General features: G+C 35.2%; 74 protein-coding genes (2 of these 74 only partly in view). 43 read left to right on the top strand and 31 right to left on the bottom strand.

Translation table 11 applies throughout. From position 1 onward, the window contains the following. Nucleotides 1–1,564 carry the 3' portion of a xanthine dehydrogenase family protein molybdopterin-binding subunit gene (locus ACHRVX_RS19400; protein WP_395335239.1) on the top strand. Its footprint begins 647 nt before the window's first position, so only the last 1,564 of its 2,211 coding nucleotides appear in the window; its start codon lies beyond the left edge, outside the window; its stop codon occupies nt 1,562–1,564. Nucleotides 1,565–1,672: 108 nt separating this feature from the next. Here ACHRVX_RS19400 and ACHRVX_RS19395 read toward each other — a convergent pair whose 3' ends face one another. The 13 genes from ACHRVX_RS19395 to ACHRVX_RS19335 all read right to left on the bottom strand — a co-directional run bounded on the left by ACHRVX_RS19395 (nt 1,673) and on the right by ACHRVX_RS19335 (nt 24,574). Continuing rightward, on the bottom strand, nt 1,673–2,236 hold the full coding sequence (locus ACHRVX_RS19395) for a DUF2911 domain-containing protein (protein WP_395335237.1): 564 nt from the start codon (nt 2,234–2,236) through the stop codon (nt 1,673–1,675). A 251-nt stretch (nt 2,237–2,487) separates the two neighbouring features. Continuing rightward, nucleotides 2,488–4,296, bottom strand: a complete 1,809-nt coding sequence (locus ACHRVX_RS19390; protein WP_395335234.1) for a glycoside hydrolase family 2 protein — start codon at nt 4,294–4,296, stop codon at nt 2,488–2,490. A gap of 25 nt (nt 4,297–4,321) precedes the next feature. Continuing rightward, complete coding sequence (locus tag ACHRVX_RS19385; RefSeq protein ID WP_395335233.1) at nt 4,322–5,209, bottom strand: fibronectin type III; 888 nt, start codon at nt 5,207–5,209, stop codon at nt 4,322–4,324. Between the two features lie 229 nt (nt 5,210–5,438). Next, nucleotides 5,439–7,853 (bottom strand): glycoside hydrolase family 2 TIM barrel-domain containing protein, encoded by a 2,415-nt coding sequence (locus tag ACHRVX_RS19380; RefSeq protein WP_395335231.1) that lies wholly within the window; start codon nt 7,851–7,853, stop codon nt 5,439–5,441. 260 nt (nt 7,854–8,113) lie between these two features. Then, nucleotides 8,114–9,292, bottom strand: a complete 1,179-nt coding sequence (locus ACHRVX_RS19375) for a glycoside hydrolase family 88 protein (RefSeq protein ID WP_395335228.1) — start codon at nt 9,290–9,292, stop codon at nt 8,114–8,116. 298 nt (nt 9,293–9,590) lie between these two features. Continuing rightward, nucleotides 9,591–11,105, bottom strand: coding sequence for a RagB/SusD family nutrient uptake outer membrane protein (locus ACHRVX_RS19370; protein WP_395335226.1), 1,515 nt, complete (start codon nt 11,103–11,105; stop codon nt 9,591–9,593). Between the two features lie 197 nt (nt 11,106–11,302). Next, nucleotides 11,303–14,305, bottom strand: coding sequence for a SusC/RagA family TonB-linked outer membrane protein (locus ACHRVX_RS19365; protein WP_395335225.1), 3,003 nt, complete (start codon nt 14,303–14,305; stop codon nt 11,303–11,305). Nucleotides 14,306–14,518: 213 nt separating this feature from the next. Next, the gene (locus tag ACHRVX_RS19360; protein WP_395335223.1) at nt 14,519–18,610 is read right to left on the bottom strand and encodes a two-component regulator propeller domain-containing protein; all 4,092 of its coding nucleotides are present in this window, start codon (nt 18,608–18,610) and stop codon (nt 14,519–14,521) included. Between the two features lie 426 nt (nt 18,611–19,036). After that, nucleotides 19,037–20,674 carry a hypothetical protein gene (locus tag ACHRVX_RS19355; protein WP_395335222.1) on the bottom strand — a complete coding sequence of 546 codons (1,638 nt, stop codon included), beginning with the start codon at nt 20,672–20,674 and terminating at the stop codon, nt 19,037–19,039. 272 nt (nt 20,675–20,946) lie between these two features. Continuing rightward, entirely contained in the window at nt 20,947–22,131 is a 1,185-nt protein-coding gene (uxuA, locus tag ACHRVX_RS19350; RefSeq protein WP_395335219.1) for a mannonate dehydratase, read from the bottom strand. A 376-nt stretch (nt 22,132–22,507) separates the two neighbouring features. Then, a complete protein-coding gene (locus tag ACHRVX_RS19345) occupies nt 22,508–23,320 on the bottom strand; it encodes an SDR family oxidoreductase (RefSeq protein ID WP_395335217.1) in 813 nt (270 codons plus the stop codon). Between the two features lie 137 nt (nt 23,321–23,457). Further along, the gene (locus ACHRVX_RS19340) at nt 23,458–24,120 is read right to left on the bottom strand and encodes a bifunctional 4-hydroxy-2-oxoglutarate aldolase/2-dehydro-3-deoxy-phosphogluconate aldolase (protein ID WP_395335216.1); all 663 of its coding nucleotides are present in this window, start codon (nt 24,118–24,120) and stop codon (nt 23,458–23,460) included. A gap of 4 nt (nt 24,121–24,124) precedes the next feature. Beyond that, entirely contained in the window at nt 24,125–24,574 is a 450-nt protein-coding gene (locus ACHRVX_RS19335) for a YhcH/YjgK/YiaL family protein (protein WP_395335213.1), read from the bottom strand. Nucleotides 24,575–24,931: 357 nt separating this feature from the next. Between ACHRVX_RS19335 and ACHRVX_RS19330 the strand changes: the two genes are divergently transcribed. Beyond that, nucleotides 24,932–25,972 (top strand): LacI family DNA-binding transcriptional regulator, encoded by a 1,041-nt coding sequence (locus ACHRVX_RS19330; RefSeq protein ID WP_395335313.1) that lies wholly within the window; start codon nt 24,932–24,934, stop codon nt 25,970–25,972. A gap of 200 nt (nt 25,973–26,172) precedes the next feature. On the opposite strand, the gene ACHRVX_RS19325 is transcribed toward ACHRVX_RS19330, so the two are convergent. Beyond that, nucleotides 26,173–27,342, bottom strand: a complete 1,170-nt coding sequence (locus ACHRVX_RS19325; RefSeq protein WP_395335211.1) for a DUF4861 family protein — start codon at nt 27,340–27,342, stop codon at nt 26,173–26,175. A gap of 215 nt (nt 27,343–27,557) precedes the next feature. On the opposite strand from ACHRVX_RS19325, the gene ACHRVX_RS19320 reads away from it, so the two are divergent. The 12 genes from ACHRVX_RS19320 to ACHRVX_RS19265 all read left to right on the top strand — a co-directional run bounded on the left by ACHRVX_RS19320 (nt 27,558) and on the right by ACHRVX_RS19265 (nt 54,849). Continuing rightward, nucleotides 27,558–28,496, top strand: a complete 939-nt coding sequence (locus ACHRVX_RS19320; RefSeq protein ID WP_395335208.1) for a tetratricopeptide repeat protein — start codon at nt 27,558–27,560, stop codon at nt 28,494–28,496. Nucleotides 28,497–28,498: 2 nt separating this feature from the next. Next, nucleotides 28,499–29,575 (top strand): hypothetical protein, encoded by a 1,077-nt coding sequence (locus ACHRVX_RS19315; protein WP_395335206.1) that lies wholly within the window; start codon nt 28,499–28,501, stop codon nt 29,573–29,575. 35 nt (nt 29,576–29,610) lie between these two features. Then, nucleotides 29,611–30,087, top strand: a complete 477-nt coding sequence (locus tag ACHRVX_RS19310) for an NUDIX domain-containing protein (protein WP_395335204.1) — start codon at nt 29,611–29,613, stop codon at nt 30,085–30,087. A 79-nt stretch (nt 30,088–30,166) separates the two neighbouring features. Next, nucleotides 30,167–30,799 carry an HAD family hydrolase gene (locus ACHRVX_RS19305; protein WP_395335202.1) on the top strand — a complete coding sequence of 211 codons (633 nt, stop codon included), beginning with the start codon at nt 30,167–30,169 and terminating at the stop codon, nt 30,797–30,799. 715 nt (nt 30,800–31,514) lie between these two features. Next, nucleotides 31,515–34,445, top strand: a complete 2,931-nt coding sequence (locus ACHRVX_RS19300; protein ID WP_395335201.1) for a triple tyrosine motif-containing protein — start codon at nt 31,515–31,517, stop codon at nt 34,443–34,445. Nucleotides 34,446–35,229: 784 nt separating this feature from the next. Further along, on the top strand, nt 35,230–39,195 hold the full coding sequence (locus tag ACHRVX_RS19295; RefSeq protein ID WP_395335199.1) for a family 16 glycosylhydrolase: 3,966 nt from the start codon (nt 35,230–35,232) through the stop codon (nt 39,193–39,195). A 127-nt stretch (nt 39,196–39,322) separates the two neighbouring features. After that, entirely contained in the window at nt 39,323–41,995 is a 2,673-nt protein-coding gene (locus tag ACHRVX_RS19290) for a beta-1,3-glucanase family protein (RefSeq protein WP_395335197.1), read from the top strand. Nucleotides 41,996–42,200: 205 nt separating this feature from the next. Further along, complete coding sequence (locus ACHRVX_RS19285) at nt 42,201–43,826, top strand: glycosyl hydrolase family 18 protein (RefSeq protein WP_395335195.1); 1,626 nt, start codon at nt 42,201–42,203, stop codon at nt 43,824–43,826. 2 nt (nt 43,827–43,828) lie between these two features. Then, on the top strand, nt 43,829–45,697 hold the full coding sequence (locus tag ACHRVX_RS19280) for a carbohydrate-binding protein (protein WP_395335193.1): 1,869 nt from the start codon (nt 43,829–43,831) through the stop codon (nt 45,695–45,697). A 204-nt stretch (nt 45,698–45,901) separates the two neighbouring features. Further along, a complete protein-coding gene (locus ACHRVX_RS19275) occupies nt 45,902–48,781 on the top strand; it encodes an RICIN domain-containing protein (protein WP_395335191.1) in 2,880 nt (959 codons plus the stop codon). 296 nt (nt 48,782–49,077) lie between these two features. After that, the gene (locus ACHRVX_RS19270) at nt 49,078–52,341 is read left to right on the top strand and encodes a carbohydrate-binding protein (protein WP_395335190.1); all 3,264 of its coding nucleotides are present in this window, start codon (nt 49,078–49,080) and stop codon (nt 52,339–52,341) included. A 564-nt stretch (nt 52,342–52,905) separates the two neighbouring features. Beyond that, nucleotides 52,906–54,849 (top strand): metallophosphoesterase, encoded by a 1,944-nt coding sequence (locus tag ACHRVX_RS19265; protein ID WP_395335189.1) that lies wholly within the window; start codon nt 52,906–52,908, stop codon nt 54,847–54,849. A gap of 248 nt (nt 54,850–55,097) precedes the next feature. Here the strand turns inward: ACHRVX_RS19265 and ACHRVX_RS19260 are convergent, their stop codons facing one another. Further along, a complete protein-coding gene (locus tag ACHRVX_RS19260) occupies nt 55,098–56,159 on the bottom strand; it encodes a phosphatidylinositol-specific phospholipase C1-like protein (protein ID WP_395335188.1) in 1,062 nt (353 codons plus the stop codon). A gap of 433 nt (nt 56,160–56,592) precedes the next feature. Here ACHRVX_RS19260 and ACHRVX_RS19255 point away from each other — a divergent pair, with 433 nt between their 5' ends. From ACHRVX_RS19255 to ACHRVX_RS19225, 7 genes are all read left to right on the top strand, one after another. After that, nucleotides 56,593–57,117, top strand: a complete 525-nt coding sequence (locus ACHRVX_RS19255; protein WP_395335186.1) for an RNA polymerase sigma-70 factor — start codon at nt 56,593–56,595, stop codon at nt 57,115–57,117. Nucleotides 57,118–57,401: 284 nt separating this feature from the next. Beyond that, complete coding sequence (locus ACHRVX_RS19250; RefSeq protein ID WP_395335184.1) at nt 57,402–58,325, top strand: FecR family protein; 924 nt, start codon at nt 57,402–57,404, stop codon at nt 58,323–58,325. 74 nt (nt 58,326–58,399) lie between these two features. Next, nucleotides 58,400–61,693 (top strand): SusC/RagA family TonB-linked outer membrane protein, encoded by a 3,294-nt coding sequence (locus ACHRVX_RS19245; RefSeq protein ID WP_395335182.1) that lies wholly within the window; start codon nt 58,400–58,402, stop codon nt 61,691–61,693. Nucleotides 61,694–61,698: 5 nt separating this feature from the next. Next, entirely contained in the window at nt 61,699–63,468 is a 1,770-nt protein-coding gene (locus ACHRVX_RS19240; protein ID WP_395335180.1) for a RagB/SusD family nutrient uptake outer membrane protein, read from the top strand. A gap of 449 nt (nt 63,469–63,917) precedes the next feature. After that, nucleotides 63,918–64,955, top strand: coding sequence for a bestrophin family protein (locus ACHRVX_RS19235; protein ID WP_395335178.1), 1,038 nt, complete (start codon nt 63,918–63,920; stop codon nt 64,953–64,955). A 246-nt stretch (nt 64,956–65,201) separates the two neighbouring features. Next, on the top strand, nt 65,202–65,576 hold the full coding sequence (locus tag ACHRVX_RS19230) for an STAS/SEC14 domain-containing protein (RefSeq protein ID WP_395335176.1): 375 nt from the start codon (nt 65,202–65,204) through the stop codon (nt 65,574–65,576). A gap of 115 nt (nt 65,577–65,691) precedes the next feature. After that, nucleotides 65,692–66,093, top strand: a complete 402-nt coding sequence (locus ACHRVX_RS19225) for a hypothetical protein (protein WP_395335174.1) — start codon at nt 65,692–65,694, stop codon at nt 66,091–66,093. A 210-nt stretch (nt 66,094–66,303) separates the two neighbouring features. Here ACHRVX_RS19225 and ACHRVX_RS19220 read toward each other — a convergent pair whose 3' ends face one another. The 3 genes from ACHRVX_RS19220 to ACHRVX_RS19210 all read right to left on the bottom strand — a co-directional run bounded on the left by ACHRVX_RS19220 (nt 66,304) and on the right by ACHRVX_RS19210 (nt 67,572). Beyond that, nucleotides 66,304–66,585 carry a PrgI family protein gene (locus ACHRVX_RS19220; protein ID WP_395335172.1) on the bottom strand — a complete coding sequence of 94 codons (282 nt, stop codon included), beginning with the start codon at nt 66,583–66,585 and terminating at the stop codon, nt 66,304–66,306. 29 nt (nt 66,586–66,614) lie between these two features. Continuing rightward, a complete protein-coding gene (locus ACHRVX_RS19215; protein WP_395335170.1) occupies nt 66,615–67,013 on the bottom strand; it encodes a hypothetical protein in 399 nt (132 codons plus the stop codon). A 190-nt stretch (nt 67,014–67,203) separates the two neighbouring features. Continuing rightward, complete coding sequence (locus ACHRVX_RS19210) at nt 67,204–67,572, bottom strand: hypothetical protein (protein ID WP_395335168.1); 369 nt, start codon at nt 67,570–67,572, stop codon at nt 67,204–67,206. A gap of 523 nt (nt 67,573–68,095) precedes the next feature. On the opposite strand from ACHRVX_RS19210, the gene ACHRVX_RS19205 reads away from it, so the two are divergent. Both ACHRVX_RS19205 and ACHRVX_RS19200 read left to right on the top strand, forming a co-directional pair. Next, nucleotides 68,096–68,707, top strand: coding sequence for a biliverdin-producing heme oxygenase (locus ACHRVX_RS19205; RefSeq protein WP_395335166.1), 612 nt, complete (start codon nt 68,096–68,098; stop codon nt 68,705–68,707). Then, nucleotides 68,697–71,006, top strand: coding sequence for an ATP-binding protein (locus ACHRVX_RS19200; protein WP_395335163.1), 2,310 nt, complete (start codon nt 68,697–68,699; stop codon nt 71,004–71,006). The genes ACHRVX_RS19205 and ACHRVX_RS19200 overlap by 11 nt, the downstream gene beginning before the upstream one ends. Before the next feature lie 35 nt (nt 71,007–71,041). On the opposite strand, the gene ACHRVX_RS19195 is transcribed toward ACHRVX_RS19200, so the two are convergent. Beyond that, nucleotides 71,042–73,285 carry a histidine kinase dimerization/phosphoacceptor domain -containing protein gene (locus ACHRVX_RS19195; RefSeq protein ID WP_395335161.1) on the bottom strand — a complete coding sequence of 748 codons (2,244 nt, stop codon included), beginning with the start codon at nt 73,283–73,285 and terminating at the stop codon, nt 71,042–71,044. Between the two features lie 486 nt (nt 73,286–73,771). On the opposite strand from ACHRVX_RS19195, the gene ACHRVX_RS19190 reads away from it, so the two are divergent. The 15 genes from ACHRVX_RS19190 to ACHRVX_RS19120 all read left to right on the top strand — a co-directional run bounded on the left by ACHRVX_RS19190 (nt 73,772) and on the right by ACHRVX_RS19120 (nt 88,680). Further along, complete coding sequence (locus ACHRVX_RS19190) at nt 73,772–75,667, top strand: amidohydrolase (protein WP_395335158.1); 1,896 nt, start codon at nt 73,772–73,774, stop codon at nt 75,665–75,667. Nucleotides 75,668–75,679: 12 nt separating this feature from the next. Further along, a complete protein-coding gene (locus ACHRVX_RS19185; RefSeq protein ID WP_395335156.1) occupies nt 75,680–76,108 on the top strand; it encodes a DoxX family protein in 429 nt (142 codons plus the stop codon). A gap of 143 nt (nt 76,109–76,251) precedes the next feature. Continuing rightward, complete coding sequence (locus ACHRVX_RS19180) at nt 76,252–76,725, top strand: Dps family protein (RefSeq protein WP_395335154.1); 474 nt, start codon at nt 76,252–76,254, stop codon at nt 76,723–76,725. A gap of 5 nt (nt 76,726–76,730) precedes the next feature. Continuing rightward, entirely contained in the window at nt 76,731–77,411 is a 681-nt protein-coding gene (locus tag ACHRVX_RS19175; protein WP_395335151.1) for a YoaK family protein, read from the top strand. A gap of 25 nt (nt 77,412–77,436) precedes the next feature. After that, complete coding sequence (locus ACHRVX_RS19170; protein WP_395335149.1) at nt 77,437–78,609, top strand: sensor histidine kinase; 1,173 nt, start codon at nt 77,437–77,439, stop codon at nt 78,607–78,609. Nucleotides 78,610–78,620: 11 nt separating this feature from the next. Continuing rightward, nucleotides 78,621–79,988, top strand: a complete 1,368-nt coding sequence (locus ACHRVX_RS19165) for a sigma-54-dependent transcriptional regulator (RefSeq protein ID WP_395335147.1) — start codon at nt 78,621–78,623, stop codon at nt 79,986–79,988. 382 nt (nt 79,989–80,370) lie between these two features. Next, nucleotides 80,371–81,306, top strand: a complete 936-nt coding sequence (locus tag ACHRVX_RS19160) for a ring-cleaving dioxygenase (RefSeq protein WP_395335145.1) — start codon at nt 80,371–80,373, stop codon at nt 81,304–81,306. Nucleotides 81,307–81,316: 10 nt separating this feature from the next. Further along, entirely contained in the window at nt 81,317–81,607 is a 291-nt protein-coding gene (locus ACHRVX_RS19155; RefSeq protein WP_395335143.1) for a GNAT family N-acetyltransferase, read from the top strand. 293 nt (nt 81,608–81,900) lie between these two features. Then, entirely contained in the window at nt 81,901–82,848 is a 948-nt protein-coding gene (locus tag ACHRVX_RS19150; protein ID WP_395335141.1) for a ring-cleaving dioxygenase, read from the top strand. A gap of 7 nt (nt 82,849–82,855) precedes the next feature. Then, entirely contained in the window at nt 82,856–83,470 is a 615-nt protein-coding gene (locus tag ACHRVX_RS19145) for an alpha/beta hydrolase (protein ID WP_395335139.1), read from the top strand. A gap of 1 nt (nt 83,471) precedes the next feature. Then, a complete protein-coding gene (locus tag ACHRVX_RS19140) occupies nt 83,472–83,822 on the top strand; it encodes a hypothetical protein (RefSeq protein WP_395335137.1) in 351 nt (116 codons plus the stop codon). Nucleotides 83,823–83,894: 72 nt separating this feature from the next. Further along, entirely contained in the window at nt 83,895–85,478 is a 1,584-nt protein-coding gene (locus ACHRVX_RS19135; protein WP_395335135.1) for a sigma 54-interacting transcriptional regulator, read from the top strand. An 842-nt stretch (nt 85,479–86,320) separates the two neighbouring features. Then, nucleotides 86,321–87,373 (top strand): alpha/beta hydrolase, encoded by a 1,053-nt coding sequence (locus ACHRVX_RS19130; protein WP_395335133.1) that lies wholly within the window; start codon nt 86,321–86,323, stop codon nt 87,371–87,373. 209 nt (nt 87,374–87,582) lie between these two features. Next, nucleotides 87,583–88,062, top strand: a complete 480-nt coding sequence (locus tag ACHRVX_RS19125; RefSeq protein WP_395335131.1) for a redoxin domain-containing protein — start codon at nt 87,583–87,585, stop codon at nt 88,060–88,062. Nucleotides 88,063–88,065: 3 nt separating this feature from the next. Continuing rightward, the gene (locus ACHRVX_RS19120) at nt 88,066–88,680 is read left to right on the top strand and encodes a thioredoxin family protein (protein WP_395335129.1); all 615 of its coding nucleotides are present in this window, start codon (nt 88,066–88,068) and stop codon (nt 88,678–88,680) included. A 355-nt stretch (nt 88,681–89,035) separates the two neighbouring features. On the opposite strand, the gene ACHRVX_RS19115 is transcribed toward ACHRVX_RS19120, so the two are convergent. From ACHRVX_RS19115 to ACHRVX_RS19100, 4 genes are all read right to left on the bottom strand, one after another. Further along, the gene (locus ACHRVX_RS19115; protein WP_395335126.1) at nt 89,036–89,923 is read right to left on the bottom strand and encodes a dienelactone hydrolase family protein; all 888 of its coding nucleotides are present in this window, start codon (nt 89,921–89,923) and stop codon (nt 89,036–89,038) included. A gap of 218 nt (nt 89,924–90,141) precedes the next feature. Next, a complete protein-coding gene (locus ACHRVX_RS19110; protein ID WP_395335124.1) occupies nt 90,142–90,435 on the bottom strand; it encodes a DUF3861 domain-containing protein in 294 nt (97 codons plus the stop codon). Nucleotides 90,436–90,737: 302 nt separating this feature from the next. Beyond that, nucleotides 90,738–91,469, bottom strand: coding sequence for a LytR/AlgR family response regulator transcription factor (locus ACHRVX_RS19105; protein WP_395335122.1), 732 nt, complete (start codon nt 91,467–91,469; stop codon nt 90,738–90,740). Next, the gene (locus ACHRVX_RS19100; RefSeq protein WP_395335119.1) at nt 91,466–92,515 is read right to left on the bottom strand and encodes a sensor histidine kinase; all 1,050 of its coding nucleotides are present in this window, start codon (nt 92,513–92,515) and stop codon (nt 91,466–91,468) included. Before ACHRVX_RS19100 ends, ACHRVX_RS19105 begins: the two co-directional genes overlap by 4 nt. Before the next feature lie 265 nt (nt 92,516–92,780). On the opposite strand from ACHRVX_RS19100, the gene ACHRVX_RS19095 reads away from it, so the two are divergent. The 4 genes from ACHRVX_RS19095 to ACHRVX_RS19080 all read left to right on the top strand — a co-directional run bounded on the left by ACHRVX_RS19095 (nt 92,781) and on the right by ACHRVX_RS19080 (nt 99,242). Then, nucleotides 92,781–93,941, top strand: a complete 1,161-nt coding sequence (locus tag ACHRVX_RS19095; protein ID WP_395335117.1) for an efflux RND transporter periplasmic adaptor subunit — start codon at nt 92,781–92,783, stop codon at nt 93,939–93,941. 7 nt (nt 93,942–93,948) lie between these two features. Continuing rightward, entirely contained in the window at nt 93,949–97,119 is a 3,171-nt protein-coding gene (locus tag ACHRVX_RS19090; protein ID WP_395335115.1) for an efflux RND transporter permease subunit, read from the top strand. A gap of 18 nt (nt 97,120–97,137) precedes the next feature. Continuing rightward, the gene (locus tag ACHRVX_RS19085) at nt 97,138–98,541 is read left to right on the top strand and encodes an efflux transporter outer membrane subunit (protein WP_395335113.1); all 1,404 of its coding nucleotides are present in this window, start codon (nt 97,138–97,140) and stop codon (nt 98,539–98,541) included. Between the two features lie 206 nt (nt 98,542–98,747). Continuing rightward, a complete protein-coding gene (locus ACHRVX_RS19080) occupies nt 98,748–99,242 on the top strand; it encodes a hypothetical protein (protein ID WP_395335111.1) in 495 nt (164 codons plus the stop codon). 166 nt (nt 99,243–99,408) lie between these two features. On the opposite strand, the gene ACHRVX_RS19075 is transcribed toward ACHRVX_RS19080, so the two are convergent. The 8 genes from ACHRVX_RS19075 to ACHRVX_RS19040 form a co-directional block, all read right to left on the bottom strand. Then, nucleotides 99,409–102,219 (bottom strand): M16 family metallopeptidase, encoded by a 2,811-nt coding sequence (locus ACHRVX_RS19075; protein ID WP_395335109.1) that lies wholly within the window; start codon nt 102,217–102,219, stop codon nt 99,409–99,411. An 11-nt stretch (nt 102,220–102,230) separates the two neighbouring features. Beyond that, nucleotides 102,231–104,498, bottom strand: coding sequence for a Gldg family protein (locus tag ACHRVX_RS19070; RefSeq protein WP_395335107.1), 2,268 nt, complete (start codon nt 104,496–104,498; stop codon nt 102,231–102,233). Nucleotides 104,499–104,512: 14 nt separating this feature from the next. Further along, nucleotides 104,513–105,460 carry an ABC transporter ATP-binding protein gene (locus ACHRVX_RS19065; RefSeq protein WP_395335105.1) on the bottom strand — a complete coding sequence of 316 codons (948 nt, stop codon included), beginning with the start codon at nt 105,458–105,460 and terminating at the stop codon, nt 104,513–104,515. Between the two features lie 61 nt (nt 105,461–105,521). Then, nucleotides 105,522–106,892: a RagB/SusD family nutrient uptake outer membrane protein gene (locus tag ACHRVX_RS19060; protein ID WP_395335102.1), complete on the bottom strand. Its 1,371-nt coding sequence runs from the start codon at nt 106,890–106,892 to the stop codon at nt 105,522–105,524. 11 nt (nt 106,893–106,903) lie between these two features. Beyond that, nucleotides 106,904–110,305: a TonB-dependent receptor gene (locus tag ACHRVX_RS19055; protein WP_395335100.1), complete on the bottom strand. Its 3,402-nt coding sequence runs from the start codon at nt 110,303–110,305 to the stop codon at nt 106,904–106,906. A 142-nt stretch (nt 110,306–110,447) separates the two neighbouring features. Beyond that, nucleotides 110,448–111,488, bottom strand: coding sequence for a FecR family protein (locus tag ACHRVX_RS19050; RefSeq protein WP_395335098.1), 1,041 nt, complete (start codon nt 111,486–111,488; stop codon nt 110,448–110,450). Between the two features lie 231 nt (nt 111,489–111,719). Beyond that, a complete protein-coding gene (locus ACHRVX_RS19045) occupies nt 111,720–112,310 on the bottom strand; it encodes an RNA polymerase sigma factor (protein WP_395335096.1) in 591 nt (196 codons plus the stop codon). Nucleotides 112,311–112,649: 339 nt separating this feature from the next. Next, entirely contained in the window at nt 112,650–113,396 is a 747-nt protein-coding gene (locus tag ACHRVX_RS19040) for an NUDIX hydrolase (protein WP_395335094.1), read from the bottom strand. 306 nt (nt 113,397–113,702) lie between these two features. On the opposite strand from ACHRVX_RS19040, the gene ACHRVX_RS19035 reads away from it, so the two are divergent. Then, nucleotides 113,703–115,343: the 5' portion of a glycoside hydrolase family 3 N-terminal domain-containing protein gene (locus tag ACHRVX_RS19035; RefSeq protein ID WP_395335092.1), read on the top strand. Its footprint extends 810 nt past the window's final position; only the first 1,641 of its 2,451 coding nucleotides appear in the window; it begins with the start codon at nt 113,703–113,705; its stop codon lies beyond the right edge, outside the window.

Raw genomic sequence — 115,343 nt, 5'->3', positions numbered from 1 at the left:
AATTCCTCCCGAAGATGTTGAGGTACATTCAGAATATTTAGGCGGTGCTTTTGGGATGGGATTACATACCTGGCCTTATGAAATCGCAGCACTTATTGGGTCAAAAAAAATAAATCGTCCGGTGAAATTGGTTTTGCACCGCGAACAAATGTTTACCAATGTTGGTTTTCGTCCGTACACAATTCAAAAAATGGGATTGGGAGCAACAAAAGAAGGTAAACTGACAGGATTAACACATGAAGCTCTGGCAATGACTTCTAATTATGAAGATTTTACCGAAGCGACCGTAAACATGTCACGCTTTATGTACGATTGTGCCAATGTTTCGACCAAATATCGAATTGCTGAACTCGATACCTGTACACCCATCTGGATGCGTGGTCCGGGAGAAGCTACAGGATCATTTGCCTTAGAAAGTGCGATTGACGAATTAGCGCATAAACTGGATCTGGATCCAATTGAGTTTCGAAAACGAAATCATGCCGAAAAAGATCTGGAACAAAATAAACCGTGGAGCAGTAAATATCTGTTAGAATGTTACGAAGGCGGAATGGAACGCATTGGCTGGAAAAACCGAAAAAACAAACCCGGATCTGTTCGTGAAGGCGAATGGCTTGTAGGTTACGGAATGGGAACGGGGACTTTTGGTTCGTTCCGAAATCCTACTACAGTAAAAGCAAAATTTCTGGCAAATGGTTCTTTGGTTTTACAATGCAGCGTAAACGATATGGGACCGGGAACGGCAACAATGATGACGGCAATTGGAGCCGAAATAACAGGAATCCCAACAGAAAATGTAATAATTGAAATGGGACGAAGCGGTTTGCCGAAAGGACCCACTCAGGGAGGATCTGCTACAACATCATCCGTAGGTTCTGCGGTTCATGATGCCTGTAATTTACTGGTTAGCAAAACGCTGGGATTAGCAACAGAAAATGAAATGTTCAAAAATAGCCCAATAACTGATTTAAGTTTTACAAATGGAGGAATATCATCTAAAAAAGACGCTAAAAAATCAGTCAGTTTAGTGTCATTACTGAACAATAATAAGCTTGAAGAATTATCAGTAGAAAATGAATCAAAAGGTTCTGAAGAAGCTAAGAAATATTCTATTTATTCGTTTTCTGTACATTTTGTAAAAGTATTGGTAAACCCGAATTTAGGAAAAATCAGAATTGCTCATGTAGTTTCCTGTGCGGATATTGGAACAGTAATCAACCAGAAAACTTCGGCAGGACAAATGTATGGCGGAGCGGTAGGAGGAATCGGGATGGGATTAATGGAATCTCTTGAAATCGATCACCGTTTTGGTCGTGCAATCAATAATAATTTTGCTGATTATCATGTTCCCGTAAACGCCGATATTGAAAAACAAGAAGTGTTTTTTGTCAATAAAAAAGATCCAGTCAGCAACCCAATGGGAACTAAAGGACTTGGAGAAACCGCTTTAGTAGGCATGGCTCCGGCAATTGCAAACGCCGTTTTTAACGCAACAGGAAAACGCGTCAGAGATTTGCCAATTACACTCGATAAAATATTAGAACCATCTGTAGTAACAGCTTAGGAATTTATATTAAGTAATTAAATTTAGCTTTTAAATTCATGCATTATAAAAAAAAAGAGAGACTATTTTTTTTAATAGTCTCTCTTTTTTTTATTTTACTGATGAAAATTATTTGATTGTAATAGGAACTTCAACCGTTGTTTTATCCCATCCAATTACCAAATTAGCAACAGATCCCTGAGTGGTAAAAGCAATTGATAAAGCTTCAATAGGAGTTGAAACTGTTTTTACAGGAACCGAAACTCTTGCAATATCTTTGCTTTCATCGTAGGCATAATTTCCCCACATATCAAGTTCTTTATTGATAATAATGGTCCATTTATCTTTTTCAGGAATAGCAAATAAACTATACGTTCCAGCCGGAATATTTTTTCCGTCAATTGTAACTGCTTTGTAGAATTTGATTTCTGTATTTTCGTTAGCACCAACTCTCCACATCTCACCAAACTTAAGCACTTCACCAAAAATAACACGTCCCTTAGCAGAAGGTCTTGCATAAGTAACCTTAATTACCGGTGATGGATTATCAGTTTTTTTGAATTTAACCGATTTATTTGGGAAATACGAAATATCAACCGGGCTTGCGTCCAGCGGAGCAAATTTCACTACGTCCTGAGCTTGAACTGTAAAGGCAGCAAATAAAGTAACTACCAGTAAACTTAATTTTTTCATAAGGTTAGAATTTTTAGAATAACTACAAAGTAAGTTAATAATGAAGAAAAATCATATCATTACTCTTTGTTTTTTGTTAATGAATTGATAACAGTTTCTAGATCGAAACGAAAACGTTAAAAGAATTATATTTCTTTCGCATCACTAGATTTGTGTGTTTTAGTGAAACGCTTTTTTTTTTTGCTAAAAATTCTATGTCCCGCTAGCTATCGGGACTTTGTGTTAAATAATTATATGCCAATGGTTTTATATTATTCTTTTTTCTTTTTTGCGTACCAATCCTGCATGATATAAAAAGCTTTCTTTTTATTACCATCGTTTGAGATTAATCCTTTACGATTATAGCCGTCCTGAATTCCCGGAAGTAATCTTTTTGGCGATCTGAAATCAACCAGGATCCACGGACTTAAACCGCTAAGATGAGGTATTTTTTCGATCATTTTCAAATTCTGAATGTATAAATATTCCTGATATTCCTCTGTCCAGCGCTCGTTTTTTTCTCCGTGAAAACCTTGTTTGGCATCTCCGCCAAATTCAGAAACAATAACAGGTTTGTTGTATTTTGTTTTCCATAGAATTTTTTCAGCATCTTCAAGATTGCCACCATACCATCCCAAATATTGATTGAACGAAATAATATCAAGATATTGGCCAATTTCGTCATTTATAGTTCCAAAACCGTTTCCGCTTTGCGTTAATAAAGCCGCGCTGATTAATCGTGTATTGTCCAATGATTTTGTATGATCGACCAGACTTTTGATAAAAGTATTTCTAGCGTCAGAAATTGGCGTTTCATTTGCCATTGACCAGATAATAATACAAGCCCGGTTTTTATCTCTTGTAATTGTTGTTGTCAATTGATCTTGGGCATTTTTATACGTCTCTTTATTGGTAAATTCAACCGTCCAGTACACCGGAATTTCCTCCCAAACCATTAAGCCTAATTTATCTGCCTGCCTGATAATATTCTCGTTATGCGGATAATGCGCCAAACGAACATAATTACAACCCAGTTCTTTCGCCCAGTTTAATAAACGCAAAGCATCTTCTTCGGAGTTTGCTCTTCCGCCTTTTGCATTTTCTTCATGAATGGAAATTCCGCGTAAAAAGATTTGTTTTCCGTTCAGTAAAATTTTGTCGTCCTGAGTTTCAATAGTTCTGAAACCAATAGTATCCTTTAGTTTTTGTCCGTTAAAATCAATTGTTACTTCATATAATTTTGGATTTTCCGGCGACCAAAATGAGATTTTCTTGGCAGGAATTTCGAAGTTTACAATTCCGTCAGTTCCAATTTTTCCTTTATAATTGATTTTTAATTCCGGAATTGAAATCGAAATATTATTTTGTTCCGAACTAAAATTGTTGACTTTAATAAAACCAGAAATCAAAGCCGAATTTCCTTTTTTAAGCTGAATGTTATAATCTTCAATAAAAGACTCATTTTCTTCAATCAAAGTAACGTCACGTGTGATTCCGCCATAATTCCACCAATCCGTATTGGTTGTTGGAACATCTTCTTTATGTCTTGTATTGTCTACTTTCACAACAAGATAATTGTCTTTTGGTTTTACAATCGAAGTTATTTCGAAATTAAAAGGCGTAAAACCACCTTCATGAGTCCCCAGTTTTTTCCCGTTCAAATAAATATCCGACTTGTAATTAATTGCCCCGAAATAAACAAAAAGCCTTTTTTTATCCTTCAAATCATAATCAAAAGATTTCTTGAACCACACATTTCCTTCATAATATTTAAGCTCCGGAATTTGCGAATTCCAATCACTCGGAATCGTTATTTTTTCCGATTTATCAAAATCATACTCCACTAATTCCTGCTTGTTTACCGCATGATAATTATTAAAAAATGCCGCATTTGATGGTTTCGTTTGTTTATCATACTGATCGTGATGAAAACTGTAAAAGCCAGTTTCGTAAGGATCAACAATATAATTCCAAACGCCGTTTAATGAAGTTACAGCCCGATTAGGAACATTCGAAATCAGGTTTTGTGCCTGCCCGATAAAGACAGTTGTGAATACTAATAAAGTGATTATTTTTTTCATTCGTATTTTTAATTATAATTTATATCTAATTAATTGTTGATGAAGTGATTATTTCTTTGATTGTGAAATCTGAAAAACGCATTGTTTCATCTCTCATATTTGCAATATCTTTCAAACTGCGATACATTCCCCATTTAGGTCTTATAAACGAGTTTGCAGTATAAACAATTCCTGTTTTCGAAGTATAAGCAGAACGAATCGTTTGAATAGTAGGATTGTTGTAATCCATTAACGTTTTTCCGTCAGTTACTTTTTTTATAGTTAGCGCGTAACTTCCTTTTAAACCCACTTTAATAGTTTCTGTAGCTTCAACCCAAACACCTTCAAAAAGTGACATATCTACTGATTGATATTTTGACATTTTTGAAGTTTTATCTTTTACATAAAGGAGTTCTAATTTGTCAACGCGATCTGATATTTTTCTCAAAGTCAATGTAAATAGGGGAAGATCATCATCGCCATCAACAGCTTTTATCTGATGAATATGCGTAAAACCCGCGGTGGTTTTAAAGCCAACAGGAATTTTAAAACGCCATTTGTATTGCACGGTTTCACCAATTGTTCCTTTTAAATTATCAGGAGAAGGTTCAAATGTTTTTATTTCGACCCGTTGCCTGTCGGTTTTGCCTTTTACGGGTTCATTATCAGGAGGTGTATTAGTTACATGTAAATTAAATTCAAATACATTCTTATTCAAATCCTTATCAAAAACTTCAGTGATATGTCGCCCAAAACCAGGATGAATCGCATCTGGAGCTTCTACAGCGCCGTTTTTAGTTCCGGGTGCAAACGCATTTGTAATCAATTCATAAGTTCCAATTCCGCCGGGACCATCAGCATTTAATGTTACTTGAGCATTAGTTGCAAAGCTTGTTAATACTAAAGCAATTCCGTAGTAGGTTATATTTTTCATAGTTTATATCGTTACTTTATTTCGAGAATAGGCGCAGAGTTGCCAAGTTTGTTTCCATTTTGTCATTCTGACGGAGGAAGGATCGCACGAGAAACTGCGCAACCATTGATTACTTTGTGTATAGATCTTCTTGTGCGATCCTTCGTTCCTCAGGATGACAAGATTGTGGGGAAACCTTAGTATAAAAATGCGCCTCTGCGACTTTACGAGATTAATTTAACCGCTTTTTTCAATTTAAAATCTTCAAATATTCCCCTTTAAAACTCTGATTCAAAGCCGTCATTTCAATCGGAATTCCGGATCCATCAGGCACAACTTCAATCGAAGCTTTTCCGTTTGCCATTTGTATCGATTCACTTCCCGTTGGTGTTCCCTGGCTTTTCATGGTTTTTCCGCCTTTTAAACATTGAAAATAAACACTTTCCTCATAATCTAAACAACGTAAATTGTTATTATCAATTGCAATTGCGGTAACTAAATAATTGCCATTTTTTAATTTTTGAGAGGACAATTGCAAAGAAGTTGCCGTATCATTTTTGTTAAAACGATAATTGACTTTAATTGTATCCGAAACCTTTTTTCCTTCTTTAGTTTCACCAATTGCAATCAGTATATTTTCGCCTTTCTTGAAATTGACCTCCCAAGTTAAGCCATTTGCAGGATAAAGCGAAAGATTTCGTTGCTTTTCTCCAAGCGATTTCCCCTGATGAAAAAGCGTAACTGTTGCACAATTACTAAAAACACTCAAAGTTCTTGGCATATTTTCCGGTCCTTGTCGTTCTGTCCAGCTATGCGATTCGATGTAGGTAAAAGGTTCATCGCTCCAGTAACTTTTAAAAACATAATACGCATCTTTTAGATTCCCGTTTCTGTCCACAAGACCTTTTTGGTTCATGTACGGGATTGCATCTTCCGGACGTAGCGGCGTTGCAAAATCCTTAAATGCCCACTGAATATTGCCCACAAACGTGGGATCATTTTCAGAAATATGCAAATGCCAGTCAAATAAATCAACGATATAATTCTCGCTCCAATCACCAATTTGCGCAATATTTGCCACCTTAGTTTGTACAATCGCTTCTTCCCAGCCTTCGGCTTTTATGATGTTTTCACCCGTAATCGGATTTTCGCTGTGACGTCCTACGTGGCTGTCACCGCCATATTCAGCATGAATAAAATGTTTGTATTCTTTTTTGTAAACATCAATTGCTTTCTGGTAACTTTTATAACTTCCTGAATACCAACCCGACCAAATAGAAGGGGAGAAGACATCTACAATTTGCGAACCCTCATAATATTTTCTAATCGCCGTTTTTCGGGTTGGATCCATTTTGTGGGCGATGTTATTTAATTCCGTTAAAAATGCATTTGTTCGCTCCGTATTATCTCCGTCAGGAAAATCAGGCAGCCAATTCATTTCATTACCCAACGACCAGATAATAATACTGGGGTGATTGAAATTTTGATTGATGATTTCTGCCAGCATATTTTTAGTGTTCGTTTGCCAGAGTTCATCGCCAATTCCGCCACGGCACCACGGCAATTCATCCCAAACCAATAAACCCAATTCATCACAGGCTTTATAAATTTCAGGATCTTGCGGATAATGCGCCAAACGAACAAAATTTGCCCCCATTTTTTTGATTGATTCCATATCAGCACGATGTTGCGCGTTACTCATTGCTGCGCCAACTCCTGCTTGTTCTTCATGACGATGTGTACCGCGAATCAGCAATCGTTTTCCGTTGAGATAAAACGGACCATGATCTTTGAACTCAAACCATCTAAAACCTACTTTTTCGTTTACACTGTCTTTTATTTGGTTTTTCTCAGATAAAAAAGCAGTGACTTTGTACAAATTTGGGTTTTGAGTATCCCACAATTCAGGATTTTTCAGGTTCTCAAATTTGATTGTTGTTGTTTTATCTGAAACTGAAATCGTTTTACTCGCCATCTTTTGTCCTTTCGGATTTTTAAGAATCACGGTTAACGATAAATCTTTTGCATGATCAGAATCGTTAGTTGAAGCAATAATATGTAAAGAAGCTTTTTTAGCCGAAACTTCAGGAGTTGTAATTTTTAGGTTCTCAATATGATTTTTGTATTTAGACAATAACCACACATCGCGTGTTATTCCGCCATAAATAAAGAAATCGCTTTTTTGAGACGGAATGATTTCAATATCATAACTATTATCAACCCGAACAAAAATTTCGTTGTTTCCTTCCTTAATAAAAGGGGTAATATCAATTGTAAAACCAATGTAACCGCCAATATGTCCGCCGGCTTCTTTACCGTTTACGTACACTTTTGTTGTGACATTTGATCCTTCAAAATAAATATAATAAAGCTGATTTTTATCGATCGAAGGAATGTTCAGCTTTTTTTGATACCAGCTTGCATCACGTCTGTAACCCGGATTTAAGTCCGTTGCATCTTCGGCATTCCAGGTGTGTGGTAAATTAATTTCGCTCCAATTATTTGCTTTTTTTGCCTGATCAATATTTGAAGTATTATTTTCCAGATACAGCCAATTTTCATTGATATTCGTTTTCGTCTGAGCAAAAGAATTACTTTGAAAAACAAAAAAAACAAGGAAAGCGAAAAACGAAAACGGTTTATAATGGGATGGTATTTTTTTCATAAATTCTTTTTTTTTAGGCTCATTTAGAGGTTCAAAGGCTTAAAGGTTTTCAGGTTCAAAGGCGCAGAGGTTCAAAGGTTCAGAGGTTTTTAGGTTTTCAGGTTCAAAGGCGCAGAGGTTCAGAGGTTCAGAGGTTTTTAGGTTTTCAGGTTCAAAGGTTCAAAGGCTGAAAACCTTTGTAACTTTGTAACTTTGCCACTTTGTAACTTTGAACCTTTGAACCTTTGTCCCTTTGCACCTCTGTACCTCTGTACCTCATTCTACTTTCTTCTCAACAATGCTTCCACAAAATAATAGTCGGCATAGGTTATAGGTTCGTCGATTTCATCGTGTTTTGGCCAGTTTCCTGTGCTGTGATCTAATATAAAAGGAGCATTTATTTTTGGATTTAGAATGTATTTATCTGAATGTAAAGACTTGATTATTTTATCGGCGAAAGCCAAGTAAGTTTTGTTTTTAGTATAACCGAATAATTCATACAATGCAGAAGCCATAACGGTTGCAGCCGAAACATCACGTGGTGAATTTGGAATCGCAGGATCTTTAAAATCCCAATACGGAATCCCGTCTTCGGGTAAATTTTTGTTATTGATGAAAAAGTTTGCCGTTGCCTCGGCTTGTTTTAAATACGCAGGATCTTTTGTATAGCGATACGACATTGTAAATCCATATACTGCCCAGCCTTGCCCACGCGCCCAAACCGAATCATCATTATATCCCTGAAGCGTAGTTTTTTTTCTGACCGCTCCGGAAGTTGGGTTATAATCAATCACATGATAACAGCTATTGTCATCTCTAAATTGATTTTTAAGCGTTGTATTCGCATGTTGAATCGCGACGTTTTCATACTTTTTATTACCGGATAATTTTGTGGCTTCAAAAAGCAATTCGAGATTCATCATGTTATCGATAATTACAGGATAATCCCAAATTTCCTTATTGAAATCCCAGGAACGTATTGCACCAACTTTTGAATCAAAACGAGTACATAAAGTTTCGGCACCTTTGATGATCACGTCTTTGTATTCTTGTTTGTTTTCGACTTTTAAAGCTTCTCCATAAGAACAATAAACTTTGAAACCTACGTCATGAGAATTTCGGTTAACGCTTTCTTTTTTACTGAAGGGCGTCCATTTTTCAGCTTGTTTTTTATAATCCTCATTTCCTGTTAATCGGTACAATTGCCAAAGATTCCCGGCAAAAAATCCGCTTGTCCAGTCTCTTGAAGGAACTTTCTTGATATTATTTGTTTTAATCGTCATACTGCGCGGCATCGACATAGAATCAACCCGATAACCGAGTAACATTTTGTATCTCGTTTCCAGAAGATGTTCTGTTGCTGCAGAAGCATTTTGGGTTGTAGAATTAATCCCGGATTTGCACGCTGTCACCAGCAATGCAAACCCAAGAATTAAAGCAAAAAAACTAACTTTATACATACTTGTGTTTTTTTAAAATTAAAAATTGAGAATTAAAAATTAAAAATTTTCCATTGTTTTGTCATTTGTAATATTCTAGTCTAGTTTGTCATTTCGACGGAGGAGAAATCTTCGCAAGAAGCTCCACATTCTAAATAACCAATCTTTGTCGAGTTACTTACGAGGATTTCTCCTCCGTCGAAATGACAAAAATGTGGTTAAATCAGCATAAAAAACTAAACACATTACTATTGGCGTACTACCGATTTCAAAGATTTTTAATTTTTAATTCCAAATTTTTAATTTATTCTAATGAATATTAATATCCGGGATTATTCGGTTTTAAATTAGGATTGATTGCTAATTCAGTTCCGGGTAACGGGAATAGATAATCCTTATTTGGATCAAAAGTATGAGGCTCAAAACCATTTGGACCAAATACTTCAGGACCGTTTTTCAATCTTTTGATATCGTACCATCTGATGTATTCAAAAGCCAGTTCTAACCTTCTTTCATTGATAACCATTTTTCTAAAATCAGCCTGAGACAATCCCGGTGTTACATTTGCAGGAAACGAAACCAGTTTTCCGGCTTTGTTTCTGGCTCTGGCACGCACTCGGTTCACATAACCATCAGCTTCTGTAGTTCCCGGAGTAATTTCGTTTAAGGCTTCGGCAGCAGTTAACAAAACTTCGGCAAAACGCATTGTGATGTAATTGTGTTGGGATGTTCTTCCATTTGCTCCGGCTTTCCCCGGAAAACGATAGTATTTTGCAATATGCGGACGTGGCGCTTTTTCATTATCACTTGAAGGAAAAATTTGCAAAGCTCCGCCCGGACCCGTTTTTTTTCTGATAATAGTATCAAAACTAACCGCTCTTCTATAATCTCTTTTATCCCAATCATTAAATACTTTTAAAGAAGGAACAGCAACCGAAAATCCTTGTCCGTAACTGTAACTGTCATCTTTTAAGGATCCTGTAAAAAATGCTGTATAATCCTGACCGTAATTTCCTGAAACCAGATTATTAAAATCAATAGTAAACAAAGGTTCTTTAAGAGCAGCGGTTTTAGTTGCATTGAACAAATCCTGAAAATCAGCATCTAAACCTAAACCAAATTTAGCTTCGTTCGTGATTACGAATTTCGATTCATCATAAGCTTTTTGATAATTTCCAAGAGTTAAATAAACCGATGCCAAATAACCTGCCGCAGTACCTTTTCCCGGAACTGCTTTTACTTTTGGTTTGTCTTCCAGCCATTGTTTTGCAAATTCTAAGTCGGCAATGATTTTTGGGTAAACATCTGCTTCCTTCATTCTGCTTAATGAATTTACCTGAGAAACATCGCTCACAACAAAATCCACATAGGGAATATCGCCAAAAATCCGAACCAGATTATAATAAGTAAAAGCTCTTGCAAAATAAGCCTGAGCCACAATGGCGTTTACTTTTGCAGGATCTCCAGGCGTTTTTTTAGCGCCTTCAATTGCCTGATTTGCCGCTGTAATTATGATATACGATTGTGGCCAAAAGTTAGCAACAAGCGCATTGGTATCATTCATATTCATATCATTAACATCAATACGTGCAGCCTGAGTTGTTCTGTCGCCAATATCTGCCATATCATCACGCAGCATTAGAGCGATTGTAAATTCACGTCCCCAATAATTATTGTGGGCAATGTTAGCAAAAGCTCCGTTTACAGCGGCCTGCAAGTCATCTGTATTATTAAAGAAGTTATCAGGGCGAATAATTCCCACCGGATGTTCTTCTAAATCTGAACATCCAAAAGCGAATATTCCCAAGAAAAGAAAAGCTATATATTTTTTCATAATATTATTTTTTAGGTATTGTGTGTAATAATTTAACACATAGAGACATAGCTTTTAGGCACGCTAAATAAGGCGTTTCACTTGCATTAATACTCATAGTATTTTGCGCATAACTATGTTTGAAAACTAGTTTTTTTTATTTCCTTCTTTTGACAAATAAAAATCTATGTTTCTATGTGTTTAAAATTATTTTTAAACTAGAATTTTAAATTGAAACCAAAAGTGAAGGTTCTTACATTAGGATAACTTCCGTAATCCAGACCTAAGTTGGTATTACTTCTGGCATTCGTATCATTCAGGTAATTTACCTCAGGATCAGAACCCGGATAATTGGTAATGGTCCATAAATTTTGCGCACTGATGTAGAAACGTACTTTATTCAAACCAATTTTAGAAACCACTTTTTCATCTAAACTATATCCTATAGAAATGTTTTTTAGACGAATATAACTGGCATCATAAACAAATCTTGAAGTAACTCTTTTAGTCCTTGCCGCATTTATTGGCACATTTGTATCCGTGTTCGTTGGCGTCCAGGCATCCAGAACTTCAGTCGTGGCGTTGTTGTTTCCGGAAGCCAGTTCCATTAAAGTATAATTTAAAATTTCATTTCCTTCTGAACCCTGAAAGAAGATATTCAGGTCAAGATTTTTATAAGTAAAATCATTATTCAAACCAAAAATAAAGTTAGGATTTGGATTCCCTATAATCGTTTTATCATTAGAATCCAGTTTTCCGTCGCTATTGACATCTTTAAATTTTTCTCCGCCCGCAATAGTTTCAAAATTGCCCGGAAGAACGGCTTCACCTTGTTGAATAACACCATCATAAACAAACCCGAAGAACGAACCCACCGGCTGACCCACTCTCAAAATCTGAGAATCTGTGGCAAGGAAATGTCCAGGCGTAGAGTTGATTAACAGATCTTTGTTATCGGCTAATTTTAATACTTTGTTTTTGTTCGAAGAAATATTAAAACTGGTTGACCACGTAAAATCGGCACCAATAAAGTTTTTAGTATTCAAGCCTAATTCCCAACCTTTGTTTTCTAGTTCTCCCACATTTTGAAGTTGAGAACCAATTCCCGAAATACCCGGTAAAGGTCGGTTGAACAATAAATCCTTCGTAATTGTTTTGTAGTAATCGGCAGTAATGCTGATTCTGTTATCAAATAAACCCAGATCAATTCCGTAATCCTGTTGGTAGGATGTTTCCCATTTTAAATTCGGGTTATCTAATGAAGTCAGCTGAACCGCATTTACAATTACATCACCACTAACATCATAAATCTCAGAAAATCTGGATAAAGTAGAGTAGGCGCCAATTGATGGATTTCCTGTTGCTCCGTAACTCGCTCTTAATTTAAGATTAGAAACTGTTTTGTTGTCTTTAAGAAAATTTTCCTTGCTGATATTCCATCCCAAAGCTCCGGAAGGAAAAGTTCCGTATTTGTAGTTTTTACTAAAGCTTGACGAACCATCGCGACGCGCCGTAAACGTAAATAAATATTTATCATCATAATCAAAATTCAATCTCCCAAAAGCCGAAATCAGTTCCGTTTCAGACAAGTTCGAATCCGGTTTTAAGAACACAGTTCCCGCGCCTAAATTACGATAGGAGTTTGTATTGGTTAAAAAACCTCTTGAAGCTGCATACGAACTTTCGTTTTTATTTTTTTGATATGAATATCCTCCAAGAACCGTCAGGATTCCTTTGTCGATAATTTCACGTTTGAAAGTCAGGTAATTTTCAGTCAAAAAAGAAGAAAATCTCGTGTTGTTTACAGAAGCTTCACCTTTAATATTTTTTCCTGCAATTAAAGTCGAAGGAATAAATCTTCCGGTTTGCGAGTTGTTATCGGTTAATCCTAAAGTAGTTTTAAAGTCAAGATCTTTTGTGATTTTATATTGTGCAAAAAAGTTACTTCTGTTTACAATTGAAACTGTTTCCAACACATTTTCCATTGCCGTTGCAAACGGATTATCGATATCATCGCCAATTGGAGCCGTTGTAGTATACGATCCGTCAGCATTATAAATTCCTTTGTCCGGCATAAAACGATACGCGGCAGCAATTACACCCGCAGCGCCAGTTCCGCCCGCACCAGTCTGGCTAATGATTCCTTCTTTGTTTTGCTTGCTTTGAAATAAGTTAAGACCTACTTTGAAATTATCAGATAAATCAGCTTCAAGATTACTGACAATCGTGTATTTGTCAATTCCTGAATTGATGACAACTCCGTTTTGATTATAGTAGTTTCCGGAAACATAATATCTCACTTTATCAGAACCTCCGGAAAACGATAACTGAGTATTCGAAATCATTCCTTCACGGTAAATTACATCCTGCCAGTCTGTATTTGCACCGCCATCAGTATGGGTTGTAAAACTTTTTCTATAGGCTACAAATTGTTCTCCGTTTAATAAATCCAGTTTATTGTTTACGGTTTGCACCGATGTTGAATTACTGAATTCGATTACCGGTTTTCCAGGTTTTCCTTTTTTGGTTGTCACCATAATAACCCCGTTTGAACCTCTGGAACCGTAAATTGCCGTTGCCGATGCATCTTTAAGCACCTCAATAGAAGCAATATCACTTGGTGCCGGCATTGCAACTCCAGCAAAACCATCCACCACAATAAGTGCATCACCGCTTGCATTGATCGAAGTTCCGCCACGAACCCTGATTTTTACAGGCGCTCCAGGTTCACCACCATTATTTGATTGTACAGAAACTCCCGCTGCACGACCTTGTAAAGCCTGTTCAGCATTTAATGTTGGGTACGCATTTAGTTCTTTTGCCGTTACAGAGGAAACTGAACCTGTGATATCGCTCTTTTTACGCGTTCCATAACCTACAACAATTACTTCGTCAAGATTTTTGGTATCCGGTTTTAAGCTCACATTGACTACAGTTTTATTCCCTAACGGAATTTCAACCGTTTGATATCCCACATAATTGAAAACTAAAACAGCATTTTTTTCAGAAACGAAAACACTGTAATTTCCATCCATATCTGTAGTCCCGCCCACAGACGATCCTTTAATATAAACATTCGCACCGGGAAGTCCCAGTAAATCTTCGCTGGAAGTAACCTTTCCGGTGACTTTTTTTTCCTGTGCATTCATAACAATATTCGCCAGTAAAAAAATTACCGGTAAATACCATTTAAGCGATTTGAAATTTTGGATTGTAAACATTCATTTTGGTTTTAGGTTAATGTTAGATAAAATAAAAAAGCAATAAACTCATTCCTATTATGATGATTACAAATAGAATCTGCAGCAATATGAATTTCGTTTTATTGGTTTTCATAATGGCAAATGTAGCGGGCGCAAACGATATAGAAATACAAAAAAGGGTATCTAAAAATACAGATACCCTTTTTTAAGCCCTTTAAAATAAGGAATTTCTTAAATTATAGCAGAAGATTTGAAAAATTTGTCGGCGAACTGAGTTGGTGTTTCGCCGTACTTTTTCTGGAAGCATTTACTAAAGTATTTCGGATTATTGAAACCCACTTTATAACTTACTTCCGATACATTTAATTTGTTTTGTTCTAATAATTGAGCGGCGCGTTTTAAACGTATTTCATGAATAAATTCGTTTGGTGTAAAATTCGTCCACGCTTTCACTTTCAAAAATAACATCGTGCGGCTAACCCCTAATTCCGTACAGAAAAACGGAATATCAAATTGCTCGTTCGAAATATTTTCCTCGACAATTTTGAAGGCTTTTTTCAATAATTCTTCGTCTAATGAGGAAACCGTAATTTCTGACGGAATAAAATTATCCTCGCTTGAAAACCTGTTTTTTAAACGTTCTGTAGAATTCAGCAGGTTTTTAACCCGAAGTTTAAATTCAATTAAATTAAAAGGTTTACTGATATAATCATCAGCGCCACTTTCCAGTCCTTCAAATTTATACACCAATGACGTTCTCGAAGTCAGTAAAATAACCGGAATATGACTGGTCTTTAAATTTTCCTTAATCTTAGAGCAAAGCTCAGTTCCTACCATTTCAGGCATTATCACATCACTTATAATTAGATTTGGGATATGCTGTAATGCTTTTTCAAAAGCTACTTTTCCGTTTTCGGCTTCAATAATATTGTAATCTTTTTTCAGTAAATTTTTCATGAACGATCGTAAAACCTTGTGATCTTCAACAATCAAAATCGTTTGTTTTTCGTCGTTTACAACAAAATCATCAATGTCATCCGGTTCTGCTATTTCTGATTTTTCTAATTGTACATTATACTGCGAAATATCATCGCTTATTTTAAAATCAGTAATAATTTCATTGTCCATTAAATGTTCCCGACCAAGCGGAAGCGTAACCGTAAAAACAGCACCTCCTGATTCTTTATTGGTAACTTCGATATTTCCTTTATGCAGTTTTACAATATTTTTCACGATCGAAAGTCCAATTCCCGTTCCTTTATTGTAGTTTTTCTTGACATTATTGTGCATTGGAACTTCAAAAAACAAATCAAAAATTTTGTCTTTATATTCTTCCGCAATTCCGGCTCCTGAATCTTCTACGCCTATAAAAAGATTTTCGTTATCATGTGCTATTTTCAAATGAATGTTTCCGCCTTTCGGAGTATATCGAAATGCATTTGAAATTAGATTATAAAAAACACGTTCCAGTTTATAACGATCAAAATAGACCGGAATTTCTTCTTGCGAGGATTCAAAAGTATACGTATAACCGCCATCTTTAGCATATTCGATAAAAGATAAAAAGATTTCTTTAGTGAATTTTACGATATTTCCTTCCGCAGATTCCAGCATAACCTGATGATTTTCAAGTTTCCTGAAATCCATTAAACGGTTGATCAGGCTTAAAAGATGATTGGCACTTCCTTCAATAACCAGTAGCTTTTTATACATTTCATTCGTTCCGTTATAATTGGCGAGAATTTGTTGCAACGGTCCTAAAATCAACGTCAAAGGCGTTCTGAATTCGTGCGAAATATTAGTAAAGAAATCCAGTTTTGCGTGATTGTTTTCTTCAATACGCTTTGTTTCCAGATATTCCAGTTCCAGTTTTTGTTTCAGTCTGGCTTTTGATTTCATGATCCAGATTAAACCGTATAATCCCAGACCAATGATAATTGCGTACAATAAAAACGCCCAGATACTACGCCAAGGAGCAGGATTTACAATAACGGTTAATGTGGTTGGAACTTTATTCCAAACGCCGTCATTGTTCGCGCCACGAACTTCAAAAGTATACGTTCCGGGATTCTGGATCGCAAAAATGGCTTCAGTATTTTTAGTCGTTGTCCAGTTGTTTTCTAATCCAACCAAACGATAACTATACTCATTATTTTTAGACCGAATGTAATTTGGAATTGAAAAATCAATCGAGAAATTAGCTTTGTCATAATCCAGTGTAATGGTTTTGGTATAACCAATGCTTTTTTCTAAAACTCCAACCGAATCATTGGGATGAATGGTTTCATTTTTGATTTTTAAATTGGTAATTAAAACCTGAGGCGCATATCGATTCAAGGAAATTTTCTTGGCATCAAAATACGTTGCTCCGGACGGACTGCCAAAATAAAACTGATTTGAATCTAATTTTAAAGCCGAATTATCATTAAATTCATTACTGGCCAAACCATCTTTCTGGTCATAAATAACAACTGTTTTTTGAATCGTGCTGTATTTTATGATGCCCTGATTCGTACTAATCCATAAGTTTTGATCATCATCTTCTAGTATTGAATGTATTGAAGTTATGACCGTATTTCCTGCTCTTAAATTGATTTTGTTGAATTTTTTTCCGTCAAAATAGTGCAGGCCTTTTGCTTTTGTTCCCACCCAGATTTTCTTTTGACTGTCCTGAAACAACGTGAGAATATCATCGCCGGATAAAGAGGAGGAATCAAAAAAGAAATGTTTTATTGCATACTTATCAGAAGAAAAATTCTTAAACGGAATAAAATTGAGTCCGTTTTGAGTTCCTGCCCAAACGCCATTTTTTTGATCGACTAAAATGGTGCGGACAATATTATTAGTGAGATAATTGGTTTTTGCAGTATCGTTTCCGATAATTTCAAAGGTTTTAGCCACTGTATTGTATCGAATCAATCCTTTACCAAAAGTACCAATCCATAGAATTTCATTTCCTTCGGCTTTGATCGAATAAACGCCGGATTCCTTTACTAAAGTATTCAAATTTGCAGCGATACGATTGTCTTCAATTCTTTTTGAAATCGTATTATAAGCGGATAATCCTTTTGAGAAAGTCCCAATCCATAAAATATCTCCTGAAAGACACATCGATTTAATGTCATTTTTAACCGTTTGCCCACTTTTGCTGTTGATGTAATTTACAGCTTCGGTAGTTGTATTATAAATCGTAATTCCTCCGCCTTCAGTTCCAAAATAAATATTGTGATTTTTATCGGCAATAATCGAACTCACCACATCAAAACTCATCGGAATCTTTTTAGAATTCTGATTGTAATTGGAAAAATTTACATTTGAGATATCCCAAATATTCACACCTTTGTAATAACAGCCAATCCAGACCGAGCCTTTTCGATCCATAAATATAGATTTTACCTTGTCGATTCCGTTACTGTTATTGCTATTGTTTATTTTTTGAATACTCTTGTCTTTTCCTAAAATATAGATTCCGTCGTACGCGCCAATCCACAAAGAACCTTGTTTGTCAATTGCCAGAGAACGAATGTCTGTATTGATTTCGCGGTAGCTGTAATCAGATAAAAAAGAAACAAAAGCGTTAGAGGTTTTGTCAAATTTTAAAAGGCCTTTGTTTTTTGTTCCCACCCATAAATCGCCCGAAGCATCTTCGGTAATTGCCTGAACATTTAAAAGATCAACCGCATTTAACGGATAATTTCTGAATGATAATTTGCCATTTCTTCTGCTGATGAGCTGGCACAAACCTTTAGTAGTTCCTATCCAGATTCCACCTTTTTTAGATTTTAAAATCGTAATAATATTATTGCTGGGAACCGTCGATTTATCAGAATCTGAATGAAAAACCGAACTGAATTTATGAGTTTTTTTATTATAAATCGTCAGTCCCTGCGAAGTTCCAAACCACATTTCGTCGCCAATTTCCTTAATCGACCAAATGGCATTACTGCTTATTGTGTGATTGGTTTTAGTATGTAAATAGCGTGTAAAAGCATTCGTAACAGGATCATAACAATTAAGCCCGTTATAAGTTCCAACCCAGATTTTCCCCGTATTATCTTCTTCAATAGATAAAATATCATTGTTACTGATTGAATGTTTATTGGCAATATCATTCCTGAAAACGGTGAATTTACTTCCGTCGTATTTATTCAGACCATCGCGCGTACCAAACCACATTTGTCCAAATTTATCCTGATGAATAGCAATAACAGAACTCTGCGACAGCCCATCCGTAGTCGAAATATTTTTAAGACGGTATTTATTTTGGGAAAAAATATTTCCTGAAATAAACAGTAAAACCAGAAAAGCTATTTTATATTTCATGGTGGTTTTTTTTGAGGTGCAAAGTGAAAGAGGGGTAAAGGGTCAAAGGAACAAAGGTTCAAAGGTGGCAAAGGTTTTTTCCTCATTTTATGTCATTTCGACGGAGGAGAAATCACACTTATAACTCGACAAAGATTATTTCTTTTAATTGCGGAGCTTCTTGTGTGATTTCTCCTTTGGTCGAAATGACAAACACTACGTTTTATAGTTACTTAAAAAACTTTGCGACTTTGCGTCTTTGCGTGATTAATTTAATAGATGCAAAATATTTTTCAACACATAGAACATAGATTTTTGTGTATTAAAAAAGGAATCAAAAAAACTAGTTTTCACACATAGTGGTACTTTAAGTACTATGTTTTTTAATGTAAAGTGAAACGCTTTTTTTCAACCTTGCAATAAACTATGTTTCTATGTGTTTAAATATTATTTCTTCAACCGCTTTTTTAACTGATAATCATACAACGAAGGCACTTTATCCAAAGACATATTCAAAAACTCAATATAAGCATCAGGTTCATATTTTACTTCAAATTCAGCATTCCCATTCACGCCAATAATCCTTGCAAAAGGTCCATCTTTCATGCCGTAAAGTAAAACTGGTTTCGTGATTTCAGCAGCGTTTTCAACCTGAACATTTAAGTTCCAGAATGTGCTGAAAGGTCCATGAGACGGTTTCCAATATTCTGCACCGCCACCTCCAAATAAATAGTAACTATTGTTTTTATCCGGCGTAATATGCACCGTAATATGATCAAATAAATTTTGATGATTAGCTCCGGAATGCTGATCTAAAAGCGCATCGGCAAAAATCTCACAATCCTTATACACGTTTTTAGTCGCAAAAGTGTTAAAACTTAACGGATGAACCGCTTTATTATAGATTTTTAAATTCTTAACCAATACATTATGAACGCCACCCAAAGTCACCGTATAATGTGACATATGCGCGCCATCAGTCACAATATCCTGAATAGTAACATTTGAAATTTCCTCACATAAAATCCCGCTATCGGCATTCGTAATTGTAACATCTTTGACCCAGCTATTAAAAATACGCGTTAAAAATATGGCATTATTTCCCGGTTCAACATGATGTGCGACTCTTGGAATATCAGGAAAAGTAAACCGAATATGTTCGATTCCCACTTCGTTTAAATGTTTCCATTCGACCAATTGCGCCTGATAACCTGGTTTTATAGCAATTGTCAAAGGCGTTTTAATCGTAATTTTTGAGTTCGAAATTGTAGTGATTTCAACTTGTTGTCTTACAATGGGGAGTTTTGGAAATTTCCAATGATGAGAACCCGGTTTTACATTGGCGCCTTGGTACAAATCTTTAATAATTTCGCCATTTTCACCGTCTTTATTAAACAATTGAAGTTCTACAATATCGCCCACCTTCAACCCTTTTACCTCCGAAACATTAATGATATGTTCCCCCATATTTCCGGAACTTACTTTGGCTAAGGGATTTGGATCTGGTTCGTATTTATCCAAATATGACTTTACACGTTCACCGGGATTTTGTGTCCATATGAAACCACCTGACCATGCATATTGCGAGAAAGGCAAATCGACATTATTCTCAGGTTCGCGTTGTCTTTTGTCAAGTGTTGTAAGATATTCTCTAAGTTCAGCCAAAGATTCCGGATCTTTAAGATACATCATTGGTCGAGGACAATAAATTTCTGTTCCTTTTTCGCCAGAACCAGCGCCAAGAAGTACAAAATTGCTTCTTTCGATATATACAATGTCACTTAAAATAATCCTTCCCGCCGGTAATTGCAAAATCACATTTCCATCGACAGCATTTGCGGCTTTTAAAGCCTTCAGTAAAGCTTTAGAATCATCAAGACCGTCGTTTGCTTTTACGCCAAAATCTGTGGCATTAATAATTTTTCCTTGTGATTCAGGAATCTGGCTTTCGCCAAAATGATAACCTGCGTAACTAAAATCAGGTAAATAATTCGTTTTGGATTGAAGAATTTTAGGCAATTCCTGAGCCATTGCAATACTATTTACAAAGAGACTGCAACAGATAATAATGGCTAGACGGGTCATGTTTTGTGGTTATTTGTGGTTAGTTAGTAGGTTTGCCACCAAGGCGCTAAGGCGCAAAGTTTTTTAAATGCAGTTTCTGCATATTTTTGTCATTTCGACGGAGGAGAAATCTTCGCAAGAAACTCTACAAAGATTGGCGATTTTCTATACGGAGCTACTTGCGAGGATTTCTCCTCCGTCGAAATAACAAACTAAACGTAACACTAAAAAAAATCTGCCTAATCTGCAAAATCTGCGTGAAACAAAAAGCTCTGCGACTTTGCAAGATTATACTACAAAGACTTTTTAATCCCCATTTCAAGGCCTCGCAATTCAGCTAATCCTCTCAAACGTCCAATGGCAGAATATCCCGGATTCGTCTTTTTATTCAAATCATCCAGCATTTGGTGACCATGATCCGGACGCATTGGCAATTGAATATTATGGCTGTTTTCGACTTCAATAATTGCTTTTACAACTTCGTACATATCAACATCACCTTCCAGATGATTCGCCTCGTAAAAACTTCCTTCGGCATCTCTTTCCGTGCTTCTTAAGTGAATAAAGTTCATTTTATTGCCGTGACGCCTTACAATTCCCGGTAAATCATTATCAGCTCTTACGCCGTATGAACCCGTGCACATGGTGAATCCGTTTGATTTTGATTCGACAGCAGCCATTAATTCTATCAAATCTTCCTCCGTACTTACCACTCTTGGCAAACCTAAAATCGGGTAGGGAGGATCATCCGGATGAATCGCCATTAAAACCCCTTTACTTTCGGCAACCGGAATGATTTCTTTCAAAAAGAAGAATAAATTTTTCTTCAAAGCCGCTCTGTCAATATGATTGTAACCGCTTAAAGTAATTAGAAAATCTTCTACAGAATAAGCTTCTTCGGCGCCTGGAAGTCCAGCCAGAATATTTTGCTGTAATTTTACTTTATCAGCGTTTGTCATTGCTTCAAAGTATTGTGTGGCTTTTTTGATTTGTTCCTCCGAATATTCATTCTCTGCTCCCGGTCTTTTCAGAATAAACAATTCAAAAGCTGCAAAAGCATTGATGTCAAAACGCAACGCCTTTGATCCGTCTGCGGTTTCGTAAGCTAAATCAGTTCTCGACCAGTCTAATACCGGCATGAAATTATAGCAAATGCATTTTATCCCGCACAAAGCCAGATTTCTGATACTTTCCTTGTAATTCTCAATATATTCAAGATAATTTCCCGTTTGTTTTTTAATATCTTCATGCACCGGAATACTTTCTACAACCGACCATGTTAAACCTGATGCGCCTTTTTTGGGATCACCATTTTCATGTTCAATTTCGACTTTCCTTTTAATAATTTCCTCAATATCCCAAACTTGCCCGTTCGGGATATGATGTAATGCGGTCACAATTCCGGTTGCGCCGGTTTGTTTGATATCTTGTAAAGAAACTGGGTCGTTTGGTCCGAACCATCGTAACGTTTGTTCCATTTTTAATTTATTTTTATTAATATTCAGGAGCTATTTCCCGCTATCCGTTTCAAACGAAGTTCACTGAACTCCGATTAAAAATAAGAATTAAGTGAAGTAATCTTCTATTCTAAACCCCAGAATAAAAGGATCTCCACTACTCCCGATAGTTATCAGGACGGGCTAGGGCACTCATTTTTATAAGAAATATTCTTAATTTTTATGTCATTTCTACCAATGACATTTAAAAATTAGAATAAAAAAATCCGTTTAAATCCGCGTCTTTGCAAAGCAAATCCGTGTCATCTGCGTGCCATGACAAAGATTCTAGACAAACATGTTGTGTTTTATACCTACAAGGTTTTGAAAAGATTGCAAGAGTGGTAAAACAAAATCTTTATATACTTGTTGCCGCAAATCCACCATCGACTTTTAAAATAGTTCCCGTGACAAATTTCGACATATCGCTGCATAAATATAAAAGTGCACCATCGATATCTTCCGGTTTACCAAATCTTCCCATTGGCGTATGTTCGATTATTTTTTGACCTCTTGGCGTCAGTTCTCCTTCCGGAGTCAGCAATAAATCACGGTTTTGTTCGCCTATAAAAAATCCCGGCGAAATCGCATTTACACGAATTCCTTCACCGTATTTTGAAGCCAGTTCAACCGACATCCATTGCGTAAAATTATCAATTGCCGCTTTTGAAGCCGAATATCCAACCACTCTTGTCAAAGGTCTTTGTGCCGAAGCTGACGAAATATTAATGATATTTCCTGTTTTTTGTTTGGCAAAAAGCTCCGCAAATACCTGAGTTGGCAACATTGTACCAATAATATTAAGATCCACAACTTTTTGTAAATCTTCGACTTTTAAATCATAAATCGCCTGATCCGGACTAATTGTTGCGCCGGGCATATTTCCTCCGGCAGCATTAATTAAAATATCAAGTTTTCCGTATTTTTCAACGATAAAATCTCTTGCTTTTTCAAGTTCTTCCTTTTTTAAAACATTCGCCTGAATCGCAAAAGCTTTTCCGCCATTGTTTTCTATTGTTTCAACTATTTTATTGGCTTTTTCAATCGATTGAGAAACAATCCCAACGATAACGCCTTGTTTTGCCAAAACGTTTGCAAAGTTGCTTCCCAAAACTCCGGCACCGCCTGTTATAAGTGCAATTTTTCCTTTAAGGTTAAATACTGAATCCATATTAAATTTTAAATTTATAGGTATGTTTTTTTAAACACATAGAACATAGCTTTTAGGAATGTTTAAAGTTGCTTTATTTACATTACAATCATAGACTATGTAAAAAAACTAGTTTTATTCCAGGTGTTAAATAATAATTATCGTCTAATTGTCTGGATTATTTCCAGCATTTTTTTAGTTTCATTTTCAATTACATCATAATCCTGTTCTTCCATACGTTTTTTACTGATGAGTTTACTTCCTAAACCTACGGCAGAAGCTCCTGCACTAAACCAGCTTTCAATACTTGCATGAGTAGGTTCTACGCCGCCTGTAGTCATAAAAACAAGTGATGGGAAAACATCTTTTATGCTGCTCAGGAATTCCGTTCCCAAAATATTCCCGGGGAAAAGTTTAACAAATGTGATTCCGGCATTTTCAGCAGCGATGATTTCTGTTGGCGTCATACAACCCGGAGTGTATAAAAGTTGATTGCTAATTAAGTAACTCGCAACTTCAGGAACAAAACCCGGACTAATAAAAAAGTCTGCTCCGGCATTGTGAAAATCTTTAGCTTGTTGTACATTTTTAATAGTTCCAATACCTAATAGCATTCCAGGCAATTCGGTATTTCGAACCGATACCATTTTTGTGAAGTTTGACAGCGCTTCAGGACCTCTGTTTGTATATTCTACAGCTCTGATTCCTGCTTTGTAAAGCGTTCGCAGGACTTTAATACTAATAGTTTCGTCAGTTGTAAAATAGAGCGGGAGGATTCCCTGGTTCACAATAACCTCTATCGTATTTTGAATAGTTTTCATAACTTTAGATCTTTACTTTAATAACAATTTTTTTAAGTGTTCCTTCGCCAATCATGGCTGCATGAACATCTTCCGGAAACAAAATGGCAAACTGTTTTTCCTGTAATTCAAAAAACATATCCGGTTTATCGTGAAAAAAACGAACATCTTTTTCGTCGCTGTAATCCCCATTTGGACTAATGCATTTTTCTCTTGGTTTCCATGCAAAAGTTTCAGGTCCTTTTATCGAAATCTGTATGTCAATATTTTTATCGTGACATTCAAAACCCTTAATACTTTCTTCTCTTGTTGCACCTTCGCCCACAATTACAATTACTTTTAATTCTTCGGCAATTTCAAAAGCTCCTTCTTCAAGAATGCTGATATCGGTTTGACTTACATAATCAAATGCTTTTTTAAAATTGGGATGAAGGCTGAAATATTTTGCAGCGTTTTGTAATGAATCTACAATCATTTTATTAGGTTTTATATTTTACTGAATTTTTTAAATGTGCTTAATTAATGTTTTACTTTAATTAAAGTATCACTTATTTTAATTTATCTTATAATATTGGTTTTTAAATATTTGCATTTATCATGTCAGTCTAATATTTATATGTCATAATTCTTATTTTTAAAAGCCTTATAAATCTTTTAAAAGTAAAAATCTTAATATTATTTTTGATGAATGTGATGATCTTTTTCAACAATGTGTATATTTGCGTGTACGCACACGGTAATTACAAATATATATAAAAAGTTAGGTTAAACAAGCTGCATTTAATAAAAAAATAATAATTTAGAATGATTTCCAGAGTCATTTAACTTAAAAATAATCAATATCATAACAATAAAAAAAATTGCCGAACTCGCCAATGTTTCGCCCGGAACAGTTGACAGAATTATCCATAATCGTGGGCAGGTAGCTCAGGAAAATGTCGATAAAGTGAATGCTATTATTGAAGAATATGGTTATAAACGAAATATTCTGGCGAGTAATCTTGCGTTGAATAAAAAGTTTAGGTTTGCAGTATTTTTACCGCAATATGAAAATTTAGAATATTGGAAAAGCCAAATTGCCGGAATAGAAAAGGCAGCTGTAGAATTTCATAAATTCGGGATTGTGCTGGACTATTTTTTCTATGATTTTAATGAATTTTCGTTTAAGGAATCGGCGAAAAAAGTATTGGAATTTGATTGCGACGGATTGTTATTTGCACCCATTTTTTATGAAGAATCCGTTCGTTTTTTAAAAGAATACGAAAAGAAAAATATTCCGGTGGTCATGATTGATTCTAATATTGACAGCAATAACAAACATGCCTATATTGGTCAGGATGCTTTTCAAAGCGGATATCTCGCCGGAAGATTAACTAGTTTTGCCGTAAAGAACGAAAGGCAAATTCTTATTGTTAAAATTACCAGAGAAATAGAAAGTACCTCAGTTTATTTACAAAGAATTGATGGGTTTTATTCCTTTTTTAAAGATCATGGTGAACTTACGAATTTCAAATTTTCAGAAATTACCATAAAAGATTCCGGAACCGACCAATTGAATCTTGAAATGTTTTCCGGAATAAATAGTGTTTTTGTACCCAATTCCAGAGCTTATATTGTCGCCAGATTTTTAGACCAAAACAATATAAAAGGCGTCCGTATTATTGGTTATGACTTATTAAAGGACAATATCGAATATTTAAATAAAGGCGTAATTGATTTTTTAATCAACCAAAGACCCGAAGAACAAGGTTATATGGCAATTGATCATTTGTACAAAAAACTTGTTTTGCAGGAAGATGTAGAAAACACACATTATATTCCGTTAGAAATTATTCTAAAAGAAAATTATTTTCCTGCTAAGAAAATGGTTTGAGTTTTTTTGCCCACGGGTTTTACGGGTTTGAACTGGTTTTCACAGGTTTATTTTTTAATCGCGCAAAGTCGCTAAGTCGCCAAGGTTGAAGTAATTATTTTTGTCAAAGTTTAAAACTTCGCACTTTGCGTGAACAAAACAAAAAAAATCCGCGTAAACCAGTTCAAACCTGTAAAACCCGCGGGCAAAACAGCAAACATTTACTTCTTAACCTTAACTACAAGCGGGTTATTTATCTTTTCGGCAAAGGAACTCAAATAAGCTTCCCAGTCTTTTTGAGTTTGAAACGGACTTCCTTTTTTCCATCCAAAACCCACGTAATAAATTGCTTTATGATTTTTAACGGCAATATTTCCGTAAAGATTACTGAGATCTTTATCGTTCGTAATATTATTGTCAAAACTTTTTAAAGTGTTTTTTGGCGCGACGATTCCCGTTCCAATTTCCGAATCATCGATGGGTTCCCAATGACTTAACCAGCCTTGTTTCAGGCTGGTTCCAATAGTCCCTTTTTTATCATGAAGCGTTAATCCTGCTGCAACAGACTTTGTTCCCTTAATATTGATTTCAAAACGCGATAAATAACTTCCGTAGTCCAGACTAATACGTTTCGATTCGGTTATTTTTTTACCTTTTGCATCCCAATTAGCGTATGTCAGAATAAAACTCGTTCTGATAGGACCTGTTGTAATAGTTCTCCAAGTGGTGAAATTCTTCGAAAAATAATATTTATCATCGACTTTCACGGCAATTCCGCCAACGCCACGACTATCACCCACATGAAAATTATCCAAACCTTCGCCCGTATCTTTATGATACGTTCCCGTTCCGTTTGTTGCTTTTTCGTACCATTTATTAATTATTGGGTAATTGACTCTTTTTAGCCACGCATCGATTCCGCTTGTCAGAGTTCCGCCTGCAACTTTGTCTTCGATCATTTTTTGAGCAACGGGACCATAAGTTCTAAAGGCGACTTTATTATTTTCCCAGGCATAATCGTCCGTACGTTCCGGAACAAAACGCGAATAACAATTGATATTTTTAGTTGCTGATGAATTATCAGACAGTTTAATTTCAAATTCTTTTGATGATGAAGCACTTATTTTTGGCTGAAATAATAAAATATCCATAATGCCATCTCCATCATTATCTACCGCTTGTGTCTCTAAAACCAAATTAGAACTGATTTCTTTTACCGTATAATCTTCCAACTTTACAGAAGACGGTAATTCGAGTGATTTTTTAGTCAGTTCAACCGTTTCAAATTCACGATCAACTGGCAGGGAATTGGTTACGGTAATCATTTTATTTTGAGAATGAACAGCAAAATTACTTGCCAGAATTGCGGTGAATAAGAGATATTTTTTCAAAGCTGAATTGGTTTTAATTTTTAAAACGAAAAGTATTTTATGAATTCTAAATTTACAAATCAATTATGAGTCAGGAATACAGAATTGGAGTAAAAATGTACATAAATATATTGTTATTTAAAATTTCACAAGAGAAACATGTAGATTACAGAAAACAGTAAAATGTAGTTTAAAACATTATGTAAGTTTGATTTTTTATTAAAAGAACAAATTATATGCGATACGTTTCTAATCTAATTCCAGAAAAAGCACAGGTTTTAAAAGAATATTTTAAAGCTAGTAATCTTCCAGATAAAAAATCAAAGAACACTAAAATTGATTTTTTGAGATGGGTTGTTGGAGTATTATTTCTATTAATTGCGCTTTCATATTTAAAACATCTATCACTTACTTTACTATTTGGCTTTATTGGTTTTATGCTCTTACCTCCGGGGCATAATTGGATAGAAAAAAAATTCAGATTTTCTTTTACCACAAAAATGAAATCTATTTTGGGTATTGTACTTTTTTTGTTTTCCATTCCGCTTTTAGGACATTATACTACGATTGATAAAAAAGAAGCGCATTTATTAAAGATAAAAACTGAGCATCAACAAAAGCTAAAAGCAGAACAGGATCTAAAGGAAAAAATCAGGAATGATAGTTTGGTTTTTTACATAGAAGCAAGTTCTCAATTAACCAATAAGCACAAAACTGATGAAGCAATAAAAAAACTTAAAAAAGCTTTCGGGTTTGTATCATTGCCAGAAGATAAAACTAAAATAGCATTTGAAGAAAAGAAGATTTTAACGGTTAAAGCCTTTGATCTTGTCAAATCTGAGAAATATAAGTTAGCCTTACCAATATTAGACACTTTAATTACTCAAGATCAACACAATTCCAATCTATATTATAACAGAGCAATTTGTTATAGTAAAGTGGGTAAAATCAAGGAAGCTGTAAGTAATTGTAAAACAGCAACTCAGCTTGGAGATAAAAATTCCGATAAGTTATATGATAAAATTAATCCAATAAAAATGCGAGTTGCATATTATGTAACTCGCTGTTGTGATGGTTCAACATCAGGTTCATCAGGAAGAGGAACTTGTTCACATCATGGAGGTGTTTGCAATTGGAATGAGCCGGTTTATGAACAATATAGAAAATACGAATAATTATGAGACAAGACATTTTTCAAGTTGTTCCATTGGTAAAGGCAAGTTTCTTTCAGAAATTATTTAAGCAATTGCCAACAGAAAATAGTATAATTGAATTAAATAATTTATTGGCTTCATATCCATTAGAGAAAATTTCTAATGAGAATATTTACGAAATAGAGCAGCGTTATCAAGTTAATCTGGAAAAGGAATTCAAGCTTAATTTAGAAGAATTTTATGCGGTATATTTAAATTATTGTCTTAGAGATGGAATTTTGAATGATTCGGATTTTGATAATTTAAATCATTTGAGATTAATTTTGTCACTAAATATGGATTCTGTAGTGAAGTTGAGTCATAAAATTGGAGAGTTGGTTTACAGGAAATTTTTTGAAAAAGCAATTTCTAATGGAAGGCTAATAAGAAGAGAAGAAGATTTTTTAGAGAAAATAGAAAAAGATCTTCAGCTTCCAAAAGCACTTGTAAATAAGATTTCCAATGAAAGTAAGCGCAACTTTATTCAAAATTATGTAGAAAATGTAATTAAGAACCAAGAACTTTCACCAGATAAAGAGCGCGAAATAAACAATATTGCCGAGAGTTTAAATATCGATTTAACTTTCAGCAAAGAGATTACGACACAGTTAGAAAAACTTAAGTTATATTGGACATTAGAACATTTTCCTTTATCAACTATTTCAACTGATATTGTCATTCAGAAATCTGAAAAATGTTATTTCAAAGTTGATTCGGTGAAATGGTACGAAGTAAAAAGTTCACTTCAAAAGCCATCACATTACAATTTAAATATTAAGGCTTTAAAAGCATTTTATTTAAAGTCAACTTCTCAAAAATCGAATACCTGCAATTATAAATATATCGATTCGGGCAATTTATATTTAACTAATAAAAGAATTATTTTTACAGGAAGAAATAAAGATTTAAATATAAGATTTGAGAAAATTTTAGAGTTAAGTCCAAAATCAGATGGAGTAGAAATAGACAAAGAAACAATAAAGTCTGTATTTATTCAGTTCACAAATAAGACCGATGAATTTTGTTTGATTTTAGATAAGTTAATCAAAATGAACCATTAATTATGTATATTTAAATATCTAATTAATATCATATTATGAAAAAAAGTGCCGGCATATTACTCTACAAATTCATAGATAAAACAATTTATTTTTTATTGGTGCATCCCGGAGGTCCATTCTGGAAGAATAAAGATTTAGAAAGTTGGTCGATTCCAAAAGGAGAATTTACAGATGGTGAAGATCCTTTGCATGCTGCCCAACGTGAATTTCAAGAAGAAACCGGTTTTGCATTAGAAGTCGATTCCGAAGATGATTTTATTGCGCTTGAATCCGTAAAGATTAAATCAGGCAAAACAGTTATCGCGTGGGCGTTGGAATTTGACATTGATGTAACTTTGGTAAAAAGCAATGAATTTGAAATGGAATGGCCGCCAAAATCCGGAAGCATGAAAAGCTTTCCTGAAGTTGACAGGGCAGAATGGTTTCAAGCTGCCGAAGCACTGAAAAAAATAAATCCCGCACAGGCTGATTTCATTGTTCAGATTATCTCAAAAATTTCCTCTTCTCTATAAAACATACACTCTCTTACAGAATAATTTCGTAATTTACATTTTCGGTCAGGCCGAATAATTAAAAATGTAAATAAAGAATATGGAAGTTAAATGTATTATTTTCGATTGTGATGGAGTTCTGGTAGATACTGAAAAAATTGGTAACGGAATCATGCTTGAAATGGCAGCAGAATATGGCTTTAAGATGGAACTGGAAGATGCGTATCGTGATTTTAACGGTCGTAAATTAAAGGAATGTTTCTTGTTTATTGAAAACGCTATCGGCAAAAAACTTCCGGATACTTTTGAATCAGATTATCGCCAGAAAAGTTTTGAGGCTTTCAAAACGCAGGTTAAACCAATGGAAGGAGTCCTAAAATTCATCGAAAACTTAAAAATCCCGTATTGTGTTGCTTCGAGCGGTCCGGTTGATAAAATCAGGCTGAATCTTGAAGTCGCAGGATTATTGGACAAATTCGAAAATAAAATATACAGTTCGTACGAGATTAACAGCTGGAAACCGGAACCGGGAATTTTTCTGCACGCTGCAAAAGAAATGGGTTTTGATGTAAAAGACTGCATCGTAATCGAAGACAGCAAAGCCGGAGTAATTTCCGGAATAAGCGGCGGTTTTAAAGTCTACGGTTTTACAAACGGATTCAACAACGAAGACCTGGAAAAAGAAGGTGCGATTCTTTTTAGTAGTTATGAGGAATTAAGTGAGGTTATTTAGTTTTTTAGTCTCAGTTTTCAGTCTCAGTTCTTAGTCTCAGTCTCATTCACGGTTTTTAGTTTTTTTGTTCGAATGAGATTTACGTAATACGAGTAAACCCGACAGGTTTTAAAACCTGTCGGGTTTTGACATTTGTTTCAGGTTCACGATAACTTCATTTCGCAAGCAGCTCAACAAAGATTTGTGATTTGCGTGCTTAGAACGGATTAATCCTGATAGCTCTCGGGACATCCTTGCGATCCGTTCCTCCGGAACTCTTTATAAAATTCCGCAGGAATGATTTATTTTGTAGCTAGGGATTTTAATCCCTTGAAACGCAAAGTTTTTTCTCATTTTGTGTCATTTCAACGGAATGATAATCACACAATAAAACCGATAAGCTTTGTCAAAACTTTCTCATTTCAAAACATTATCTAATTATCAAATTCTCTCATTGCCTAATTTTATTTTTTCCAATTATCAAATTCCCTCTTTATCTAATTAATTTCTTCATTATCAAATTATCTAATTCGAATGTAATTTGTTACATTAAAATAAATTTTTATATATTTGAGCAAACAGATTCGTTTTTTTTATCACAACAAATTATCAAATTATAATTTTAATAGTATAAATACGAATGTGTTTTTTGCTTGAAAATACCTTTTCCCAAAGGGGTTGTTTTTAAGATTTCGGTGGTCAAAAGCCGCGAACTAACCTACAGACAGAAACAAAAATGACGAAGTTATTAATTAAAATTTTAGTTCTTTCGATATCCTTTTCGTGTCCAATTGTGAATGCTCAAATTAAAAAAATTGGAGTTCCTTTTATCACAAATTACAACCCGAAAACCTATAAGGCCGCCTCTGAAAACTGGGATGTTTTACAGGATTCTAAAGGAATGATGTTTTTTGCAAATCATTTTGGAATCATGCAATTTGATGGTGTGCGATGGAATATTGTTACGCAGCCGCAAAACAAAAGCATGGTTCGTTCCCTTGCGATTGATAAAAATGACAAAATATATGTGGGTGCTCAGGGCGAATTTGGTTACGTTGTTCAGTTGGCAAACGGACAATATAAATATTCCTCTTTACTCAAATTATTGTCGGCTTCAGACCAGAATTTTGGTGATGTTTTATATACGGTTGTACTTCATGACGAAGTTGTTTTTTTCTCCAATGAAAAAATATTTATTTATAAAAACAACAAAATCAAGGTCATAAAGTCTAAATCTAATTTTGATGAATTCTTTAATGTGGCGTCAGATATTTATGTTTTAGACCATGTAAAAGGATTATTAAAATTCAGGAAAGATGTTTTAATACCAGTTGAAAACGGACAAAAGTTTGCCGGAATGAAAATCAGAAAAGTTTTTGAAAGCAAAGATGGTTTGCTGATTCTTACTCAAAAAAACGGACTTTACACATTTAAAAATAATCAGTTGCAATCTTTTGTGACCCAGGTTGATAATTTACTTATGCAAAGTCAGATCACAACTGGAATTTTACTTTCGGATGGTTATATTGGCATTGGAACCCGACAATCCGGTTTGATCGTTATTGATAGTACCGGAAATTTAATTCAGCATATCAACAAACAAATGGGTTTGCAGAACGATTATGTGACTAATCTTAAAATGGATGTTGCCGGAAATTTATGGGTTACACTTAAAGAGGGAATTTCGCTGATCCAGATTTCGTCACCGTTATCAAAAATATTGGATGCATCAAATGCAGAAACTAAGATATATTGCAGTCAGATTTATCAAAACAAACTTTACATCGCCACAGATAATGGTGTTTTCTGGCTCGATTGGGAAGGGTATAAAAATGGCCAGCATGAAAATGTTCACTTTCAGCATATTTCCGGAATGTCAGAAAATGTGTGGAATGTGGGTGTTTTTGGCACTTCGCTTTTAGCGTTTGAAAAAAACGGAATATATGAAATCAAAGGAAATTCAGCACAATTAATAGCGAAAACAGATGGAGCCTGGCAGGGAATTCTGATTCCTAATCATGCTGATCTTTTGTTAGTGGGCGGTTATAACGGATTGTATCTATTAAAGAAAATAAACAATTCATGGGTATATCAGCATAAAATAAAAGGGTTTGAGGAAAGCAGCCGAATCATTGTAACCGATAAGTCGAATAATATCTGGATTGCACACGGATATAAAGGAATTTATAAAATCAATTTTAATACAGCATTTGATGCTGTTTCAAAAATTGAGTTTTACAATCAGGCAGATGGTTTTCCGTCAAGTCTGTTTTTGAATACTTTCAAAATAAATAATGAGATTCTTTTTGGAACTACAAAAGGCGTTTACAAACAAGATTCTCATTCGAAAAAAATGATTCAGGATCGTGTTTTTAAGAAATATCTGGGAACCGAAAATCATATTCGTTTACTCAAAGCCGATAATCAAAATAATATCTGGTACATATCAGGTGAAAATACCGGAAAGATAGTTGAAACCGAAAATCGTAATTTTGCCGTTGAAGAACTCCCTTTTCGAAAACTCCGGTATTTGTATATCCCCGGTTTCGAGAATATACAGACGACTTCTAACGGAGATGTATTTTTTGGAACGCAAGACGGACTGATTCATTATAATACAACCAAAAGCAAAAAGTTTCAGACAAAATTTAAAGCGGTAATTTCTGAGGTGAAATGTATATTCCCGAAAGACAGTTTGTTGTTTTCCAGTCGATATGATGTTCTTCCTTCCAGTACAGAATCGGTAAATAATACACTTTCTCCCGTTTTATCGTATGGTAATAACGCGTTACATTTTTCGTTTGCGTCACTTTGTTATGATGAAGCCGATGCGACAAAATACGAATATTGGCTGGAAGGTTTTGAACCCAAATGGTCAGACTGGAATCTTCAGACGGAAAAAGAATACACGAATTTGCCGGAGAATGAATATATTTTTCACGTAAGGGCAAAAAATATCTATGATGTTGAAAGTGAAGAAGCCGTTTTTAAATTTGAAATTCTTCCGCCATGGTACAGAACAATTTGGGCTTATATTTTGTATCTGATACTTTTTGGGGTTTTACTTTATACGATTATTAAATACCAAAAAAATCTTGCAGAACGCGATCGTGAACAATTGATTCTGAGTCAGGAAAAGGAATTGCTTCGTAATCGTGCCGAATTAAACGAACAAAAACTGGCATTGGAACAGGAAAATATGGCAATTATGCGGGAAAATCTCGAATCGACGATTAATCTCAAAAATGCTAAAGTGGCTTCGAATACGGTGAATCTTATTCATTTAAATGAAATTTTACTTTCGATAAAAGAACTTATTGGTCAGATTGATAAAAAGAATGATTTTAATACCAATTTTGATTTATTGAAAAAAATCAACCGAATCATCGATCATGAATTGCAGGGAGATCAGCACTGGAACGAGTTTGAAGAAATCTTTAATCAGCTTCATGATAATTTCATGCAACGTTTAAAAACAAGTTTCCCGGAATTGACTCCGCGTGATATGCGTTTGTGTGCGTATTTACGAATGAACTTTAATACGAAAGAAATTGCGCCGCTTTTAGGAATCTCCGTTCGTGGGGTTGAAGATACAAGATATCGTATTCGTAAAAAATTACAGCTTTCATCTGAAGCAAATATCACAGAGTTTATTTTGAATTTTTAGATGCTCGAAGTGTGATTTTTTTAACACATAGATCTTTTGGTGAATATTTTTTACGCAGATTTTAAAAAATTTAAAAGATTTAAGCAGATAATTATCAAAATGAAATCTGCTAAAATTTGCCTAATCTGCGTGAAATAATTTTTTTTTGATCTTTTTTGTGTGGAGTTTTTTCACGCAGATTTTAAAAGATTTAAGCAGATATTTATCCAAAATTAAATCTGCTCAATCTGCCTAATCTGCGTGAAATAATTTTTTTTTGATCTTTTTTGTGTGGAGTTTTTTCACGCAGATTTTAAAAAATTTAAGCAGATAATTATCCAAATGAAATCTGCTCAATCTGGATAATCTGCGTGAATTTTTTTTGATCTTTTATTGTGTGTAGTTTTTTTATACAGATTTTAAAAGATTTAAGCAGATATTTATCCCAAATTAAATCTGCTAAAATCTGCCTAATCTGCGTGAAATAATTTTTTTTTGATCTTTTTTAATCTTTTGCTAAAATTTTATCACTCATTCTTACAAACAAAAACTCCCGCTAAACGGTGATTAAATCCACGTCATAAGCCCATTTTTTACTATCAGTAAAATCCTAAGTAGTTTTACGCGTTTTGAAGGCTGATTATTACATTTTTTTACAAACACCGTAGTCAAACCGTATTCAAAAATGTAAGTCTTACCTCAATTATTTGTTAATATTGTCCCACTATTATCAAAATAACAATCTATTTTTTACAAAGTCGGTTTTTATTGCGCTAATAATCTTTACTAACAAAAAATTAAAAAAATGAAACAAAATGACTTCATTTTCGGCCGACCACCGAGAAGCAATTACAATGTATTTAAGAGGTGCCTCATTCTTACAATTATCTTATTGTCGCCCTTTTTAAAAATTCAGGCACAATGCAGCACTTTAATTTGGGCAGATGAATTTAACGGCACAACTGTAGATGCCACAAAATGGCAAAGTATTTCCGGAAACGGCTGTCCGTCACTCTGTGGATTCGGAAATGGAGAAGCGCAGCGTTACGATCCAAATCAGGCAACAATTGTTAAAGAGGGAACTGATAGTTATTTGAACATTCAGGCAAAATACGAACCAAATGCATCATTTCCTGCACAACCGTATTCCTCAGCAAAATTAACTACCGAAGGTAAATATGCCATTAAGTACGGAAGAATCGAAGCCCGTATGAAATTATCTTCAGGAATGGGCGCTTGGCCGGCATTCTGGATGTTACCTGCCGGAACTTCCAACTGGCCATTTACGGGTGAAATTGACATTATGGAAGCCAAACACAGAAACCCAAAAAATGTAGACGGAACAATTCACTACGATGGTGGAGGATATCATTATACAGGCAGAAGCTATACTTCGCCAACTGATTTATCGACAGAATTTCACATTTATGCGGTAGAATGGGGACCAAATATCATTAAATGGTTTATTGATGGCAATTTATTTCATACTGCTACACCACAAACCACTGTAAATGGTGGCTGGCCTTTTAATGATCAACAGTTTTATATCATTTTAAATCTTGCCGTTGGTAGCGCAGGAACACCTTATACAAGTGTAAACGGAGCAGGAGTAGAGCCTATTCCGACTGACTTTCCGGCAAAATTACAAGTAGATTACGTTCGCGTTTACAGCGGAAGTTTTACTTACGGAGTTTTGGGTGATGCGAAAGTGTATAATAACGAAGCAAATAAAACCTATTCTATAAATGCAATTGCCGGAGCCACTTACAACTGGACAGTTCCAGCCGGAGCCACGATTACTTCAGGACAAGGAACAAACAGCATTACGGTAAACTGGGGAACCACCGGCGGAGATGTATCTGTAGCTACAACAGTTTCAGGTTGTGCTTCAAACACTTATAAACTGGCTGTAATTACAGAAGTTCCTTTACCGGTAGAAAAAATTCACGAAGATTTTCAATCGAATAGAAATATCGTTTACGGACTTAAAACAGGAGTATTGACAGAAGCCGTGGCAAATCCTTCGGCTACGGGAATTAATACCTCTGCTTTGGTAGGGAAATATGTTCGTAATGCATCTGAATTGTATGATGTTATGAATATCAAAAATCTAACGATCAGCAATGCGAACGATTACGTTTATGGCAGAAAAAAGATTTCTTTTGATATCTATACTTCGGCACCTGTTGGAACCAAAATCTCGATGCAACTTGAAAATAGCCTTGTAACAACGGCAATTAATTTTCCGTCAGGAAGACACAGCGGTTACAAGGCCACAACAACGGTTCAGAACAAATGGGAAACCATAGAATTTGAATTCGAAAAAGTAATCGACCCCAACACAAGCGCATTATCAATTAATACGGTGGTTTTTCTTTTTGAATCAAATTCAAATTCGGGAGCGACTTATTATTTTGATAACCTGCTTACAAGAGCTGCGCCGGAGAAACCGATCATTTCTACTGATATTCTGCAAAATTATGACGGAATCAATAAAATCATTAAAGGAACCACAACCGGAGTATATTCTGTAGTTGCAAATCCGGGAGCAAATGCCGTAAACAATTCTGCTAATGTGGCAAAATATGTTCGAAATGTAACGGAGCAATATGATGTACTTTTCTTTAATACACAAAGTAATATTGAAGATGCAGGTTTACTAAAAAATCAAACGAAAAAAATCATGATTGATGTCTATACTTCGGCACCAATTGGTACTGTTGTAAGTCTGAATTTAGAGAACAGCGCAACATCACTTCCGGCGAATTTCCCAACAGGAAGAAACAGTAATTATGTAGCGATCACGACGAAACAAAACCAATGGGAAACCCTGACATTCTATTATAATTCAAGTCCGGATGAAGGAACTTCAAATCTTGCCGTAAACCAAATGGTGATTTTAGTGAATTCAGGTTCTTATACAAGCGACACGTATTACTTTGATAATATCAGAATTGGTTCAACCAAATTACCGGACACTTTCACGCCCGGAGTAGTGTATGAAGATTATCAAACCGTTCACAATATTACTTTTAGAGACGCGATTGGAACGTATACGCCAAATGCGGCAAACCCAAGTGCAAGCGGAATCAATACGTCATCAAACGTGGGGAAATATGTTAGAAAATCAACTGAATTGTATGATAATTTTGCCTTCAATACGACTTTAACGAACATTGGAGATTTCAAAAGCGGCACTAAAAAGTTTGCTATGGATGTGTACACTTCGGCTCCGGTGGGATCAGTAATTTCCTGGCAGGCAGAAAGCAGCGCTTCAATTCCGTCCAATTATCCGGTGGGAAGACATAGTATTTACCAAGCCGTTGTAAAACAGACTAATACCTGGCATACACTGGTATTTTCATACGCAAGTTCGCCTGACGCTTCAACATTAAACAGCGAAGTAAATCGTTTTGTTTTCTTACTTGAACCGGGAACAAATTCCGGAAATACGTATTATTTTGATAACATCAGAGCAGTAAATTTAGTTTCTACTGATGTTCCTCCGGCAACTTTACCATCGCCGTGGATTAGTCAGGATCTTGGTGCGGTTACGCCAGCAGGTGAAGCAACTCATGCCAGCGGAACTTTCACCATAAAAGGATCAGGAACAGATATTTGGGAATCAAGTGATCAGTTTCAATTTGTAAATCGGTCTATTACTGGTGATGCTGAAATTATTGCCAAAGTAAATTCACTAACCAATACAAATACCTATGCAAAAGCGGGAGTGATGTTTCGTGAAACGCTTACGCCAACATCAAAACACGCAATGACCAATATTACTGCGGCTGCGGGAGTGGAATTTTTATCGAGAGATGCGGTTTCTGTACCAACAATTCAGCAGGGAGCAGCGGGAACTTTTGCAAAATGGCTTCGTATCACCAGAGTTGGCAATGTATTTACATCCTACACATCAGATAACGGTACAACCTGGACGCAATTAGGAACGCCAAGAACTATTGCAATGGCGAACACCATTTATGTGGGAATGGCGGTAACTTCTCACGCAAACGGAACTCTGTCAACAGGAGTTTTCAGCGATGTTATCGTTCGCAATATTACGCCTCCAAATAACACCGTTAATTTGGCTTTAGCCAAAACTGCAACCGCTTCTACAGAGGAAAATGCAACTTATTCTTCGGCGAAAGCCACAGATGGTGATGCAGCTGTAACAAGATGGGCGAGTAGTTTTGCCAATGCAAGCGAATGGATTTATGTTGATTTAGGAGCTAATTACAACATTAATCGTGTGGTTTTGAAATGGGAAGCCGCTTTTGCAACGCAATACAAAGTTCAAATTTCGACAGATAATGTTTTCACCGAAAATGAAACCGTAAACACACAAACGGAAAGCGATGGCGGAACAGATGATTTAGCGGTAAGCGGAACCGGAAGATACATTCGTATTTTATGTACGGCAAAAGCTTTGGCTCCATACGGATATTCTTTATTTGAAATTGAAGCGTACGGATCTGCTTCTTCCGCTAAAAAAGCCGCGGTTGTTATGGAAGAATTTGAAGTAGCAAATACCGCTTTTGTAATGTATCCAAATCCTGCAAATAATACCGTTCAGCTTTCATTGCCTGAAAATTTAGACAATAAAACGGTAACGATTTATGATGAATCCGGAACATTATTATTGGAGAAAAAAATCGACGCTGATGTCAACGAAAGCCAAATTGATCTTAGCAGACTTAGAAAAGGAATCTATATCCTGAACTTTAAATCAGATCAAAAAAACTGGTCTAAAAAATTGATTAAGCAATAGTTATAAAATCTGTTGGGTGTACTGTCTTTGTTAGTTTTAGCATTACGCCCGGCAGATTAATTATAGTTTTTTCAAAAGACATTTTAATTCTGAAATCTATTTACGTAACCCCAAAATTAATTTAGATATGAAAAAAAACAAACTTAGAAGATTTTCTCTTCTGACAACACTATTTCTGGTTTTGTCAAACCTCATGTACGGTCAGGGACCAATACCCTTTACCATAAGTAATACGTCCACATTTAACGACAACGAATTGTATGTCGCGATTGTGGGAATTGATTATAACACTGGAAATCATGTTTGGGTCAATGCCAAAACAAGTCAGGTTTTACCAATGAGTGCCTCTTATAATACCGTTACAGGACCTACAATTGGCGGAAATACAGGACCGGGACAAAACTCAAAATATGCCAATTGCTTTACGAAATTGAGCGAGATTCCTAACAAAACTTTTACGCTTCCTCAAATTGCAGGCTGCAGGGTTTTTATTGCCAAAGGGCAGCAATTGTATTTCTACTTTTTTGGTGCAAGTGGCGCTCCGTCAGGATATACATCGCCAAATCCTTTGAATGCAACAGATCCTAATCAGGGAATTTTATACGAAATAATCGAATTAACGAACAATCAATACGGTTTCTTCGGAAATCCATCGAGAGTAGATTCGTATAAATACCCAATGGGATTAGAATTATTTGGTGCCAATGGATATCAAAAAAGAGTGGGAGAATTAAAAAAACACGCAGATATTGTGGCAGCTTTCAAAGCCAATGTGCCATCAGAATTTCAGGGTTGCGTCAATAATACAACGGGCGAAATTACGGCACCGTCAAAAACGCCTGCTTTCGCTGATGGAACCGGAGGAACTTCTGTAGGACCACAGGCAAATTACCTGAAATCTTATATTGATGCAATTTGGAACAAATACAAAAATGAAGATTTGATATTTTACGCCGGAGACGCCGGAGTTTTTAAAGGAAGAGTTATTGGCGAACAACTTGAAATGGTGGGTCAATCAGGCGGATTTGTGGGTCGTACGGGACGTGTTCAAAACAGACCTTCGACTCAGGAAGCACTGGAAGGAAAAGGTGTTCTGGACAGAAGACTGGTTGACGGAGATCTTGATCTTGTGATTCAGGCGCAATTAACGGCGGCAATAAACAGACACGTTGTCAATACAACAACGCCTAATCCGGGTCAGCAAAACTGGTACGATGCATCGAAATTTTATCAGGTAAACCCAACCAATCATTACTCAAAATTCTGGCATTTACCGGGAATCAGCGTTGATAATCTGGCATACGGATTTGCTTATGATGATGTGGCTGATCAGTCGCCATCGCTTCATACGCCACAGCCTACAAAAGTTATTGCTGTTTTTGGCGGATATGCAGGATCAGTTCCTTCGGTTCCGGCAACTACAGATGTGATTACGGCTTATAAAGATTGTAATTACACCGGATTTTCGGGCGGATTAACGATTGGAGATTATAATCTGGCTCGTTTAAAAACTTTAGGGATTGAAGATGATGCTATATCTTCCCTTAAAATAACTCCCGGATTTCAGGCGATTTTATATCAGGATGATAACTTTGCCGGTGCTTCAACCGTGATTAATTCTGATAATACTTGTTTGAATACTACCTGGAATGATAAAGTAACGTCTGTAAGAGTTATTGCAAACGGAACTACGACTTTAGGAAACCAGACGTTTTATCTTCAAAACAGAAACAGCGGTTTATACATGGATGTCTGGAATGCTAATTTGGCAAACGGTGCAGCCATTAATCAGGGCGCATTAAATTCAAGTAACAATCAAAAATTTACATTGACACATTTAGGCGACGGATTGTACAAAATTATTGCTAATCATAGCGGACAATCTTTAGATGTAAATAATTTCAATAAAGCTAATGGTGCGCGTGTAGAGCAATATCCTTACAATGCAACTACTAACCAACAATTTATTCTTGTGTCTACAGGCGACGGATTTTACAAAATTGTAGCCAGACACAGTGGTAGAATTGTTGAGGTTGCAGGAGCAAGTACAGCTTCCGGCGCTGTTATTCAACAATGGGACAATAACAACCAAACTTGCGGACAATGGAAATTAGTTCCCGCAACGTCTTCTCAAACTTCTGTTTTAATTCAGGCGGAAGATTATTCGGCAATGAACGGAATTCAGGTTGAAGCTACTACAGATAGTGGCGGAGGTTCAAATGTAGGATATACTGAAACTGGTGATTGGTTAGCATATAACAATATCAATTTTCCAACAACTGGTTCTTACTTAATAGAATACAGAGTGGCAAGCGGAGTTTCAGGCGGTAAATTATCAGCTGATTTAAATGGAGGAACGATTGTTTTAGGCAATGTGGATATTCCGAATACCGGAGGATGGCAGAACTGGCAAACGGTTTCTCAAACCGTAAACGTGAATGCCGGAACATACAATTTTGGGATCTACATTCAAAATACCGGAATGAATATCAACTGGATAAAAATCACAAAAGTAGGTGCTGGTTTAACGGCAAAAACGGCTCAGGCTCCAATAGTTGAGGAAGAAGTTGCTGCAACGGCTTTGAATATTTATCCAAGTCCGGTTGAAAACACACTTTATACCACAACAGATGTAAGTGGAGGAAATGTGAGCATTGTAGATTCTCAAACCGGAAATGTAGTTTCGGCACAAAAAATCAACAACAACAGTATTGATGTTTCGCGTTTAACGAGAGGCGTTTATCTGATCGTTTTTGAAAAAGACGGTCAAAAAACAGTAAAACGTTTCATTAAAAAATAAGATAAGTCAATAAAAATAAATTTTTAAACACATAGAAATATAGGTTTCATAGCATAAAAACTGGTAAAGGCGTTTCACTTTTTTTTGAAGGCACATAGCTATGAGAAAAAACTTGTTTCTAGAAACATTCTTGTCAAAGTTAATAATCTATGTTTCTATGTGTTAAAAATTAGAATCAATAATTAACCTACTAAATATTTTCAACATGAAAAACAATTACAAAACAATGCCGCTAAAATGGACGATCATTTTAGTGTTGGGAGTTTTCAATTTGTCAATCGCCCAGAAAAAAGTAATCGCTTATATTCCCAATTGGATAGACCTGAATTCTTTTTCAGGCAGCGTTCAATACAGTAAACTGACCCACATTAATATTGCGTTTGAAAATCCTGACGCAAACGGATATTTGAGTTTTAATTCTGGAAGTAATACCATTATTAATGCGGCACACGCACAAAACGTAAAAGTATTTGTATCTCTGGGAGGAGGATCAATATCTGAAGGAGGTGCCATTCGCGACAATTACTTCAATTTGATTACACCCGGAAACAGAACGGCTTTTATCCAGAAAATATACGATTATGTTGTAGCACATAATTTTGACGGAGTTGATGTTGATCTTGAAGGTCCTGCAATTAACGGTGATTACGGCGGATTTGTAATTGCATTAGCCAATAAATTACATGCTGGAGGAAAACAAATTACAGCCGCACTTTCTGAAGGTTATGGCGGTGCCAATGTACCATCGTCTACTTTTGCAGCGTATGACTGGATCAATATCATGGCGTATGATGCAACAGGACCGTGGCAACCGGGATCTCCGGGACAGCATTCTCCTTATAGTATGGCGGTGAATCAGTTCAATTACTGGACAGGACGAGGATTGCCTGCAAGTAAAGCGATTATTGGACTTCCGTTTTACGGATATGGTTTTGGAGCCTCTGCCAATCAGGGAATTTCTTATGCTAATATTATAGCACAATATCCGGGAGCAGAAAATCAGGATCAGGTTGGGAATACTATTTATTATAACGGAATTCCAACCATCAAAGCCAAAACAACATTTGCGATTCAAAATGCTGGTGGAGTTATGATTTGGGAATTATCACAAGATGCCGTTGGTTCAAAATCATTATTGACAGCCGTAAACCAGGTTATTACAGGAAGCCAGCCACCAACAGGAACCGGAACTTTAATTCAGGCAGAAAGTTATTCGTCAATGAGCGGCGTCCAGACAGAAGCAACAACAGATACAGGCGGAGGTTTAAATGTAGGTTACGCAGATACAGGCGACTGGATGGCGTATTATAATGTAAATTTTCCAACATCCGGATCGTATGTAATTGAATACAGAGTGGCAAGTGCCGTTTCAGGAGCCAGAATTTCTTCAGATTTAAGTGCAGGAACTATTCAGTTAGGGTCTGTAAATATTCCGAATACCGGAGGATGGCAAAACTGGCAGACAGTTTCTCAAACTGTAAACGTAAATGCAGGAACGTATAATTTCGGAATTTATATCCAGAATACAGGTGTAAATTTAAACTGGTTCCGTATTACGAAATCAGGAGCAGGTTTAGCCGCAAAATCAGCTTCGACAGATAAAATTGAAAGTCTGACAGTTTACCCAAGTCCAACAGAAAATGAGCTTTTCTTTTCTGCAGAAATTTCAGGAGCAAACATAAGCGTGATCAATTCTCAGGACGGTGCTACAGTTTCATCACAAACAGCCAACAGTAACAGTATTGATGTTGCAGGTTTAAAATCAGGGATTTATTTGATTTTGGTCGAAAAAGACGGAATCAAAACCGTAAGACGTTTTGTGAAAAAATAACCATGAAAAAATATATACTAGTTAGTAATTCAAAACTACTTTTATTGGCATTTGTTTTCTTTGGTTTAAGCGGCCAGGCTCAGGTTATCATGTTTGATGATTTTAATTATTCAGGTAATAATGATCCGCAATTGGCATCGTTTAACAAATGGCAAATTATTAATGGCGTAAGTGGACCTCCGGAAGGAGCCACTTACAGCCGTAATAATGTCAATTTTATCACAGACCCAAATGATGCAACGAATAAGTTAATGACGTTGAAAACAACTGTGAACGGTCAGTCAAAAGCGGTTACACATTCAAGAATCGAAAGTTCGTATGAATATTTTGAGGGAACGTATGCATCAAGAGTGTATTTATCAGATGAAGCTTTTGCAAGTAAAGATGCTAATATACAGACGTTTTTTACCATTGTAAGTTCAGCACTTGCTCAGGATGGTACAAAATACAGTGAACTGGATATCATAGAGTATATGGCTGCGGATAAATGGGGCGTTTCTCCGGATAACAGAGTGGGATATACGACTTCGTATCACAAATATATTGCAGATCCGTGGAAACCCTGGAAAACCTATTCGACACAGCAAAAATCATTAGCCGGGTGGCATACTTTCATTGCTACCTGTACAGATGGTGTGAATATCAGGTATTATATGGATAACACGCTTATTGCAACACATTCTGTTACGGATAATGAAACTCAGGCAGGTCTCTCGGTTTATCCCCGAAGTAATATGCAGATAGCATTCGCTAATTGGATCTGGAACAATGTTTTAGGAACCAGCAATGCTAACAGAGATAATACTTTCATGACAGATTGGGTTTTATATTATAAGAATACCGCATTAGATCTGACTCAGGTTAATACTCTGGTTGCCAATTATAAGGCACAAGGATTAAAAAGAAGAAATCTGGCAGGACAAACATTTTATGAAACACCGCAACAAACTGGTGTAGCCACGGTATATAAAGATTGTAATTATGGCGGACAAGCGGTGAGTTTACCTGTTGGGAATTATACTTTAAGTCAACTGCAGGCAAAAGGAATTTTAGATAATGATATTTCTTCGCTTAAAGTGCAAAGTGGTTATGAAGTAGTCCTTTACGCAAATGATAATTTTTCCGGTTCTTCTGTAATTATTACTGCAGATGATACATGTCTGGTAGATAATAATTTCAATGATACAGCTACTTCTGCAAGAGTTAGAGCGGTAACAAATTCTGCTTCGGTATTGATTGAAGCGGAGAGTTATGCCAGCATGAGCGGAGTTCAAACCGAATCAACCACAGATACCGGCGGAGGATTAAATGTAGGTTATGCCGATACAGGTGATTGGATGTCTTACAGCAACATTAATTTTCCAACATCTGGTTCTTATTTAATTGAATACAGAGTGGCTAGTGGTGTTAGCGGTGCAATCATTTCATCTGATTTAAGCGCAGGAACAATTCAGTTAGGTACTTTAAATATTCCGAATACAGGAGGATGGCAAAACTGGCAAACGGTATCTCAAACGGTGAATGTAACCGCAGGAACGTATAATTTCGGAATTTATATTCAGAATACCGGTGTCAATATCAACTGGATCAGAATCACGAAATCAGCTTCTGCTTTAGCGCAAAAATCGGCTTTAACAGATAAAATTGAAAGTTTAACGGTTTATCCAAATCCAACAGAAAATGAACTTTTCTTTTCTGCAGAAATTTCAGGAGCAAACGTGAGCATTATCAATTCTCAGGATGGCGCCACAGTTTCATCACAAAAAGCCAGTAGTAACAGTATTGATGTTACAGGTTTAAAATCAGGAATTTATTTGATTGTGGTCGAAAAAGACGGAATCAAAACGGTAAGACGTTTTATTAAGAAATAATTTTAGTTTTAACCGCAAAGTTCGCAAAGCTGTTTTTTTTTAATCTCGCAAAGACGCTAAGGCGCAAAGTTTTTTCTTTTAGCTTTTTTTACTTTGCGACTCTGCGACTTTGCGAGAAATAAGTTAGCGTGCCTTGCGTAAAACTTAGCGCCCTTTGCGGTTAATACTTTAGCAAATAGTGTAACCCCAAACCTCAAATATCATATGAAAAACAATTACAGATTTCGATTAAGCCTACTCGTATTTCTTGCTTTCAGCAGTTTTGCTATCGCACAAACCTCTTTAGGTTCGAGTAAAACCTTTCTGAATAATCTAAAGAAAGAATTAGTAATTTCTGCCACCTCAAAAAATGCAGAAAAAACCGTTTTGCTTGAGACGGAGAATAAAAATTTTACCGCAAAAATCAATTACAAAGAATCAAATTCATCAAGTGAGTTTTTGATTGGAGAAATTAAGAATGTTCCGGAATCCTCTTTTTACATCAAGGTGATGGATAAATCACTTGAAGGACACATTATTCTGAAAAAAACAAAAGAAGCATATAAATATTACTCAGATGCCAGCGGAAATGCTTTTGTATCAAAAGTGGATATTAATACGCTGATTTGCGTGAATTATGAAAATGTTCCTGAAAAAAGCCAAACAACAAGTAAAACAGCCGCTGCACAAATTGCTCCGGCCTTATTGAACTTGCAAAGTTTGCCGGGAGGAGCAGGATGTGTCTTCTTAGATTTTGACGGCTATAATATGCCGGCAGGAAATCTTTGGAACAATGGTAACGCCATTAATGCTGCGCCATCCGGAATGAGCGATGCAGATGTGCAGCAACACTGGGAAGTAGTATCTGAAGATTACCGACCTTTTAACTTAAATGTTACAACAAGCGAAGCCGTTTTCAACTCTTATCCAAGAAACAGAAGAATGCGTGTGGTGGTAACTCCAACCAATACTGCAGCCCCGGGGGCGGGAGGTGTGGCATATCTTGGTTCCTTTAATTGGGACAACGATGTACCTTGCTGGGTATTTATTACCTCAGGTAAATCTGGTGGAGATGCCTCTGCGCATGAAGTTGGTCATACTTTTGATCTTGGTCATGACGGACGCACTAATCCTGCCGAAGAGTATTTTGTTGGGATCAACAATACTTCATGGGCGCCAATTATGGGCGCCGGTTATTACAGACCGGTTGTGCAATGGAGCAAAGGAGAATATGATTATGCTAATAACAAGCAAGATGATGTAGCGACTATTTCAGGTTCTAAATTTGGAGTAGGTTACAGAGGTGATGATTACGGAAATACAACCGCATCTGCCGCAAATTTAGATTATAACGGAAACGGAACTATCAACCAGAAAAACGGAATCATTTCCAGTGAAGCTGATTATGATTTTTTTACGTTTACAACAGGCGGAGGAAATGTTTCGATCAATGCCAATACTGTTGGAAGAGATGGAAACCTGCACCTTTTATTACGATTGTATAATTCGGCAGGAGCCGAAATGGGAACCTATTGGAACTCTGATCCCTATGCTTTAAATGCATCCATGAATGTCAACTTGCCGGCCGGTAAATATTTTGTAGGCGTTGACGGTAACGGAGCAGGAAGCGCAGGTTATGGCGGATATTCGGCTTATGGTTCTATCGGAAGTTATTCCATTACAGGAACGATTCCGCCGGGAGGAAACATTGCACCTACCACAAATGTAATTACAGTTTATAAAGATTGTAATTACACCGGATTTTCTGGCGGATTAACAATTGGCGATTATAATTTGTCCCGTTTGAAATCTTTAGGAGTTCAGGATGATGATATTTCTTCGCTTAGAATTACGCAGGGATTTCAGGCGATTTTGTATCAGGATGATAATTTTACAGGAGCTTCAACCGTAATTAATTCGGATAATTCCTGTTTGAATGGAACCTGGAATGATAAAGTAACTTCTATCCGAATTATCGCAAACGGAGTAACTAATTTAGGGAATCAAACTTTCTTTTTGCAAAACAGAAACAGCGGTTTAAATATGGATGTCTGGAATGCAAGTACGGCAAACGGAGCCAATGTTGCACAGGGAAATGTGAATACAGGCGCAAACCAAAAATTTACTTTCACACATTTAGGCGACGGTTTGTATAAAATTATTGCCAATCACAGCGGACAATCGTTAGATGTAAATGGTTTTAATGTAGCCAATGGTACCAATGTAGAGCAATATCCGTATAACGGAACAACAAATCAGCAATTTATTCTGGTTGCAACCGGAGACGGATTTTATAAAATTATCGCCAGACATAGCGGTAGAATTGTTGAGGTTGCCGGAGCAAGTACTGCAAATGGCGCAAATGTGCAACAATGGGATGATAACAACCAGACTTGCGGACAATGGAAATTGATTTCGACAACTACTGCGCAAACTTCAACACTGATTCAGGCAGAAGATTATGCTTCAATGAATGGAATCCAAACCGAAGCCACGACAGATGCTGGAGGAGGATTAAATGTTGCCTACACAGATACAGGCGACTGGCTGGCGTATAACAATATCAATTTCCCAACTTCGGGTTCTTATTTAATCGAATACAGAATTGCAAGTGCTGTGGCTGGAGCCAAAATATCATCAGACTTAAACGGAGGAACTATTATTTTAGGTAATGTAGAGATCCCAAATACAGGAGGATGGCAAAATTGGCAAACGGTGACACAAACCGTAAATGTAAATGCCGGAACATACAGTTTTGGAATCTACATTCAAACCAGCGCAGTAAATATCAACTGGTTCAGAATCACCAAAATTGGTGCAGCTGCAGCAACAATTACTCCTGAAGTTTCCGCAATTACAGCCGAAGAAGAAATTAAAGACGCAGCACTAAATGTATATCCAAATCCGGTTTCAGATGTACTTTTCTTTACTACAGATATAACAGGACAAACTGCAAAAATCTTTGATTCTCAAACAGGAACTTTAGTTAAAACTCAGGAAATAAAAGATAATAATATCAATGTTTCCGGTTTAAACCGAGGTGTTTACATCATTGTTTTTGATAAGGACGGAAAACAAATTGTAAAACGTTTTATAAAGAAGTAAAATGTTAAAAGTAAAAAGTTAGAAGTTATCAATTTGTGACTTTATAATAAATCTAAAAGGCTGTCAGTTATGGCAGCCTTTTTTTGTTGAAAGAATTTGGTGAAATTATTTCTGATAATGCTGTAACAGCATAATATCCTATCTCTCATTTTTAATGAAAAAAAATTCTTCCTTTTTTAACTATTTTAATTTAATTTAAATAAGTTAAATACTACATATTTTAAAATAGAGGCTTATATTTGTATAGTAATTAATTATGCGCAACAATTAATACTAAATTCAAAATTCTTATAAATATGAAAAAAAAATACAGACTTCGGTTAAGTTTTCTATTGTTTATTGCTTTTAGCAGTTTTGCAATTGCTCAAACTTCTTTAGGTTCAACTAAAACCTTTATGAATACTTTAAAGAAAGGGTTGGTTAATTCTACTTCAAAAAATACTTCAAAAACAGTTTCGCTTGAAGTAGAAAAATCAAATAATTTTATTGGAATAATTAATTATAAAGACTCTGGTGTTTCAAGTGAGCTTTTAATGGGGGAAATTAAAAATAGTGAAGAATCTTCTTTTTATATTAAAGTAAAAGGTAATTCCCTTGAAGGACATATTTTATTCAAGAAAACAAAAGAGGCTTATAAATATTATTCAGATGCTACCGGAAATGCGTTTGTTGCTAAAGTTGACATCAATACTTTGATTTGTATTGATTACAATAACGTGTCAAAAAACGTAAATAAAATTACAAGTAAGGCAGCTGCGACAGCAATTGCCCCGGCTTTATTAAAACTACAAAGTTTACCGGGAGCGGCAGGTTGTGTTTTATTAGATTATGACGGGCATTATATGTCTGCAGGAAATATGTGGAATAACGGTAACCCTATAAATGCAGCACCATCCGGAATGAGCGATGCCGATATACAGCATAATTGGGAAATAGTTTCAGAAGATTACCGACCTTTTAATCTAAATGTTACAACAAGCGAAGACGTTTTTAATACCTATCCGAAAAACAGAAGAATGCGTGTAGTGGTAACACCAACAGATACCGCATCACCGGGGGCGGGAGGTATAGCATTTATTGGTTCCTTCAACGGGAACGATGATGTACCATGCTGGGTATTTTTGACTTCGGGCAAAATTGCAGCAACTGCCACATCTCATGAAGTAGGACATACGTTTGGTCTTTCTCATGATGGTTGTACAAATCCCGAAGAGGGCTACTATTATGGTATGCCCAATGCTTCGTGGGCACCTATTATGGGAATAGGATATTATAATCCAGTTGTGCAATGGAGTAAAGGAGAATATGATTACGCTAATAATAAGCAGGATGATTTAGCTATTATTTCAGGTTCTAAATTTGGTGTAGGATATCGTGCAGATGATTATGGAAATCATATTACCACTGCAGAACATTTAGATTATGATGCCAATGGAGTAATTAGTCAAAAAAACGGTATTATTTCAAGTGAATCTGATTATGATTTTTTTAGTTTTTTAACTGGCGGAGGAAATGTTTCTATTAATGCCACAACAATGCCAAACGATGGAATACTTCATCTTTTGATTAAATTGTATAATTCAGAAGGTGTAGAAATAGGAACGTATTGGAACGCTGATCCTTTTGCTTTGAACGCTTCTATGAATGTGAATTTGCCAGTTGGTAAATATTTTATTAGTATCCAAGGTACAGGAGCAGGAAATGCGGCATCTGGCGGATATTCGGCTTATGGTTCTATCGGAAGTTATTCTATTACAGGAACAATTTCGCCGGGAGGAACAATCAGCCCGTCTACTGATGTAGTGACGGTTTATAAAGATTTTAATTACGAAGGATTTTCAGCAGGATTGACCATTGGAGGTTATAATAGTGAACGTTTAAAATCTTTAGGTGTTTTAAAAGATGATATTTCGTCGCTTAAAGTCAGCGAGGGATTTCAGGCGATTTTGTACGAGAATGACAATTTTACAGGAGCTTCACTAGTTATTAATTCTGATAGTGCAAGTTTAAACGCAACCTGGAATAATAAAGTAAGTTCTGTTCGAATTCGTGCAAACGGAGTTACGACTTTAGGCGGTAAGACCTTCTTTTTGCAAAACAGAAACAGCGGACTTAATATGGTCGTGCAGGATGCAAGTTTTAAAAGTGGTGCCAATATTGTTCAAGAAAATAGAAGTGAGAGAAACAATCAAAAATATTCGTTTACACATTTGGGTGATGGACTGTATAAAATTATTGCCAATCATAGCAAACAATCTTTGGATGTAGAGGGATACTCTCAAAAAAACGGTGCCAATGTGAGACAATATCCTTATGAAGAAGCAGCTAATCAACAATTTATTCTGGTTGCTATGGATGATGGATTTTATAAAATTATTGCTGGACATAGCGGAAAAGTGATTGAAGTTGCGGGAGAAGGTATGGACAATGGCACCAACGTGCAACAATGGGAGAATGTCAACCAGACTGGCGGCCAATGGAAATTAATTCCTACAACTTTTACTGAAGAAACTTCGACTTTAATACAGGCGGAAGATTACTCTGCTATGAGCGGAATTACAACCGAAGCAACAACAGATCTTGGTGGAGGTTTAAATGTTAGTGCAGATATCTACGACAGGCTATATTTTGACAATATCTATTTTCCAACTACAGGTACTTATTTAATAGAATATAGAGTAGCGAGTCCAAAAGATGTGGTCGTAATGTCTGCTGATTTAGACAATAATACTATTAATTTGGGAAATGTTTTTGTGCCTAATACCGGAGGGTGGCAAAAGTGGCAGACTGTTAAACAAACTGTAACTGTAAATGCCGGAACCTATAAATTTGGAATCTGGAATCGAAATACAAGTGTGAATATTAACTGGATCAGGATTTCTAGAATCGAACCAGAAACTACAGCTTTAATTCAGGCGGAAGATTACTCAACGATGGCAGGAATTACAACAGAAGCAACAACAGATCTTGGCGGTGGTTTAAATATTAGAAATACAGATTCATACAACTGGTTGGGGTACAACAATGTCAATTTTCCAACATCTGGTTCTTATTTAATAGAATATAGAGTAGCGAGTGCTGTAGATGGAGGGCAAATATATCCAGACATACTCGTTGGCGATTTTTTTAAAAAAATTGATGTACCCAATACCGGAGGATGGCAAAATTGGCAAACAGTTAAACAAATGGTAAGTGTGAATGCAGGAACATATAATTTTACAGTCGTTATTCAAAATACATATGTGAACATAAACTGGATCAAAATTTCTAAAATTGACGCTCCAACAATTACTCCTGAAACTTCTTCAATTAAAGCCGAAGAAGAAATTAAAGACATAGTACTAAATGTATATCCAAATCCGGTTTCAGATGTGCTTTTCTTTACTACAGATATAACAGGACAAACTGCAAAAATATTCGATTCTCAAACGGGAACTTTAGTTAAAACTCAGGAAATAAAAGATAATAATGTAAATGTTTCCGGTTTAAACAGAGGTATATATTTCATCGTTTTTGATGTAGATGGTAAACAAACGGTGAAACGTTTTATAAAAAAATAAAGAATTTTATACACAATTTTGTCATCCTGAGCGAAGTCGAAGGAACGCAAAGAAAAGAATCAATGTTTGTCGATTTTCAAGTGCGATTTCTCCTCTGTCGAAATGACAAGATTGTGGTTATTGGTGCGGAGAAAAAAAATTACCGCAGAGAATGCAAAGTTTTTTTTTTACACATTGCGGTTAGTAAACACAGAGTTCGCAAAGCTAGTTCAATACAAAGCTTTGCGAACTTTGCGTTTTTATCAAGACTTACAAGTAAAAAATCTTTGCGTTCTCTGTGTTAAAATTAACAGCAAAGGCTGCAAAGTTTCTGTCTCATATTGTGGTAAATAAACACAAAGTTCACAAAGCTAGTTCAATACAAAGCTTTGCGGACTTTGCTTTTATAAAAAACCTTAAAAGTAAAAAACCTTTGCGCAAATTGCGGTTAAATTCGCAAACCAGGAAAAGATTAACACAATTTGCCGTTAAATAAAATTTCCATAACACTATCATAAAGGCATTTCAGGTTATAATTCATAAAATTGCAACTTCTCTAAATCCCCATTTGTAAAAGATTAAACTATGACTTTAAAAATTCCCTCTTTACATAAAAACACCTTCACCGTTTTATTTTTTATTTTATTAAACGGAAGCATTTCAGCACAAAAGCAAAAAAATCTGGACGGTACACAAATTGCATTTTTATCCGATGTTCATCTGCAGGATTTATTCGGGACATTTTCAGATAATGATTATAAAGGTGTTTTGAATACGAAAACCGGAAAATATACGTTAATGAGAACAATGGCATCTCAGTTACATTCGACCCGAATTTTCAATGAGAACTATTTTGCTTTCATCGCAGCTTTAGAAGATATCGCAAAAAGAAAGATAAAATATGTTGTACTTCCGGGAGATTACACTGATGATGGTCAGCCGATTCACGTAAAAGGCTTAGAGAAAATTTTAGATCAATATAGAAAAAAATACAATATCGAGTTTTTCATCACCACAGGAAATCACGATCCCGTTGGACCTTTTGCACAAGAATCCGGTAAAGAAGATTTTTTAGGAAAAGACGGAAAAAGTCAACCCATTTATAGCAAAGAAGGCCTGTATAAGCCAAACTTAACGATTGAACAGCCCGTAATTATTACCGCCGATATTGCTAAAATGGGTTATTTAGGAATCACCGATAATCTTAAAAATTTTGGTTTTTATCCCAATAAAAAATATAAATTCTGGGCAACTCCTTTTTCAACTTATACCAATCAGAATTATAGTTTTGAAAAAGCTTCACAAGCGGCATTATTATCCAATAGGGTTTACAATGTAGCACCCGGATTTGAAGTTCCTGATGTGAGTTATGTCGTAGAACCTGTTGACGGACTTTGGTTAATGGCGATTGACGGTAATGTTTATATTCCGAAGAAAAATGATGGAGATCCTAAAGATTCTAAAAGTTATGCCGAAGCCAGTACGGGTTACAACAACGTGCTTTCGAACAAAAAACACCTCATAAAATGGGTCGAAGAAATTTCGGCGCAAGCCAGACTACAAGGCAAAACTTTAATTGCTTTCAGTCATTTCCCGATGATTGATTTTAATGATGACGCTTCTGCGGAAATTAAAGAATTACTGGGTCCGAATAAATGGCAATTGAACCGCGTTCCGGTGGAAGAAGTAGCGCAGGTTTTTGCCGATGCAGGATTGAAGATTCATTTTGGCGGACATATGCATATTAACGATACAGGAACCAGAACTACGGCAAAAGGGAATACGTTGGTAAATATCCAGACGCCATCTTTGGCAGCCTATATTCCGGCGTATAAATTATTGACAATCAAAAAAGACAATCTTGTCGATATTCAAACCATTACAATCGATGAGGTTCCGCGTTACAACGAACTTTTTGATTTGTACAAAATGGAATATCAATTTTTACAAAGTCAAAACGCAAAAGATATCTGGAATATTGATATTTTAAAAACTAAAAATTATCACGATTTTACTGATTTTCACCTGAAAGAATTAGTTCGGTTGAGATTTCTCGCAGATGATTGGCCAACAGGTTTCAAGAACTTTATCCTGAATGTTTCCGGAGAAGATCTATTGGTTTTAGCCAATATAAAATCGGATAAGGATTTTGATGTGATTTTAAAAAACAAAGAAAACTTTAAAAATGAATGGGCAGCTGCTGAAACAAAATCAGTAAAGTTTTTATCAGAAAACAATCTTAAAAAACAAGATTTCAACTGGACGGGTTATGATTTATTAGTCGATTTTTACCGTTTTAGAAGTGCTGACGAATTGGCTTTAACGGATGTTGGAACAGCGAGAGCGAAACAATATAAGGTCTTATCTCAATTGTTTTTTGAGAATCATAAAGATGATAATTCAAAAGAAAAACCATTGCAAAACCAAATGCGATTATTTCTGACGATCTTCAATAAGTTTATGCATGAAGTTCCTGCGGATCATTTTAGTGTAGATTTGAAAACGGGGGAAATTAAGAGCGAAAAATAGTTTCAGGTTTAATTTGTTTCAGGTTTCAAGTTTTGTTGGAACGTAATTTGGGGTGTGAATTCAACCGCAACGAGCGCAAAGATTTTTTACATGTAAGTTTTATATAAAACGCAAAGTTCGCAAAGCTAATTGATAAAGCTTTGAGAACTTTGCGTTTACTAACCGCAATCTAAAAAAAACCTTTGCGCTCGTTGCGGTTAAATTTTTTAACTCATTTCAAACTGAGACTGAGACTGAAAACTGAAAACTTACTCAATTCCATTAACCGGATTAACCCTCACATAGGTTCCGTCATCATATTTTATCTGATAAGGAGAACTAAAAAGCGTGCTTGGCAAATAATAATCTGTGGTAATGACCTGAGCTCCGGATTTTTTAGCGGCTTCAAAATGCGTGTAATCATTTTTGCGGGCTTCTTTTGTATCTGAATCTGCTCTTGTGCGAATTAGATATCCTTTTTTTACTAAATCAGCAATTTCAGGATCTTCGGAGTTGTTGCGGAACAGGGTTGCGGCTTCGGGTTTTCCGGGATCAGCGTTGATGAAAGCGGCGCGTCCTTTTAATGATGGATGATTTAGAGCATATAAATCTCTTTTTGCTCCGTTATTATCTAAAATAAACAAGAATTTACCTTTCGCTTTTTTCAATGTTGGCCAATTGTTGTGTAAAACAGCTTCTTCTAAAGTTTTGTATTTTCCACGAACCATATCCGGTGTAATGAGTTTATTTCCTAATCCTTTACGAAGTTCAGCATCTAGAGCATCGAACAATTCAGGTGTAAACTTCTCTGCTTTTGTACCTAAAAAACTATCGTCATCTTTGGGTTCCAGTGTAATAAAAACCGGGATATGATCAGGGTTTGCATCAGACCATTTTTTTAATTCTGCAAGACAGCTTTGTAACGTGTAACACGAAGTTCTAAAATCAATATCGATCATATGAAAAACCTTAAAACCCGGTTTATTCATTTCTCCATTTGGGTCATAAGCCTTTTCAGATTTTGCCAAATCCAAACCTTTAGGGTGCGCATATCTTCCGCCTTTAGGATCGCCCTGAACATCAATTTCCAGATTTCGTAAACCTTTATTCAATTGTTCCGTGATTGGAATGTGCGTGTATTGCAAACCTTTTAGGGAGCGGGTAGTATCTTTTGCCTGAATCAGATTGTATAAATCCGGTTCAATATTCTGGCGGTAACTATTATGTGAACCAATTACCTGTATTTGATTGATTTTCAGATTGTCATTTTGTGCCTGGATGCTATTATGCATTGCGCCGGCAAGAAATAATGTAAACAGAATGTGTTTCATGATTTTGAAAGTGTAATTTTTATTAATACTGAGGACGCAGCACAAGAAAATTACCGTTTTAGTCACCGTTGGACATAAATAGTATAAATCAATTTAGGACACAAATTGCAAGAATCTACTCAAATTTTAATACGTTGATCTTGTTTGTGAAATTAATTTCACGAACGAAATTAGTGACAATTCGTTCAATTTGTGTTATCTTTTTATACTAGTATCCAAACAGTATTTCAGCGGAAACTAAATTAGGAGTTGTGTTTGGTTTTTATGTTATTAAAAAAAAAAGAAATAGCAACCTGATTGTCATCATTGCTTGAAAATAGTAGTATTTATACATCAAAATAATTCTTTATTTAATTTAAAGATAACGTTCAGACAAAAAACTTTGGTATAACATTTTATTATTTTACATCACCAAACAGTCCCGAAATAAGTTATGAAAAACCCTGAAATTTTTGAAAAAACGTATACCGATTACTGGAAAAAGCTCAATGCGTTTTCGTATACGATGACTCAGGATAAAGACTTGGCACAAAACATAGTTCAGGATGTTTTTATTGATTTATGGGAACGAAAAGACGATTTGAATATTAATGCAATTGAACCGTATTTGTTTCGGGCAGTAAAAAATCAGGTTTTCAAACATTACCAAAATAACAGATTTGACAAGACGATTCTTGAAGATAAATTTGAAGATTATATTATTGATAATTTCAGTTCGATTGATCCTGAATTAACAGATTTACTTTATTCCTTATTAGACAAACTTCCGGAGAAACGTAAAGAGGTTTTATTAATGTACAAATTTCAGGATATGTCGATTGATCAGATTGCTGATGAATTGGGAATTTCAAAACAAACGGTGAAAAACCAAATTTCATCGGCATTGAAACAATTGCGTGAAGGCTTAAAAGACCTTGCCTGGCTTGCTCCATTCATCATTTTAAATCAAAAGTTTTAAGATAACTTTCTGTTAATGGTTTCATAATATTTCCGGGTAGTACGATTTTATCTTTTTGGTACTTATAGATAACAAAGCCTGTTAAACACAATTGGCGAGTTTATTAAACACATAGAAACATAGATTTTTCTTTAAAAAAAAGGGAATCTTAAAAAACTAGTTTTTACACATAGCTAAACGTAAAGAGCTATGATTATTAATGCAAGTGAAACGCCTTTAATAAGTACAAAAAACTATGTCTCTATGTGTTTAAATAATAGTCGCAGCAGGTAATAATAAGTATTATGATAAAAAGAATCAAACATAGTTTAGAATATCTAGTTGATAAAAGCAGTCGAAATAAAACATCTGAAGCAGAAGAAAACTTACTGAATGATTTTGCTTTAAAGGAATATCAAAATTCAAATTGGGAGGAATCTTCGATGGGAAATTCTAATGAAGTTTCTCAAAATATATATCACAATATACAGCTTAAAATAGGGAAGAAGAAAACTTTTAATCCTTATTTAAAATATATGGCAGCTGCCAGCATTCTTTTACTTGCAGGTTTAGGATTTTTCTTAAAACCAAAAATTGCTGTTGAAAAGCAATTAACATTTAAAACATCAGATGTCCCCAAATCTATCCATTTAAGTGATGGCTCGGAAATTTATCTGGCAGCAAATTCATTATTTCAATATCCTGAAAAATTTGAAGGAGATGAAAGAAAGGTTTCGTTATTAAAAGGAAATGCATTTTTTGAAATTGCCAAAGACAAAAAGCATCCTTTTATCATTACGTCGGGCGAAATCAAAACAAGAGTTGTGGGAACTTCATTTCACATTCAGCTTTCAAAATCAAAATGTGAAGTTATTGTTGTAACCGGAAAAGTAAATGTTTCCGGCAAAGGGCAAAGCGTTGATTTGGTTCCTAATGAAGAAGCGTTGTTTGAAACTCAAAAACTAAGCAAACAATTTGCAGATAAATCACTGTTAGTCAACTGGTATAATACAGATGTTACACTCAATCAAACCACACTTAAACAAGTGATTACCATTTTACAATATAAATACGGAGTTTCATTTCAGTATGAAGATAAGCTCGTATTAGCAACGCCGTTAACGGTATTCATCAAGAAGGACGCATCATTAGAGAATGTTTTAGAACAAATTAATTACATCACAAACCTAAAATTTAAAGTTTATGGCGAAATAGTAAAAGTGGATTAAAAACAAAAAAGCAGTTGCTGAGAACAACTGCGATTAATAATTAAGTATCGTAAAAAAAACCAATAACTTAAATCATGTATTTTAAACTTCCTTATTTAAATCTAAAGAGAATCGTCTTTTTAGTACTAGCGTTACTGGCCGTACAAATTGGTTACAGTAAAACTAATTTCCCAAAAGAATCGAAGGATTCAAAAGTAAACAATAAAATAGAAAAAGCGACGCTTGTTTCTATTTTCTCAAAATTAAGTGCTCAAACGGACTATAAATTTAGTTACGGACAAGCTATTATTGCTGATAATACTACTTATACAGTTAATTATACCAATGAATCTATCGCTTTAATTTTAAGTGATTTATCTAAAAAAGCTAATTTTAATTACAATATAAACGGGAAATTAGTTTTAATTCAAAAAACAATTGCGCCTAAAACTATTACTAATAAAGTAGTGGACAGAGTTAAGATAAAAGGAAAAATTGTTGACGAGAACAAAGTGCCAATTCCTGGTGCGAGCGTTAAGGAAACGAATTCTTCAAACACAACAGTTTCTGATTTCGACGGAGTTTTTGAAATTACTGTTGGGGACGGAAAAACTATTGAAGTTTCATATGTAGGTTATAAAACCAAAACTGTTTCGGCACAAAATGGATTTATGACTATTCAGTTAGAGCCTGATACTGCTGAGCTAAATGAGGTTTTAGTAGTAGGTTACGGTAAACAATCTAAAAAAGATGTTACCGGAGCCGTTACACAGCTTGAAGCAGCAAATTTTAAGCAGGGAATTACAATTTCACCGGATAACTTATTACAAGGAAAAGTGGCTGGAGTTCGTGTGGTGAGCACAAGTGGAGAACCGGGAGCTGGTGTAAACGTTACCATTCGTGGAGTGGGATCGATCAGAAGCGGAAGTACGCCTTTGTTTGTTGTTGATGGAGTTCCGTTAGCAAATGATGATGTAAGCCCTTCAGGAACAAATGTTGGTTTTGGGGCTTCGGCAGCAAAAAATCCATTAAACTTTTTAAACAGCAGCGATATCGAATCGATTACGGTTTTAAAAGATGCTTCGGCAGCAGCAATTTATGGTGCAAGAGGATCTAACGGAGTTGTTTTGGTTACAACAAAAAAAGGATCAAAAGGCGAGGGGACTTTAACTTTTGATACTTATACAGGACTTTCGACTGTAGCGAATAAACTGGATGTTTTAAGTGCATCTCAATACAGAAGCGCGATTAAAGAAAAAGCTTTTGATCATGGCGGAAACACAGATTGGCAAGATGTAATTTACAGAACGGCGGTTACAAAAAACAATTCATTGTCTTTTTCTAAACAAACTGAATCTGGAAATTATTATGCATCTGTGGCGCAAATGGATCAGGAAGGTATTATTAGAAACAGTAATTTCAAACGTATGTCGGGTAGAATTAACGCTGCCGAATCATTTTTGGACAATAAACGTTTAAAAGTAAAACTGAATCTTACGGCAAGTGAAACTAAAGATGACGGAGTTCCTACAAGTGATGACGGAGGTTCAAACGGACAGTTGATTGTGCATACTTTGATGGCAAACCCAACAAGATCTGTTTTTGATGCCAACGGAAAGTATACGAACTTTAATATGAACGCGCATTATAATCCTGCTTATTTATTGAGCATTTATGAGGATCAAACGCGCATGTTGAGAGTTTTAGGAAATATGGAAGTTTCGTTCCGAATTTTTAACGGACTGGAATATAAACTGAATCTGGGAATTGACCGTTCTACGGCTCAAAGAAACACTACAATTTACCCGAACGTTACAGATTTAAATCCAAAAGGGAAATACGTTCAGAATAATTTAGATTCTAAAAACTCTTTAGTAGAGCATTATTTGACTTATAATTTATTATTAGACAAACATAAATTAGAGGTTTTAGGTGGTTTCTCGTATCAAAAATTCGAAAGATCAGGAACAAGTTTCAGTATCGACGGAATTTCAAATCAGGGTGTTGGCGTAAAACCTTCAATCAATCCTGGATTTGCAGGAACACAATCCGGAACTACGGGTTATGCTCAGGAAAACGAATTGCAATCTTATTTTGGAAGAGTAAATTATACTTTCAATAATAAATATCTTTTGACCGCTTCGATGAGAGCTGACGGTTCGACTCGTTTTGGAGATAATAATAAATACGGTTACTTTCCTTCGGCAGCGTTAGGATGGAATATTTCTAAAGAGAGTTTTCTGGAAAATGTATCGGCGATAAGCAACTTAAAATTAAGATTAAGCTGGGGACAAACAGGAAATCAGGAAGTAGAAAACAAAATTACACAAGCAAGTTACTCACTTTCTGGTGCTGATGGGTATTATTTATACAATGATTTGAATCTGGTAAACGGAATCGCTGTAAACAGAACGCCAAATCCGGATTTAAAGTGGGAAGTGGTTACGCAATATAATGCAGGTTTAGATTTTAGTTTCTGGAATGATAAATTATACGGAACATTAGATTATTTCAACAAAACTACAACAGATGCTATTTTGAATATTCCATCACAAGCGTTGAGTCCAACCAATACAATCTGGACCAATATTGACGGTGAAATTATCAATAAAGGTTTCGAATTTATGGTAGGTTCAAAAATTGTTGATACTAAAAACTTTACGTGGAATATTGATGCAAACGGAGCGACTTTAAAAAATAAAATAGAGAATCTTCCAGTTTCAGAAATCTTAACAGGAACCATTTCAGGACCTGGACAATCAGGAGTAAATGCTAACATTTACAAAAGTGGTTATGCTGCGGGTTCATTCTATTTGTTAGAGCATACAGGTTTTGATGCTAACGGAGCTAACGTTTTTAAAGATCAAAACGGAGATGGTAAAATCGACAATAGTGACAGAATCATTATCGAAGGGGCATTGCCAACTTTCTATTACGGATTTAATAGTGATATGAGATATAAAAACTTCACCTTTTCATTCTCGATCATTGGGCAAACCGGAGGTTATTTGTTGAACAATACCGGTTTGAATGCTTTAAACATAAACAACTTAGCATCTGACAGAAACGTTGCTACAGGATATTATGAGTCTGGCGCAAATGCAACCAACTCACCAATTTTATCGACATTGTTTTTAGAGAAATCAGATTTCATCAGGTTAAATACAGCTCGTATTGGTTACAATTTTGATTTAAAAGGAGTGAACTGGTTAAACGGATTAACGCTTTATGTTACAGGTCAGAACTTAATTACAATTACCAATTATACGGGTTATGATCCTTTAATCAACAGTCCAAAATCAAACGGAGGAAATCAATCTATAGGTATTGATTATGCAAGTTACCCAACTTCCAGGACTTTTAGTTTTGGAGCAACTTTAAAATTATAATTATTATGAAGACAAAGACAATTTTTACTATAAAATCAATAGCAGTATTCTCTTTTATCTGGTTTTTTGCCAGCTGTACAAACCTTAACGAAGTTGTTCTGGATGAAGTTTTGGGAGATAATGCATCTAATCCTGCCGGAGCTCTTGCAGCAGCCTATGACAGGTTAGGAGACGGAACATTTGTAGATCACGGCGGTGTTTTTTCATTACAGGAATACACTACAGATGAAGCAATTTTGCCTACTCGCGGAAGTGACTGGGGAGATGGCGGTAAATGGAGAGACATGCATGAATTTACATGGAAATCTGATAACGCAATTGTAGGTGATAACTGGAACAAACTGACAAACGGAATCACGCGTTCCTTAACGGCGATTCAGTCTATTGAAGAAAGTACAATACCGCAAAAGAAATTATTTTTGGCTGAAGCCAAAGCATTACTGGCGTATTATACGTACACGACTTTAGATTTATACGGACAAGCGCCTTTCAGAGATCCTATGAATCCTGCTGCGCCATTGCAAATTTTAAAAGCCGATACTCAAATCGATAAATTAATTACCGATGTTGAAGCACTATTACCGGATTTAGCCGAGTTTGGAGAACAGCAAACGCACCACGGTCGTTTTACAAAGCAAGCTGCTTACGGATTTTTAAGCACCATGTATTTGAATCGTGCCGTTTTTAAAGATCGTTTCAACGCCACTTCAAATTTTAATTTTAATGAAGCTGCTGCAAGCGGAACAGGAACTGATATGGATCGTGTAATTTATTATACTTCATTATTAATCAACTCGGGAAAATTTAGTTTAGAAAGTGATTATTTCAAAAATTTCGCAAGAGACAACGAAAACGGAAAAGAACTTATTTTTGCCATTTCTCAAAAAATAGATTATATCCGTAACGGTTCAAACAGTTTTGCATATGTATGTATGGAGCGTAACCAGAGAACTTCTGCCGCAAACAGAGGAACAAATGCAGCCTGTACAACTCCGGAATTCTACGCAACATGGAACGGAAATCACGATGATCCAAGATTTAATCAAGCGTATCAATATGGAGACGGAACATGGTTTACAAACGATGGAACAACGCCAAGTGTTCCTGCAACCGACATTGTTCCTAAAAGTACCAATTTACCCTGGTTTCACTTTACAAGAGGAATTGTAGCCGGACCACAATTCGGACCTATATTATTAGCTTCAGGATCTCTTGAAATGGTTGGAAACCGTATCAAAGTTTCTCCATTATATATGGAAAAAAGCACGACTACAAGAATGGATTTCACACCATCTCTAACCTTCAAAAACCCTGCTCAGGCAGTTTTTGCTCAAAACGAAATCAATCAGGGAGCCCGTGTTTTCAAATACGAATTTGATCCTGAAGGAGGAAACGGTAACAGTAATGTTGATATTCCGTTATTCCGTTTAGGGGGAATTTACACAATGAGAGCTGAGGCATATTTCAGAAAAGGAAATTCGGCATTAGCAATGGAAGATCTTAATAAATTGCGTACCAGCAGAAAAAGAGAATCATTATACGCAAGTGCGCCGGGAAAAGCATTAACATCATTAGATGCAACACAATTGTACAACGAAATAGGTTTTGAATTGTACTGGGAATTGTACAGAAGACCACAAATGATCCGTTTTGGAAAATTTGATTTACCGGGAACTGCAAAACCCGTTTCACAACCTTTTAGAAGAGTATTTCCAATTCCGCAGTCTGTAATCGATGTGACGAAGGAATTTCAACAAAATCAAGGATATAATTAAGTTTTTGTGTTAGTTTTATTTTTTTTTACAAAGCCTGTTTCGAAAGATTCAGGCTTTTTTTTATATGTCATAAATTAAGCTTTTAGAAAATAAAATGATTACAAATAAAGTCTGTTTTTATTCACGTTTTTACGAAGTAAATCTGTTTTATCCGCGTCAAAAATTAGACGCTGATTTTACTGATTCGCTAAAGCGAAAACGCGGATAAAAACGGATTTTTCAACACCACTTAATCATAATGAGATATACACAAACAGAATCTTAGAGGCACACAGCAGTGCGTCTCCCGTTCCAATTGGCAAATTCTATGAACATTCCCGTCATGTATTTTTAAATCAACACAATACCAGCAATCTGCATATTTTCATTAAAATTATCGACGTAAAAGATTTCGTTAATATTCCTATCTTTAATCAATTAAAGCAAATCACAATAAAAAATCAGCATTTATGTATGTAAATAAAAACTTCAGTTTTAAGACACTTGTAAAATTCACAGGCTGGTATTTACTGGCGATTGTATTCTGGATGGCGTTTATATTTTTTATTTATAGATTTCTCGATATCAAATTTATAGCGATTCCGTGGGCGAGTGTCGGAATAATTGGAACAGCCGTTTCCTTTTATATTGGTTTCAAAAATTATGAAGCCTATGAGAGAATGTGGGAAGCTCGTAAAATATGGGGCGCGATTCTTAATGTAAGCAGAATGTGGGGCGCAGGTTTGCGTGGCTATATAAAAAATCAATTTTCAGATCAGTTACTTTCTAATGAAGAGCAGAATGCCATAATCAAAAAACTAATTTACAGACATATAAGTTATGTGTACACCTTAAGAGATCAATTGTTAGTGCCAATGCCTTGGGAACATTTAAGCAGTCAGTCTTTTATAACCTATTTCAATAATAAAAGGCTGAAAAAATTTGGCATTGATATGCTTGAAGATGATCTGCTGCAGGAAGTATTTAAAAAATACCTGCCAAAAGAAGAGTACGAAGATCTAAAAAGATACTCGAATATGGCGACACATATAATTGATTTACAGTCACAAAGCCTGATGCAAATTAGAAAAGATAATCTCATTAGTGATTTATACCATATAGAATTACAAAAACTACTGAACGAATTATATTCAGAACAAGGCAAAGCAGAAAGAATAAAAAAGTTTCCCCTGCCAAGACCGTATGCCTATGTTAGTGTAGTATTTGTATTGATTTTTATAACTGTATTGCCTTTAGGTTTAATAAAAGAATTTGATAGACTGGGTGATAATGGCAGTTGGTTATTCATTCCCGTTGTAAGTATAATAGCCTGGATTTTTTTATTGATGGAATTAGTTGGAGATTATTCAGAAAACCCTTTTGAAGGTTTAGGAAACGATATTCCCATGTTTTCTCTTTGCAGATCGATAGAAATTGATTTAAAAGAAATGATCGACGACGAAGATATTCCGCAACCTATAGCGGTGAGAAATGGGGTTTTAATGTAGTATCTTGATTATAGAGGAAAGATTATAGAGGAAAGATTGTAGAGGAAAGATCAGAACCTTAGTAACTCAGAATCTTAGTCACTCAGTAACTTCCTAAAAAAGCCACATCGTTATTTTATAAAATACCAATCGCAAGATATAACGTAACATCTTGATTCTTAATTAAATTTGAATTGTAATTTCATCGCTACGTATGAAATTTTAAAGAATAAAATACAATTAGCAACAATTCAAAAAATATAAAAAATGATACATCAAATCGATACCTCAGACAATATTGTAGCTTTTAGAGCTTTAGCAGAAGTAACCAAAGACGATTTTTTAACTGCAGTTATTCCGGCTGTAGAAGGTTTAATAAAACGCACTAACGAAATCAATTTTTTATTGGTTCTTGATACAGACATTAAAAATTTTACTGCCGGTGCCTGGCTACAAGATGCGTTACTGGGATTAAAACATTTGGGTAAATGGAACAGGGCAGCCATAGTCACAGATTCTGAAGAAATAATCACATTCACAAACGGATTCAGTTATGTAGTTCCTGGAGAATTTAAAGGGTTTAAAAAACTAGATTTTAATAAAGCTTTAAATTGGGTGGAAGGAAATATACAGGTTAAGTAATCTTGTTAGTGCGAAATTATAAATTGATTTTAATTTAAGCAGCTTATTTCATTGTGAACTTTAAATTGAAATTGGTTTATGTTATAAAACCCCATATTAATTTAAAATCAACATTATGAAAAATTTATTTTTAAGTTGCGCATTATTGCTGTTTTTTGGAACTGCAATCGCACAGCAAAAGCCACAGAAAACAAATACAACAAAAATCGTATCTGATCCTACAGCAAATCCTGTTCGTATTGATACCGTTAAAAATTCCGGAGCCAGTAAAAAAAGTACGGTTCAAAAAGCAGGATCAGGAAAAAAACAGCAATCCAATACAACAAAAATTGTATCAGATCCTACTGCAAATCCTGTACATTTAGATACGGTTAAAAGTACCGTACATGCTAACCATAAAAATTCGGCTAAAATGGAAACAGGAAAAAAACAGCAGCCCAATACAACAAAAATTGTATCAGATCCTACCGCAAATCCCGTAAATATTGATACCGTTAAAAATCCCATTAAAAAATAGAATATTTAATTTAGATATTCATTAAACATCAAAAAGCCTGTAATTTTACAGGCTTTTTTATTCCAAAAAAAGAGCCACGAATTCGCGAATTTTGATAGCTGATGATGTAGCATAAATTCATGAATTCGTGGCTGACAAATATTTCTTTATAGTTGTTCAGTATGGGAAAGATTTTAAATTTACAACAAAGTAAAATCTTACAGAATAAAGTTAGTGATTATATTCAATACCACTACTATCAGTAAGCTCTTTTTTAGCTTTAGAAACCTTATTAATTTGTTTGTAGCAAGCTGATGCTAATAATGGTAATGCAAGACTGCCTACAACTGCCCCAATTTTATTTTGTCCTGCTTTTTTTAGAACAGCACCAACAATTAGTGAACTAACTCCGGCGCATATTAAATGTTTAACAGAAAGGTTTGGTAATTTGTTTCCCGTGGTATCCGGCGTAATTCCGTGCAATAATGGATCTATAAAATTTAAATTTTCCATAGGTTTTTAATTTATTAAGTTAGACTTTTTTATATAGACAGCTTTTCGCTGTCAGTTTCATTTTCAATTTTTTCGATTTCGACTTTTTCTTTTTTAATAGCTTGTCTTAAAAGAGCAAAAAGGCTCATATAAGCATTAGCCATAAAAACAAGCGAAAATCCTGCCAAAACATAGCCACGCCAATCATTTAGCAAAAGTTTATAATTCGTAAAGATTAAAAAAGCAATTGTGACATAATGGCTAAAACAATATTCGCATGTAAAAAGATAAAAAGCTTTTCTAGACCATATTTTCTTATCGTATTTAGAATGTTTTACACACCATTCACGAGGTTCCTTAAATATTTCTTCATGAGTTACAGTCCAGCTGATACAAGCTATCGGAATAGCGAGAACAAATAGCCAGATAATTTGAATTGTGATATCCATGTTACAAATGCATTTTTTTAGATCAGTGATAATTGTTTAAACCAATTCAATAAAATTACTGAAATCAGAACAGGAAAGATTATATAGTTTTTCCTTTTTTTTATAAAATTTTCTTTCAGATATCAATTTACAAAAAATAACCGTTAAGTTCAAATACTTAACGGTTACTTAGTATAATATGTTAAAATGTCTAAAAATTATCCGGATTCGTACTCGGAAATGGATCATGAGAAACCTCGTCTAAGTCTTCCTCGATATCCCGTAAATTTTCTTCGTCAGAATCATCGTCATCAAGATCCCCGTCTTTTTCAAGCGAATCATCCAGATCGTCCGGATCTTCATCATTTGTTATCTGATCTTCTCCATTCAGGATGGGTTCTTCGCCGGGATTATTTTCATTTCGGTTATAATCATTTGTTTCATGATTAACATCTGTGTATTCTTCCTGAATTGGATATTGATCTTGTTGATTGGCAATTTCTTTATCAATAAGAGTATCTAAGTCCTGATTAAAACCACGATTCTCATGACCGTAATTTTGGTTGTTTTCATTTTCCATAATACTATATTTTAGAATTAGTAATTTTTGTGTAGCAATAGTTAATTACAAATCTACCTTTAAATGCTACAAAATCTCTTACAGAAAAATAAATTCTAATTGTATAATTTACAGTATTCAATAAATCAAGAATATTTTTATAGCAGCAATTACAGTTAATAAGCGAATATATCGATGTAGTTTTTGAGTTAATTTCAGAAAGAATCAGAATATATAATTAAGTGTAATTTGATTCAGAAAGAATACTATTATTTTTGATATTTATTTAGAAATCTTTATTTTAGCGGTCAATTTTTAAACGATTAAAAAGACTACATTTACCAAGATCCCATAATTTACAAAATTAAGTTCAGACGTTTTGTAACTGATATTAGAAAATTATCTAATATTATTAGAAAAGCCTTTTTCTTAAAATACTAGAATTGGAATTTTATTTAGTACCTGTTTTTTTACGTTTGCTGAATCTCAGTAAACAAGCGGCAAATCGTCCAAATATAAAATTTTTATTTACCATCAACTTATAATGACTACAAATTTGGGTTTTTCTACTTCTGTAGATTTTTTAGAAAAATTAAAAAATCAGACAGCAACCGCGCATAAAAAACTGGAAAGTCTTCCCGTTTCAGCCTCCATACTTTCTCCAAACATGGAAATGGACGATTATTATCATTATTTATCCCTTATGTACGATGTACATAGCAGCACACAGAAAGTTGTTTTTCCTTTATTGGCAGATCTTATTCCTGATTTAAAAGAAAGAGAAAAAACACCACTTATTATGGATGATCTTTCTTATTTAAATTACAAAACAGGCAAAACAACACCAGTTTTTACAAAAAGCAATATCAGTATTCCTTTTGCACTCGGAATTTTATATGTTGTCGAAGGATCTACGCTTGGAGGTCGTTTTATTTTAAAAAACTTAGAAACAATTCCGGGATTAGATCAGCAAAAAGGAGTTGCCTATTTTTCAGGATATGGCAATAAAACAGGAAGTTACTGGAAAAATTTTCTAAATATTCTAACTTCATACCAAGAGGAGCACCATAATGAAGATGAAATTATTGGTGGTGCCGTATATGCTTTTGAATGTATTTATAATCATTTTTTGAATCCTGTCATTAATGAAAATTAAAGATATTGTAAACCGCGACAGAGTTACACTAACAAACTGTGAGCACGAACCCATCCACATACCGGGAAGTATTCAGCCACACGGTTTTTTATTGGGAATTACTTTAGACTGGAAAATTGACTTTTGCAGTGCTAATATTTCATCATTTCTTGATGTAGTTCATGAAGAAATATTAGGACATAAAATCAGTGAAATTTTTGGTGCACACGCTCAAAAAGAGCTGTATGATTATGTACACGACAAAAAAGCACAGCCTGTATTTCCGTTGGAAATAATACTTCAGGAAAAAGAATTTCAGATCAACATACACAAAAGTGGTGCTATTTATATCCTGGAGGCAGAACCGCAATCAAACGGTAAAGAACAACTTGCAGATATCTACGCACAAACGATTCAGTTTGTGTCAAATATGAATAACACACGTTCCCTAAAAGAATTGTGTGCACTTGTTGCCGAAGGAACCCGTGAAATAACGGGCTACGACAGGGTTATGATTTATCGTTTTGATGCTGATTATAATGGTGAAGTCTACGCTGAAAATTGCAGAGAAGATCTGGAACCGTTCTTGGGACTGCATTATCCACATACTGATATTCCGGTTCAGGCGAGGGAATTATACATGAAAAACCAAATGAGGCTTATAGCCGATATTGGTTACGATCCTGTTCCTATTTTTACAATTGATGATCAGGAAAATAAAAACCTTGATTTAAGCCTTTCAACACTTAGAAGCACATCGCCAATACATGTAGAATATCTTAAAAATATGGGCGTTGGCGCAACGCTTACCATTTCGTTAATTCACCACAACAGATTATGGGGACTTATTGCGTGTCACCATTATTCGCCTAAAAATATTTCTCCCGAAATCAGACTTGCAGCAAAACTTCAGGGACAATTTATTACTTCGCAAATTGATTTGAGACAATCAAATGATGAGTATGAAATTGCGCGTAAAACCGGTAAAGCCCTGGAGCGATTAACGGCTTTAAGCATAACTTTAGAAAATGATTCATTTGATATAATTTGCAGCAATCCTGAATTGTTAAAGCTCTGTAATGCCACGGGAGTTTCTATTGCTATTGGAGATAAACTGCACAAAAACGGACTCACGCCATCGAACGAAAAGATTCAGAAAATCATTTCAAGCATGGAGGTTTACGAACACAGCAGAACATTCAGCACCAATAAACTAAGTAATTTTATTACGGATTTGGACGGATATGAAGAAGTGTCCGGAATTATTTATCACTCGCTTGGTAATGGCAATAATATTATTTGGTACAGACCGGAAACCGTTACAGAGGTCAATTGGGCGGGAGATCCTGAAAAAGCTATTATTTTTGACAGCAAAGGATTACATCCCAGAAACTCATTTAATTTATGGAAGCAAATTATTCAGCATCAAAGTAAAATTTGGCTCCAGCCTGAATTAAATGCAGCAGCAAGTTATGCGCATTCTCTCCAGAATCAAATAATTATGTTGTTATTGAGTGAAGAGGAAGAAAAATACCGAAATTTAAGTGACGTATTACACGAAACAAATTTAGAGCTTGAGAACATTAACTGGATCAGTACACATGATTTACAGGAACCTTTGCGCAAGATTCAGCTTATTGCTTCAAAAGTACTTTCAGATACTAATGAAATTCCGTCTGTTGCCATCATAGATTCGTTGCAGCGTGTGACAAAATCTGCCAGCAGAATGCAAAATTTATTAATTGATATTCTAAAATATACCCGAATAAAACATACAAAAGGAGCGCTTCAAAAACTTAGCCTTAATGATATTCTTGAAGAAACATATCAGGATATGAAGGAAATAATTGTAGAGAACAAAGCGACTTTAGAAAGTCAAAATCTGCCTGAAGTTCACGCGGTTCCGTTCTTGATGAAACAATTATTTTCTAATATTTTACACAATTCCTTAAAATATGCTTCGTTAAAAAGAGATCCTGTCATTACAATAACAGCCTCGCAAGAACCTGAAATAAACGAATATTCTAATAAAGTATATTGCCACTGGATCACTTTTGCAGATAATGGTATTGGTTTTGAACAAGAATACGCGGAGTCAATTTTTAAAATTTTCACCAGATTGCATACACTTGAAAAATATGCCGGTTCAGGAGTGGGATTAGCCTTGTGTAAAAAAATAATGCAAACCTGTCATGGAAATATTCGTGCTGTTGGTAAGTTAGATGAAGGAACCGAAATCACCCTGTATTTCCCTTGCGATCCATCAGATTCATTAAGTACAGAGGCTGAAATATCAAAAAATAAAATTGAAAGAAACTAATTTTTTTTCAAAGATGATACGATATGCTTTTAATTTTATTTAAAGTTAAAAGCATAATCGTAAATAAAAGTAATTGCGATTTTTAAACCATTATTATTTATAATTTCAAATTTCCCGTTTAAATCCTTGCTTAAACCTTCCATTAATTTCATTCCCAGAGAATTGTATTTAAAGATGTCGATTTCGCCGTCAATTCCAATACCGTTATCCGCGATTTCAAGTAAAAAATAATCATCTTCAAAATGTTTTAGAGTGATTGTTACAGTTCCTTTTTCTCCATTGGGGAAAGCATGTTTTATGGCATTTGTAATGGCTTCATTCAGGATCAGACCAATTGGGATTGCCTGCGAAACATGTATTTCAATATCTTCAATTACCACAATAAAATTATAATTTACCGGATAACTATCCTTTAAATGACTAACAAGCTCCTTAATATATTCCGGCATTTTGATGCACGAAAGACCTTCAGACTGATACAAACGCTGATGAATTAATGACATTGAATTAATCCTGTTCTGACTATCCTTGATTGCCATAACAGCCGATTCATCTTTTAAATACGAAGATTGTGTATTTAATAAACTCATCACCACCTGCAAATTATTTTTTACCCTATGATGAATTTCCTTCAAAAGCCATTCTTTTTCCTGAACCACATTTTGCAGTATCTTATTTTTATTTTCAATTCTGTTTTTGCCTTCTTCCAGTTTTTTGTTGCTTTCTTTTTTGCTTTGATATCCTTTAAAGATCAATCCTGTAATAATAAGCAGTAAAAACAAAACCAGACCAGCGATGAGTTTTGCCACTTTATCACTTTGTATTTTAGCTTTTTGCAACGCGCTTTCCTTCGTTAACAATTGAATATTCTGATCCTTGCTTTCCGTTTGATATTGTATTTCTAAGTTGGATATCTGGTATGATTTTACCTCATTAAAAAGACTGTCTTTTATTTTTTGGTATCTTTTAAGACTTGAAATAGCACCCAGATAATTTCCGGAAGCTGAGTCTAATTTGTATTCCATCAAATGCCTGTTCATAATTACATTAATATCCTTAATCGTAATTTCGGTTTGTTTATTAATATTCAGATAGTTTAATCCTAACTCATATTTTTTTACTTTTAATAAATGGTTGATGATGGTATTATTTACCTCAAAACTAGAAATATTCAATAAGTTTTTTTTATTTTTTTCCTGTAAAACCATTACCTCACTACAATATTTATCAGCCAACTGAGTCAATCCTAAAGCATCATATACATTGATCTGACATATTTTGTACCAGATTAATTCCCAGTCATTGGTTACTTTTTGCGCTTTAAGTTCCCTGTCTAAAAATTGCTTGGCTTCCTTTTTTCTGTTCAGCTTCAGCAAGTCCTTTATAATTGAATTGGCAATATAAAAATTCATTAGATCAGGATAAATTTTGAGAGTATAATTAAAAGCTTTCCTGTGGCATTCTAATGCCATTTCATAATTCTCAATATAGTAATAGGCATATCCTAAATGATTATAATCCTCTGCCAGAAAATAATCGTCTTTGCTGTTTTCTCCATATTTAATGGCGATATGACCGTATTTAATGGCCTCCTGATACAAACCTAATTTTGAGTAAGTTTTAAAGATATGGCTGTACAGATTTTGCAAATCATTACTGCCAATAGCTTTATAGATAATTTTGGCTTCATTATATTTTTCAAGTGCCTCTTTGTATTTTCCTGTAAAATAATAATGACCTGCAAATAGGATTAAAGTCTCGGCTGTCTTTTTTTTCAGACCTGCCTTTCGAAAAGCTTCAAGGGCTTTTTTTACATTTTCGATTCTAATCTTTAAACCCGCATTACTTATGTCATAATAATTGGTAAGTTCTACATAAGCTTCACCTTCAAGCCAGAAAGCCTTATTTTTTTTAGCAATAGCAAATGCTTTATCTAGTTGTTTTTTTCCTTTTGCTTCATTATTACCTTCCCTGTAAATTTGAGAATATAAAATCAGGCTCATCCATTTTCCTTTTTCAAAATGAATTTGATTACTTAATATCTCAGCTTCTTTCGCACATATATAACTGCTGTCCATATCCGCTTTATATTGACCTGCTTTTTTAACATAATACAAACTCAATTCCTGAAGTTTTTGAATGCGAACAGTATCATTTAGCTTATATTTTAATTCAGCTTTTAAATTCTCGCCTTTTTTTCTGGAAATAGGCTGTGCCGACACCATAAAACTCAGCTGAAACAGAAAAAACAGGATAGATGTTCGTAGTAATTGAGACATAAAATAGAATTGAATTTAGAATTATTTCAGATCATTAATTTGAAAAAACGTGAATTCGGGATGAAGTAAAATGAGATTGTTTATTTAAATAGTATCAAAATATAAGGAAACAAAGCTAGGTCATTTTTAATTTAAAAAAGTTGGTAAAGCAATAAACTCATCACAATTGTATTTTAAATATTTCAGAAGCAAAAAAAGTGAAGGATTGGTAAAAATGAAGTTGGTTTTTTAAGTAAATACAATACTTAAACCCCGACAAAGCCTTATTTGATAATAGAAATAGGATTTTAATAAAACTTCTTTATATAATAAAAACGATCATAAATTCACGATATATCGTAAAAGTAATTCCACATAAAAACACGAAAAAGCTTGTCATATAGCGACTTGAATTTTTAGGTATCTTTATTGCAAACGGTAAAAACACAATCCGAAACCACTATTTGCGATTGCCGGAGATAACAACAATCAACTAAGAATTTTAATATGAAAGCAGATATTATTTTATTCAACGGAAAAATTCATTCTTTCACCACAACCAATAAAACGGCGACGGCGGTTGCCATAAAAGACGGTAAATTTATGGCAGTTGGCGGTGATGCTGAAATTTTAGAGTACAATCAGCCGGAAACAAAATTGATTGATTTGCACCAAAAAAGAGTAGTTCCCGGAATAAATGATTCACACATTCACTTAATTCGCGGTGGATTAAATTATAACCTTGAATTGCGCTGGGATGGCGTTCCTTCGTTAGCAGATGCAATGCGAATGTTGAAAGAACAGGTGGATAGAACGCCGTCACCGCAATGGGTTCGGGTAGTAGGAGGCTGGTCTGAGTTTCAGTTTGCCGAAAGACGCATGCCCACTTTAGACGAAATAAATGCCATTGCTCCCGAAACTCCCGTTTTTATTCTGCACTTATACGATCGCGCATTTTTAAATCGTGCTGCCTTAAAAGTAATAGGTTTTACAAAAGATACGCCCGCTCCGGCTGGAGGAATAATCCAGAAAGATGCAAAAGGAGAACCAACAGGTTTAATTATTGCATCGCCAAACGCCATGATTTTGTATTCGACATTAGCAAAAGGACCTAAACTTTCGTACGAACATCAAATCAATTCAACGCGTCATTATATGAAGGAACTCAACCGTTTTGGAATTACAAGTGTGATCGATGCCGGAGGTGGATTCCAGAATTATCCTGACGATTATAAGGTTGTAAATGAATTAAATGAGAAACAGCAATTAACCGTTAGAATCGCTTATAATTTATTCACGCAACGCCCAAAACAAGAATTTGAAGATTTTGACGAATGGATCCAGGAAGTTAAATTATATCAGGGCGATGATATGTACCGCCATAACGGAGCAGGGGAAATGCTGGTTTTTTCAGCAGCAGATTTTGAAGATTTCCTGCAGCCAAGACCTGATCTTCCGGAACATATGGAGGATGAATTAGAAAAAGTGATTCGGTTGTTAGTCGCCAATCGCTGGCCTTTCAGACTTCACGCCACTTATAATGAAAGCATTACAAGATTCCTGAACGTATTTGAAAAAGTAAACAGGGAAATTCCGTTTAACGATTTACCCTGGATATTTGATCACGCCGAAACCATTGACGAACGCAATATTGAAAGAGTAAAAGCGCTGGGCGGCGGCATCGCAATTCAAAGCCGAATGGCCTATCAGGGTGAATATTTTACAGATCGTTATGGCGCAAAAGCAGCCGAAAATACGCCGCCAATCAAAAAAATGCTCGAAATGGAAGTTCCCGTAGGCGGAGGTTCTGATGCAACCCGAGTGAGCAGTTACAATCCGTGGGTTTCCATGTATTGGCTTACAGCCGGAAAAACCATTGGAGGATTGCAATTGTATAATGAAAGCCGTTTAAACCGTGCAACCGCTCTTGAATTGTATACAAAAGGTAGTGCGTGGTTTTCGCAGGAACAGAATAAAAAAGGAGATATTCAAACCGGAATGCTGGCAGATCTTGTCGTTCTGGATCGTGATTATTTTACCATAGAAGATGAAGATATCAAAAATATAGAATCGGTTTTAACCGTTGTCGATGGCAAAATTGTGTATGCAAAAGGAGATTTCTCTTCGTTTTCACCGCCATCAATCCCAATACTTCCGGATTGGTCGCCAACCCATATTTACAACGGATATTATCACGCCGAATCCCACAATAAAAGTGCCATTGATTTGAAATTAAGCAAGTCAAAAGCGTCAATAAATAATACTGCATCTCAAATTCATTGCTGTTCCGGAAGTTGTGATGTTCATGCACACGATCATAATGCGGCGCGTTTGAGTACTATTCCTGTAAACAATTACAATGCTTTTTGGGGCGCTTTAGGATGTTCATGTTTTGCTTTTTAATACCTAAATAAAATGGAAATAATTAATTTACTGCTTTTTTCAGATGCCGGATCTGACTTTAATAATATTGCTTTATTACTTTTTAGGGTTTTAGTTGCCGTAGAACTTTTCAGGGTTCACGGCATGAAAAAATTCAGGGTACAAAACGGCGAACGCGAACATTTGCCCAATCCGTTTCATTTGCCCGAAAAACTAAATGGTTTTGTAGCCGCTTTTTCTGATACTGTTGTACCCGTTTTTTTAGTTTTGGGATTAGGAACACGCTTATTTTTGTTGCCAACAATAGGCGTTACAGCCGTTGGATATTTCGTGGTTCACAGAAAAGATTCACTTGAAGTTCGAGACGTTCCGTACATCTACACCGTTACTTTGTTGTTTTTACTGGCAATTGGCGCAGGAACATATTCATTAGATCATTATATTTTAACTCATTGGATGTGATTTTCTAAACACATAGAAACATAGTTTTTTTATTGTATCAAAAAAGAGCAAAAAAAGAAACTCGTTTCCAAACATAGCTATGTGTTTAAAAAATTATACGTCACGTTACTTTAAATTTATTATTATAAAAACTCAATAAACCTATGGAAACTCAAATTGGAATCAAACAGGAAAACATCTCAAAAGTCGTAAATTCACTATGTCAAATTCTGGCAGACGAATTCATATTATATACCAAAACCAGAAAATCACACTGGAACGTAGAAGGTGATGATTTTTACAACAAACATTTATTTTTTGAAGCACAATACAATCAATTAGATGAAGTTATTGACGGAGTGGCAGAACGAATCAGAATGTTAGGCCATTATGCACCCTCAACTTTAAAGGAATTTTTGCAATTAACACATCTTTCTGAGCAATTAGAAATAAAAAACGACAGCAAGGGATTTATTAAAGAATTGCTGATCGATCACGAAAGTATCATTATGCACTTACGCGAAAATATCACAGTTTACGCTACTGAATATCATGATTTAGGAACCAGCGATTATATTACAGGATTGATGGAAACGCACGAAAAAATGGCGTGGATGTTACGTTCACATTTAAAATAAAAATTATGGAGCAGTCTAAAAGCATTTGGTACATCACATTATTACTTACTTGTATTGCAGGATTTTGTGATACATTAACGTTTGTCGCGGCTGATACTTTATTTTCGGCACACGTTACGGGCAACTTTATAGTATTTGCGTATCAGGTAATTAACGGAAACGATGTCTATGCTTGGATTAAATTATTAACGTTCCCCATATTCATTATATCGGTTATTTGTGGAGGGTACATCGCCTCAAAATCCAGCCTGAAATACAGGATATTATTTTGGGAAGGTTGTATTTTAACCTTAAGCGGCATATTGGCAATAGTATTCCATTTTCTTAAAATAGAGACTTTATGGACCATGTACATCGTAGCGATGTTAATTGTTTTTGCGATGGGATTGCAGAATGCTTTTGGAAAAATTTTCAGTAAAGAAACCCACGGTCCAACCACCATGATGACCGGAAATGTGACTCAGGCTGCACTTGATATTGGTATTTTATTAAAATCAAAATTTAAGGATTCAAACAGTCAGTTGAGTTTTAAAAAACAATTTGTAACTATTGGCGGATTTTTACTGGGATGTTTTTTAGGCGCGATTGCAGGTAAAAACTGGGGTTTGATTCCCGTTTTGATTCCCGGGATTTTTATGATTTTTTGCTATCTCAAAAATAGAAAAGTAAAAGTAGAAGCTAAATGATGAGTTGATCAAAAAAGGTGCGCTTATGTATAAAGAATGCTATTTCAAAGAATTTCAGCTTCATTTTTGGTTCGTGATTTTGTTGTTAATCACCAATCAAGACTTATTGATGCAAAACAAAAATCAGGGATTCAGGATTGTAAATTCAAAATTGACATACGAAATCACGCACTCTGAAAAAACATTTGCAGCCTCTTTTCAAACCTTATATTTTTTAGATTTTCACACTATAAAACTAAGCTTAAACAGCTTCAGTAAAAAGTGTTTTAATACAATTCAGCGCTTGCAATTTGGCTTACAGACAATTAATAGTGCCAGAAATTATAAGAGTATTTCCTTGTTTAAAGTAAAAAATAGTGCTGTTAATTTTCAGACTCCAAATACGTCGAAATCCAATACAAACAGTCATCATATTACCAGAATTAGATACGATTTTATAGTTATTTCAGGATTACTATTTATAATTTTGGGATTGTTATTTCGTCTTACAAAAAGCAAAAACAAAAGCCGGCAAATTTTACAATCAAAAGACAAGGAAATTGCCACACGCAATGAAGCTCTAAACAAATTATATGCTGATAAAGAATGGCTTTTGAAAGAATTGCATCATCGGGTAAAAAACAATTTACAAATCGTAATCAGCCTTTTGAACACACAATCAGCTTATCTCGAAAATAAAGATGCGCTTTTAGCCATACAAGACAGTCAGCACAGAATGAACGCGATGTCGCTCATTTATCAAAAAATATATGAAAGCGAAAATTTGGAAATAATCGATATGTGCTGGTACATTCCGGAACTTGTCAATTATTTAAAAGGAGTTTTTAATACCGATAAAAAAATATCCTATAAACTGGACATAGAATGTGTCGATTTAGATATTTCAAAGGCAATTCCGCTAGGATTAATCTTAAACGAAGCGATTATCAATGCCATTAAATATGCTTATCCGGAAACCGTTCAGGGCGAAGTAAACATCAGATTAAAGAAAATTGAAGATGAAATGTATCAGTTAATCATTTCTGATAATGGAGTTGGAGTTCCGGAGCATTTTGAACTCAAAAACCGAAACTCATTAGGCATGAATTTAATGCACGGCCTGAGTTCTCAGGTGGACGGAACATTCAATATAGAAAGTAAAAACGGACTCACGATTACCATTAATTTTAAGGCAACAAATAAAACACAACAACAATAAGAAGATCGAATATGAGCGAGAAAATATTAATAGTCGAAGACGAATTTATTGTTGCGAATGACCTAAAAATTATCCTGATAAAAGCCGGCTATGAAGTTTGCGGAATCGCCGCATCTGTCGAAGAAGCGCGTGTTTTAATTGATGTACAAAAGCCCAATTGGGTTTTACTTGATATTATGCTGAAAGGCGATCTTACGGGAATTGACCTTGCTTGGGAACTCGAAAAAAAGAAAATTCCGTTTTTATATATTTCAGCAAATACCAATCATTCCATTTTAAACGCCGTAAAAGAAACCCAGCCTTACGGATTTTTAGTAAAACCGTTTCGTGAGCGAGATTTGTTCGTAATGCTTGATATTGCGCGTTATAAATATAATTTTGAAAAAGGAAATGCATTAGAAAATGTTCCTAAAAAACCACCATTAAAAGAAAATAAGAATCTGGAGATTATTGGTAAAAACCAAAAACTTCTAGATTTAATGCACAAAATAGAAATTGTTGCGCCAACAGAAACTTCGGTAATGATTTTGGGAGAAAGCGGAACCGGAAAAGAAAAAATCGCACATTTAATTCATTCCTTATCAGCAAATAATACCAAACCCTTAGTGGTGGTAAATTGCGCTGCATTACCGGAATCATTGATCGAATCAGAATTATTTGGTCATGAAAGAGGCGCTTTTACCGGAGCAGATAGTCTAAGAATAGGGAAGTTTGAGCAAGCGAATGGAGGAACTATTTTTCTGGATGAAATAGGCGAATTGCCCTTAGATTCCCAGGTAAAATTATTGAGGGTTTTACAGGAAAAAGAAATTGAACGCTTAGGCGGAGAAGCAACAATTAAACTGAATGTGAGAATCATTGCGGCAACAAACAGATGCCTGCCGTCTGAAGTTGCCGAGGGAAGATTCAGACTAGATTTATATTATCGCCTGAATGTTTTTCCGTTAGAATTACCGCCATTGCGCGATCGTAAAGAAGATCTGGATGATCTGGCAAATTATTTTCTTGAGAAATATGCGGTAAAATCCAAACGCACTATTGATTCAATTTCGGCGAAAGCCTTACAACAATTGCACGATTATAACTGGCCGGGAAATATAAGGGAATTAGAACATTTAATTGAACGAAGTATTTTACTGGCAACGGGAAGTGAAATTGAAGAATTTGATATTTTAGAAGATTTTCCAATAGCAAAAAAAGAAGCTGAAAATGGAATTTTATCAATGGAAGATATGGAGCGTGAACATATTATGAACGCTTTAAGCCTTTGCAACGGTAAAGTTTACGGAGCCGGTGGTGCAGCCGAATTATTGAAAATATCACCGTCGACTTTATTCTCAAAAATTAAAAAACTAAAAATCAAACAAGGATATTTTTAAAGAAATTGTCATTTAGTAAAATGTAAAATGTGATTTAGTTATAAAATTCAAATAATGTTATGCCAAATAAATTTCTCGCCAATATCGCAAAGGCTTGTCATTTCGACGAAGGAGAAATCTTCGTGAGAAGCTCGACAAAGATTGGATTTGCATTGAGGAGTTACTTGCGGAGATTTCTCGTCCCTCGAAATGACAATATTGTGTTTAAACTTTGCGGCTTACATTGCTATATATATAGTAGAAAATAATCGCAACAAAATAAACCTATTAAATAATAATCTGCTCAATCTGCTCAATCTGCGAGAAAAAATAATACAGATTCTCTATGATCATTTTTTAAAAATAAAATCATTACATAATATACATTAAAAATATAAATAACATGAAAGAAAAAATTCAGGGATTGCACCATATTACAGCAATCGCAAGCAACGCACAGGCAAATTATAGTTTTTATACCAAAGTGTTAGGTTTAAGAATGGTCAAAAAAACCGTGAATTTTGATGATCCGGGAACGTATCATTTTTATTACGGAGACGAATTTGGAACGCCGGGAACAATCCTGACTTTCTTTCCGTGGGAAGGAATTGGAAAAGGAAAAACAGGAAACGGACAAGCAACGGAAATTGGATATGCAGTTCCAGAAGGAAGTTTAGAATTCTGGCAGGAAAGATTTAAAAAAAATAATGTAAATTTCGGAGAGCAAACAGAAAGATTTGGTGAAACATTATTGCCGTTTACAGATCCTGATGGATTAAATATCAGTTTGATAATTCCGAAAAAAGCAGATAACAGAATCGCTTTTGAAACCGAAGAAGTAAAGAAAGATGCCGCAACAAAGGGATTTCACAGCACCACTTTGTCCTTGCAATCCATTGATAAAACAGCTAAAATCCTGACGGATATTTTTGGTTACGAATTGGTTTCGCAAGAAGCAAACAGATTCCGTTTTGCGACAACTGCAGTTGAAAATGCTTCGATAATTGATTTATTAGAAAACCCGACAGGATCAAGCGGACAAAATGCAGCGGGAACCAATCATCACGTGGCGTTTAGAGTTGCAAACGAAGAAATTCAAATGGCATTTCATGAACGCATTATGAGCGAGAATTTAGGCATTACGCCAAAAATTGACCGTGATTATTTCTATTCACTTTATTTCCGCGAACCAGGAGGCGTTCTTTTTGAAATTGCAACAGATAATCCGGGTTTCACTATTGATGAACCTTTGGCCGAATTAGGAACGAATTTGAAATTGCCAAAACAACACGAGCCATTAAGAGCTAAAATTGAAGCTGTTTTGCCAAAATTAATTTAAAGAAAAACATATGCCAGAAGTACAATTAAAATTAGACGAAAAGCAACACGGAGGTTTTCAGTTAATTGAAAATGATAAAAAAATAGGCGAAATGGTTGTGAGTATTTCAGGTACCATTTTAACCGTTTATCATACTGAAGTAGACGAAGAATTTAACGGAAAAGGATATGCAAAAGTCCTTTTAGACGAAATGGTGGCTTATGTCCGTGAACATAAATACACTGTAAAAGCACTTTGTCCGTACGTTTTTGCACAATTTACAAGGCATCCTGATGAATATGCGGATATTTGGGAGAAGTAGTTTTAATTTTTAGTCTCAGTTTTCGGTCTCAGTTTGCATGTTGATGTGCACAGCGGTGTGTTTAACAGAAAACAAATATGTAGATTAAAACCCAAATATGCTTCGTAGTGGCGCACAACAGTGCGTCTCCGCAACTTATCTGACGTGTATTATCTTATATAAAACATTACGCAATAAAAAAACCTTGCTATGTGTGTTCATGCAAACGTGAAACACCTTTTATAAAAATTACAATATCCTATGTTCCTATGTGTTAAAATAAATTCACTTACAGGAAACACACTACATAAATTATGGAAAAATTAATCAAAGGAATTCACCATGTTACAGCATTGGCGGGAAATGCGCAGAAAAATCTGGATTTCTACACCGGAATTTTAGGCTTACGATTAATCAAAAAAACCGTCAATTTTGATGCCAATCAAATCTATCATTTATATTATGGCGATGCAGAAGGAAATCCGGGAAGCGTTTTAACATTTTTTCCGTATGACGGGTTAAAAATGGGACGTCACGGAAAAGGAATGCTGAATACCACCACATTTTCGGTTCCGTTAGATTCAATTGAATTTTGGGAGAACAGGCTGAAACAATTTGGAGTGAATTACAAAGAGCCACAATTGCGTTTTGAAACCGAAGTGGTGATTTATTTTGAAGATCATGACGGATTGGGAATGGAATTGATTTTTAATGATAATGATAAAAGAACAGGATATCATAAAGGACCTTTTAACGAATCAAATGCGATACGAGGTTTTCATAATGTCGAAATCTGGCACGAAGGTTACGAGCAAACCGGCGGATTACTAACGGAATATTTAGACCACGAATTGATTGCAGAAAGTAATAACAGATTTCGCTTTGCAGCAGATAATTCATCAGGAAATTATATCGATATTTTGTGCGAACCCAATAGTTTACGCGGACTTGCCGGAAGCGGAACCGTTCATCATCTGGCTTTTAAAACACCAGACAGAACTTCTCAGGAAAAAATCAGGGAAAAAATTGTCGAACGCGGATTAAATCCAACTGAAATATTAGATCGGAATTATTTCACGTCAATTTATTTTAAAGAACCCGGAGGTGTTTTGTTTGAAGTAGCAACGGCTGGTCCCGGTTTTGCCGTTGATGAAGATATCGATCATTTAGGCGAAGAATTAAAACTGCCTTCCTGGTTTGAAAAAGAAAGAGAAACAATCAAAAAAGCATTGCCAATATTGACTTTAAACGAATTAAAATAACAGAAATATGCATCAGATTCAAATACTCAAAGCAGGAAAAACAAACGCCGGTAAAGCATTGATTTTATTGCATGGGCGAGGCGCAAGTGCGCAGGATATTGTATCGTTAACCACACATTTAAACGTAGATGATTTTGCTTTTTATGCGCCTCAGGCAACCGGTAACAGTTGGTATCCGTATTCATTTTTAGCCAAACCGGAGGAAAATGAACCGTGGCTTTCATCGGCTTTAGATATTGTACGTCAGGTTGTTGAAGAGGCCCAGAAAGACGGAATTACAAAGGACAATATCTATTTTCTTGGGTTTTCACAAGGTGCGTGTTTAACTGCGGAATTTATTGCCAGAAATGCAGCCAAATATGGCGGAGCGGTTATTTTTACTGGCGGATTAATTGGCGATCAGATTTATCCTGAAAACTATTCGGGTAATTTTGAAGGAACTCCGGTATTTATTGGCACCAGTAATCCTGATTTTCATGTTCCCGTTGAACGCGTTTATGCAACGACCAATATTCTCAAAGAAATGGGTGCTGAAGTAACGGAGAAAGTCTATGATAATATGGGACACACCATAAGCATGGACGAAATTGATCTGGCGAATAAACATATTTTTAGCGTATAATATGTTTCCCATAACCCGAATATTTAGTGATGAAAGCGGAGAAAGTCATTTTGAAGATGTGATGATTCCGCTTTCAGATCAGGGAGAGATTGGTTTTTTATCCGAATCTCATGCGGTGAAAAATATTATTTTCAGGGAAGTTCTGCCTTCATATGATTATGATTTTCACAATGCACCGCAACATCAATATATCATTTTGCTGGATGGCGGAGTGGAAATAGAAACTTCTTTGGGAGAAAAAAGAAGTTTTAAAACCGGAGATATTCTTTTGGTCGAAGACACAACCGGAAAAGGACATAAAACCAAAAATCTGGAAACGAAAACCAGAAAATCAATTTTTATCACGATTTGATTGTTTTATAAAACATTTTAGCTATTAAATTTGCTCCATATTCTGAATTAAAATACCACATTATTACTACTTATGGACAAAATCGAATCAATGCTCAAAGCCATGCAGGAAAGGGAAAAGGAACATTTTCTTTTACTTTCTCTAAGCAATAGTTTTGCGCGTTGTTCTAAGTATGATGAGTTTGCGGCCGTTGTTAATAATGAATTAAAGAATAGTCTCTCTTTTGATTTTCTTGCGATAGGCACCACAGATCAGGAAGAAAAAAAGTATCAGTTATTTTTTCATAGTGATTCTAAAATTAACAAAGCAAGCTATGGAATAGATTATGATGTGAACGATTGTTATTTTAACGAAGCGTTGCAATCTGCAGATCCTGTTATAGTTGATTTTGTTTTGCCTCCGCAGAAAAAAATAGCAGTTCCATTATTTGTTACCCAGACAAAGGCACTGGGAATGCGCGAAATGGTTATTCTTCCTTTAGAATATCATAAAAATAATCCTTCGGTTCTGTTTTTGTTTTTTAAGAAGGCACAAACGCCGGATCGAAATTTAATGCGTTTACTCAAAGCATTATCCTTGCCAATCGCTATTGCAGTTTCGAATATTTTAGTGATGCGTAAAATGGAGCGTAATGATGAAAATAGAATATCTTCTAATACACTTAAAAACACTATTTCTGAAAGTCAAATTGCCGATAATAACACCAAAATTATCGGAAAAAGTGTTGCGATACAAAAAATTAAAACGCTGATTCATCAGGTTGCTTCATCAGATAGCGGTGTTCTGATTCTCGGCGAAAGCGGAACCGGAAAAGAAGTGGTTGCAAGTGAAATTCACAGCAATTCTGCCAGAAGTCAAAAGCCAATGATTAAGGTTAATTGTGCTGCAATTCCGGTCAATTTAATCGAAAGTGAACTTTTTGGACATGAAAAAGGAAGTTTTACCGGAGCAATAGAAAAACGAATCGGGAAGTTTGAACTGGCGAATAACGGCACTTTATTTTTAGATGAAATTGGAGATCTTCCGTTAGAAATGCAAACCAAATTGTTGCGTGTTTTGCAGGAAAGGGAATTTGAAAGAATTGGAGGCAAAAAAACAATAAAAGTAAATGTCCGCATAATTGCAGCTACAAATCGAGATCTTCAAATCGAAATGCTGGAAGGACGTTTTAGAAGGGATTTATTCTACAGATTAAATATTTTTCCAATAACGATTCCACCACTTCGCGATCACAAAGAGGATATTCCTGATTTGTGTTCGTACTTTTTAAATAAATATTCGGTGAACGCTAATAAAAAAGGAATTGTTTTATCTTCAAATGCTTTAAAATCAATTATCAATCATTCATGGCCGGGAAATATCAGGGAACTTGAACATTGTATAGAACGAAGTATTCTTTTGGCAGATGGAATTACAATAAACGAAGTTAGTTTTTTATCGGATAGTGAAATAATGATGTCTTCCAGTCATTTTTCAGAATTTAAGATTAAGTCCTTAAAAGAAATGGAAAAGGAATATATTCTGAAAATTATCAAATTATGCAATGGCAGGATTTCCGGACCTAATGGAGCTGCTGTGAAATTAGAAATTCCTTCGACTACTTTGATTTCAAAAATGCAGAAATTGGGGATAAAGAAACAGCATTTTTCTGAGTAGGTTTTTTTTGCCCACTGATTTTACGGGTTCAACAGGTTTTCGCAGGTTTTATTTTTGTTTATAATCTTGTCATCTCGACAGAGGAGAGATCACACAAGAAACTCCGCAACAGCATTTTTCTGAGTAGGTTTTTTTGCCCACTGATTTTACTGATTGAACGGGTTTACACGGGTTTTATTTTGTTTATAGTCTTGTCATCTTCGATGGAGGAGAGATCACACCAGAAACTCCGCAACAGCATTTTTCTGAGTAGGTTTTTTTGCCCACTGATTTTACTGATTGAACGGGTTTACACTGGTTTTATTTTTTTTTATAGTCTTGTCATCTTCGATGGAGGAGAGATCACACCAGAAACTCCGCAACAGCATTTTTCTGAGTAGTTTTTTTTGCCCACTGATTTTACTGATTGAACGGGTTTACACTGGTTTTATTTTGTTTATAATCTTGTCATCTCGACGGAGGAGATCACACCAGAAACTCCGCACAGAAACAGCATTTTTCTGACTAGTTTTTTTTTGCCCACTGATTTTACTGATTGAATGGGTTTACACTGGTTTTTTATAGTCTTGTCATCTCGACGAAGGAGAGATCACAACAGAAACTCCGTACAGAAGCAGCATTTTTCTTTATCGATAGTCGAATGCAATCCTTCCTGCGTCAGGATGACAAGATTGTGGTAGTATTTTGGTTATAAATGTTAAGTAACACATTATAAATTTACGGCATATCATTATTATAAATGCGGTATTTTTTAATAACTATTTGTAAATCAATTTTTTAAATTCAAGGAATACTCTTTGAATACAAGTTCATGAAATATTTATTAATTAAAATAAAAAATCATGAACAAAAAATCACTTTCATTTATATTGATCTTATTGATTAGTATAAGCACACAAAATGCATTTTCGCAGACTAAAAATGCGATTCCGCCTGTAGCTCAGGATCCGGAAATTTCAAAAGATGTTAAGGCATTTTTAGCTGTTTTGAATTCAGGCGGAAAACCATTAGAAACCATGACTCCGGCAGATGCCAGAAAAGTTTTGGTTGGTGCTCAGGCATCTGTAACATTTGATTATTCAGGCGTTGATGAATCCGAAAAAACGATCAAAGCAGATGGATATACGATAAAATTGAATATCATGCGTCCTAAAGATGCTAAAGAGGCTTTGCCGGTTTTTATCTTTATTCATGGCGGTGGCTGGGTTTTAGGAGACTATCCCACGCATAAAAGAATGGTTAGGGATTTAGTGCTTCAATCTGGTGCCGTTGGCGTTTTTGTAAATTATACGCCATCTCCGGAAGCGAAATATCCGCAAGCGGTGAACGAAATTTATGCGGCTACAAAATGGGTTGCAGATAATGGTGCAGAAATTAATGTAGACGGAAAAAATCTTTCGATTATAGGCAACAGCGTTGGAGGCAATATGACGGTTGTTACGGCATTAAAAGCAAAAGAAAATAACGGTCCTAAAATTAAATCTCTTATCATGCTTTGGCCAATAGTTGCGGCTGATTTTGATAATGAGACTTACAGACGATTTGGAAAAGACCGTTTTTTAACGACTCCATTAATGAAATGGCTTTATGACCAATACACGAAAGATCCAAAGGAAAGAGCGCAAATTTATGCATCGCCATTGAATGCTACTTTAGAACAATTAAAAGGGTTGCCGCCAACTTTGATTCAGGTTGCTGAAGCGGATGTACTTCGTGAGGAAGGAGAAGCTTTTGGACGAAAACTGGATGAAGCAGGAGTGACCGTAACTACAATTCGTTACAACGGAACGATTCACGACTTCGGATTACTGAATCCGTTAGCTGAGATTCCTCAGACAAAATCATTATTCATTCACGCGGGTGCAGAACTTAGAAAATATCTTTTTAAAAAATAAGCTGATTACTTAAATTCAATTAAACCAGACCAAATTTAAATTTTAAGTTTTGGGCTGGTTTTATTATTGAAAGTCAGCATGTAAAAAAATAAACTTTGTAAATTCTTGCCTTTGTGGCAAATTTGTAGTCATTAAACTTTTATTAACAAAAACTAAAATGGCATTAGTTTATATTTGTAAGGCAAAAATTAATTTTGGCACCAACAAATATGAAGATCCGCACCTTTAAAATTTATAGTTTTTTATTCTTTGCTATTTCTATAGCAGGATATAGTCAAAATGTGAAGTTGATAAACATTGATCAATTGAACGAAAGAATCAGGAATGGAAAAGACAGTACGTATGTTGTGAATTTTTGGGCAACATGGTGCGCGCCTTGTATAAAGGAATTACCTCATTTTGAAAAACTGAATGCCGAATACAAATCAGAGAAACTGGCAGTTGTATTGATTAGTGTTGATTTTAAATCAAAACTAACATCGGCTGTGATTCCGTTTGTGAAGAGAAAAAACATGAAAAGTCAGGTTTTTTTATTGAATGAAAGTAATCCGCAGGAATATATTGACCGAATTGACAAAGGCTGGTCAGGAAGTATTCCGGCAACGATATTTATTAAAGGCGATAAAAGAAACTTTATAGAATCTGAACTTACCTACGAACAATTATTAACTGAATATAAAAAACTATAAATTATGCAAAAGTTCATTACTACAATCACGGTACTAGTATTTAGTATCTTATTTGCTCACGCACAATCGACTACGCTTAAAGCGGGAGAACCGGCACCGGAATTCAAATTAAAGAATGTTGATGGCAAAGAAATTTCTTTTTCGAGTTACCCAAAAGCAAAAGGTTTTATTGTGGTTTTTACTTGTAATACCTGTCCATATGCAGTGGCTTATGAGCAAAGAATTATCGAATTAGATAAAAAATTCAAGCCACAAGGATATCCTGTAATTGCGATTAACCCAAATGATCCTGAAGCTTCTAAAGCGGATGCTTTTGATAAAATGCAGCAATTGGCAAAAGATAAAAAATATCCTTTCCCTTATTTATTCGATCAGGGGCAAGTTGTAACAGATCAATATGGTGCAAAACATACCCCACATCTTTTCATCGTTTCAAAAACAGCTAAAGGAAATGTTGTAGAATATGTAGGAGCAATCGATAATGATCCGGAAGGAACTAAAAAAGAGAAAACTAAATATGCCGAAGAGGTTATCGCATCTTTAAAAAGTAATCAAAAACCGGCTATAACTGAAACTAAAGAAATTGGCTGTACTGTAAAAAGAAAAGCTAAAGCTTAATTTTTCATTATCCTTAAATAAAAAAATGCCTCAAATAGTTGAGGCATTTTTTTTTATGACAATCAATAAAACCATTGAAGTGAAAAAAAAATTGCCGCAAAGCACGCAAAGATTTTTTGCCAGGGAGGATCGATATAAACACAAAGTTCACAAAGCCAGGTCAACACAAAGCTTTGCGAACTTTGTGTTTGTCAACACACTTTATTATAAAAATCTTTGCATGCTATGCGGTAAAAATCATTAAAGTTTTTTTTTAAAATATTAATTGAAGTTACTAAACTAGTAACTTCAATTAACTACTAATATCTTTTATGTTTCCACAACATTTAATCGTGATCCCAATTAATCACTATTTCTATTTTAATTTTTCCTTAAAAAAATCAATGGTTCTTGTCCATGATAAAGTTGCCGCAGTTTCGTCGTATCTGGGCGTTGTATTGTTATGAAAACCATGATTTACGTTGGGATAAAAGTAAGCTGTATTTTCGACTTTGTTTTTGTTGAGTACTTCCTGAAATGCCGGCCAGCCTTCGTTTACGCGGGTATCTAAACCTGCATAATGTAATAATAAGGGGGTTTTTATTTGTTCGGCTTCTTCTTTTGTGGGTTGTCCGCCGTAATAAGGAACGGCTGCAGCCAAAGCGGGAATTTTTACTGCCATCATATTTGAAATCCATCCGCCAAAACAAAACCCGACTACGCCAATATAACCGTTACAATCCGGATGTGAGTGGAGATATTCATAAGCTGCGATAAAATCTTCAAGCATTTCTTCGCGGGTACGCTTTTTTTGTAATTCACGTCCTGCATCGTCATTTCCCGGATAACCACCTAACGGAGATAAAGCATCCGGAGCAAGCGTGATAAAACCTTCGACAGCGGCTCTTCGTCCAACATCTTCAATATAAGGATTCAGACCGCGATTTTCGTGAACTACAATAATTCCGGGTAATTTTTTTTTGGTTTCAGACGGTTGGGACAAAAGTGCTTTGATACTTCCTCCGCCTTTTGGTGAATCATAATTGATATAACCTGTTTTTAATCGTGGATCTGTTGGCAGAATTAAAATACTATCAACATAATTAGGCGTCATAAAACTTAAAAGCGAAGGCAAAGTAACCGCACCTACGGCAAATATGGATAGTTTTTCGACAAATTGTCTTCGGTTGATTTTATTGTGGGCGTAATCATCATATAAATCAAATACTTCCTGACTAATATCTTCTTTGGTTAGTTTGTCCATAGTTTAAATTTGAAAAACTAAATTTAGGAAATAAAACGATTTGTTTGAAGCAATATTTTTAAATCGAAGTAAAACCACATATAAAAATCTCAAGTAAAGTCGCAAAGACGCGAAACAATTGCATTAAAACTTTGCGTCTTTGCGACTTTGCGCGCTAAAATAAATAACAGAATGTAATGAACTTTGAAAACTAAAATAAAAAAAAAGCTTGTAGATAACTACAAGCTTTTTAATTTTTTCATGAATAGAGGAAACACTTCATTCAATTCATCAAAAAGTGGATTCTTCCTGTGTTTTAATTTTATTTCACTAAATAATTTTAATCCAATGGCAAATTGTGCCGCTTCGTTTGGATCTTCAAAAATATTTTTATCTTTTATTCTCTCTATAATACCGAAGATTTCATCGTGATTGTCAAATTGTAATCCGAGTTCTTTTGCAGGTTCGGTTTCACCGTTTGCATATTCTTTCAGACTTAATGTCAAGTAATATTTGTTTGATTTTTTTTCCATTTTATATTAGATTTATTCTGTAGTTTCTAAATGTCGGCGATCATAAATTATAATTTTTGTAAATATTTACAAAGCCCTGGTGAAGCGACATTTTTTCATTTTTTTAGTATATATTTCACCCCGATGGGGTTCTGTGATGACGTCTATCTTACATTTCTATAAATATTACGTCTTCTATAAATATTACGTCCCTCTGGGACTTTAAAAAAAACTCCAGCGGAGTGTTATATTTATAGCAATTATTTTTTAACGTTTACAAAGCTCCGGCGGAGCGACATATAAGTCCGGCAGAACGCAACAAATTATTTCAACCATTTTTCTACAATGGTTTTAAAGGTTTCTTTGTATTGTTCCCCAACAGTTATTTCGGTTTTATTAACGAAGATTGAATTTTTGCTGATCGCATTTATTTTTTCTAACGAAACAATAAAGGATCGGTTGATTCGCATGAATTTTGCTGAGGGCAGTTTTTCTTCAAGCGCTTTAAGCGAAATCAGCGACATTAATGTTTTTTCGGTATCTTCAAGATGGACTTTTACATAATCTTTTAAACTTTCGATGTATAAAATATCCTTTAAGGAAATTCTAACCCATTGATATTCTACTTTCAAAAATATAAATTCATCATCTGTCGCAATGGATTGAAAATGATTGGAGGCTTCTTCAGACATTTGCAGCACTTTGTTGGCGGCGCGTAAAAATTCTTCGTAGCTAAAAGGTTTTAAAAGATAATCTACTGCATTTACTTTATAACCTTCAATCGCATAATGATTATAGGCGGTTGTAAAAATAATTTTAGGTAATGGTCCCGGCTGTTCCTGTAAAAGGCGGGCAAGTTCCATACCCGTTAAATTAGGCATATTAATATCTAAAAAAACAATATCCGGTTGTTGTTCGCGTATTAAAGTCATGGCTTCAACGGCGTTATCACAGCTGCATGCTAATTCTAAAAACGGAGTTTGTTCTATAAAGGTTTCAACCAGTCTCAATGCGAGTGGTTCATCATCTACTGCTATACATTTTAATACAATCATTGTTCTAAAGTTATTTGCAGATTTACTTTATATTTTCCGTTTTTATCAAGACCGCAAGTCATAATATGCTTGTGCGGATAAATTAAATGCAATCTGCGTTTGGTATTCGTTAACCCAATTCCGCCCTGATCTGTTGTCGACGTTTTTTCAAAAAAAGTATTTTCAACTTCAAACTCCAGGTTATTTCCCTGTTGTCTCAGTTTAATATGGATTTCACTTTTATCTGTAGCATGAACGCCGTGTTTAAAAGCATTTTCTACTAAAGGTAACAATAACATGGGAACAATAGGATAATCGTGTATTTTTTCGGGAATATCTGTCGTTATCGTCAGTTTACTATTGGCGCGAAGCTTCATCAAAGCTATAAAATCTTTCATGAAATCGGCTTCTTTTAGTAAAGTAGTTCTTTCGCCTTCGGTGCTGTACAGTAAATAGCGCATCATACGGCTTAAGGTATGAAGTGCAACGCGAGAATCTTCAATATTGGTATAAGTAAGGGAATAAATGCTGTTAAGCGAATTAAAGAAAAAGTGCGGATTAATCTGTGCTTTTAACATAGCAAGTTCAGCCATTGTTTTATCCTGCTCCAGTTTTTGCTTGTGTTGTGCGGCTTTTTGCCAATGATGTAACATCGCCCAGCTTGTACTGATTCCTAATACCAAGAGGCTTATCGTAAACACATAATTATCAAAATAATCATTTCGGTATTTTTTAAAACCCAGAATAATTGCAAGCTTATTGTGCAAATCAGTATTATAATTATAGACGTAAGCGACAAACTGCATAGCAAAAATGATAAAAAGTGCCCACAGGAAAAATGGACTTATTTTATCGGTTATAATGGTTCGTGGAACTATTATTAGAGCATTAGCATAAAAAACAACAATCATAAAAAGCAATACAATCGATTGCCATAACCAGAAAACTTCGGGCAGCACAATATTCCATGTCAATGGAATATAAAACAGCAGTGTGAATCCCAATAATAACCAGGCAAGAATATGTAATCCGGTGGATATGTACGGTTTAAAAAAGTTTGGTGACATTGTGAAGTTTGATTTTGTGACAATATTACATTATATTTATAAATGATATCAAACGAATCGCCCAAAATAGAATGAGAACCCGTAAAAACCATTTTAGAGCCGACGAGCCTGTTTTAAAATACATATCTGTCGTTAAATAAATTTCCATCGGTTCTGATGGTATATCTATCGATTGTTTTTTACCCTCCGTCTATTGAAAATTTTTCGTTTGTTATATTTTAGTTCTTTTGTTACGATATAAATTGATAATTACACATTTTTCACAATGAATAAGCAATCCTTTTTAAGCATTCTCGCAGCATCTATTATCATCGCGTCTTGCGGTAAGAAAAATGACAAATCGGCACAGGCCGGAGGTGCACAACAAGTTAAAGAGTATAAAACGCTGACTTTGGAAACAAAATCAGCTACATTAAATAATGACTTTCCTGCAAGTATTCAGGGACAGCAAAATATTGAAATCAGACCCAGAGTTGAAGGTTACATCGACAAGATTTTTGTTGACGAAGGTGCTGTTGTAAAAGCGGGACAGCCTTTATTCAAAATCAGCGCGCCGGAATATGAGCAACAAGTTCGTACGGCATCTGCAAGTATAAAAAGCGCTCAGGCAGATTTAAGTGCAGCAAAATTAGCTGTAAATAAAGTGAAGCCCCTTGTTGAAAAAGGAATCATTAGTAAATATGACCTTGAATCGGCTCAATATTCTTATGATTCGGCTTTAGCAGCAGTAGCCCAGGCAAATGCAGCTTTAGTAAATGCCAAAACTAATTTAGGATATACTACAGTTACAAGTCCGGTTAACGGCGTTGTAGGTTCAATTCCCTTTCGTTTAGGAAGTTTGGTAAGTTCAAATACAGCAGATCCTTTAACAACAGTTTCCAGTATTGGTAACGTTTATGCCTATTTTGCCATGAACGAAAAAGCCTTGCTTACTTTCACTCAAAGCGGTGCAGGAACTTCATTGGCACAAAAAATCAAACAAATACCTGCCGTTTCACTTTTACTTTCAGATGGTTCTGTTTATGATGAAAAAGGACATATTGAAACCGTAAACGGATTAATCAATACAGAAACGGGTACGGTAAATATCAGAGCACGTTTTGCAAATCCAAAAGGAATTATCAGAAGCGGAAGCAGTACTACAGTTAGGATTCCGAATTATGTTAAAGATGTAATCCTAGTTCCTCAAAGTGCTACATTCGAACTTCAGGATAAAATATTTGCAGTTACAGTAGGGAAAGACGGAAAAACGAAAAACGTCAATATTACCAAACTTGAAAACACAGCAGGAAATTATTATGTTGTTACAAGCGGCTTAAAAGCAGGAGATCAAATAGTATTAGAAGGAGTTGCTGCTTTAAAAGAAGGAACCGAAATTAAAGCTCAAAATCAGAATCAGGAAACGGTTTACGCTGACTTAAAATAAGAAAAAAATGTTTAAAATATTCATACAAAGACCTGTACTTTCGACGGTAATATCTGTTATTATTGTTATTCTGGGAGTTTTAGGACTTATTGAGTTACCTATATCTCAATATCCTGATATCGCTCCACCTACAGTAAACGTTTCGGCAAGTTATACAGGTGCCAATGCAGATGTTGTACTTAAAAGTATTGTAATTCCGCTTGAAGAGCAAATTAACGGTGTAGAAAACATGACTTACATGACTTCTACTGCTACAAATGATGGAAATGCTTCTATCAAAATTTTCTTTAAAGTAGGAACAAATCCTGATTTAGCAGCGGTAAACGTTCAAAACAGGGTTTCAAGAGCTACGAGTTTATTACCGGTAGAGGTTACTCAGGCTGGTGTAACGGTAACAAAGAGTCAGAGTAGTAACCTGGTAATCTTCTCACTTTATAGTGATGATAAAGCATACGACCAGACTTTCCTTCAAAATTATGCGAAGATTAATCTTGTTCCGCAAATTCAGCGTGTAGTTGGAGTAGGAGATGTAACCGTTTTTGGTGCAAAAGATTATTCTATGAGAATCTGGTTAAAACCGGATATCATGCAACAATACAAACTGATTCCAAGTGATATTTCGGCTGCTTTGGCAGAACAGAATATCGAAGCTGCACCAGGTAAATTTGGTGAGAACGGAGCTCAGGCTTTTCAATACGTAATTAAATATAAAGGACGTTTGACCAGCGATAAGGAATTTGGTGATATCATCATCAAATCTGTTGGTAACGGACAAATGTTACGATTAAAAGATGTTGCAAAAGTAGAGTTAGGCGCTTTAAGTTATACATCAACAATTAAAACAAACGGTGTAGAATCTGCGGCAATGGCCATTAGCCAGACTCCGGGATCAAATGCGCGTGATGTAATTAACAACTCTAAGGCACTTATTGAAGAGGCTGCAAAAAATTTCCCCAAAGGAGTAAAATATACAATTCTTGTTGACGTTAACGAAAACTTAGATGCTTCGATCGAAAAGGTAATTCATACTTTAATTGAAGCTTTTATATTGGTATTTATTGTTGTGTTTATCTTCCTTCAGGATTTTAGATCCACTTTAATTCCGGCAATTGCGGTTCCGGTGGCAATTGTGGGAACGTTTTTCTTCCTGAATTTATTTGGGTTTACGATCAACTTATTAACGCTTTTTGCGATGGTACTTGCGATTGGTATTGTGGTCGATGATGCAATTGTGGTCGTCGAGGCAGTACACGCCAAACTGGATCACGGTTATAAATCATCTAAAAAAGCAACGATTGATGCGATGGATGAAATTTCCGGAGCGATTATTTCGATCACACTTGTAATGGCTGCCGTATTTATTCCGGTAACTTTTATTACAGGATCTACAGGGGTTTTCTACAAACAATTTGGTATCACATTAGCCGTTGCAATTATCCTTTCGGCGATTAATGCCTTGACTTTAAGTCCTGCTTTATGTGCTTTGCTTTTAAAACCACACGCAGACGATCACAAACATAAAAGTTTCATTCAAAGATTTTATACATCGTTTAACGTTGCTTTTGATAACGTTACCAATAAATATAAAAGATCAGTTCAGTTTCTTTCTGTTAAAAAATGGATTGTATTAGCATCAATTGTTTTTGCAGGTGCAGCATTGTTTTATATGATGAAAACTACGCCATCAGCTTTCGTTCCTGCAGAAGATCAGGGAACTGTTTTTGCGAATATTAGTTTACCGCCATCGGCTTCTATGGAACGTTCTGATGTTATTGCCAAAAGAGTAGACAGTATTGCCAAAACTATTCCCGGTGTTAAAAATACCCTGAGAATTGTGGGGCAAAACTTTACGGCAGGTGCGGGTAGTGCCTACAGTATGGTTATTGTAAAACTGGAAACGTGGGACAAACGTGATTTGAGTGTTGACGATGTTATTGGTCAGCTTTTTGCGAAAACAAGCGGAATCCGTGAGGCTAATATCTTCTTTATTTCTCCGCCAACTATTCAGGGATTTGGACAAAGTGGTGGATTTGAATTCCAATTACAGGATAAAGGAGGACATACAACATCAGAATTCTTTAAAGTAAATACTGAGTTCTTAGAGAAATTAGCAAAACGTCCTGAAATACAATATGCAACTACGCCTTTTAATCCTGGTTTCCCTCAATATATGATGGATATTAATCTGGCAAAAGCAAAAGATGCAGGAGTTCCGGTTAATACCATTTTATCAACGATGCAAGGGTATTACGGAGGTTTATATGCTTCGAATTTTAATAAATTCGGGAAACAATACCGTGTAATGATTCAGGCTTCGCCAGAATTCAGAACCAATACAGAAGGACTGAACAAAATATTTGTTAGAAACAGTGCCGGAAATATGGCTCCAATTACTGAGTTTGTAAAAATGACCAGAGTTTTTGGACCGGAATCTATTTCAAGATTTAACCTTTTCTCTTCTATCGCCATTACAGGAGCGCCAAATCCGGGATTTAGTTCAGGAGATGCGATTAAAGCGATTCAGGAAGTTGCAGCAGAAAATCTGCCATCAGGTTATGGTTACGAATTTTCAGGATTAACACGTGAGGAATTAGCATCAGGTAGTGAAACTATTTTCATCTTTATATTATGTCTTGTGTTTGTTTACTTTTTATTAAGTGCTCAATACGAGAGTTATATTTTACCATTTGCAGTATTGTTTTCTATTCCGTTTGGATTGGCAGGAGCGTATTTGTTCTCGATCATTTTCAAATTAAACAGTAATATTTATTTGCAGATTTCCTTAATCATGTTGATTGGATTGCTGGCGAAGAACGGTATTTTGATTGTTGAATTTGCTTTGGAAAGAAGACGAAAAGGAATGCCAATTGTTCAGGCAGCAATTGAAGGAGCTGTAGCACGTTTACGTCCAATTTTAATGACTTCATTCGCCTTTATTTTAGGACTTGTTCCTTTAATGTTTGCTTCCGGAGCAGGAGCTGTCGGGAATAAATCAATTGGTACAGGAGCTGTTGGAGGTATGTTAATCGGAACCATATTAGGAGTATTTGTTATTCCGATTTTGTTTATCATTTTCCAGTCTTTACAGGAAAGAGTAAGCGGACCGGCAAAAGAAGGTTATGATGATGACGATGATGATGAAGAGGAAGTAAAATTGATAGAAGCTCATAAAGAGTAATAATTTAATTAAGAAAAAATGACTCATAGTTCAAATAAATATATTCTTATGGTAGTTGCAGCCGTACTTTTAAGTGCGTGCGTTACCAAGAAATACGAACGTCCAGCGGCGGTTTCAACGGATAAGCTGTATCGTGATCAGGCTTCTGCCGATTCGACTACGATGGCGAATATGCCGTGGCAAACCGTTTTTAAAGATGACAGACTGAAAGCGTTAATTCAAAAAGGATTAGATCAGAACCTGAACCTGAAAAATGCAATTGAAAATATCGTTCAGGCGCGCGCCTCTTTACGTCAGACAAAATTAGCGTATTACCCCACTTTGAATGCTGATGCGAACGTAACGCGTACCAAACAATCTGAAGCAGGATTGAACTTTCCGGCAGGAATCAATATCAATACCTTAACAACGACATATAAATTAGGTTTGAGTACATCATGGGAAGCTGATATCTGGGGAAAACTGAGTAGTTCTAAAAGAGCTGCTTTAGCGACTTATCTTTCTACAGATGCTGCTAAACAAGCTGTTCAGACACAATTAATTTCAGACATTGCCAACAACTATTTTTTATTGTTAGCGTATGATAAACAGTTAGAAATTACTAAATCGACATTAGAAAGCCGTATTAAAAATGTTGAAGTAATCAAAGCTTTAAAAGAAGGAGCAATCGTAACCGGAGCATCTGTGGTTCAAAGTGAAGCGAACCAACACGCAGCCGAAGTTTTGATTCCGGATTTAAAAAGAAACATTCGTGAAACCGAAAATGCGCTTAATATTTTATTAGGTCAGCCTTCTGGTCCGGTGGAAAGAGGGACTTTAGGAGATCAGGTAATTCCTGAAAAACTGGAGATTGGTTTACCGGCACAATTGCTGGAAAATCGTCCTGATGTTCGTCAGGCTGAGTTTGATTTCAGAACTGCTTTTGAAACCACAAATATGGCTAAAACTTATTTTTATCCAAGTTTGACCCTTACAGCAAGTGGCGGGTTCTCGAATTTACAATTAACGGATTTCTTTACTAATTCTGTTTTTTACTCTTTAATTGGCGGATTAACACAGCCACTTTTTAATCAGGGACTTAATAAAGCGAGATTAACAAGCGCGCAATCGAGACAAATGCAGGCAATGAATAATTTCCAACAAAGCCTTTTAGTTGCGGGTCAGGAAGTTTCAAATGCTTTGTATGCGTATGAAATGGCAGTTGAAAAACAAGATTCAAGAGAAAAACAAATTGAAGCCTTAACAAAAGCGGTTGATTTTACGCAACAGCTTTTAGAATATAGTTCGGCTACCAATTATACCGATGTATTAACATCAGAACAAAATCTTTTAGCGGCTCAATTGAGTGGTATCAATGATAATCTACAAAAATTACAAGCAGTGGTTGATTTGTACCGCGCTTTAGGTGGTGGATGGAAATAAATTTTTATCATCATCGTTAATTAAAAATTGTTAAAATAAAAACGCCTCAAAATTTTGAGGCGTTTTTTTATTTTTAACTTTTTGTCGGTTGTGAGGTCCTGTTCGTCGATTGGTTTTGCCTTTCGGTATAATGAATAGGAGAAAGGCAAATAAATGGCACTACTTTCGCTTTGTTACAAATCAAATAATACTTAATACCACAAAAAATGAAAAAATTAGGAATCGCTTTAATACTCTTGATGGGTATTTTTGCAAACGCGCAAGTTTCGGTCAATGTTAATATTGGTACACCACCAAACTGGGGACCACAAGGGAATGACGATAGCAGATATTATTATTTACCGGACATTGATACTTATTATGATGTGAATCAAAGCCAGTTTATTTATGATAATAATGGTACGTGGGTTCGCCAAAACAGATTGCCTTCAAAATACAGACAGTATGATTTGTATAGTGGATATAAAGTAGTTTTAAATGATTATAGAGGAAATACTCCTTATACGTATCATACCAAACACAGAACTAATTATCCAAAAGGATATCATGGAAGCCCTCAAAAAAACAGAGGAAATAAACCGGAGAAAAGCAATAAACAGAATGGTAAGGACAAACCCAAAAAAGGGAATTCCGGAAAAGGAAACTCCGGAAATGGCAATTCTAATAAAGACAAGGATCACGGACATAATGATCGTCACTAAATAACAGGAATAAATTTGAAGAACGTCTCAGCAATGAGGCGTTTTTTTGTTTTGAAGTGTTGCTGTGTGTTTCCTTTTTTTGGCCGTAAAATGCAAAAACAAAAAAGGCTGTCCTGGCAAGACAACCTTTAATGACTAATAAAATAAAAAAATGTATCCTAAAGTTTTACTTTCCTTTTTCAGGGCTCATAATAACTTCGACACTACTAGAACTATCCAAAACGTGCTTACTAAACTGCTGAATAGTTTTTTGATTAATTTTAGAAATTAAATTTTTATATTCTTCATCCTGTAAAAACGGAATCTGACTTAAACTGTTGTTATATAATGTGTTGTTCCAGAAAGAATTGGTTTTAAGCGATTCTTCCCTGTTTTTTAAAAGTGCTTTTTTAATGTCTTCCAGATCATTTGCGCTGACAGGATTTGATTTTAAATCGTTTAATTCTTTCCAGACAATCTGCATCAATTTTTCTTCTTTGTCAGGATTACAGTCAAAAGTAAGGGCAAGGCTAAAAGTTGGTTTTGGAATTACTTCCAGATTACCGCCCACGTTTACGCCGTAACTGCCGCCTTCTTCTTCGCGAATGGTCTGCAGGAATCGTTTGGATAATATTTCTCCGATAACATACATCGACAAAGCATTTTCTTTACTGTATTCTATCGTTCCGGTAAGGTTTAAATAAACAGTTGTTTTCGCCACTTCCATTGGGCGTGTGAAATGAACTTCGGTTTTTCCTTTTTTAGGTTCGATATTATGATCAACATAATTTTCCTTTAAAGCCGGATTGGATTGAATATTTCCAATGTATTTCTGAATTAACTCTAAACCACCATCCGGAATATTTCCAACAAAAATAAAGGTGAAATCGGCAGCATTTTTAATGCGGTCACGGTAAATGTTTTCTGCTTTTTTCAGATCAATCGTTTCAAGGAATTTATCGTTGAATATAAATGTACGCGGGTTGTAATTAGAATTGGCCAGCTCAATAGTATCCTTAAAAGTGTTTTCGTTGTCTTGTTTAATATTTTCAAGATTGTTTTTGTACTGCTCTTTTAGAATATTAAAAATGTTGGGGTCAAAACGTGGCGCTTCAAAAGAAAGATAAAGCAATTGCAGCATAGTTTCGAAATCAGCCTTATTAGAACCTCCCTGAAATCCTTGTGTATTATCGCCAATAAAAGGAGAGGCCTGCGCTACTTTTCCGGTTAGTTTTTCTTTTAATCCCATGTTGTCAAAATCACCCAGACCTGATGATCTTGCAATTGTTGTAGAAATTTCGGCAGAAGCCAGATCTTCTGTTTTTACCAGAGATTTCCCCCCTTTAGAATAAGCCGAAAAAATAATCTGATCCTGAGAATACGTGGTTGGCAATACGATTACTTTTGCATCATTTTCTAATATATATCCTTTTGCATTCTTAATACCATCTACATCAAAAGTATTTTTGATCGCAGCAGGTTTTAATTCTCTGGCTATTAATGGCGCATTATTTTCTTTTTTAGTATAAGGTTCTAAAGTCATGTTTTCAACCTTTTTCATCACTTCGACAACGGCTTCTTTTTTAGGAAAGTCGTTTTGGTCTTTATCAGAACCTGTTATTAAAACCACCTGATTTGTTGGTTTTTGAATGGTTTTGGCGTACGCATTCAGCTCTTCTAAAGAAATACTTTTTATGATGCCAACAATTAAATTATAATCATCTTGCGGGGCAAGAAAGGGTTTTGCTTTCAAAAAATAATTGGTCAGCTTATCTGCCCAGGTGTCATTATCGACTTTGTCTTTGTTTTTGATAAAATCGTCATACGAACTGATAAAATCTTTTTTAGTACGGTCTAATTCTGATTGAACGGCACCGTAACGTTTCATTCGTTCCGTTTCTGTATAAACATCCTCAAATGCTTCCAGAACTTTTCCTTTTTTGGCTAAAGCCGAAATATTAAAAGAGGTATTTAATCTTGAAACAGGTTCAAAATAACTTTTTAGGTTCAGGCTTGAACTCTGGTTTTTTAAGAGTAATTCTTTAAAACGATTGTTCAGGATACTAGTATAAAATGAATTCATTACGTTTTTGCGTGTCACGTTTTCATCCTTAACCAACGGTTCATCCAGAACATATTGCAAGGTAACTGAAGTTGAAGAAGCTTCTTTATCAGATGCAGTTCCAAAATACAATTCATCATGTTTGGGGATATCAAAATAATTGCGCGGCGTTGCTTTTTTATCCAGCGGAATGCCTGAAAATATTGATTTTATCTTTTTTTCTATAGTTTTAACATCAATGTCTCCCACAACAATTACCGCTTGCAAATCCGGACGGTACCATTTTTTGTAATAGTTTCTAAGTTCCGGATATTTAAAATTGTTGATGATATTTAAATCGCCAATAACATCGCGTTTGCTATATTTAGAACCTTTATATAAAACCTGATCCGTTTGGCTTTTTAAACGAAAACCGCTTGTTCTGCGCGTTCTCCATTCTTCTCTGATGACACCTCTTTCGGCATCTATTTCCGAATCTGTAAGAGACAGGGAACCAGACCAGTCGTGCAAAACCCACAGAGTAGAATCGATTAGTTTCTGGTTGTTAACCGGAACACTGCTAATGTTATAAACCGTTTCGTCCTGAGCCGTGTAGGCGTTGATATCCTTACCAAAACTTACTCCGTTTTTCTCTAACATTTTAATAATTCCTTTTCCTTTAAAATGTTCTGTTCCGTTAAAAGCCATATGTTCCAGAAAATGCGCCAGTCCGTTTTGATTGTCGTCTTCTAATATAGCACCCACATTTTGAACAAAGTAAAAACTCGCACGATCCTTAGGTTCTTCGTTGTGTAGAATATAATAGGTTAATCCGTTTTTAAGTTTACCCGTGGTAACATTTTTATCCAGCGGAATTGTAGTTTTGAATTGGGCTAATGTTATCTGAAACGATAACATTAGAATCCCAATCATGATATTTTTTTGATTTTTCTGCATTTTTTTGTTTTTTATCTTCTGTTTCTTCTAATCAATATAAAAGCAGCACTTAATACAATCAATAAAGGAAATAGCCCCATGAATACCATTTTACTGATAAAAATCTGATTCGCATCTAAGGTTATTTTCTTATCTGTATTTTCCGGGCGTGTTGTATCAATTGGAAATTCATAATTGCTGATCCAACTGAAAATATCTGTAAAAAACTGAAATGTCCCTGAACCACCTCGGCTTAACTCGGCATTGCCCATAAAATCTGCATCTCCGGAGACTATTATTTTTTGAGATTTACCATTGATATTTCTGCTTAATGCGACAACAAGCGGAATAGAGGTTGTAGAAGCCTGCTTTTTTAAATCTTCGGAAATTGAAGTAATACCGCTTTGAGATTCCCAAGCCGGATGATTATTTGTTTTTAAAAGTGGCGTTACTTTAAAACCTGCATCTTTGATGATTTTGATGCCGCTGCTTCCTAATAACGGAATTGGATTATTGTTTTTACTTTTGCTAAATTTAATACCATTCTGTTCCATGTTTTTTTGAAGATCAGTTACTAAATAATCCGGAGAGTTGGTTTCACTTTCCTGAACCAGAGCTTGTTTAGTATAACTTAATCCCAATTTATCCATTATTGTGGCTAGAGCCGAATTAGTTTCGGGTTCTGCTAATAGTATTACATTTTTTCCTTCATCAATATATTTGCTTATACGATCAATAGCGCCCTGACTTAATTGCGTTTTTGGATCAGCGATAATTAAAATATCCGTTTGTTCCGGAATGTTTTGTGCATTAATATCTACAGATGCAACATCAAATCCCTGATTGATTAATGAATATCGAAACGATATTTCGTTAAATCCTGTTTTATAATTTTTATCTCCGGTTTTGTCAATGCTGCGCTCCAGGTTTCCTGTTGCAAAAACAATTTTTGGGACAGAAACAACTAAACGTTTTAAAGCTGCCGAAATTTCTTTTTCGCTCGGAGCTTTAAATAAGTCGTCATACATTCTTAAAAATGTTTTCTTTCCGTTGTATTCTATCGTTCTGACTACTCGGTTTTGCTCTGGTTTCAGATCAATTATTTTTTTGATCTCTTCAGGAGAATACAATTTTTTCAGCTTTAAATCTTGCGATTCAATCATTTTTTGGGCAAGCTGCTTATCGTTTAGTCCCGGGTTTTGTGCATATAAAGCTTCATTATTTGAAGTGTCATAATAATACACATATTCCATTTGTATTTGTGGTAAAAAACGGGTGTAGTTTTCAAAACTCGAAATATCCTGATTTTGAGAGTAAGGCATCGCCACATAATAATTAATATCAAGTAAGTTTACATAGGTGGTAATCTTAACAGGTCCTTGTATTTTTTTGACGACCTCTAAACTGTTTTTTGTAAGCGTTCTGCTTTTAGTACGGGTCATATCCTGATAAAATGTTAACGGAGCCCTGGATGTTATGTAACCCAGTACAAGAACTACAGTAACTAATACAGTGTAATTTAAAACCCTTTTAGAAGTACTCTGAGCATCCCTTCCGGTTTTTAATTTGTAAATACTAAGTACAATAAAAAGACTGCTTACCAATATAAAGTAAAATACATCCTTACTAATAATAAGACCTTCCAGCATTTCGTTTGCACGACCGGCAATCGAAAGGAAATACGTAATATCTTTTACATAATCGACATCCTGCCATAATTTACCAATAAAATTTAAACCAGCCAGGACAACCAATGTACTAATGGCGGCAACGACCTGATATGAGGTAAGGGAGGACATAAATAAACCAATAGCTGCGTAGGTGCAAACCAATAAATACAACCCAATAAGTCCTGAAATGACAAATTTTAAGTCTAAATTGTCAATAGAGAAGTAAGCAATTATAACCTGAAGCCCTAATATTGAAATAAATAATAAACAATAAGTAGCAATGGCTAAGTATTTACCCAATACTATCTCTTTGATTTTTATGGGCGAAGAGAGCAAAAGTTTTATGGAACCGCTGTTAATTTCACGGCTCACCAATCCCATTGTTAAGAGAGGTACATATAAATATAAATAATTTTGCATTTCAGTATACAAACCATTGAATCCTGAAAAAATATATTGTGACAAATTACCAATGTCTTCTCCAATTTTTTGTGCTTTTTCAAAACGCACGAGCGAGTCGAAGAATTTCCAACTCGACTGAATTGAAAATATTACTAAAACAACCCACGCAACAGGCGAGTAAAACATGGTGTTGAGTTCTGTTTTAGCTATTCTGTATATAGTTTTCATTTATTTATTTTTTTTTAAGAAAGAATAGTGTTTTTAGAAGGCGCTTTTTTAGATAATTGTGCGAAAATTTCGTCCAGAGATACTTTTTCAAATTGAATTTCTCTCAATTTCCAATTGTTATAGACGCTTAGCGTAATAATTTTTTCTGCAACTTCCTGTGTTCCGGTAAAGGTTACCTGTACTTTTTTTGGAGAAAGAAAAACGGCAGCTGTAATTTCAGGAATTTCTGTTAATGCTTCAAGAGCCGGCGGATTTTCAAAACTTGCGGTTAATTTATCGGCTTCTATATGATTGTTGAAAGCATCGAGTGTGTCCGAAAAAACCATATGTCCGTTTTCGATCATTCTGATATCCTGGCACGTTGCCTGAACTTCAGATAGGATGTGAGAGGAGAAAATAACGGCTTTATCCTTTGATATTTTCTTGATTAATTTTCTAACTTCTAAAATCTGGTTCGGGTCAAGTCCGTTGGTTGGTTCATCTAAAACTACTAATTTAGGTTCATGAATAATAGCCTGAGCAATACCCACACGTTGTCTGTATCCTCCGGATAAGTTTCGAATTAATCGGTTGCTGAAATGAGAAATCCCGCATTGTTCTTTGGCTTTCTCTAAAGCATTTTTTAAATCTTCCTTTTTTACATGTCTTAATTCGGCACAATGAATCAAATATTCATCAACCGTTAAATCCAAATGTAGTGGCGGAGTCTGGGGTAAAAAACCAATTAACTTTTTAGCTTCTACAGGGTTTTCTTTCAGGTTAATTCCATCAATAAAAATGTTTCCTTTGGTTTGGTTCAAAACGCCGCAAAGAATATTCATTGTGGTTGATTTTCCTGCTCCGTTTGAGCCCAAAAGCCCTAAAATTCTATTTGTTTTAATTTCAAAACTAATATTTTGTATTGCCCAATCCTTACTGTATTGATGTGACAAGTCCTCAACTCTTACAATTGTTGTTTCCATAGTGTTTTTTAAAATCGCAAGAATGTTTTTGAAGTAACATTCCTGCGTTTATTTTATTTATTTAATATCCTGAATTTTGAGTTAAAAAGGGATTAGAACGAATAGCAGGTTCTGGTATTGGATATAAATTATCTGTAGATTTCCAGATTTTATCAGATAAAACAGAGAGTGTTTCATTTAGTTTTCCGGTTCTTTTAAGATCCAGCCATCTATGTCCGTTTTCTGCAAAGAACTCGCGTTGTCTTTCAAGGGCAATTAAGTCTAACAATTGATTGGTATCTGTTATTGTGGTATTGTTTAATAAAGCTCTGTTTCTAATTACGTTAATATCTTGCTGAGCCCCAGTAATATCATTTGATTTTACCCTGGCTTCGGCTCTTATTAAATAAAGTTCTGCTAATCGAAGCAGAGTAGAGCGCTCAGAAGGAGAGTCCCCAAAATTATTTTGATATTTATAAGGCGCAATACCTAAAAAGACACCGTTTCTATCTGTAATATCAATGGTCCAGTTTGTTTTTCTGGCGTCACCGGTTTCAAAAAGCGCATTGCCTTTTCTTAGCAATAAAGTTCCACCGGTTGTAAATACAGAAGATCCTTCGTAAGTATAAGAAACATTAAAATAAGGTATTTGCAGGATTGCTTCGTCATTGTCTGCAATAAACGGACTGTTTTCTTCTGCCAGATCAGTAATTAATTTGTAATTTCCTGTTTCATTAATTACAGCAGTTGCGTGCGCCGATGCCTCCGCCCATTTTCCTAAATAAAGATTTACTCTTGCCAATAAAGCTTCGGCTGCCCATTTTGTAGCCCGGATTCTTTCCTGATCATAATTTTTATAATCTGTTGGAAGATCTTTTGAAGCATCGGCTAAGTCCAGCACAATTTGTGCATAAACAGTTTCTTGTGTCGATTGCGGTAATAGTGCCGATACATCTACATTTGTTGTAAGTACCAAAGGGACATTGCCCCAAAGATTAGTCAGGTAAAAATAAGTATACGCTCTTAAAAATTTGGCTTCGGCAATCCATTGTTTACTTTTAACGGCATTAAGCGAAGTGCTTTTAGTAACGCCTTCGATTACGTTGTTAGCGTTATAGATTGTTTTATATAATTCACCCCAGTTACTGTTTATAGTTCCGTCAGTTTCCGGGATTTCATTAGAACTGTAAACATTGGCAATACCTGTTCTGGGTACTAATTCATCAGCTGTTTGTCCCAAAACAGAGTGCACACTGCTATAATAAAAATCGGCAACCATACTTTGGTAAATTCCATTTACGGCAGCCTCAGCTGTTGCCTCTGTCGCATACACACTTTCTGATGATAACTGATTGCTGGGAAGATCAACATCCAGAGCATCATCGCAGCTCGTAATTCCTAATAAAAGAAAAAACGAAAATATACAGGTATATTTAGTAGAAATATTTTTCATGATTTTTAGATTTAAAATGTAAACTGAGTTCCAAAAGTTATCGTACGCAAGGGAGGCAATGCTAATCCCTGTGTTTCAGGATCAAGTCCTTTGTATTTAGTAAATGTTACTAAGTTTTGTCCCTGAACTGAAAGGCGGATACTCTGTAAATATTTCTTAGTGGCCTGATCTAAAGGAATCTGGTAAGAAGCGCTAACATTTTTAAGTTTGATATAAGATGCATCTGTAACAGAAGCAGTTGATCCTAAATAATTGAAAAAACTATTTTGAAAACCTGAACTTAAAACATTTCCTTGTGCTATATAATCATTATACTCGTCTACCTGAAAATTTGCTGTTGAGTAAGGATAACCCGGCTGTGCCCCAGTACTAGACATTAAAGTAGTACCGTCTTGTTTTACAAATTGAAATAAAAAGTCAAGTGTAAAAGCTTTATAACTAATAGTATTCGAGATACCACCATAATATTGCGGATAAGTAGGCCCATAATATCTTCTGTCACCTCTGCCGGTTTCAGCAAATCCTGTAGAGATTCTTCCATCTCCGTTTAAATCTTCAAATTGAGCAATACCGTTAGCATTTACACCTGTATAATTGTATACATATCTGCCGCCCAAAGGTTTTCCAACAACATATTGAGAGTAGTAACTGGTAAATTCTATATCAGGAAATGATATTAATTTATTAGAATTGGTTGAAATATTAAAAGAGGTGGACCAATTAAAGTTTTTAGTATGAATATTGGTTGTACCCAGCGTAAATTCCCATCCTTTATTCTCAACTTCAGCCGGTAAGTTTGCCGTATAAGTAGTAAAACCTGCCTGCGCACTAAGGGTATAGCTTACCAATTGATTGCTTGAAGTATTTTTATAATACGCTGCTGTAAAAGAGATACGGTCATTTAGGAAACTTAAATCAAGTGCGGCTTCAAATTTCTTTGTCAATCCCCATTTGATGTTGGGATTTGCAATTCTCGCCGCAGCCATAGAAGCATTTCCGTTACCATAAGTGCGAGTATCAAAAGTTTCAGCATATTGATAATCTCCAATTTCATCACTTCCAATCTCTCCGTAACTAGAGCGTAATTTCCCGAAACTTAACCAAGTGGAATCTTTTAGGAAATTTTCCTGGGTAAAAACCCACGCACCTCCAACAGAACCAAAATTCCCAAAACGATTATTGGCTCCAAAACGGGATGAACCATCTCTTCTAAAATTAATATTAAGAATGTATTTATTTAGAATATTGTAGTTTACTCTGCTAAAAAGCGAAATATACTTGTATTCTACGCTTCCGTTATTAGCTGTTACATTTTCTGCGGTGCCCAGGTTTCCAATTAAATTGTCTGAGCTGTAGCCGCTTGAGTTAACATAAGAAGGCATTTCAGACTTTCTGTTCTGCCATGAACCTCCCACAAGTGCCGTTAAGTTTCCTTTCCATACTGCTGTTGTGTAATTAAGCTGAGGCTCAACTGTAAAATTATTGGTATTATTAGTTGAAACGGTATACGCTCTCTGAAAATTTGAGTTATCACCATTAGCTTCGGCATAAACATGATTCGTAGCTGATGCCGGCATAAACTGCTTCGTTTGCATTTGAGCCCTTCCGTATCCTAAATCTGTTTTAAAAGAAAACCCTTTTGCAATTTCATATTGAAGGCTCAAACTTGTAATTAAGTTTAATCCTTTGTCCTCAACCCTTTTATCTAAAGCAGCAAGCGGGTTTATATCGCTAAAATAGTCCGGGGACCAGTAATAGCTGCCATCTGCATTGTATAACGGACGGTTAGGAGCAGTGCCCACAGCGTAAGTTGTGATATCAAAAAAGGGCAGTTTATTATTATCTGCCGCAAAAATTACAGATGCACCAACTTTTAATTTTTTATCCTCTGTACTGTGATTAATATTAAAGTTAGTAGAAAATTTATCATAGCTAAAATTTCCCGGTACTACAGTAGTTTCTTTATGATAAGCACCACTTAGAAGAAAATTTGTGGTATCATTACCGCCTTTCAGCGAAGCCGAATAATTGTTGAAATTAGCCGTGCCGCCTATTAATTTTTTCTGCCAGTTCGTTTGCGCATTAGGATCCCAGTCTGTAATAGCAATACCATTACTATCAACATCAGCAACATCACCATTATTATTTAAAGCTGTCTGAAGCATGTTTAAATATGCCGGCGTATCTAATGTTTTTACCATATGCGCTACTTCAGAAACCCCGGAATTAGTAGTTATTGTAAACTCTGTTTTGCCTGATTTTCCTTTTTTGGTCGTAATTAATACAACACCATTTGCACCTCTTGAACCATATATTGCCGTAGCATCTGCGTCTTTAAGGATTTCGATGCTTTCTATATCATTGGGGTTGATAATATTAAGAGGACTTGTCGATTTTTGAGCACCTCTAATAACGCTTTGATCCTGAACTTGTTCCTTAATATCATCACCAATATAGGGAACGCCATCTACAATATAAAGAGGTAAATTGTTTCCGGCAATAAAATTTCGGCCACGAATACTAATATTCATATCACTTCCTGCATAACCAGAAGTCTGCGTTACAAAAACACCCGGGGTTCTTCCTTGCAGTGTTTGCAGAATATTGGTTACAGGTTGTTTTTCAATATCTTCGGCAGTAATTTTAACTACAGATCCTGTCGAAGTTCTTTTGGTTGTAGTACCATAACCAATTACGACGATTTCATCCAGTTTAGCTAAATCGGGTTGCATTTTGATCGTTACAGATACTTGGTTTTCAACCGTAATGTCCTGCGTTTTATACCCTAAGTACGATACTCTTAAGGTATGTTTTCCTGATGGAAGCTGAACATAAAACTGTCCGTCAAAATCAGAAACACCTTGTCTGTTACCACCTAAAAGCGAAATAGTTACACCGGGTAAAGGCTGACCATTTTCATCAAGAATTTTTCCTGAAAGCATATAATCAGCATCATCTGAATTTTCTTTTTTAGAACTAATTGTTTCCGTTTCCGTTTTAGGATTTTCTTTTCTATAAATCACAACGTTTTTATCTACCTGTTTATAAACTAAATTGCTTCCCTGAAGTACAGTGTTCAAAATATCGCTCACACTTCGTCTTCCTTTTGGAGTACTTATTTTAGGGAAATCTTTTATAACCTGTGGCTGATAGGCAAACAGCAATCCCGTTTTATTTTCAATAGTCTTAAAAAGGGTTTTAATATCCTGATTATGAAGTTCAATATCAACAGATATAGCTTCTAAATTCTGACCGCTCATTTCATTGGCAAAGACCATGTGAGTGCCGCAGGTCAGTAAGAAAATGTGGAATAAACTGATTCGCATGATCATAATGGTTTTTTTTGACAGGTTAAAAAAAGACGTAGATGTCTTTTCCCTGTCAAACATGGTTGTTTTACAGCGTAATTTCATAAATTTGCATGTTTTTTAATGGTTACTGGAATTAATTATTAAGAATCGCGGCCATCTGGTGTAGGAGCCAGATGGCTTTTTTATTTCATTTTTGGTTAGTTTTTTATATCAGTTTTAAAGGTTAATACTCCGTTATTTGGTTTTATTCGCAACCTTTCCCTTCCAGAACGATGGCGTTATTTTGGTTGTAATGATAGCTGGTTTCAATAACACTGCACACCACTTTTAGAACATGTTCCAGATCTTCTTCGTTTAAGAAACTGGCAGTTATTCTGCAATTTTTAATGTTTTCATTCGCTAATACAATCGGTACTTTATATTTTTGAGAGATCAGCGCAACAGCTTCTTCCATATTTATGTCGTCCAGAATAAGGTAATTGCTTTTCCATGTTATTACGGTTTCTATTTTGGTGTTATTTTGCTCAAAATCTAAAGTATTCTTGTTTACTTTTATTTGCTGATTAGGAGTAATCACGCCGTATATTTTTTTGACATCACCCACCTGTACTTTTCCGCGTTCCACCGTAATCTCAATATTATCAGATGTATCGTAAGCATTAATATTAAAAGCAGTTCCTAAAACCCTCGTACTTACTTTACCGGTATGTACGATAAAAGGCTTTTTTTCGTTTCGCTTAATATCAAAATAAGCCTCACCGGATAAAGTGACTTCTCTGGTTTCTTTATCAAAGTCATTTTGGTCGTAGGTAATGCTGCTTTTATCGTTCAGGATAATCGTACTTCCGTCAGGCAAACGAATAAGTTGTTTTCCGTTAAAAGCCAAAACAGAACTTATTTGCTCTAATTTTTCCTCTTTGTTTTTTAAAGGATCAGGTGTATTTTCATAAAAGAAAGCCGTTCTGATAGCAAATAAAATAGTTACCGCTGCAGCGATAGCAACAATTGCCCGTCCAAGTTTTCTATAGGATTTTTTATTGTCATGAATCGAAATAACTTTAGGAGCATCAGAGTGAGAAAGAATATAACTCAGGATATCATCCCCTTTTTGTTTCTCGAGCAACTCTGTACTTTCATTTTTGTTCAATAAAAGCTGAATTTTTTCTTTAATAAAATCATCATGACTTCCTTGCTGAATAATATTCATCAGTTTTTGTTCGTCTGCCTCCGTTAGATTATTCTGAAGGTAGTTTTCAAATAATTCTTCAAATACTTTTTGTTGCATTTGTTGTGATTTGTGAGTTAATAATAGTTTATATAGGTAAACTTGGGTTTTTTGTTGTAAAATAAAAATTAAAAGAATCTCATTAAAATTGAAATAAACCACAATTAAATGATGCCCTTTATTATAAAGACGATTAAAAAATAGGGAAGGAGTAGTTGAAAGTGAAAAAAATGTAAAAAAAATGTAAAAAAATAAAACAACGCTTTATTTCGCTATTCGTAACTTAAGAAATTACAGTTTTAAAAACACCATAAAGGTCATGAACATGTTCATGTAAGGTGAAATTTTAAGGCGGACAAACTTCAAAGCCTGTGCCATATGTTTTTTAACCGTTTCGGTAGAAATGCCTAAATCTTCGCCAATTTTCTGGTGACTTAAACCATCCCACTTTGCCATTTTGTAGATTTTTTGTTGTTGGGGCGGAAGCTGATCTACTATTTGATTCAAAATCACATTGTACTGATCGTCTTTTATGGCATCATCAGTATCGTTTGCAGACGTGCTTTTGTAATTCGTTTCGACAACCAAAGAGGTATCGCGCGCAATTTTCTTGATCATATCAAAAATATGGTTGCGGGAAATAATGAAAAGATAGTTTTCGATACTGGTTATTTCGGCAAGATTTTCATGATTCTGCCAAATTTTCAGAAAAACATCCTGAACCACTTCTTCAGCTAAAATTCTGGATTTTGTAATTTTTAAAGCAGTAGAAAAAACAACATTTTTGTAATCATTATACAATTTTGTAAACGCCAGTTCACTCCCTTGCGATAACTCGTAAAGGAGTTTGCTTTGGTCAGAATTGGAATTTGAAGACATCATGATAATAATTTGTTGATGAAGACAATATTATTACTTTTTTGAATATATGAACTATTCCGATGAAAAATATTTATCCGAAATGTTATTTTAGCAATTATTCGGTATAAATGTTATCTAATTATTAAAAAATCATTAAACATTTTGTAAATATTTGAATCGTACTATTTTGTGTACGAAAATCTTTTAAAGCCAATGATTTCAGCGGTTTTTATGTTTTTTTTGAAATGCTATGAAATTTTGAATTTATTGGTTATTAGATAAAAAAAAAGTTTATTTGCCTGAAAAAGAATTGTTTTCAATTTTGACTATAGCATACAAATTCAAAGAATTGAAATCATTTTACCAGCTTCCTTTTAATCCTTCTTTCAGGGCACTATTATATTTCTCTAAATCAAAACTATACAAGTCAGGAGCTTTATGAGCGCCGCCTTTTCGTGATTCATCTAATTTCGTCAAAATATCATAACGAAGAATTTTTCGGTAAAAATTACCACGATTTAGTTTTTTTCCTAAAATGGCTTCGTATAATTTTTGTAATTCCGGCATTGTAAACTTCTCAGGCAAAAGATTATAACCAATAGGGTGATTATTTAATTGCTCCCGAAGCGTAACAAGTGCTTTGTCAAAAATAGTCCTGTGATCCATCATAAACAAAGGCAGATCCTCAATAGATTTCCATTCAACAACCGTAGAATATTCATCAACAATCAGGTTTACTTTTAAATGTTCTGCCAAAGCATAATAACCAATAGAAACAAAACGCTGTTTGTGCCAGAGCGCATCATCATATTTCTGGAAAGCACTTTCAGAACGTTTTAAATTTCCGAAAGTATAAAACTGCTGCAAATAAATATTTTCAGTTCCCGTTCTGTCCATTAAAATTCTAATCGCGGCATCATCAACGTTTTCTTCTTTTTTTACATAACCTCCCGGAAGTCCCCAAAAATCCTGATCTTTCATTTTTACTGTCAATACCTGAAGTGCCGTTTCGTGAAAACTGAAAATAACACAATCAATAGAAAGTGTTGGGATATACTTTTCCCAGGATTCTGCCGATCGTTTTTCAAGAAGTTCTTTAAATTCCATTACAAATGATTTATTTTCAAATTTAATGTTTTTGAAAATTATAAAGCAACTTAAAAAAATCAAAACTTTTTCCAATCCAATTTATAGTTTATTTAACGCTATTTATTCAGCTGATAATTTATCCCTTTTAGTCTGCGAGTATTAGTAATTACTCATTTTTAGATGATTAGGATTATTATATGTGAAATTTTAAGTGATTTTATTTGCTGATATGGAAAAAAGTTTTTAATATTGCTTCTATATGAAGCAATGAAATATCACAAGCAAAGCTTCACTATAAAACAAAAACAATTTATACTTCTAACTATGAAACAAACCATAAAAAAAACAGCGAAAGTATCTCTTTTGACCGCTTTAGTACTTTCGAATTTATCTTGGAAAACAATTCCGACTGATGAAAAAAATCCGCCGCTTTTGACAATTAAAGGATTTACCTTTCAGGATTTTAACCGAAACGGAAAACTTGATCCGTGGGAAGATACCCGACTTACGGCAAATCAAAGAATTGAGGAAATCATCAAACAAATGACCAATGCCGAAAAAGCAGAATTACTTATAGGAACCGGAATGCCCGGAATCGAGGTTCTAACAGGTCCGATTGGAGATTCTAAGCAAGGTTTGGTTCCCGGAGCTGCAGGCGGAACTGCAGCTTTTGAGCGATTTGGGATTCCTGCAACTGTTGTTGCCGATGGTCCTGCCGGTTTAAGAATTGAACCAACGAGGGAAAATGACTCAAAAACCTATTATGCAACCGCATTTCCCGTAGGAACAGCTTTAGCTTCAACATGGAATAAAGCACTTTTAGAAGAAGTGGGAAAAGCAATGGGAAATGAAGTGAAAGAATACGGAGTGGATGTTTTATTGGCTCCGGCTTTGAATATCCACAGAAATCCGCTGAACGGAAGAAACTTCGAATATTACTCAGAAGATCCGTTGATTTCAGGAAAAACGGCTGCGGCAATTGTAAACGGAATCCAGTCGCAGGGTGTGGGAACTTCGATCAAGCATTTTGCAGTTAATAATGAAGAAACGAATCGTTTAACGATTAATGCTCACGTTTCTGAAAGAGCAATTAGAGAATTGTATTTAAAAGGTTTTGAAATTACCGTAAAAGAATCTCAGCCCTGGACGGTTATGTCTTCATACAACAAACTAAACGGAACTTATACCTCTGACCGTAAAGATTTACTAACTCAGGTTTTAAGAGACGAATGGGGTTTTAAAGGTATTGTTATGACCGACTGGTTTGGTGGTTTTCCGGGTTTTGAATCCATACAAAAAGGTTTAAGCTCAGATGTAGTAGGACAAATGAACGCCGGAAATGATTTATTAATGCCGGGAATTCCAGTTCAGAAAAAAGCTTTATTAGAAGCCTTAAATTCAGGGGAATTATCTCAGGAAGTGGCGAATACAAACGTGAGACGCATTTTAGAATATGTTTTTCGTACACCAACTTTCGCAAAATACAAATACAGCGATAAACCCAACTTAACCAAAAATGCCGAAGTTACCAGAAATGCTGCTGCAGAAGGAATGGTTTTGCTTAAAAATGAGAAAAATGCTTTACCATTTGCAGATAAACAAAAGGAAGTTTCCTTATTTGGTGTGACTTCTTACGCCTGGATTACCGGAGGAACGGGAAGCGGAAGCGTGAATAATAAACACACCGTTTCTCTTTTAGAAGGTTTGACCGCTGCAGGTTACAAATTAGACAAAGAATTGGTTGGTTTATACCAGCCTTACGCTGAAAAAGAAGTTGCTGCAGATAATGTGAGAAAAAAATCTCAGGGAATTTTGGCTTTGCCGGAAAGACTTCATGAAATGAAAATGGATGACGCATTCTTTGCTAAAAAAGCGGCAAGTTCTGAAATTGCGTTTGTGACTTTAGGAAGAAATTCCGGAGAAGGAGGAGACAGAGTTGTTGATAATAATTTCAATTTAGCCACG

Source organism: Flavobacterium sp. FlaQc-47 (genome assembly GCF_044006475.1).
Classification (GTDB): domain Bacteria; phylum Bacteroidota; class Bacteroidia; order Flavobacteriales; family Flavobacteriaceae; genus Flavobacterium.
This window is presented reverse-complemented; position numbering and strand designations above follow the sequence as displayed.

Coding starts and splice junctions, on each gene's coding strand:
- ACHRVX_RS19395 (WP_395335237.1), bottom strand. CDS start 2,236: ATGAAAAAATTAAGTTTACTGGTAGTTACTTTATTTGCTGCCTTTACA.
- ACHRVX_RS19390 (WP_395335234.1), bottom strand. CDS start 4,296: ATGAAAAAAATAATCACTTTATTAGTATTCACAACTGTCTTTATCGGG.
- ACHRVX_RS19385 (WP_395335233.1), bottom strand. CDS start 5,209: ATGAAAAATATAACCTACTACGGAATTGCTTTAGTATTAACAAGCTTT.
- ACHRVX_RS19380 (WP_395335231.1), bottom strand. CDS start 7,853: ATGAAAAAAATACCATCCCATTATAAACCGTTTTCGTTTTTCGCTTTC.
- ACHRVX_RS19375 (WP_395335228.1), bottom strand. CDS start 9,292: ATGTATAAAGTTAGTTTTTTTGCTTTAATTCTTGGGTTTGCATTGCTG.
- ACHRVX_RS19370 (WP_395335226.1), bottom strand. CDS start 11,105: ATGAAAAAATATATAGCTTTTCTTTTCTTGGGAATATTCGCTTTTGGA.
- ACHRVX_RS19365 (WP_395335225.1), bottom strand. CDS start 14,305: ATGTTTACAATCCAAAATTTCAAATCGCTTAAATGGTATTTACCGGTA.
- ACHRVX_RS19360 (WP_395335223.1), bottom strand. CDS start 18,610: ATGAAATATAAAATAGCTTTTCTGGTTTTACTGTTTATTTCAGGAAAT.
- ACHRVX_RS19355 (WP_395335222.1), bottom strand. CDS start 20,674: ATGACCCGTCTAGCCATTATTATCTGTTGCAGTCTCTTTGTAAATAGT.
- uxuA (WP_395335219.1), bottom strand. CDS start 22,131: ATGGAACAAACGTTACGATGGTTCGGACCAAACGACCCAGTTTCTTTA.
- ACHRVX_RS19345 (WP_395335217.1), bottom strand. CDS start 23,320: ATGGATTCAGTATTTAACCTTAAAGGAAAAATTGCACTTATAACAGGC.
- ACHRVX_RS19340 (WP_395335216.1), bottom strand. CDS start 24,120: ATGAAAACTATTCAAAATACGATAGAGGTTATTGTGAACCAGGGAATC.
- ACHRVX_RS19335 (WP_395335213.1), bottom strand. CDS start 24,574: ATGATTGTAGATTCATTACAAAACGCTGCAAAATATTTCAGCCTTCAT.
- ACHRVX_RS19320 (WP_395335208.1), top strand. CDS start 27,558: ATGCGATACGTTTCTAATCTAATTCCAGAAAAAGCACAGGTTTTAAAA.
- ACHRVX_RS19315 (WP_395335206.1), top strand. CDS start 28,499: ATGAGACAAGACATTTTTCAAGTTGTTCCATTGGTAAAGGCAAGTTTC.
- ACHRVX_RS19310 (WP_395335204.1), top strand. CDS start 29,611: ATGAAAAAAAGTGCCGGCATATTACTCTACAAATTCATAGATAAAACA.
- ACHRVX_RS19305 (WP_395335202.1), top strand. CDS start 30,167: ATGGAAGTTAAATGTATTATTTTCGATTGTGATGGAGTTCTGGTAGAT.
- ACHRVX_RS19300 (WP_395335201.1), top strand. CDS start 31,515: ATGACGAAGTTATTAATTAAAATTTTAGTTCTTTCGATATCCTTTTCG.
- ACHRVX_RS19295 (WP_395335199.1), top strand. CDS start 35,230: ATGAAACAAAATGACTTCATTTTCGGCCGACCACCGAGAAGCAATTAC.
- ACHRVX_RS19290 (WP_395335197.1), top strand. CDS start 39,323: ATGAAAAAAAACAAACTTAGAAGATTTTCTCTTCTGACAACACTATTT.
- ACHRVX_RS19285 (WP_395335195.1), top strand. CDS start 42,201: ATGAAAAACAATTACAAAACAATGCCGCTAAAATGGACGATCATTTTA.
- ACHRVX_RS19280 (WP_395335193.1), top strand. CDS start 43,829: ATGAAAAAATATATACTAGTTAGTAATTCAAAACTACTTTTATTGGCA.
- ACHRVX_RS19275 (WP_395335191.1), top strand. CDS start 45,902: ATGAAAAACAATTACAGATTTCGATTAAGCCTACTCGTATTTCTTGCT.
- ACHRVX_RS19270 (WP_395335190.1), top strand. CDS start 49,078: ATGAAAAAAAAATACAGACTTCGGTTAAGTTTTCTATTGTTTATTGCT.
- ACHRVX_RS19265 (WP_395335189.1), top strand. CDS start 52,906: ATGACTTTAAAAATTCCCTCTTTACATAAAAACACCTTCACCGTTTTA.
- ACHRVX_RS19260 (WP_395335188.1), bottom strand. CDS start 56,159: ATGAAACACATTCTGTTTACATTATTTCTTGCCGGCGCAATGCATAAT.
- ACHRVX_RS19255 (WP_395335186.1), top strand. CDS start 56,593: ATGAAAAACCCTGAAATTTTTGAAAAAACGTATACCGATTACTGGAAA.
- ACHRVX_RS19250 (WP_395335184.1), top strand. CDS start 57,402: ATGATAAAAAGAATCAAACATAGTTTAGAATATCTAGTTGATAAAAGC.
- ACHRVX_RS19245 (WP_395335182.1), top strand. CDS start 58,400: ATGTATTTTAAACTTCCTTATTTAAATCTAAAGAGAATCGTCTTTTTA.
- ACHRVX_RS19240 (WP_395335180.1), top strand. CDS start 61,699: ATGAAGACAAAGACAATTTTTACTATAAAATCAATAGCAGTATTCTCT.
- ACHRVX_RS19235 (WP_395335178.1), top strand. CDS start 63,918: ATGTATGTAAATAAAAACTTCAGTTTTAAGACACTTGTAAAATTCACA.
- ACHRVX_RS19230 (WP_395335176.1), top strand. CDS start 65,202: ATGATACATCAAATCGATACCTCAGACAATATTGTAGCTTTTAGAGCT.
- ACHRVX_RS19225 (WP_395335174.1), top strand. CDS start 65,692: ATGAAAAATTTATTTTTAAGTTGCGCATTATTGCTGTTTTTTGGAACT.
- ACHRVX_RS19220 (WP_395335172.1), bottom strand. CDS start 66,585: ATGGAAAATTTAAATTTTATAGATCCATTATTGCACGGAATTACGCCG.
- ACHRVX_RS19215 (WP_395335170.1), bottom strand. CDS start 67,013: ATGGATATCACAATTCAAATTATCTGGCTATTTGTTCTCGCTATTCCG.
- ACHRVX_RS19210 (WP_395335168.1), bottom strand. CDS start 67,572: ATGGAAAATGAAAACAACCAAAATTACGGTCATGAGAATCGTGGTTTT.
- ACHRVX_RS19205 (WP_395335166.1), top strand. CDS start 68,096: ATGACTACAAATTTGGGTTTTTCTACTTCTGTAGATTTTTTAGAAAAA.
- ACHRVX_RS19200 (WP_395335163.1), top strand. CDS start 68,697: ATGAAAATTAAAGATATTGTAAACCGCGACAGAGTTACACTAACAAAC.
- ACHRVX_RS19195 (WP_395335161.1), bottom strand. CDS start 73,285: ATGTCTCAATTACTACGAACATCTATCCTGTTTTTTCTGTTTCAGCTG.
- ACHRVX_RS19190 (WP_395335158.1), top strand. CDS start 73,772: ATGAAAGCAGATATTATTTTATTCAACGGAAAAATTCATTCTTTCACC.
- ACHRVX_RS19185 (WP_395335156.1), top strand. CDS start 75,680: ATGGAAATAATTAATTTACTGCTTTTTTCAGATGCCGGATCTGACTTT.
- ACHRVX_RS19180 (WP_395335154.1), top strand. CDS start 76,252: ATGGAAACTCAAATTGGAATCAAACAGGAAAACATCTCAAAAGTCGTA.
- ACHRVX_RS19175 (WP_395335151.1), top strand. CDS start 76,731: ATGGAGCAGTCTAAAAGCATTTGGTACATCACATTATTACTTACTTGT.
- ACHRVX_RS19170 (WP_395335149.1), top strand. CDS start 77,437: ATGTATAAAGAATGCTATTTCAAAGAATTTCAGCTTCATTTTTGGTTC.
- ACHRVX_RS19165 (WP_395335147.1), top strand. CDS start 78,621: ATGAGCGAGAAAATATTAATAGTCGAAGACGAATTTATTGTTGCGAAT.
- ACHRVX_RS19160 (WP_395335145.1), top strand. CDS start 80,371: ATGAAAGAAAAAATTCAGGGATTGCACCATATTACAGCAATCGCAAGC.
- ACHRVX_RS19155 (WP_395335143.1), top strand. CDS start 81,317: ATGCCAGAAGTACAATTAAAATTAGACGAAAAGCAACACGGAGGTTTT.
- ACHRVX_RS19150 (WP_395335141.1), top strand. CDS start 81,901: ATGGAAAAATTAATCAAAGGAATTCACCATGTTACAGCATTGGCGGGA.
- ACHRVX_RS19145 (WP_395335139.1), top strand. CDS start 82,856: ATGCATCAGATTCAAATACTCAAAGCAGGAAAAACAAACGCCGGTAAA.
- ACHRVX_RS19140 (WP_395335137.1), top strand. CDS start 83,472: ATGTTTCCCATAACCCGAATATTTAGTGATGAAAGCGGAGAAAGTCAT.
- ACHRVX_RS19135 (WP_395335135.1), top strand. CDS start 83,895: ATGGACAAAATCGAATCAATGCTCAAAGCCATGCAGGAAAGGGAAAAG.
- ACHRVX_RS19130 (WP_395335133.1), top strand. CDS start 86,321: ATGAACAAAAAATCACTTTCATTTATATTGATCTTATTGATTAGTATA.
- ACHRVX_RS19125 (WP_395335131.1), top strand. CDS start 87,583: ATGAAGATCCGCACCTTTAAAATTTATAGTTTTTTATTCTTTGCTATT.
- ACHRVX_RS19120 (WP_395335129.1), top strand. CDS start 88,066: ATGCAAAAGTTCATTACTACAATCACGGTACTAGTATTTAGTATCTTA.
- ACHRVX_RS19115 (WP_395335126.1), bottom strand. CDS start 89,923: ATGGACAAACTAACCAAAGAAGATATTAGTCAGGAAGTATTTGATTTA.
- ACHRVX_RS19110 (WP_395335124.1), bottom strand. CDS start 90,435: ATGGAAAAAAAATCAAACAAATATTACTTGACATTAAGTCTGAAAGAA.
- ACHRVX_RS19105 (WP_395335122.1), bottom strand. CDS start 91,469: ATGATTGTATTAAAATGTATAGCAGTAGATGATGAACCACTCGCATTG.
- ACHRVX_RS19100 (WP_395335119.1), bottom strand. CDS start 92,515: ATGTCACCAAACTTTTTTAAACCGTACATATCCACCGGATTACATATT.
- ACHRVX_RS19095 (WP_395335117.1), top strand. CDS start 92,781: ATGAATAAGCAATCCTTTTTAAGCATTCTCGCAGCATCTATTATCATC.
- ACHRVX_RS19090 (WP_395335115.1), top strand. CDS start 93,949: ATGTTTAAAATATTCATACAAAGACCTGTACTTTCGACGGTAATATCT.
- ACHRVX_RS19085 (WP_395335113.1), top strand. CDS start 97,138: ATGACTCATAGTTCAAATAAATATATTCTTATGGTAGTTGCAGCCGTA.
- ACHRVX_RS19080 (WP_395335111.1), top strand. CDS start 98,748: ATGAAAAAATTAGGAATCGCTTTAATACTCTTGATGGGTATTTTTGCA.
- ACHRVX_RS19075 (WP_395335109.1), bottom strand. CDS start 102,219: ATGCAGAAAAATCAAAAAAATATCATGATTGGGATTCTAATGTTATCG.
- ACHRVX_RS19070 (WP_395335107.1), bottom strand. CDS start 104,498: ATGAAAACTATATACAGAATAGCTAAAACAGAACTCAACACCATGTTT.
- ACHRVX_RS19065 (WP_395335105.1), bottom strand. CDS start 105,460: ATGGAAACAACAATTGTAAGAGTTGAGGACTTGTCACATCAATACAGT.
- ACHRVX_RS19060 (WP_395335102.1), bottom strand. CDS start 106,892: ATGAAAAATATTTCTACTAAATATACCTGTATATTTTCGTTTTTTCTT.
- ACHRVX_RS19055 (WP_395335100.1), bottom strand. CDS start 110,305: ATGAAATTACGCTGTAAAACAACCATGTTTGACAGGGAAAAGACATCT.
- ACHRVX_RS19050 (WP_395335098.1), bottom strand. CDS start 111,488: ATGCAACAAAAAGTATTTGAAGAATTATTTGAAAACTACCTTCAGAAT.
- ACHRVX_RS19045 (WP_395335096.1), bottom strand. CDS start 112,310: ATGATGTCTTCAAATTCCAATTCTGACCAAAGCAAACTCCTTTACGAG.
- ACHRVX_RS19040 (WP_395335094.1), bottom strand. CDS start 113,396: ATGGAATTTAAAGAACTTCTTGAAAAACGATCGGCAGAATCCTGGGAA.